This is a genomic window from Paenibacillus sp. FSL H7-0442 (assembly GCF_038593105.1).
In the GTDB taxonomy this organism is placed as follows: Bacteria; Bacillota; Bacilli; order Paenibacillales; family Paenibacillaceae; genus Paenibacillus; species Paenibacillus polymyxa_D.
The window spans coordinates 1,155,172-1,270,514 of the sequence record NZ_CP151963.1; the positions used below are offsets into that span (position 1 = coordinate 1,155,172).

Annotated in this window: 100 protein-coding genes, 4 pseudogenes, 1 riboswitch and 1 other annotated feature (2 of these 106 only partly in view); of the genes and pseudogenes, 69 read left to right on the forward strand and 35 right to left on the reverse strand. The window is 45.3% G+C overall.

The window, feature by feature from the left end:
- The 11 genes from MHH57_RS05190 to MHH57_RS05240 form a co-directional block, all read left to right on the forward strand.
- A protein-coding gene (locus MHH57_RS05190) for an ABC transporter ATP-binding protein (RefSeq protein WP_342435162.1) crosses the window boundary here: on the forward strand, positions 1-299 show its 3' end. It extends 1,438 nt beyond the left edge of the window; the window shows 299 of its 1,737 coding nt (coding positions 1,439-1,737); the start codon falls outside the window, past its left edge; the stop codon is at positions 297-299.
- Positions 280-2,118 carry an ABC transporter ATP-binding protein gene (locus tag MHH57_RS05195; RefSeq protein ID WP_340884547.1) on the forward strand — a complete coding sequence of 613 codons (1,839 nt, stop codon included), beginning with the start codon at positions 280-282 and terminating at the stop codon, positions 2,116-2,118. Before MHH57_RS05190 ends, MHH57_RS05195 begins: the two co-directional genes overlap by 20 nt.
- A 319-nt stretch (positions 2,119-2,437) precedes the next feature.
- Positions 2,438-3,094, forward strand: coding sequence for a DJ-1/PfpI family protein (locus MHH57_RS05200; RefSeq protein ID WP_039269397.1), 657 nt, complete (start codon positions 2,438-2,440; stop codon positions 3,092-3,094).
- Between the two features lie 143 nt (positions 3,095-3,237).
- The gene (locus tag MHH57_RS05205) at positions 3,238-4,437 is read left to right on the forward strand and encodes an MFS transporter (protein ID WP_069010341.1); all 1,200 of its coding nucleotides are present in this window, start codon (positions 3,238-3,240) and stop codon (positions 4,435-4,437) included.
- Positions 4,430-5,089 carry a TetR/AcrR family transcriptional regulator gene (locus tag MHH57_RS05210; RefSeq protein WP_069010342.1) on the forward strand — a complete coding sequence of 220 codons (660 nt, stop codon included), beginning with the start codon at positions 4,430-4,432 and terminating at the stop codon, positions 5,087-5,089. Before MHH57_RS05205 ends, MHH57_RS05210 begins: the two co-directional genes overlap by 8 nt.
- Positions 5,090-5,237: 148 nt before the next feature.
- A complete protein-coding gene (locus tag MHH57_RS05215; RefSeq protein ID WP_069010343.1) occupies positions 5,238-6,149 on the forward strand; it encodes an AraC family transcriptional regulator in 912 nt (303 codons plus the stop codon).
- A 468-nt stretch (positions 6,150-6,617) separates the two neighbouring features.
- The gene (locus MHH57_RS05220) at positions 6,618-7,268 is read left to right on the forward strand and encodes a hypothetical protein (protein WP_342434910.1); all 651 of its coding nucleotides are present in this window, start codon (positions 6,618-6,620) and stop codon (positions 7,266-7,268) included.
- Entirely contained in the window at positions 7,256-8,680 is a 1,425-nt protein-coding gene (locus tag MHH57_RS05225) for a hypothetical protein (RefSeq protein WP_342434911.1), read from the forward strand. The genes MHH57_RS05220 and MHH57_RS05225 overlap by 13 nt, the downstream gene beginning before the upstream one ends.
- A 15-nt stretch (positions 8,681-8,695) precedes the next feature.
- Positions 8,696-9,124 (forward strand): DUF4280 domain-containing protein, encoded by a 429-nt coding sequence (locus MHH57_RS05230; RefSeq protein WP_029516076.1) that lies wholly within the window; start codon positions 8,696-8,698, stop codon positions 9,122-9,124.
- A gap of 20 nt (positions 9,125-9,144) precedes the next feature.
- Positions 9,145-12,567, forward strand: a complete 3,423-nt coding sequence (locus MHH57_RS05235) for a contractile injection system protein, VgrG/Pvc8 family (protein ID WP_342434912.1) — start codon at positions 9,145-9,147, stop codon at positions 12,565-12,567.
- A gap of 125 nt (positions 12,568-12,692) precedes the next feature.
- Positions 12,693-13,499 carry a hypothetical protein gene (locus MHH57_RS05240; RefSeq protein ID WP_029516078.1) on the forward strand — a complete coding sequence of 269 codons (807 nt, stop codon included), beginning with the start codon at positions 12,693-12,695 and terminating at the stop codon, positions 13,497-13,499.
- 545 nt (positions 13,500-14,044) lie between these two features.
- Here MHH57_RS05240 and MHH57_RS05245 read toward each other — a convergent pair.
- The 5 genes from MHH57_RS05245 to MHH57_RS05265 form a co-directional block, all read right to left on the reverse strand.
- Positions 14,045-15,445 (reverse strand): sugar porter family MFS transporter, encoded by a 1,401-nt coding sequence (locus MHH57_RS05245; protein WP_029516079.1) that lies wholly within the window; start codon positions 15,443-15,445, stop codon positions 14,045-14,047.
- Positions 15,446-15,672: 227 nt separating this feature from the next.
- Positions 15,673-17,010 (reverse strand): helix-turn-helix domain-containing protein, encoded by a 1,338-nt coding sequence (locus MHH57_RS05250; RefSeq protein WP_342434913.1) that lies wholly within the window; start codon positions 17,008-17,010, stop codon positions 15,673-15,675.
- Positions 17,011-17,014: 4 nt separating this feature from the next.
- Complete coding sequence (locus MHH57_RS05255; protein ID WP_039269403.1) at positions 17,015-18,430, reverse strand: sensor histidine kinase; 1,416 nt, start codon at positions 18,428-18,430, stop codon at positions 17,015-17,017.
- Positions 18,427-19,425 carry a substrate-binding domain-containing protein gene (locus tag MHH57_RS05260; RefSeq protein ID WP_069010347.1) on the reverse strand — a complete coding sequence of 333 codons (999 nt, stop codon included), beginning with the start codon at positions 19,423-19,425 and terminating at the stop codon, positions 18,427-18,429. Before MHH57_RS05260 ends, MHH57_RS05255 begins: the two co-directional genes overlap by 4 nt.
- Positions 19,426-19,654: 229 nt before the next feature.
- A complete protein-coding gene (locus MHH57_RS05265; protein WP_069010348.1) occupies positions 19,655-20,500 on the reverse strand; it encodes a Cof-type HAD-IIB family hydrolase in 846 nt (281 codons plus the stop codon).
- 264 nt (positions 20,501-20,764) lie between these two features.
- Between MHH57_RS05265 and MHH57_RS05270 the strand changes: the two genes are divergently transcribed.
- From MHH57_RS05270 to MHH57_RS05325, 12 genes are all read left to right on the forward strand, one after another.
- Positions 20,765-22,264, forward strand: a complete 1,500-nt coding sequence (locus tag MHH57_RS05270) for an alpha-glucosidase/alpha-galactosidase (protein WP_342434914.1) — start codon at positions 20,765-20,767, stop codon at positions 22,262-22,264.
- Positions 22,265-22,813: 549 nt separating this feature from the next.
- Positions 22,814-24,958: a glycoside hydrolase family 6 protein gene (locus MHH57_RS05275; protein WP_342434915.1), complete on the forward strand. Its 2,145-nt coding sequence runs from the start codon at positions 22,814-22,816 to the stop codon at positions 24,956-24,958.
- A gap of 176 nt (positions 24,959-25,134) precedes the next feature.
- Entirely contained in the window at positions 25,135-26,070 is a 936-nt protein-coding gene (locus MHH57_RS05280; protein WP_069010349.1) for a nucleoside hydrolase, read from the forward strand.
- A 183-nt stretch (positions 26,071-26,253) separates the two neighbouring features.
- Positions 26,254-28,929, forward strand: coding sequence for a PAS domain S-box protein (locus tag MHH57_RS05285; protein ID WP_318627035.1), 2,676 nt, complete (start codon positions 26,254-26,256; stop codon positions 28,927-28,929).
- Between the two features lie 163 nt (positions 28,930-29,092).
- A complete protein-coding gene (locus MHH57_RS05290; protein WP_029516087.1) occupies positions 29,093-29,482 on the forward strand; it encodes a GntR family transcriptional regulator in 390 nt (129 codons plus the stop codon).
- Complete coding sequence (locus MHH57_RS05295) at positions 29,475-30,377, forward strand: ABC transporter ATP-binding protein (protein ID WP_029516088.1); 903 nt, start codon at positions 29,475-29,477, stop codon at positions 30,375-30,377. The genes MHH57_RS05290 and MHH57_RS05295 overlap by 8 nt, the downstream gene beginning before the upstream one ends.
- Positions 30,352-32,448, forward strand: coding sequence for a DUF6449 domain-containing protein (locus MHH57_RS05300; protein WP_029516089.1), 2,097 nt, complete (start codon positions 30,352-30,354; stop codon positions 32,446-32,448). Before MHH57_RS05295 ends, MHH57_RS05300 begins: the two co-directional genes overlap by 26 nt.
- 209 nt (positions 32,449-32,657) lie before the next feature.
- Positions 32,658-33,422 (forward strand): class I SAM-dependent methyltransferase, encoded by a 765-nt coding sequence (locus MHH57_RS05305; protein ID WP_342425746.1) that lies wholly within the window; start codon positions 32,658-32,660, stop codon positions 33,420-33,422.
- Between the two features lie 197 nt (positions 33,423-33,619).
- A complete protein-coding gene (locus tag MHH57_RS05310) occupies positions 33,620-35,074 on the forward strand; it encodes a substrate-binding domain-containing protein (RefSeq protein ID WP_029516091.1) in 1,455 nt (484 codons plus the stop codon).
- Between the two features lie 149 nt (positions 35,075-35,223).
- On the forward strand, positions 35,224-36,465 hold the full coding sequence (locus MHH57_RS05315) for a hypothetical protein (RefSeq protein ID WP_039269410.1): 1,242 nt from the start codon (positions 35,224-35,226) through the stop codon (positions 36,463-36,465).
- A gap of 13 nt (positions 36,466-36,478) precedes the next feature.
- Entirely contained in the window at positions 36,479-37,342 is an 864-nt protein-coding gene (locus MHH57_RS05320; RefSeq protein WP_069010356.1) for an aldo/keto reductase, read from the forward strand.
- A gap of 14 nt (positions 37,343-37,356) precedes the next feature.
- Entirely contained in the window at positions 37,357-37,902 is a 546-nt protein-coding gene (locus tag MHH57_RS05325; protein ID WP_029516095.1) for a mismatch-specific DNA-glycosylase, read from the forward strand.
- Positions 37,903-37,983: 81 nt separating this feature from the next.
- On the opposite strand, the gene ald is transcribed toward MHH57_RS05325, so the two are convergent.
- A complete protein-coding gene (gene ald / locus MHH57_RS05330; RefSeq protein WP_340884567.1) occupies positions 37,984-39,114 on the reverse strand; it encodes an alanine dehydrogenase in 1,131 nt (376 codons plus the stop codon).
- A 244-nt stretch (positions 39,115-39,358) separates the two neighbouring features.
- Between ald and MHH57_RS05335 the strand changes: the two genes are divergently transcribed.
- From MHH57_RS05335 to MHH57_RS05365, 7 genes are all read left to right on the forward strand, one after another.
- Positions 39,359-41,023: a PucR family transcriptional regulator ligand-binding domain-containing protein gene (locus tag MHH57_RS05335; protein ID WP_342434917.1), complete on the forward strand. Its 1,665-nt coding sequence runs from the start codon at positions 39,359-39,361 to the stop codon at positions 41,021-41,023.
- Positions 41,024-41,124: 101 nt separating this feature from the next.
- On the forward strand, positions 41,125-42,648 hold the full coding sequence (locus tag MHH57_RS05340) for a copper amine oxidase N-terminal domain-containing protein (protein ID WP_342434918.1): 1,524 nt from the start codon (positions 41,125-41,127) through the stop codon (positions 42,646-42,648).
- Between the two features lie 189 nt (positions 42,649-42,837).
- The gene (locus MHH57_RS05345) at positions 42,838-44,148 is read left to right on the forward strand and encodes a galactokinase family protein (RefSeq protein WP_342434919.1); all 1,311 of its coding nucleotides are present in this window, start codon (positions 42,838-42,840) and stop codon (positions 44,146-44,148) included.
- A 116-nt stretch (positions 44,149-44,264) separates the two neighbouring features.
- Complete coding sequence (locus MHH57_RS05350; RefSeq protein ID WP_029516100.1) at positions 44,265-45,182, forward strand: PD-(D/E)XK nuclease family protein; 918 nt, start codon at positions 44,265-44,267, stop codon at positions 45,180-45,182.
- 168 nt (positions 45,183-45,350) lie between these two features.
- The gene (locus MHH57_RS05355; RefSeq protein ID WP_318627026.1) at positions 45,351-46,010 is read left to right on the forward strand and encodes an SGNH/GDSL hydrolase family protein; all 660 of its coding nucleotides are present in this window, start codon (positions 45,351-45,353) and stop codon (positions 46,008-46,010) included.
- 141 nt (positions 46,011-46,151) lie between these two features.
- Complete coding sequence (locus MHH57_RS05360) at positions 46,152-47,492, forward strand: hemolysin family protein (RefSeq protein WP_342434920.1); 1,341 nt, start codon at positions 46,152-46,154, stop codon at positions 47,490-47,492.
- Positions 47,493-47,755: 263 nt separating this feature from the next.
- Positions 47,756-49,027, forward strand: coding sequence for a methyl-accepting chemotaxis protein (locus MHH57_RS05365; RefSeq protein ID WP_029516103.1), 1,272 nt, complete (start codon positions 47,756-47,758; stop codon positions 49,025-49,027).
- 94 nt (positions 49,028-49,121) lie between these two features.
- On the opposite strand, the gene MHH57_RS05370 is transcribed toward MHH57_RS05365, so the two are convergent.
- Positions 49,122-49,334 carry a hypothetical protein gene (locus MHH57_RS05370; RefSeq protein ID WP_013309048.1) on the reverse strand — a complete coding sequence of 71 codons (213 nt, stop codon included), beginning with the start codon at positions 49,332-49,334 and terminating at the stop codon, positions 49,122-49,124.
- A gap of 164 nt (positions 49,335-49,498) precedes the next feature.
- Here MHH57_RS05370 and MHH57_RS05375 point away from each other — a divergent pair, with 164 nt between their 5' ends.
- Positions 49,499-50,293, forward strand: a complete 795-nt coding sequence (locus MHH57_RS05375) for a TIGR02206 family membrane protein (protein WP_029516104.1) — start codon at positions 49,499-49,501, stop codon at positions 50,291-50,293.
- Positions 50,294-50,407: 114 nt separating this feature from the next.
- Here MHH57_RS05375 and MHH57_RS05380 read toward each other — a convergent pair whose 3' ends face one another.
- Positions 50,408-51,199 carry an SDR family NAD(P)-dependent oxidoreductase gene (locus MHH57_RS05380; protein ID WP_165144479.1) on the reverse strand — a complete coding sequence of 264 codons (792 nt, stop codon included), beginning with the start codon at positions 51,197-51,199 and terminating at the stop codon, positions 50,408-50,410.
- A gap of 62 nt (positions 51,200-51,261) precedes the next feature.
- Between MHH57_RS05380 and MHH57_RS05385 the strand changes: the two genes are divergently transcribed.
- The 3 genes from MHH57_RS05385 to MHH57_RS05395 all read left to right on the forward strand — a co-directional run bounded on the left by MHH57_RS05385 (position 51,262) and on the right by MHH57_RS05395 (position 53,611).
- Positions 51,262-51,396: a hypothetical protein gene (locus tag MHH57_RS05385; protein WP_268988484.1), complete on the forward strand. Its 135-nt coding sequence runs from the start codon at positions 51,262-51,264 to the stop codon at positions 51,394-51,396.
- Positions 51,386-52,819 (forward strand): N-acyl-D-glucosamine 2-epimerase, encoded by a 1,434-nt coding sequence (locus MHH57_RS05390; protein WP_342434921.1) that lies wholly within the window; start codon positions 51,386-51,388, stop codon positions 52,817-52,819. Before MHH57_RS05385 ends, MHH57_RS05390 begins: the two co-directional genes overlap by 11 nt.
- 120 nt (positions 52,820-52,939) lie before the next feature.
- On the forward strand, positions 52,940-53,611 hold the full coding sequence (locus tag MHH57_RS05395) for an MgtC/SapB family protein (RefSeq protein ID WP_165144485.1): 672 nt from the start codon (positions 52,940-52,942) through the stop codon (positions 53,609-53,611).
- A gap of 226 nt (positions 53,612-53,837) precedes the next feature.
- Here MHH57_RS05395 and MHH57_RS05400 read toward each other — a convergent pair whose 3' ends face one another.
- Together MHH57_RS05400 and MHH57_RS05405 are read right to left on the reverse strand one after the other, a co-directional pair.
- Positions 53,838-54,515, reverse strand: coding sequence for a peptidylprolyl isomerase (locus MHH57_RS05400; RefSeq protein WP_029516108.1), 678 nt, complete (start codon positions 54,513-54,515; stop codon positions 53,838-53,840).
- A gap of 330 nt (positions 54,516-54,845) precedes the next feature.
- Positions 54,846-55,103 carry a YqkE family protein gene (locus MHH57_RS05405; protein WP_029516109.1) on the reverse strand — a complete coding sequence of 86 codons (258 nt, stop codon included), beginning with the start codon at positions 55,101-55,103 and terminating at the stop codon, positions 54,846-54,848.
- Between the two features lie 131 nt (positions 55,104-55,234).
- Here MHH57_RS05405 and MHH57_RS05410 point away from each other — a divergent pair, with 131 nt between their 5' ends.
- Together MHH57_RS05410 and MHH57_RS05415 are read left to right on the forward strand one after the other, a co-directional pair.
- Positions 55,235-56,467 carry an MFS transporter gene (locus MHH57_RS05410; protein ID WP_209950034.1) on the forward strand — a complete coding sequence of 411 codons (1,233 nt, stop codon included), beginning with the start codon at positions 55,235-55,237 and terminating at the stop codon, positions 56,465-56,467.
- Between the two features lie 150 nt (positions 56,468-56,617).
- Complete coding sequence (locus tag MHH57_RS05415) at positions 56,618-56,797, forward strand: aspartyl-phosphate phosphatase Spo0E family protein (RefSeq protein ID WP_023987319.1); 180 nt, start codon at positions 56,618-56,620, stop codon at positions 56,795-56,797.
- 116 nt (positions 56,798-56,913) lie between these two features.
- Here MHH57_RS05415 and MHH57_RS05420 read toward each other — a convergent pair whose 3' ends face one another.
- Positions 56,914-57,816, reverse strand: coding sequence for an EamA family transporter (locus tag MHH57_RS05420; protein WP_029516111.1), 903 nt, complete (start codon positions 57,814-57,816; stop codon positions 56,914-56,916).
- Between the two features lie 154 nt (positions 57,817-57,970).
- On the opposite strand from MHH57_RS05420, the gene MHH57_RS05425 reads away from it, so the two are divergent.
- A complete protein-coding gene (locus MHH57_RS05425; protein ID WP_029516112.1) occupies positions 57,971-58,831 on the forward strand; it encodes a TrmB family transcriptional regulator in 861 nt (286 codons plus the stop codon).
- An 86-nt stretch (positions 58,832-58,917) separates the two neighbouring features.
- Here the strand turns inward: MHH57_RS05425 and MHH57_RS05430 are convergent.
- The 4 genes and pseudogenes from MHH57_RS05430 to MHH57_RS05445 form a co-directional block, all read right to left on the reverse strand.
- Positions 58,918-59,085 (reverse strand): annotated as a pseudogene (locus tag MHH57_RS05430) (hypothetical protein); the annotation flags it as partial.
- Between the two features lie 239 nt (positions 59,086-59,324).
- Positions 59,325-60,407 (reverse strand): bifunctional 3-deoxy-7-phosphoheptulonate synthase/chorismate mutase, encoded by a 1,083-nt coding sequence (locus MHH57_RS05435; RefSeq protein ID WP_029516113.1) that lies wholly within the window; start codon positions 60,405-60,407, stop codon positions 59,325-59,327.
- A gap of 88 nt (positions 60,408-60,495) precedes the next feature.
- Positions 60,496-60,766 (reverse strand) — a binding site (T-box leader).
- A gap of 192 nt (positions 60,767-60,958) precedes the next feature.
- On the reverse strand, positions 60,959-61,138 hold the full coding sequence (locus MHH57_RS05440) for a hypothetical protein (protein ID WP_029516114.1): 180 nt from the start codon (positions 61,136-61,138) through the stop codon (positions 60,959-60,961).
- Positions 61,139-61,229: 91 nt separating this feature from the next.
- Positions 61,230-61,490, reverse strand: coding sequence for a hypothetical protein (locus MHH57_RS05445; protein ID WP_029516115.1), 261 nt, complete (start codon positions 61,488-61,490; stop codon positions 61,230-61,232).
- A gap of 183 nt (positions 61,491-61,673) precedes the next feature.
- On the opposite strand from MHH57_RS05445, the gene MHH57_RS05450 reads away from it, so the two are divergent.
- Positions 61,674-61,961, forward strand: coding sequence for a hypothetical protein (locus MHH57_RS05450; RefSeq protein WP_029516116.1), 288 nt, complete (start codon positions 61,674-61,676; stop codon positions 61,959-61,961).
- Between the two features lie 132 nt (positions 61,962-62,093).
- Positions 62,094-63,983 (forward strand): sensor histidine kinase, encoded by a 1,890-nt coding sequence (locus tag MHH57_RS05455; RefSeq protein WP_029516117.1) that lies wholly within the window; start codon positions 62,094-62,096, stop codon positions 63,981-63,983.
- 99 nt (positions 63,984-64,082) lie between these two features.
- On the opposite strand, the gene MHH57_RS05460 is transcribed toward MHH57_RS05455, so the two are convergent.
- The 4 genes and pseudogenes from MHH57_RS05460 to MHH57_RS05475 form a co-directional block, all read right to left on the reverse strand.
- Positions 64,083-64,319, reverse strand: coding sequence for an NHLP leader peptide family RiPP precursor (locus tag MHH57_RS05460; protein ID WP_013309068.1), 237 nt, complete (start codon positions 64,317-64,319; stop codon positions 64,083-64,085).
- Between the two features lie 75 nt (positions 64,320-64,394).
- Positions 64,395-65,330 carry a hypothetical protein gene (locus tag MHH57_RS05465; RefSeq protein WP_342435163.1) on the reverse strand — a complete coding sequence of 312 codons (936 nt, stop codon included), beginning with the start codon at positions 65,328-65,330 and terminating at the stop codon, positions 64,395-64,397.
- Positions 65,331-65,506: 176 nt separating this feature from the next.
- The gene (locus MHH57_RS05470) at positions 65,507-66,580 is read right to left on the reverse strand and encodes a polysaccharide deacetylase family protein (RefSeq protein WP_029516119.1); all 1,074 of its coding nucleotides are present in this window, start codon (positions 66,578-66,580) and stop codon (positions 65,507-65,509) included.
- Positions 66,581-66,662: 82 nt separating this feature from the next.
- A pseudogene (locus MHH57_RS05475) lies at positions 66,663-66,905 on the reverse strand (hypothetical protein); the annotation flags it as partial.
- Positions 66,906-67,298: 393 nt separating this feature from the next.
- On the opposite strand from MHH57_RS05475, the gene MHH57_RS05480 reads away from it, so the two are divergent.
- Positions 67,299-67,769 carry a hypothetical protein gene (locus MHH57_RS05480; protein ID WP_342434922.1) on the forward strand — a complete coding sequence of 157 codons (471 nt, stop codon included), beginning with the start codon at positions 67,299-67,301 and terminating at the stop codon, positions 67,767-67,769.
- 85 nt (positions 67,770-67,854) lie between these two features.
- Here MHH57_RS05480 and MHH57_RS05485 read toward each other — a convergent pair whose 3' ends face one another.
- From MHH57_RS05485 to MHH57_RS05495, 3 genes are all read right to left on the reverse strand, one after another.
- Positions 67,855-68,349: a hypothetical protein gene (locus MHH57_RS05485; protein WP_029516121.1), complete on the reverse strand. Its 495-nt coding sequence runs from the start codon at positions 68,347-68,349 to the stop codon at positions 67,855-67,857.
- Between the two features lie 92 nt (positions 68,350-68,441).
- On the reverse strand, positions 68,442-68,948 hold the full coding sequence (locus MHH57_RS05490) for a DJ-1/PfpI family protein (RefSeq protein ID WP_209950033.1): 507 nt from the start codon (positions 68,946-68,948) through the stop codon (positions 68,442-68,444).
- A gap of 170 nt (positions 68,949-69,118) precedes the next feature.
- Positions 69,119-69,568 (reverse strand): AbrB/MazE/SpoVT family DNA-binding domain-containing protein, encoded by a 450-nt coding sequence (locus MHH57_RS05495; RefSeq protein WP_245249123.1) that lies wholly within the window; start codon positions 69,566-69,568, stop codon positions 69,119-69,121.
- A 204-nt stretch (positions 69,569-69,772) separates the two neighbouring features.
- On the opposite strand from MHH57_RS05495, the gene MHH57_RS05500 reads away from it, so the two are divergent.
- Both MHH57_RS05500 and MHH57_RS05505 read left to right on the forward strand, forming a co-directional pair.
- Positions 69,773-71,155 (forward strand): helix-turn-helix transcriptional regulator, encoded by a 1,383-nt coding sequence (locus MHH57_RS05500; RefSeq protein ID WP_342434923.1) that lies wholly within the window; start codon positions 69,773-69,775, stop codon positions 71,153-71,155.
- Positions 71,156-71,376: 221 nt separating this feature from the next.
- A pseudogene (locus MHH57_RS05505) lies at positions 71,377-71,559 on the forward strand (aspartyl-phosphate phosphatase Spo0E family protein); the annotation flags it as partial.
- A gap of 267 nt (positions 71,560-71,826) precedes the next feature.
- Here the strand turns inward: MHH57_RS05505 and MHH57_RS05510 are convergent.
- On the reverse strand, positions 71,827-73,053 hold the full coding sequence (locus MHH57_RS05510) for an acyltransferase (RefSeq protein WP_342434924.1): 1,227 nt from the start codon (positions 73,051-73,053) through the stop codon (positions 71,827-71,829).
- A gap of 217 nt (positions 73,054-73,270) precedes the next feature.
- Here MHH57_RS05510 and MHH57_RS05515 point away from each other — a divergent pair, with 217 nt between their 5' ends.
- The 4 genes from MHH57_RS05515 (at position 73,271) to hcp (ending at position 79,003) form a co-directional block, all read left to right on the forward strand.
- On the forward strand, positions 73,271-74,278 hold the full coding sequence (locus tag MHH57_RS05515; RefSeq protein WP_165144527.1) for a substrate-binding domain-containing protein: 1,008 nt from the start codon (positions 73,271-73,273) through the stop codon (positions 74,276-74,278).
- Positions 74,279-74,312: 34 nt separating this feature from the next.
- On the forward strand, positions 74,313-76,313 hold the full coding sequence (locus MHH57_RS05520; RefSeq protein WP_342434925.1) for a sensor histidine kinase: 2,001 nt from the start codon (positions 74,313-74,315) through the stop codon (positions 76,311-76,313).
- Positions 76,264-77,565, forward strand: coding sequence for a response regulator (locus MHH57_RS05525; protein WP_069010373.1), 1,302 nt, complete (start codon positions 76,264-76,266; stop codon positions 77,563-77,565). The genes MHH57_RS05520 and MHH57_RS05525 overlap by 50 nt, the downstream gene beginning before the upstream one ends.
- A 145-nt stretch (positions 77,566-77,710) precedes the next feature.
- The gene (hcp, locus tag MHH57_RS05530) at positions 77,711-79,003 is read left to right on the forward strand and encodes a hydroxylamine reductase (RefSeq protein ID WP_028543172.1); all 1,293 of its coding nucleotides are present in this window, start codon (positions 77,711-77,713) and stop codon (positions 79,001-79,003) included.
- 41 nt (positions 79,004-79,044) lie between these two features.
- On the opposite strand, the gene MHH57_RS05535 is transcribed toward hcp, so the two are convergent.
- The gene (locus MHH57_RS05535) at positions 79,045-79,392 is read right to left on the reverse strand and encodes a helix-turn-helix transcriptional regulator (protein WP_029516129.1); all 348 of its coding nucleotides are present in this window, start codon (positions 79,390-79,392) and stop codon (positions 79,045-79,047) included.
- Positions 79,393-79,745: 353 nt separating this feature from the next.
- Between MHH57_RS05535 and MHH57_RS05540 the strand changes: the two genes are divergently transcribed.
- The 9 genes and pseudogenes from MHH57_RS05540 (at position 79,746) to MHH57_RS05580 (ending at position 88,549) form a co-directional block, all read left to right on the forward strand.
- Complete coding sequence (locus tag MHH57_RS05540) at positions 79,746-80,285, forward strand: HEPN domain-containing protein (RefSeq protein WP_209950028.1); 540 nt, start codon at positions 79,746-79,748, stop codon at positions 80,283-80,285.
- 77 nt (positions 80,286-80,362) lie between these two features.
- Positions 80,363-80,689 carry a nucleoside triphosphate pyrophosphohydrolase gene (locus tag MHH57_RS05545; protein WP_342434926.1) on the forward strand — a complete coding sequence of 109 codons (327 nt, stop codon included), beginning with the start codon at positions 80,363-80,365 and terminating at the stop codon, positions 80,687-80,689.
- A 224-nt stretch (positions 80,690-80,913) separates the two neighbouring features.
- Positions 80,914-82,251, forward strand: a pseudogene (locus MHH57_RS05550) (IS3 family transposase).
- Between the two features lie 228 nt (positions 82,252-82,479).
- Positions 82,480-83,253 (forward strand): hypothetical protein, encoded by a 774-nt coding sequence (locus tag MHH57_RS05555; RefSeq protein ID WP_209950026.1) that lies wholly within the window; start codon positions 82,480-82,482, stop codon positions 83,251-83,253.
- 183 nt (positions 83,254-83,436) lie between these two features.
- Positions 83,437-83,895 carry a hypothetical protein gene (locus MHH57_RS05560; protein ID WP_165178539.1) on the forward strand — a complete coding sequence of 153 codons (459 nt, stop codon included), beginning with the start codon at positions 83,437-83,439 and terminating at the stop codon, positions 83,893-83,895.
- Between the two features lie 181 nt (positions 83,896-84,076).
- Complete coding sequence (locus tag MHH57_RS05565; protein WP_209950025.1) at positions 84,077-84,583, forward strand: BglII/BstYI family type II restriction endonuclease; 507 nt, start codon at positions 84,077-84,079, stop codon at positions 84,581-84,583.
- A gap of 244 nt (positions 84,584-84,827) precedes the next feature.
- On the forward strand, positions 84,828-85,277 hold the full coding sequence (locus MHH57_RS05570; protein ID WP_209950024.1) for a hypothetical protein: 450 nt from the start codon (positions 84,828-84,830) through the stop codon (positions 85,275-85,277).
- A gap of 308 nt (positions 85,278-85,585) precedes the next feature.
- Positions 85,586-86,278, forward strand: a complete 693-nt coding sequence (locus tag MHH57_RS05575; protein ID WP_342434927.1) for a hypothetical protein — start codon at positions 85,586-85,588, stop codon at positions 86,276-86,278.
- Between the two features lie 249 nt (positions 86,279-86,527).
- Entirely contained in the window at positions 86,528-88,549 is a 2,022-nt protein-coding gene (locus tag MHH57_RS05580; RefSeq protein WP_342434928.1) for an SIR2 family protein, read from the forward strand.
- Between the two features lie 189 nt (positions 88,550-88,738).
- On the opposite strand, the gene MHH57_RS05585 is transcribed toward MHH57_RS05580, so the two are convergent.
- Complete coding sequence (locus MHH57_RS05585) at positions 88,739-89,026, reverse strand: hypothetical protein (RefSeq protein ID WP_209949681.1); 288 nt, start codon at positions 89,024-89,026, stop codon at positions 88,739-88,741.
- A gap of 171 nt (positions 89,027-89,197) precedes the next feature.
- Between MHH57_RS05585 and MHH57_RS05590 the strand changes: the two genes are divergently transcribed.
- The 4 genes from MHH57_RS05590 (at position 89,198) to mmsB (ending at position 93,768) form a co-directional block, all read left to right on the forward strand.
- Complete coding sequence (locus MHH57_RS05590; RefSeq protein WP_019686344.1) at positions 89,198-89,401, forward strand: helix-turn-helix transcriptional regulator; 204 nt, start codon at positions 89,198-89,200, stop codon at positions 89,399-89,401.
- 551 nt (positions 89,402-89,952) lie between these two features.
- Positions 89,953-91,038, forward strand: coding sequence for a multiple monosaccharide ABC transporter substrate-binding protein (gene chvE / locus MHH57_RS05595; protein WP_209949680.1), 1,086 nt, complete (start codon positions 89,953-89,955; stop codon positions 91,036-91,038).
- A gap of 32 nt (positions 91,039-91,070) precedes the next feature.
- The gene (mmsA, locus tag MHH57_RS05600) at positions 91,071-92,621 is read left to right on the forward strand and encodes a multiple monosaccharide ABC transporter ATP-binding protein (RefSeq protein WP_209949679.1); all 1,551 of its coding nucleotides are present in this window, start codon (positions 91,071-91,073) and stop codon (positions 92,619-92,621) included.
- Positions 92,605-93,768 carry a multiple monosaccharide ABC transporter permease gene (mmsB, locus tag MHH57_RS05605; protein WP_039269462.1) on the forward strand — a complete coding sequence of 388 codons (1,164 nt, stop codon included), beginning with the start codon at positions 92,605-92,607 and terminating at the stop codon, positions 93,766-93,768. Before mmsA ends, mmsB begins: the two co-directional genes overlap by 17 nt.
- 105 nt (positions 93,769-93,873) lie before the next feature.
- Here the strand turns inward: mmsB and MHH57_RS05610 are convergent, their stop codons facing one another.
- Together MHH57_RS05610 and MHH57_RS05615 are read right to left on the reverse strand one after the other, a co-directional pair.
- On the reverse strand, positions 93,874-94,773 hold the full coding sequence (locus MHH57_RS05610; protein ID WP_069011529.1) for an SDR family oxidoreductase: 900 nt from the start codon (positions 94,771-94,773) through the stop codon (positions 93,874-93,876).
- A gap of 76 nt (positions 94,774-94,849) precedes the next feature.
- Entirely contained in the window at positions 94,850-95,602 is a 753-nt protein-coding gene (locus MHH57_RS05615; RefSeq protein ID WP_165144548.1) for an MBL fold metallo-hydrolase, read from the reverse strand.
- 159 nt (positions 95,603-95,761) lie between these two features.
- Here MHH57_RS05615 and MHH57_RS05620 point away from each other — a divergent pair, with 159 nt between their 5' ends.
- Complete coding sequence (locus MHH57_RS05620; RefSeq protein WP_165144551.1) at positions 95,762-96,187, forward strand: Lrp/AsnC family transcriptional regulator; 426 nt, start codon at positions 95,762-95,764, stop codon at positions 96,185-96,187.
- 249 nt (positions 96,188-96,436) lie between these two features.
- Here the strand turns inward: MHH57_RS05620 and MHH57_RS05625 are convergent, their stop codons facing one another.
- On the reverse strand, positions 96,437-96,913 hold the full coding sequence (locus MHH57_RS05625; protein WP_209949678.1) for a GNAT family N-acetyltransferase: 477 nt from the start codon (positions 96,911-96,913) through the stop codon (positions 96,437-96,439).
- 133 nt (positions 96,914-97,046) lie between these two features.
- Between MHH57_RS05625 and MHH57_RS05630 the strand changes: the two genes are divergently transcribed.
- Positions 97,047-97,961 carry an EcsC family protein gene (locus tag MHH57_RS05630; RefSeq protein WP_209949677.1) on the forward strand — a complete coding sequence of 305 codons (915 nt, stop codon included), beginning with the start codon at positions 97,047-97,049 and terminating at the stop codon, positions 97,959-97,961.
- Positions 97,962-98,062: 101 nt separating this feature from the next.
- Here MHH57_RS05630 and MHH57_RS05635 read toward each other — a convergent pair whose 3' ends face one another.
- The gene (locus MHH57_RS05635) at positions 98,063-99,331 is read right to left on the reverse strand and encodes an MFS transporter (RefSeq protein WP_029516140.1); all 1,269 of its coding nucleotides are present in this window, start codon (positions 99,329-99,331) and stop codon (positions 98,063-98,065) included.
- Positions 99,332-99,687: 356 nt separating this feature from the next.
- Here MHH57_RS05635 and MHH57_RS05640 point away from each other — a divergent pair, with 356 nt between their 5' ends.
- The 6 genes from MHH57_RS05640 to MHH57_RS05665 all read left to right on the forward strand — a co-directional run bounded on the left by MHH57_RS05640 (position 99,688) and on the right by MHH57_RS05665 (position 110,051).
- The gene (locus tag MHH57_RS05640) at positions 99,688-101,679 is read left to right on the forward strand and encodes a copper amine oxidase N-terminal domain-containing protein (protein ID WP_342434929.1); all 1,992 of its coding nucleotides are present in this window, start codon (positions 99,688-99,690) and stop codon (positions 101,677-101,679) included.
- Between the two features lie 209 nt (positions 101,680-101,888).
- On the forward strand, positions 101,889-103,658 hold the full coding sequence (locus MHH57_RS05645; protein WP_342434930.1) for a phosphatase PAP2 family protein: 1,770 nt from the start codon (positions 101,889-101,891) through the stop codon (positions 103,656-103,658).
- Positions 103,659-103,948: 290 nt separating this feature from the next.
- Entirely contained in the window at positions 103,949-105,355 is a 1,407-nt protein-coding gene (locus tag MHH57_RS05650) for a sucrose-specific PTS transporter subunit IIBC (RefSeq protein ID WP_322251256.1), read from the forward strand.
- Positions 105,356-105,373: 18 nt separating this feature from the next.
- Positions 105,374-107,629: a beta-glucosidase BglX gene (bglX, locus tag MHH57_RS05655; RefSeq protein ID WP_342434931.1), complete on the forward strand. Its 2,256-nt coding sequence runs from the start codon at positions 105,374-105,376 to the stop codon at positions 107,627-107,629.
- Complete coding sequence (locus MHH57_RS05660; RefSeq protein ID WP_340931546.1) at positions 107,622-109,001, forward strand: glycoside hydrolase family 32 protein; 1,380 nt, start codon at positions 107,622-107,624, stop codon at positions 108,999-109,001. Before bglX ends, MHH57_RS05660 begins: the two co-directional genes overlap by 8 nt.
- 216 nt (positions 109,002-109,217) lie before the next feature.
- Positions 109,218-110,051: an AraC family transcriptional regulator gene (locus MHH57_RS05665; protein ID WP_029516146.1), complete on the forward strand. Its 834-nt coding sequence runs from the start codon at positions 109,218-109,220 to the stop codon at positions 110,049-110,051.
- A gap of 113 nt (positions 110,052-110,164) precedes the next feature.
- On the opposite strand, the gene queF is transcribed toward MHH57_RS05665, so the two are convergent.
- The 6 genes from queF to MHH57_RS05695 all read right to left on the reverse strand — a co-directional run bounded on the left by queF (position 110,165) and on the right by MHH57_RS05695 (position 114,442).
- Complete coding sequence (queF, locus tag MHH57_RS05670) at positions 110,165-110,662, reverse strand: preQ(1) synthase (RefSeq protein WP_029516147.1); 498 nt, start codon at positions 110,660-110,662, stop codon at positions 110,165-110,167.
- A 329-nt stretch (positions 110,663-110,991) separates the two neighbouring features.
- Positions 110,992-111,855, reverse strand: coding sequence for a 7-carboxy-7-deazaguanine synthase QueE (queE, locus tag MHH57_RS05675; RefSeq protein ID WP_342434932.1), 864 nt, complete (start codon positions 111,853-111,855; stop codon positions 110,992-110,994).
- The gene (gene queD / locus MHH57_RS05680; RefSeq protein ID WP_318627003.1) at positions 111,848-112,339 is read right to left on the reverse strand and encodes a 6-carboxytetrahydropterin synthase QueD; all 492 of its coding nucleotides are present in this window, start codon (positions 112,337-112,339) and stop codon (positions 111,848-111,850) included. The genes queE and queD overlap by 8 nt, the downstream gene beginning before the upstream one ends.
- Positions 112,332-113,015: a 7-cyano-7-deazaguanine synthase QueC gene (gene queC, locus MHH57_RS05685; RefSeq protein ID WP_025720578.1), complete on the reverse strand. Its 684-nt coding sequence runs from the start codon at positions 113,013-113,015 to the stop codon at positions 112,332-112,334. The genes queD and queC overlap by 8 nt, the downstream gene beginning before the upstream one ends.
- A gap of 133 nt (positions 113,016-113,148) precedes the next feature.
- Positions 113,149-113,192, reverse strand: a riboswitch (PreQ1 riboswitch).
- Between the two features lie 79 nt (positions 113,193-113,271).
- Positions 113,272-113,976 carry an AIM24 family protein gene (locus MHH57_RS05690; protein ID WP_069011542.1) on the reverse strand — a complete coding sequence of 235 codons (705 nt, stop codon included), beginning with the start codon at positions 113,974-113,976 and terminating at the stop codon, positions 113,272-113,274.
- A gap of 25 nt (positions 113,977-114,001) precedes the next feature.
- Positions 114,002-114,442, reverse strand: coding sequence for a hypothetical protein (locus MHH57_RS05695; RefSeq protein ID WP_069011543.1), 441 nt, complete (start codon positions 114,440-114,442; stop codon positions 114,002-114,004).
- Between the two features lie 314 nt (positions 114,443-114,756).
- On the opposite strand from MHH57_RS05695, the gene MHH57_RS05700 reads away from it, so the two are divergent.
- Both MHH57_RS05700 and MHH57_RS05705 read left to right on the forward strand, forming a co-directional pair.
- Positions 114,757-114,912 carry a hypothetical protein gene (locus MHH57_RS05700; protein ID WP_165144572.1) on the forward strand — a complete coding sequence of 52 codons (156 nt, stop codon included), beginning with the start codon at positions 114,757-114,759 and terminating at the stop codon, positions 114,910-114,912.
- A 223-nt stretch (positions 114,913-115,135) separates the two neighbouring features.
- A protein-coding gene (locus MHH57_RS05705) for a hypothetical protein (protein ID WP_029516151.1) crosses the window boundary here: on the forward strand, positions 115,136-115,343 show its 5' end (the start). 560 nt of this gene lie beyond the right edge of the window; 208 of the gene's 768 nt are visible here — the first part of the coding sequence; it begins with the start codon at positions 115,136-115,138; its stop codon lies off the right edge, out of view.

Consider the following 115,343-nt stretch of genomic DNA (forward strand, 5'->3'; position numbering starts at 1 on the left):
TTGCCCGCGCGCTGGTACGCCAGCCGGCAGTGCTGATTTTGGACGACAGCACAAGTGCGCTGGATGTAGGGACGGAGGCAGCACTACTGAATGCACTCGATGGCCTGTCCTGTACGACATTTCTCATTACGCAGAAAATCAGCTCGACCGCATCGGCAGATCAGATTTTACTGCTGGATGAGGGTCGTCTGATGGCAAGCGGAAGTCATAAGCATCTCATTGATAGCTCGGATCTGTATCGACGCATCTATGGATCACAATATGGAAAGGAGGAGTCGCATGTTCAAGGAACTCATTGAACCGTTCTGTCAGCCTACACCGCCGTCCGGTGTGCTGCGAAATCCGGCGGGAGCTGAAGGACGCCGCAAGGCCAAAGCGAAAAACTGGTCTGGCACCTTAGGACGGATATGGGCTTATCTGGCTCGTCGTAAGGCCAAACTGATGCTGGTACTGTTCATGGTGCTGCTCAGCTCCGGGCTGGCTCTGCTGGGTCCATATCTGGTTGGTGTAGCGGTGGATGATTTTCTCGAAGGTCCGGGTGGACGCACGTGGATTTATTTTCTCATCGGATTAGGGGCTGTATATCTACTGAACTCGCTGACCTCCTGGCTGCAAAATATCTGGATGATTGAGATTGCCCAAGAGACGGTGTACCGTATGCGTTTCGATCTGTTTTCACATTTGCATCGACTACCGATTCCTTTCTATGGCAAACGTCAGCAGGGAGAGATCATGAGCCGTCTGACCAATGATATCGAAAATGTCAGTTCTACGCTCAACAGCTCCGCCATTCAGATTTTTTCGAGCATATTGACGCTAATCGGTACACTCACGGTGATGCTGTGGTTAAGCCCACTGATGACCCTGCTGACCTTTATCGTAGTGCCACTGATGGCTGCCGGGATGCGCTGGATTACACGTCGCACCGGGCCCTTATATAAGGAACGCCAGAAGAATGTGGGCGAACTGAACGGATACATCGAAGAAACGCTGTCCGGGCAGCAGATTATTAAAGCATTTTCGCAGGAAAAGAGAGTCATCCATGGTTTTGGCGAGCGCAATGACCGTATTCGGCTGTCGGGCTTCTGGGCACAAACGATTTCAGGCTTTATACCGAAGCTGATGAATGGACTGAATAATCTCAGCTTTGCTATTGTAGCGGGGATCGGTGGGATTTTGGCCATTCGCGGCTCCATTACTATAGGTACAATTATTGTATTCGTAGAATATGCCCGCCAGTTCACCAGACCGCTGAACGATTTGGCTAACCAGTGGAACACCCTGCTGTCTGCTATTGCCGGAGCTGAGCGTGTATTTGAAATATTGGATGAAGATGAAGAGTCCAAGGATGAACGCGGCGCAGTGGAGGTAGCGCATGTGGAGGGGGCGGTGCGGTTTACGGATGTTTCCTTCGGTTATGATGAGGGAAGTGCTACACTGGAAGGTATCTCTTTTGAAGCCAAACCTGGTGAAATGATCGCGCTGGTCGGTCCGACCGGGGCAGGAAAAACGACACTGATCCAGCTCCTTTCTAGATTCTATAGCCCCGACAAGGGCACGATTACGCTGGACGGACGCGATATTACCACCATACAGCGTGAAAGCTTGCGCTCCCGCATGGCATTTGTGCTACAGGACTCCTTCCTGTTTCAGGGGACGATTCGTGAAAATATCCGTTTCGGCAGACTGGACGCCACCGATGAGGAGGTTGAACAAGCATCGAAACTGGCCAACGCCCATTCCTTTATCATGCGGATGAAGGACGGATACGACAAGGTGCTGGAAGCGAACGGCAGCGGCATCAGTCAAGGGCAAAAACAACTGCTGGCTATTGCCCGTGCTATTTTGGCCAACCCTTCCATTCTTGTACTCGACGAGGCAACCAGCAGCATCGACACCATTACTGAGATGAAGATACAAGAAGGACTGGAGCGGCTTATGCAGGGTCGAACAAGTTTCGTCATCGCACATCGGCTGAATACCATTCGTCTGGCTGACCGGATTCTGGTCTTGAAGGATGGCCGTCTGGAGGAGCAGGGTTCTCATGATGAGCTGCTGGCTCACAAAGGCTTTTACAGTGATTTATATTATGGTCAATTGAGTAAGCAAAGCTCTTAAGCCGGCTCTCGATTCACAGATTTGTAGGCAAGATGTAGAAGCTTTATGATGCTAAAAAGGACTACCCTGGGGGTAGCCCTTTTTAAGTATGCCTTTTGGTGACAAGAGATGTTTGAAATTAACATACCCCCTTGAGGGCAGAGGCTTTTACGCTGGTAAGCGTATTATTACTTCAAAAGGTCACTGTTCTGGTTGTGGGCAATATCGTCTATGAAGAAAGCCGAGCAGTGTTTTCACAAAATTAAATATACCCATACCCCGTATATGTATGTTAGTATGGGTGTGCAAGAATAAAATCCCACTTCAAAGGAGAGTCATCATGAAAATCGCAATCATGCTTTTCGATGGAATCACAGCATTAGATGCCATAGGTCCATATGATGTATTTGCTGCTACACTGAAATGTGAAGTGAAGTTTGTCGCTAAGAAAAAAGGGTTAGTCAAACTGGACTCAAATATGGGTTATTTGCATGCCGATTACAGTTTTTCTGAAGTACCTTCAGCTGATATTCTTGTTGTTCCAGGCTGCAGTCCGCCAAATTATAAAACTCCAATGAATGACGAAGAAACGTTAAACTGGATTCGCCAAATACATGAAACTACGAAATGGACCACGTCGGTTTGTAATGGCTCTCTGATTTTGAGCGCCGCAGGCTTGTTAAATGGAACCGTAGCCACCAGTCATTGGGGCTCCTTAGACCTGCTTCAATCTCTTGGAGCCATTCCAACAGATGAGAGAGTGGTTCGTCAGGGCAAAATCATTACAGCAGCCGGTGTCTCCTCTGGTATTGATATGGCACTCCAGCTAATAGCATGGGAATTGGGAGAAGACATGAGTAAAGGAGTCCAGCTGATTTTGGAATACGATCCTCAGCCTCCGTTTGACACGGGTTCACCCAAGAAAGCACCTGCTATATTGGTAGAACAAATAAGAGGTATGTTACAAGAGTTTGCAAAAAGGGAGCCTCATGTGTAAATCAAGAATAACAAGATCTCTTTTCGGTATTAGCTAGGCTCAATAGGTTTGTATTTTTATTTACAATGCCCCCTATTTCAACTAATATAGTTTACACATAGTAAAGGGTTACATAGTGTAAAGGGTTGGAGGGGGTTACAAACATGAGCAGCTTACCTAAGTCTGCTACATTTCCGCTTTTCATTCTGATGCTGAATTTGTTTATTGCTTTATTGGGTCAAGGCATGGTGATTCCCATTCTGCCTGAATATCTGAAACAATTTAATGCGGCAGGAGCTGCTGCGGGGTATCTTATTGCCGCATTTGGAGCAGCACAGTTTATTTTTTCGCCCCTAGGTGGGCAGCTTTCGGATAGATGGGGTCGAAAATCCATGATCATCACCGGTCTGTTTTTAACGGTCATTTCGGATCTCATGTTTGCTGTATCTACGACATTGCCCCTTTTATATATTGCCCGATTTATTGGGGGGATGGGTATTGGATTAATGGTTCCTTCCAATATGGCCTACGTTGCTGATATTACCACTCCTGAAACTCGCGCTAAAGGAATGGGGTACTTGGGTGCTTCCATGAATTTGGGGATGGTGCTTGGTCCGGGGTTAGGCGGTATGATCGCTGAGTTTGGCATAAGGGTGCCCTATTTTTTTGCTGGTGGACTTGGACTTGTTGCTACGCTGCTTAGCTTGTATATGCCAGAGACATTACCCAAGGAAAAACGAAAACCCGCTAGCCATTGGGTCCGCCGGGAACCCATTCGCAACCAAATCCTAAATTCATTTCGGACATCCTATTTTCGTTATCTTCTCCTCATTCTGATCATGACATTAGGTTTGATGAATTACGAAACAGTGTATGCTCTTTTTGTGGAACGAAAATATGGTTTTGATGCCACTAAAATCTCAATGATCATTACGGTTGGTGCAATTATAGGCATCGTTGTGCAGATATGGCTACTTGATTATCTCATCAAGAGACTTGGTGAGATGAAGCTTATACGTCTTTCTTTGATCATGACAGCCATCGCTTTACTGTTAATGATCATTAAGATTAATCTAGGTTATTTGCTGGCGGTATCTGCTCTATTTTTTGCTTTTAATGCCTTCCTAAGACCAACGGTAAGTACAATGATCGCGAACTCAGCTGGTGATCGCCAAGGATATGCCGCTGGATTGAATACGACGTATACCAGCCTAGGCAATATATTGGGACCCATTTTAGCGGGCTTGTTGTTTGACAAACACATTCATATTCCTTATATTTTTGGTGCACTTATCCTTGCATCTGCCCTTTTCTTAACCTTACAAAAATCGAAAAATAAGAAACGGATGGTTGTGAATGACTGAGAACTGGCACCAGAATTTAAAAAACAAAAATCGGGAAGAACTCATTGCGGCTGCGAAGGAACTTTTTATGAAGCAAAGCTTTCTCAAAGTTAATATTAAGGATGTATGCAACGTGGCTGGTGTAAGTCGGGTCACATTCTATAAGCACTTTCAGTCCATGAACGAACTGATCTTTGAGGTCCAGATGGAAATCCTTGAGAGCATGACCGAATTTGTTAGAAGGGCACCTTCAGCTGAAATGAGCGGGAAGAAGATGCTTACTTCGATGCTTGATGCATGGATTAATTACGCTTGGCAACATCCGGAATACATCAAGTTTATTCTTTTATTCGATCTGCATTACGAAGCTTATGATTCAAATCAAGAACTCAAAGAACAGTACAACAATTTTGTTAGCCGGGAAAAGGAACGACATTTCCTGATGGATGCTCTGGAAGCTGGATTCCAAGATGGATCATTAAAGTCCGACACGGAGCCCTTGAAGACCGCTCATTTTATCTTCACGTCTATGATGGGTATACTCCAGAAAATGAGTCTGACGTCCAAGGACGAACGGAATAACGAACTTGAGGATATAGAAATTGCTAACCGATTTGTGGGGATGTTGATTCAGTATTTAAGTCCAGAAAGTGATGAATCCCCTACCTTTTAGGTAGAAGTCGCCTGCTACATTCCAAAGGATTATAGATCGTCCAATGGTGTGAAATAGAAGTACACGGCTCAGTCTGTTAAACTGTGAAAATAGAGCGATTTCAGATACGTTGTCGTGTTAGCCTTATCTATTTAGTGGAGGTGCGGGGATGAACGGAAGTCTGTTTGAGCCACGGCTACGTGACGGGGATTATATTCCCCGTTTTTTTGCTTACTATTACAAGCAATGGCATGACTATACCATGTCTTACCACGATCATCATTCCACTGAAATTATGTACATGATTTCCGGCTTTTGCAGGGTAGATGTACAAACGGGAGAGAACACGGAAGAAAGCATCACGCTGCGTAAAGGCGAGTTTATTATGCTGGACGCAGGTGTACCGCATCGACTGGTGGTGGAAGGAGAACAACCGTGCCGGATGCTAAATGTAGAGTTTGGTTTTACGGAAGGGGTGAGGGTAGGGCCGTCTATCCGACAAATCGCAACGGAGGAGCAGGAGGTCACGACTCTCATGTCACGTCCGTTCCCGTATCTGGTACTATCGGACCCGGAAGAGGTATATTATGCGCTGAAAAGTCTCGTGCTGGAGCTGGACCAACGAAAAGAACAGCCGGGTGCAATGGCAGAGATGCTTTTTATGCAATTGCTAGTACGAATTGCACGTCTACGGGAAGAGGCAGAGCGTAGCAACACGCAGCAAACGGATATGTACATCAAACGATGCATTGAATTTCTCCATCTGAACTATGATCGAGAGATTGTGGTCAAGGACATGGCGGCGGCCGTGAATCTGCACCCAGGTTATTTGCACCGTATTTTCAAAAAACATACGGGGCTAACACTCACCGCGTATTTAACAATGCTGCGAATGGACAAGGCCCGTATGCTTCTTCAGCAAACGGACATTCCCATTCAAGAAATTGCCGATTATGTAGGCGTAGCCAGCAGGCAGTATTTTCATATGCTGTTCAAAAAGCACACAGGCCAAACCCCTGTAGAATACCGCTCTGCTGTAGAGCGCAATGTGAGGAACTATGCGGAGGAGGAAGGGGACTGAATATATAGGAAGTTTTATGATTTATTCATATTCGCGTGGAGCTTACCTGATAAATAAGGTAGGCTTTTTTTTGATTTTGAAAATAGGCAATTGGATTCAGGTTCAAAAGAATCATTTTTTGGGAGTTGAAATTCATATAATTATTTTAAATCGAAGATGTTCAGAGGCGAATTAACTTTATTTCTTTGAAAATGAAGACGTATTTTCACAAGTATGGATGCTTGCTTTGGGTAAAAAGAATCTGAATGATAGTAAATCTTTCATTTTTATGCATGATAATAGGTCTTATATCTTGATTGTTTTATAAGAGTTATAAATTGACAATAACAAAAACACTTCGTATGATACCTATAATGTAAGGTATAAATTGGAATTAAAATGGTTCTTTGGATTCAATTATGTTATAAAGTTCCATGAAATGAATATTGAGATTGAACATATAAAGGAGTTTTACCGTCGATGGGACATATGGATGAACAAATTGCAGACATGATTAATACTGCACGGAAGGAACAACAGGGTGCATCTGGTCTCCCGAAATCGGATTTACACAATTACATAGAATCTGAGAGCGGCTTGGAACTTTATCCACTTAAGATGCTGGACGGAGAACGAATCGCTTTTGCAGAACGTCCTTTGCTGAACGACAAAATTTCGATATGGTTGCCCCGGACTTTCACCGAGATGGGTGAGCGGGAGATTGAACTTAAATATCCTTCGAGTTATCGCCCACCGCTCATTTTGACCGATCCAACAGGGGAGATCAATTTTTCTTTTAACCTGACACCAAGCGAACTGACGGATGAGGAGCTAGAGGCGTTCACCAGCGAGATGATCTACATTTTGCACCACACGCAAAAGTTGACGGAATGGTATGCAGACGGTGTGTGCAAGGTGTACGGACGACGGGTCGGATACTGTGAATTTATGACTCCGGCTTTGAATACGCGTCTGTATAATCTGACCTTTTTTGCAGCTCTGGAAGGGCATGCGCTTATATGCTCATTTAACTGTACGGAGGAACGTATGGATACATGGCGTCCGGTCGCTCAACGTATGATGACCACACTAAAAATCCTGCCTAGTGAGGCTGAAGGAGAAGGAACATGGAGCAGATAAGCACCACCTATTCTAATCTGAAAATCACGCCTTATCAGCTTATCAATGTACAGGAGCTCTACCTGGTCAAGCAGCTGAACGACCACACTCGGTTGCGTTTTACCGCTGTCGTGCCTGAGGAACTAAAAGATACTTATGTGGATATGACCAAATTTGACTCACCTGTCGGAATCTCGCAGCTGGCTGAGGATGGCACGGAGGTTCCCTTGTTTAGCGGAACAGTGCTGGCGATTGAAGTGAAGGCGGTACGAGATGTGTACTACCTGGAGGTAGAGGCTGTGTCGCATACCTACAGGCTGGATGTACGCCCCCAAAGTCGTTCTTTTCAGGACAAAAATATGAAGGTGGATGAACTGCTGCGTCGTATTTCGCTTCTTTATCCTAGCTTGGACATCATGGATTCGGCCACCGGAGGAGCGTCGATCGGGCGGATGTGGGTGCAGTACCGCGAGACTGATTGGGCTTTTCTCAAGCGGCTGGCTTCCTATTACCATACCTCCCTTATGCCCGCGGCCATATTTGATACCCCAAAGTTCTATTTTGGCATTGAGGAAAGTGGAACAGCCGTTCAACTGGACAATTATCATTACACGGTAAGCAAAAGAATCTCGGCATATCGCTACTTTGCAGGCAATGATACAGCTTCGGTGGACGAGCAGGATTTTCTCGATTATACCGTTGAAACAGAGCAGGTGCTGGAACTGGGCAATGAAATCCAATTCCGTGGCAAAACGCTATATGTATACGAGGCACAAACTCGTATGACGCAGGGAGTACTGCTGCACACATATACCTTGACGACACATAAGGGGTTGCGACAGAAAGCGTATTATAACGAGCAGTTGACGGGTCTGTCTCTGGAGGGAAAAGTGATCGCTGTCGAACGTGATCGGGTTAAAGTGCATCTGGATATCGACCCGGAGCAGGACAAAAATACAGCCCACTGGTTTCCATATGCAACAGGGTATAGTGCAGAGGGGCATAGTGGCTGGTATGTGATGCCTGAGCTGGGGGATAAAGTGCGTATTTATTTCCCGAACCAGCATGATGACGAGGGCATCGCGAGTAGCTCGGTCCGGCAGGATCGGGGGGATGGCGGCCACAATCATTTGAAGCATCCCGACGTAAAAATTTTCCGAACGCCACATGGTAAGGAAATCCGCTTGACACCGGACGAGGTGGTGATTACCGGCAAGGATGGCGCTGTTTTCATCAAGCTGAATCAGGACGACGGTATTCATATGGTGAGCAACAAAGATATTCATTTTTCGGCAGGCGGTAACATCCACATGGAGGCGGGGCAAAAGGTGACTATTTCCGCCGGTCAGGAAATCAACCTGTCCAGCCGCAGCAGCCATATTACACTCGGTGGTGACACATCGGTCGTTGGCAGCGAAGTCAAAACGAATTGACGGAGGAAGCAGACCATGGCAAAAGAAAAAGCATCCATGACCATTCAGGCCGGATCAGGTGCAAAAAAAGGATATGTGGTTGCAGGGGCTATTTTGAAATGCAACCGTGGTACACAACCCACCCGGCTCAAGCGTCCGTTTAGCCACGGTGTTTACATCAAGGACAAGGCCCAGATGAATGTGGGGGATCACGAACCGGGAGTTCATATATCTGGGTTTGGTAACTGTTTTAGCTCGGCCAATCCGGCGGTTCAAAATAGCGAGATGGTGGACATTTTCGGTGTGAAGAAGGCGCCTTGTATTCCGGTCATTCTTCGACCCTGGATTGGGGGCAAGCAGGATGTGCTCGTCGAGGGACAGCCTGCCTTGCTGGAGCATTGTACCAATGCCTGCCTGTATTGCGGAGCAATAACGATTGAAAATGACGGGCAGAATCTGGAATGATAGTGGGGGTTTCTCATCAAATGGACAAGGTGCAGGAAACATCCGGTTACCGTCATGTGGAATTACTGAGTAAAGTTCCGCTGCAAACCATGACAGACATTCGTATTGAGCGTAGATTGGGCGACCATGTGCGTTTGGTAGTAAGTGGTATCGTGCCGGAGGAAAATCAGGAACGGTTTATGGAGTTAGAGAGTGAAGCCGAACCGGTTGAAGTCATCGAAAAGGACAAGGATGGCCAGCGGCTGCGTACGTTGTTTCATGGACAAATGACGCGTATCACGCTGAAGCAGGTACACGGTATTCATTACGTACAGTTAGAGGCCATATCACATACGATTCGGCTCGATGTGAGGCCTGTGACCCGGTCTTTTCAAAATCATACCATGACGTATGGGCAGCTGCTGAAGCAGGTACTTACTGGTTATACAGGCGCAGATGTGATTGATACGGTCAGCGGGGGTGCTCAACTGGGCGCTTTGACATTGCAGTACAGAGAAACAGACTGGGCATTTTTGAAAAGGATGGCTTCCAGATTTGGAGCTGTGCTTGTGCCTGAGGCTGCCGCAGATGCCCCCAAGTTCTGGTTCGGTATTCCCGAGGGGCGACCCGCAACACTGGATGAGGTCCCGTATCGTTCAAGAAAAAGCTTTGTCGGCGCAGATGGGGCTTTTTCTGACGGGGACGGTTTGTCATGTGGAGCATCGTCGGTGTACGAAGCCGCAGCAATCCTTGGCGGCCCTCTTCCAGGATCGGGTCATGTGGACGACGGAATAAAATATTTTTGGAGTGATTCAAGCAGCAGTGAGCGACTATCTGCTGTCAGCGTGGATGGCTTCATGGGTAGAGCATTGCCTGGAGGAGCAGACCTTTGGCAAAGACAGCCGGGGATTCAAATCGGTATGCGCCATAACGAAGCCAACACCCCCTATGGTACGTTCTATACTGTGGAGAGTGCACGATATTTCCGCCCGGGAGATGTACTCTCTTTTCAAGGCAAGGAACTGCTCGTTGCGGATATCGTGTCCCGGATGGACCGGGGGTTGTTTTTACATACCTATACACTGGTTTCTGAAGATGAAATTCGGCAAAAGCCGATCTGGAACCATTCAGTGAGAGGGGCCTCCCTAGAGGGCCAGGTACTGGAAGTTGAGCGGGATCAGGTACGTGTACATCTCACCATAGATGCTGTACAGGAACGGGAAAAGGCATGCTGGCTCCCCTATGCAACAGGCTATAGTGCAGAGGGCCATAGCGGCTGGTATGTGATGCCCGAAAAAGGAGACATGGTGCAGGTACAGTTCCCGACTTTGCAGGAGTCGGATGGTTTTGCAGCCAGGTCTGTGAGGCGCAGTGGCAAGCCTATACCCGAGTTAGGCAATCCGGACATTAAATACTGGGGCACTCCTCATGACAAGCTGGTTAAGCTAAGCGCGCAAGAGTTGCTGGTATCGGCTAAAACGGATAGCGTATATATTTCACTTGATGCGAAGGGAATACAGGTACACAGTGACCATACGCTTTCAATTGCGGCCAAACGGGGGCTAACGATCCACGCGGAGGACACACTGGACATTACGGCAAACGAGGCCATTTATTTGCAAGCAGGTAGCAGTAGTATGGTGATAGACGGAGAGACGGATATTCGTTCGTCGCGAGTGAAGCTGGATGGGATAATCAAGCGTCCGGTTTTCGTCGCTGATCTGGAGCCCGTGCCAGAACCGCCGTTGATGTCGATCAAGGCGTATCAGGCCGCCCACGCGCCGAAGAGTACTGGCGGGGCAGGAGGAGGTTCTCCGAGTGAACAGGGTTCGGGGAGCAGCAAGCCTGGGAAGGTAGGTGTTTCCCCCGCTGCGTCTGCATCGCCCAAGGCAAACCTGCTGGGCGGTATGCTGAACGTAGCTCAGAAGGCGCTGAGTATCATCGGTACGGTTCCCGTATTGGGAACGCCTGCCCGGATAGTGAGCAGCAAGCTCGCCTCTATTCGCCGCGACGTTGCCAAGGGAGGATCAACCCGTGCCTTGAAGTATGCGGCCGCTGGTTTATCCATGCTGGCAGGCGTGCCATCAGGAGGCTGGGCTGTGCTGGCCGGAAGGAATCTGGCGCGGGAAGCCGTAGCCTTTAACCGCCGGGTAGCTGCTTATAAAAAGAGCGGTGTCGGACAACGCTACGCCGCCGCTTACAGAGGCAAAGTATGGACGGCAGCCCGCAACATCGCTAGTTCCAGATCATTAGGGGAGCTAGAGAAAAATCTAGCCCATAATATGGACAAGCTGAACACGGAGTATCACAAAATTCCGCTTGAAGTGAGAAAAGGTTGGCGGAATAAGGAAGTTGAACAGTTACAACCCTTAGATGCCACCGGAGCGAAGAAAATTCTTGATGAGAAATTTGGTTCCATTAATCAAAATGACCAAAATAGAAATCTTGAATTTGAGGAATATGTTAAGAATGTAATGGTGATGCGTGAAGGAGAAACAGGTTTTTTAGAAGAAAAAGAAAGATTAAGGAATGAGTATGAAAGATATTATAAGTTTAATCCAAATAGGGATTTTGAAACTTGGTTTGCAAGGCTAACACAAACGAGTAAAGTAGAAAGTAACTCGGAGACAAAAGCCCAGTGGGCCTTCGTAGAGCTGATTTTAAATAAAAAGGATCCGTACCCTAGGCCAGTAAATCCCGAGCTAAAAGGAAAAACAGAGCCAGATGTTCGTTTAGAAACTGTGATGAATGCAGGAGCCAAAAAAGCGGAAAAAGAACAAGCTGAAGCTGATCTAAGGCGATGGTATCAAAATTTATACAAGGGTAAGCAACAACAGACTTTTGAAGAATGGTTTGCCCATCTTACAAGTAGTGATAAGATGGAAGCCGAGCAGGCACTAAGTGAATTCCGTGGGAAGATAGCATTAGAGAGCGCAATTTCTCAAGCACAGTTCGAACTCATAATTTCCACCGCATCTATCTTCCAATCAAGACAGAGCACCCGTCCGACTCTTGGTATTGTATCTCGCGGCATGTCAAAAGGAGCAGGGGGCATTAAGGGGAATCCTAAGATACCAGAGGGGACGGGGAATCCTTCACCTGAACAATTGTTAAAAATTAAGCATGCTAATATGAAGAACCCTAGAGGGGGACTTAATGATTTGATTCCATTAGATATAAGGGTAGCTAAAAAGACGCAGAAACCTGTACGTAGGCATCTTACCCAAGGTGAAAAGAAACTAGCTCATCAGCATCTAGACGATCTTGCAGCACGCAGGAATGGGGATCCAAATGCAGCCCAAAGATTAGCTTCCGATAAGTACAGAGAACACCCCCGTGATGATGGATGGACTAGCCTCGACATTATTGATGAGAAAAAAACTACTGGAATAACGAACGTTATGAGGCTTCTTTATAAAGAAGTAGATGATGGGATAGAATGGAGAGTTATTCAGAACCATTAAAATTAGGAAAGGCGAGTTTTAAAATTTAAGTAGAGAAGCACCAGCAAAAGGAAATTATCCATGGTAGGCTTCAGCCTTTAAGAAGATATGGATACTATTTTAAGCGGAATGGAAGATGAAAAAAGATGATTAAAAGGATTCTAGAATTAATAGCGAATGCTCTTTTAGACGAAGATAATTATCTCTTAGAAGATGCTTTAAGGTTACTAAAGACTAATGCTAATTTAGAAGAATTAGTAGATGATTACTATACTCAGCTTGTGCGCATAATTCCTATGGTTAAGGAAGATAGTGCGAAAGTACTTTTAATCGAAACCATAGTTAATTCTCCAGATTTCAATGGTGATGATGAACTCTTAGATGAGTATATAAAACTGATCGCACAAGGTGCGACTTATGTCAAGGATGCAGTCAGCTGTTTAAATTCATTTAATAATCATGGATGTAATGAGATATTTGTAAAACTAGCCGAAAATGTAGATAAAGAACTTGCCTTTGAAATATTAGTATTAATGGACGAATCTAAGTGGGGACCAGTCCCTAAGTCTCTTCAGCCCTTTTCACAACAACTTGAGTCATTTGCGAAAGAGGTTCGGTTACAACAAAAAATAGGGTACCGTTCATGGATTATTGGAGCATTTTTGTTAATTGTTCATCCGTTGTGTTCAAAATATGCATCTATAAGTGCGTTAACCTTCGGATATCCTTATACTGAAGCGGCCGTAAACGATTGGGCGTGGGTAACTCCAAAAAGTACGGAATCTATAATTGAATCTAAAATAGTAACCCCGAAGGAAGCTGAAATATTGAGGGAATTAGGCGGATTATTATGGAATAAGACGAATCTGACTCCAGAACTAGCTACAAAGCTTTACTCGGAATTTTTTGAGGATAGGAATCCGTTTGATGTTATTTTTACTTTGCCAGAGTAGTATAATTCTTTGACAATAAAAAAATGTTAAGGAATGAAAGGGGATAATTCTTTAAATAGTTTGGTAATTTCTTTACAATTCCAGTAACAAGATCGTACAATACAACCAACAAACAAACACTTGATAAATTTTCAAAAGCTCTTCCCAACTTGAACCCTGAGTAGGAATGAGCTTTTTTTGCCTGCAGAAAATGAGCTGAGGAGCTGAACTAAATGACAAAACGTGAACAAGTCATTCAACAGATGGGGCTGCTTACATAGGCACATAAAGCATACGAATAGCTTATGGATGAAATTCGTGGTTACTGCCAGCAAGCTAAGGAATTGTGCGAACAGTTGGCGTTAGTCAACGCTACGTCGTCGCTATCCATTAATCAAAAACTGCCCATCATAATTTCGAGTGATTAAAGGAGAAGCAGGAGGATAAATTACACATAAGCAACAAGAAGCCTCTGAACCATTACCGATTTAGGTCGGTATGAATTCAGAGGCCGTGTGATTTCATGCATTATAACAGTGCTGGGCTTTTTGAGAGCTAAAGTTGGGTCATTTCCCAAGCCACATATTTTCCATCTGTTCAAGTGATCTCCCCTTGGTTTCGGGAACCTTGCGCCATATAAAGACTACGACGAATAACGAGATGGCTCCGAATAACCAGAAGGTATTGGACGGACCGGCTGAACTCAGCAGAGGAGGGAATGCCTGCGATACCAGATAATCACCGGCCCATAGTGCCATCGAAGCGATGGCTACAGCTTTGCCGCGAATGCGGTTCGGAAAGATCTCAGAGATCATGACCCATACGATTGGCCCAAGCGATATAGCGTAGGAGGCCACGTAGATCAATATCATGATGAGTACGAGCGGTCCGGTGGTCAAACCCATTTTGAATGCGGCTCCAATAATGACCAAACAGCAGGTCATCAACGAGGTGCCGATTATCAGCAGGATTTTTCGTCCCGCTTTGTCGATCAGCCATACAGATACGATGGTAAACAACACATTGATCAACCCGATCCAGATGGTCTGGGTCAAAGAAGCGTCCGTACCGAGTCCCATTCCTTTAAAGATAACCGGCGCGTAGTACAAAATGGCATTGATGCCGGTAATATGCTGCATAATGGCGAGCATGACACCGATAAAGAGAGCGACCCGAATACCGGGAGCGAACAATTGTTTCAATGAGTTGTTCTCATTTTTGAATGATTCCTTGATATCAAGCACTTCCTGCTTAGCGGCTTCTTCACCGTGAATTTTCAGCAATATCGGCAACGCTTCATAAGGCCGATTCTGTTTAATAAGCCATCTCGGGCTTTCGGGTATGAAGAGCATCAAGAGCATAAAGATCAGTCCTGGAACAGCTCCCACTCCGAACATCCAGCGCCAGGCTGTTGAGACACCCCAGGCTTCATCCCCCAGGCTGACGATCCACGAATTCTGAAAATAAACCAGGAAAATGCCCGTTACGATCGCCAGCTGATTTAAAGCAACCAAACGGCCGCGGTATTTGGCAGGAGCGATCTCCGCGTTGTACACCGGACAAACGGTGGAAGTGATGCCTATGCCAATGCCGCCGATCATGCGAAAGATAACATACCCGGTGAACGAGTCTTGAAGCGCAGAGCAGATCGAGCCGACGACGAATAAAAATCCGGCGGCCAGTAATACCTTTTTTCTACCGATCCTTTCACTCATGTAGCCAGAGAGAGCCGCTCCCGTGATACTCCCTACAATCAGACTCGACACCGCCCAACCAACCTGAAATTCGCTCAGCGAAAAACGCTGCTGTAGGAATTCAACTGCTCCCGAAACGACCGCGATATCAAAACCGAACAGTATCCCTCCAAGCGCAGCTACGATGGATACTAGCGTCACAAAAAGCATATTGGGTTTTTCCGATTGAAGCGCTTTCTGTTGAGCGCTTTCATTATGAATGATTACTCCCATATAATCATCTCCCCTCCAGATTCCTAAAACCTCATTCCGTTCTTCGAGGAGAAGTATAACATGCGCTTATAAAAGAAAGGCCGGTTATCGTCTTCAATAAACGGACCTTTTCACGCACGATTTTGGCTTCGGTTCCCGAATTGGAGACGGAGGGGCTAAATCTAGCATTACCTTGTCATTCGAGCTTAAAAAAATCCATGCCGATGGCCGGCATGGATGAATTTCTACTATTTTTGGCCTTTGAACTCAGTGGGAGGAACGCCCGTTATCTTCTTAAAGACACGGCTAAAATAGTTTGGGTCCTTATAACCCACTTCAAAGCTGATTTCCTTCAGAGCAAGGTTACCCTCCTTGATCAGAGAAATAGCTTTATCAATCCGTAGCCGGGTTACGAAGTCGATGAACGTCTCTCCGTATTCCTGTTTGAAAATTTTACTGAAGTAGTGGGGATTCAAATGGACAAAATCAGCCACTTCTTCCAGCGAAAGCTCATCGTTGAATCGTTCCTCGATATACATTTTCGCTCTGCCCAGCATAGTCAGTGTTTGAACCTCCCGCTGTTCGCGTATCCGTTGCAGTGCTGACATGACGTACGTCTGCTGAAGCATTCCATTCTCCGCTTTGACGGCAAGCACAGAAGCGTTTCCAGCCTCTGACGACTTCAGTTCGTCAAAGTGGCAGTAACCTCCATCCCGCTTGCGTAGGGTGGAGGCAAAAACGGCTTCGAAATAGGACTTGCGAAGTCCTTCCTCGCCGCTATGCAGCGATCCGATTCCAATGGCCGTCTTAATGCCAAGTTGCTGGTGGACAAGCTCGGAGAGCTGCTGAACGAGGTGTTTAACCAACTGGCGCCAGTCGTTTTCGCTGGTGGCAGGCGGCTTGCATAAAAAAGTGGCTACATGATGGTCGATCAGGGAGCTTACAATGGCATTCGGGCCATGTGTTTTTACATAGCTTCGGAAATGCTCGTAAATTTTCTTTTTATCCTGCTCGTCCGTATATCCGTCAAAGGCGGCAATGATGGCGCTTCCCTGATCAAGAGGAAAGTCCAGCCATTCTGATAGCTGGGAAGCGCTCGAATCCACTGTCTGGTCGACCATGAGCATTAAAGCCAGCTCATTTTCTGCGAGCGGCATCAGCTGTGAGATTTTGTGCCTAAGCTCCAATTCTTCCGTACGTGCTCGCTTCTCGCACTCAATTTCTTCAATCAGTCGTTTCAGTGTGCCGATGATCAGTTCTCGCTTCGCCGGCTTCAAAATATATTCTTTTACGCCCAAAGAGAGCGCCTTCTGGGCATAGGCAAAATAATCGTAGGCAGTGACGAGCACGAATCGGGTATCGGGAAGCCGCTCCTTTAATTCACGAAGCGCTGCAAGCCCGTCGATTCCGGGCATATTGATATCCAGAATCGCAATATGGGGGCGGTGCTCTTCCGCACATTCAATCGCCATGCGACCGTTGCCGGCATGAATAAACCGGAATATCCCCGGCATCGCCCGTTCCACTGTCAATTCCAGTCCTTCTCTCTCTAAAGCCTCGTCATCCGCGATTAACAACCGAAACATCAGTCTACTCACTCTCCTTCTTGACTGGAATTCGTATGGTTATGGTAGTACCTCGTCCGGTACTGCTACTGATTTCAACCATTCCTTCTTTTCCGTAGAACAACTGCAGCCGCCTAAACACATTTTGCATTCCAAGTCCTGTTGAACTGTCACTTTCGACTTTGCCTTCAAGACGGAGCACGGACAGTCGGGTTTCCTCCGTCATACCCTTTCCGTTGTCTGAGATTTCAATTTGTACATCCTCGTTCGCTCGCGACAACGTCAACGTGATAATGGCTCCGTCCTCCATATCTGCCACACCATGAAGAAAAGCGTTTTCAATAAATGGCTGGATCGTCAAGGCCGGAATTTGCTGCTGAAGAACGGAAGCGTCAAAGTGAAGATTAAAGAGAATTCTGTCCCGAAAGCGTGCCTGCTGGATGGTTACGTATTCGCGAATATGATCCAGTTCCTCCTGAAGTGTTACGGGTTTGTCCAGCTTTTGCAGACTGTACCGTAGTAGATTGGACAGCGAAACGATCAGGTCGCTGGTTTTCTCCGCCCCTTCCAGGATCGCCAGCTTGGAGAGCACATTTAAGGTATTGAATAAAAAGTGCGGATTAATTTGATTTTGCAGAGCCAGAAGCTCCAGTTCCTTCACAAGCCGCCGCATTTCCAGACTCTGTTTATCCTTCTCAATGAGGATACTCAAATCGGCGGACATTTGCGAAATGGCGTCCGACAGTACGCCTAGCTCGTCATCCCGTCGCGGTGGGGGCTTGATATTCAGATCACCTGTAGCGATTCGCTTCGCCAGTCCGACAAGTCTGCCGACAGGGCCAGTAATGCTGCGCGAGATCCAGATTGCAAGCAAAACCCCCATCAGCGCGTTCATGCCGAACAATGCCACTCCTAAAACGTTCATTCGCTCATTTTTGTTCCGAATGTTCTCGATGATCGGCCGGTAATAGGCCAGTTCAGCATCGATCAGTCGCTGTCCCTCCTCATGAATATAGCTGACGGTTTTCTCCGCTTCAATATAATGTTCAAAAGCCGATTGAGGATCTTGTGTATTTGCATCCAGAACTGCGGCTTGTTTCTGTTCAAGAAATGTGGTCAACAAATTCACGTAGTCCTCCTCGGCGAAGGAAGGGTCGGTCGAGTCGGAGACTTCTTGGATTTTGCCTTTCAACTGCATTAATTGGTATTCTGTCGGACCCTGCATAGCCTTATCGTCCCTTGGATTAAGCAGATAGGCATATAGGAGCTTTAAGTTGCTCTCCGCCGATTCGGAGGTTTGCTCGATGAGGAGAATGCGGCCAAGCATTTCATCGTAGCTCTGTTGTACGACCTTTCCGCTTTGGAATACAAAATAAGCGATGATATTGGCGAACACAACTAGAAGAGGGATGAACAGAAGCAGCTTCGTTCTGATCGTCATCGTCTGTCATCTCCGGACATGTTGTCGGGAGTGTCCGCATGCACTTCATATACCCTGGTGTATGTTAATTGCTGGGGATCATTCCCCTTTAGATAATCATTCAGCAATTTTATGGCCTTAGCCCCCATTTCTTCTGGCTGTTGAACAAGGGTCAGTTCGATTTTGCGATCTTTGATCGCTTCCAACGTCTCGGCCATATCGTCAAAAGCGAAAATTTGCAAATTCCGCGCGCCGCGCCGCTCCGAGGCTTCCAGAATGCCAAGGCCGTCCAGCGCACTGAATCCGACCATGTAGCGGATCTGCGGATATCGGGCGAGCATGTTTTGAGCTTGCTGGGCTGCCTGAAGCCGTGAAATATTTGAGGAGCGAATCTCCACAATGTGGAGATTGGGATAGCGGCTGATCACGGAGCGAAATCCGGCAAGCCTGAGTCGCTGATTCTCGACGTGCTCGCTACTGATCATAACTCCAATGTCGCCACGCTCTCCAGAGGCTTTCGCTAATAGCGCGCCCATCTGTTTTCCTGCTCCTTCGTTATCCGTTCCGACGTAAGCCAGCCTTCGGGAGTCCGGTTCGTCCGTATCGATCGCGATGACAGGTATGCCAAGTCCGGCTGCTTTGTCGATTAATCGTCGATACTCCGGATCATTTATCCCTTGAACCAGAATTGCATCCGCCTTGGCAGCGATCGCTTTATCCAGCAGTTTGATCTGCTCGGACGGATTAATGCGGTCTGGACCGATATAATCGAGCCGCATACCGTACTGTTCCGCTTCTTTTCGGGCTCCTTGTTCAATGGACCGCCAGTAATAATTGTCTAGCTCTTGCGATATCAATACCACTTTTGTATCGGAACCCCCGTCGTTTGGTGAAACCGTCTTCAGTTGTTCTGCAAATTGGTGGATTTGAAAGGAAGACAGAGTGAACTGAAAGAGCAGCCAGGCAAATAGCAGGAAGACCGGGATAAGGATAAATGTCCATTTACGGTTTGACATGTCTTGCTCCTTTGTAAATATTTAGAGACTTAACTCATTATACAGTAGCCAAAGAAGCGTAGGCAGCTATCGCCATCATAAGCGCGATTATTGAGGAGATGGAAGTCGAGCAGGCACTAAATGAATTCCGTGGAAAGATAGCATTGGAGATAGGCCCCTACCAGTAGGATTAGGACATTTTTAAGTCCAGAAACTGCTGCAGGGGCTTAAGTATATAAAAATAACCTCACTAAATCAGACCATGCTTTTTAAAGCTGTGAAACAGTCCATCTTCATCCACAGCATCCGTAATGTCATCTGCAATGGCTTTGAGGCCCGGTTTGGCATTTCCCATGGCAATTCCTAGGGCACAATATTCAATCATTTCAGCATCGTTCATCCCGTCTCCGATAGCAATGGTGTCTTCTTGGGATCTTCCCAAATGCTCAATAAGCTTTTCAATAGCTACGGCTTTGTGAATACCGGGAACCATTAGCTCACCACTGTCTTGCCCGAAAGCAGATACAGTACATTGAATAACCTCAAATTTCCCTGCGAATTCCTTTTTGATTTGTTCAAAAGGAACATTTTTATTTTCCAAAAAACATGCTTTGTTCACGTCACTACGGTACAGGTTGTCCTCTCCTATAGTTAGGCCGGTGATAAAAGGATGCGGGCGTTGTTCTTTTTTTTCTCTGGCCACGGGATCATTGTCTACATCTCCGTAGATAAGCCGTTCCACATGGGGCAAAAAGTTTTTACTCGCAAACAGTCCCCCGTTCGATTCCAAATAAAAGTCCAAATCATGTTCATCAAAGTAATCGACCATATGTCTAACATCTTCATCCGATACTTTGTGGTGATATAACATCTCACCTTCGATTTCTACAAAGCCCCCGCCAGCTCCGATGATCCCGTCAAAACCGACCTCCATGATAAAATCATAAATCTCCGCTTTGGATCGGCCAGTGCATAAATAAATCAGATGTCCGTTCTTTCTCGCTTCAATACATGCTGTTTTTGCAGATTCGGGAATCATACCATCATCATTCACTAGCGTTCCATCTATATCTAAAAAGATAATCTTTTTGTTCATCTTAGGCTGCTCCTTGCTCTCCAATGTTTTCTTTTATGTTACTACATTTACCGCACTTAAAGTACATATTGAACTGAAAAAACACTAGATAGAAAGAGAGAAACGGGATGGATCAAAATGGAAATGGGAAACCCTCTGATCACGCGAAAGTTAGGATTTTTGACACCTAAATACGAAACTGGTCATGATTTTGATAACGCTTTCCACAGGCCTATTGCTACAATGACGGTATATACCCATTCTAATTACCGGAGGTTGAATGCCGTGTCATTTAAAGTAGCTTTTATTGGAGCAGGAAGCATCGGTTTTACCCGTGGAATTTTGCGAGATCTGTTATCGGTGCCGGAACTTAATGATATTGAAGTGGCTTTTACGGATATCAGTCAGCACAATCTGGATATGGTTACTGAGCTGTGCCAGCGGGATATTCGCGAGAATGGTTTGTCCATACAAATACAGTCCTCTACGGACCGTAAGATAGCTTTAAAGGATGCCAAATACGTCATTTGTACGATCCGGGTTGGCGGGCTGGAGGGCTTTGCAACCGATGTGGATATTCCACTGAAATATGGCGTGGATCAATGCGTGGGCGATACACTGTGTGCAGGAGGGATTATGTACGGTCAGCGTGGTATCGCTGAAATGCTGGCCATCTGCAAGGATATCCGCGAGCTAAGTGCACCGGATGTATTGCTGCTGAACTACTCGAACCCCATGGCAATGATGACGTGGGCCTGTAATAAATACAGCGGTGTGCGTACAATCGGTCTATGTCACGGCGTACAGCATGGGCATCACCAAATTGCCGAGGTGTATGGTCTGGAGAAGCAGGATGTGGACATTGTGTGCGCCGGAATCAATCACCAGACGTGGTACATTCAGGCGTCACATGAAGGCAAGGATCTGACAGCCGGGCTGCTGGAGGCTTTTGAAAAACATCCCGAATATAGCCGTACCGAAAAGGTGCGCATCGACATGCTTCGCCGTTTTGGCTATTACAGCACAGAGTCGAATGGTCATCTAAGTGAATATGTACCTTGGTACCGGAAGCGTCCGAATGAAATTATGGACTGGATTGATCTAGGCAGCTGGATCAACGGAGAAACAGGCGGCTATCTGCGTGTATGTACAGAAGGACGTAATTGGTTTGAAACAGATTTCCCTAACTGGATGAAAGAAGAGCCATTGGAGTACAAGGCGGAAAATCGCGGTGAAGAGCATGGTTCATACATTATCGAAGGTCTGGAAACCGGACGTGTATACCGGGGGCATTTTAATGTCGTTAATAACGGTGTGATTTCCAATTTGCCGGACGATGCGATTATTGAAGCGCCTGGATATGTGGATCGGAATGGTATCTCCATGCCACATGTAGGAGACCTTCCGCTCGGTCCTGCTGCCGTCTGCAATGTAAGTATTTCCGTCCAGCGTTTGGCTGTCGAAGCAGCTGTACATGGTGACGACATGCTACTTCGGCAAGCGTTTATGATGGACCCGTTAGTGGGCGCGGTGTGTAATCCCAAAGAAATTTGGCAGATGGTCGATGAGATGCTAGTGGCACAGGAAGCATGGCTGCCGCAATACGGAGCAGCGATTGCCGAGGCGCGCCAACGTTTGGCTGCAGGCGATCTGATTCCAACCCGGCCTTATGAGGGAGCAGCACGACTTAAGGCGAAGACGGTTGAAGAAATGCAACTGGATCGGGATGCCGCCAATAAAAATGCAGGACAATCCGACAAGGGCAAGGATCGCGAAAAAGTGTAGAACAACAAGGGCAGAGATTGACTTCACAACAATAAAAGGGTGTTTTCCCGGTCATGAGGGCCTGAAAACACCCTTTTGCTGTCGATAGATATAACGATTTGGCATAGTTGGCGTGCTGGAGTTTATCATTGTCGATTTAGGCTGACGGAAATTAAAGAATACGGTCTTGCTTTTTATGAATTTGCTCTTTTGCCGTCGATCCTAAATCTCCCGAAAGCTTGTTATAGCAGGGATGTTCAACAAATGAAGAAACCGACTTCAGAAAAAGAGGGGCCGTGATGAACCACTAGGGTGGCAATTCATATGCCTAATTAATAATGTAGTCCTTAATTTATTCAATTTACAGCAGATTTCCAGCTCACTATAATCTAACATAGGAGGTGACAAAAAGGGGAAAATGTGAGCGCATGCACAAATAGAAAGCGCTTACCTTTCGCAACTATGAACGCCACTTTTTTTGGAGAGAGTAGAGTAGGCGTAACTCACAATTAATCATGTAACAATCAGGTGCCGACATAGGAAGATTCAACAAAATCCACGGAAAGATAGGTGAAGCAATTGAAAACAAAGCAAGTGCTTCGTAAAAGCATGAAGTATGCTTTTGCGCTATCACTCGTCGCAAGCAGCTTTCTACCAGGTGCAGGATTTACGGATAAAATACATGCAGAATCACATGTCGATAATCCTTACCAAGGAGCGACAAAATATGTTAACCCTGATTATGCGGCTAGTGTCGACACATCGATTGCCAAAATTACGGATGCCAATCTGAAAGCAAAAATGCAAACGGTCAAAACGTTCCCGACAGCCGTATGGCTTGATCGTATTGCTGCTATTAACGGTGGTGGGGGCAAGCTTGGCTTGGAAGCGCATTTGGACCAAGTATTGGCGCAAAAGAAAGGCAACATGCCGATTACGGCGGAATTCATTGTGTATGATCTGCCCGGACGAGATTGTCATGCCTTGGCTTCCAATGGTGAATTGCCGTTGACTCAGGCAGGTCTGGAAACGTACAAAAAGGATTATATTGACAAAATCGCTTCTGTTTTTGCGAATCCCAAATATAAGGATATTCGCATCGTAGCGATCATTGAACCGGACAGTTTGCCAAATCTGGTAACCAATCTGGATACTCCCCAATGTGGACAAGCCAAATCTACAGGAATTTATGAGGCTGGCGTTAAATACACAATGAATAAGCTGAACGAGATTCCGAATGTGTACAAATACGTGGATATCGGTCACTCTGGTTGGTTAGGTTGGGATAACAACCGTACAGCAACGGTATCTCTGTTTACAACTATCTTCAAAGATACTAGCAAAGGTTTGTCCAGTGTGGATGGCTTTATCACGAATACAGCCAATACTTCACCGTTGACAGAACCGAATCTGCCTGATCCCAACCTGAATATTGGCGGGCAGCCGATCAAATCATCCAAATTCTACGAATGGAATCCTAATTTCGATGAATCGGATTTCGCTGAGTACTTGCATAGAGATTTTGTCAATGCAGGCTGGCCAAGCTCGCTCGGCATGTTAATTGATACCGGCCGTAATGGATGGGGAGGACCTAACCGTCCGACTTCCGCAGTCGGCAATGATATTAACTCCTATGTAAACTCAGGTCGTGTGGACAAACGTTCGCACCGTGGTAACTGGTGTAATAGCAGCGGAGCAGGTATGGGAACGCCGCCACAAACGGCTCCAGCTGGCCATATCGATGCCTATGTCTGGGCGAAACCTCCGGGTGATTCCGATGGTTCCAGCTCACTCATTCCGAACGATGAGGGTAAAGGCTTTGACCGTATGTGTGATCCTACCTATACAACCAAGGATGGCACATTAACAGATGCTTTGCCGAATGCACCTATTTCAGGAGCTTGGTTCCATGATCAGTTTGTGATGCTGGTACAAAATGCGTACCCTGCAATCGTGCCTTCCACTGGTGGTGTGGACCCAGCGCCTACAGCTCCAGCTGTACCGTCTGGCTTAAAGGCCGTAGCTGGTAATGCTCAAGTGACGCTGACTTGGAGTGCGTCTACTGGTGCCGATAGCTACACGGTAAAACGTGCCACTAGCGAAGCAGGTCCTTTTACAGCCGTTGCCCCTCTTGTAACGGAAAGAGAGTACACAGATAAGGGACTGACGAACGGAACAACTTACTTCTATGTTGTAAGTGCTACGAATGCGAAAGGAACAAGTAAAGATTCTGCAACGGTAAGTGCTGAACCTAAAGGTACACCGACTGATCCAACAGAACCAGCGGGTGATCTGGTTGTAATGTACCGGGCCGGGGACACCGACCCAGCGAATAACGCAGTTAAGCCTTTCCTTAACCTGAAAAATAAAGGCACAACACCCGTGAAGCTGAGTGAGCTGAAAATCCGTTACTATTTTACGAAGGATGGCAGCCAAGAGCTGCAATCCACAGTAGACTATGCGCAAGTAGGCAATGATAACGTGCTGCGCACCATTACAGACAACTATATTGAAATTGGTTTCAGTGCTGCTGCCGGCACGCTCGCTGCTGGAGCGCAAACAGGTGATATTCAGATCCGCATGAACAATAGCGACTGGTCTAACCTGAACGAATCCAATGATTATTCCTTTGATCCAACTAAAACCTCTTATGCAGAATGGAACAAAGTAACGTTGTTCCACAATGATAAGCTGGTGTGGGGAATCGAGCCTTAGGATTCGGCTAGAACATGTGCCCCTTGAGTGATTGAAAAGTAGTAAAAGAAGGCTACGGCATAACTGTCGTAGCCTTCTTTTACGTCTTCGAATAAAGAATTTGATGACCAAGGGAATAAGCATTGAAATTGTGTATAATGAAAAAAAGAATGCTGTTTCTACTGTGGAGGGTCATCATGAGCAAAAAGTTAATCTTAGATGTAGATACGGGCATTGACGACGCGCTTGCTATTGCGTACGCGGTCCATTCGCCGGAATTGGAGCTACTCGGTATTACAACCACCTTTGGCAATATCTCGGTGGAGGAGGCAACACGTAACTCACTGATTCTGCTGGAAAAACTAGGGGTAGAGGCTCCGGTCGTGTCTGGGGCTCACAAGCCGTATGCTCGGGAGCTGTTCAAACCTTATTCTCGGCATATTCACGGTGAAGACGGTATTGGCAATCAGTTGAAAGGAGCGCCCTCCCGTCAGGCTGCGTCTGGGGATGCCGCTGATTTTATAATCGGACAGGCTCGTCGCTATGAGGGCAAACTTACCCTGGTAGCTGTGGGACCGCTGACCAATCTTGCATTTGCATTGGATCGCTGTCCCGAATTGCCCCAATTGCTTGAGCGTCTGATCATCATGGGCGGCGCGGTCACAGTGAAAGGGAATGTAACTCCAACGGCTGAAGCGAATATTTACGCCGATCCAGAAGCCGCAGCCTATGTGCTGGGAGCGGGCTTTTCGCTTACGCTCGTCGGGCTGGACGTCACGATGCAGACACTGCTTCCCCAGCAGGATGTGGACAAATGGCGTGAGCAAGGGACCGAGCTGGGCGCGTTTATGGCAGATATGACAGACTTTTATATGGAAGCCTATCGCAATTTCAGACCTGGCATTGCAGGCTGTGCTTTGCATGACCCTTTAGCCGTAGGGTTGGCTATTGACTCCAGTTTTGTGGAGACGCGTCCAATGCACATTGCCGTCGAGGTGGGCGATTCCACCGAGGTTGGTCGCACCCGTGAGATGCAAAATGAGAACGAAGCTCAAGCACTGACTACGGTTGATGTGGCACTTGAAGTCGATGCGGAGCGATTTTTGCGTCATTTTCTTAGCCGGGTGGTATAAATTAGCCGGGTGGTATAAAAAAATAATTCAAAGATTGCCGATGAATCTGCATCGGCAATCTTTTGTGCATACATGTTTAAGGGCTTTCATCTAGAGGTGGACTCACCGCTATAAAAATCCCACGTCATGGTATAATATGTGCAATTGGATAAAACTGCCAGACTACAAAGGAGGAGATTGATTGTGTTTTCTGCTGCTCGACGACTACCTTTGCTGGAACATATGTATAATCATGCCCCGACAGGAATCGTGATTTTGTCGAGGGAAGGGAAGTGCCTGTACGTCAATCCCGCCTTTTGCAAAATGGTCGGATATGAGCAGGAGGAATTACTGGATATCCGATATTACCATCTCTTGTATAAAGAGGCTCAGGATCAGCGAGGGTTGAGGGAGGCTTACGCAGGTTGGCTACAGGCTACGGATCAAGTCTATAAGACAGAGCTACGTTTGAAACATAAACGGGGAACATCCGTCTGGCTATCGCTGGAATTAACCATATTTGATGATGAGGCTACCGAGCAATCATATTTGATTGCGTATGCAATGGATATCACGGAGAAAAAGGACATGGAGCAGGTGCTCTCGGATAATGAGGATTTGTATATGCTGATTACGGAAAATACGCCGGATGTTATCTCATATAGCACGGCGGACGGCATACTCCAATATATCTCTCCTTCGGTGGAAAAACTCTTAGGCTATACGAAACAGGAGATGCTTGGGAAAAAACGATTGCAATTTTACCATGTCGAAGATGCCGATTACATGCGTGTACATGGAATGTTCAAGGAAACAGGCATCATGAAGCGGCGTGTTCGTCATAAGGACGGGCACTATTTGTGGCTAGAAGTATCGTACCGCATTATTCGGGATGAACGGGGCAGAATCAAGCGAGTTCTATCCATCGGACGAAATATCACAGAGCGCCAGAAGAGCGAGGAGAACCTGGCAAAAGCTCAACAGTTGGCGATGTTCGGCTCATGGGACTGGGATCTGGTCAACAATGTTATGCATTTTTCCAAGGAATTTCGCAGCATATTTGGCTATTGTGTCAAGCCGGTTGAAACAAGTATTGACGCGTTCATGGCGGCTGTTCATCCAGAAGATACAGAGCGCATGAAACAGATTATCACCAACGTTATATTGAAGGGAATACACGAAGAGACCTTTTACCGAATTGTATTGCCGAATGGGGAACAAAAGGTACTGCGTTCAATCTGGGAAGCTGAAATGGACGAGCATGCAGGCAAGCCCGTTCAAGTGGTGGGTATGATCCAGGATGTTACAGAGCACCGGGAAATGGAGCAGCGCCTGCGTGAAAGTGAAAACCGCTATAAGTCACTATTTCAGCATAATCCACTCGGGATATGCGCCGTGAATATGGAAGGTCATATCTTAAGTGTGAATCCGAGCTTGGAGGAGCTTACGGGTTATACGAAGGATGAGTTGCTTGGGGCTGACATACTTATCATGGCTTCCTCTGAGGAACAGGATAAAATCAAGCGTCACATGGAGCTGGCCAAGCAGGGTGAGACGCAAACCTATGAATCGGAATTTATACATAAGGAGGGGGAGCGTCTATTTATCAAGATGACGAATATCCCGATTTTCGTGCAAGAGGAAATTGTAGGCTGCTACGGGATTATAGAAAATGTTACCCCTCTCAAAAGCTACATTGCTCAAATTGAGAAGCTCAGTAATGAGCATTCGCTTATTTTGAATGCTGTATCCGAAGGAATTGTGGGTTTAAGTACCGAAGGACATGTCCGCTTTATGAACCCGGCAGCTGTCGAGATGTTCGGCGTAGGATCGGCCAAACCGCTGAATGGCGCATGCATAGACATGATCCGCCATGCTGACGAAATTGGCAGTCATTTTCCGGACGAACAGTCCTCTATTCTTCAAGCGATTCGAAGCGGAGCCTCTTATCAGGCAGAGGAAGCAGTATTTTGGAAAAAAGGCGGGTCCAGCTTTCTGGCCTCCTATCGAATCAGCCCTTTGATGGATAATGGCGAGCGAAAAGGGGCTGTGATGGTTTTTGTAGACAGGACGAATGAAAAGGAGATCATTCGGGCCAAGGAGTCTGCCGAACGCGCCGATCGGGCCAAGTCAGAGTTTCTCTCTGTGATGAGTCATGAGCTCCGTACACCGATGAACGGCATTATAGGTATGGCGGGGTTACTCGCAGATACTGAATTGGATGAGGAGCAGCGTAGCTATATAGATATTATTACCAGTAGCAGTGGTGCTTTAATGCAGATATTGAACGAGATACTGGATTTGAGCAAAATCGAAGCTGGTAAAATGTCTTTGCTGCACGAATCCTTTGTGCTAGATGACGTGGTCGGCAGTGTGGCTGACCTATTCATGACGCAGGCTATGGAAAAAGGCATTGAGCTGGAATGGCATGTGGATCAGGAAATGCCGGGGATGCTGGTCGGTGATCATGTGCGTATCCGGCAGGTGCTGGTGAATTTGGTGAGCAATGCGATCAAATTTACGGAGCGAGGGCGTGTAAATATCTTTGTGGAGAGAAAGGCTTACAGCCGTCGTAAAAATAGATGCCTGATTGAGTTCAGTGTTACTGATACTGGAATCGGTATTCCAGCAGACCGCCAACATCTATTGTTTCAGCCTTTTTCCCAGCTTCATCCGGCATTGAACCGGAAATATGGAGGGACAGGCCTAGGCTTGTCCATCTGCAAAAACCTGGTCAAGCTAATGGGAGGTTCCATTGGTGTGGATAGCGACGAGGCCAAAGGAGCAACATTCCGGTTCCAGCTGGATCTTAAACTGCCGGAAGGGCAAACGCTTGCCAATATATGCCGTGATCAGCCTTATGATTCAAAGGAAGGCTAAAAAGACATAGCCGTGATGCAGGATGCATCACGGCTATTTTTGTAAGAAATGTTCAAAGAAAAGATTGACAAACTGTTCTAACTGTACTATTAATAATAGTACAGTTAGAACAGTTGAACATGTATAAATGAATTTGAGCCAGTGTTGAAAGGAGGAAGTCCATGTGTTCGAGCTGGATATCCGCAGCCGTAAGCCGATCTACGAACAGCTTATGGAGAAGGTCAAGGAAATGATCATGTACGGATCGCTTCAGCCGGATGAGCAATTGCCTTCTGTACGGGCATTGTCCGCTCAACTTACGGTGAATCCGAATACGATTCAGAAGGCGTATCGCGAGCTGGAACGCGAAGGATATATCTATTCCGTTCAGGGCAAAGGCAGCTTTGTCACGCCTACCCAGCAGCAGCCGCAACAAATGAAGCGGGATGAGATTCGGGTGGCATTGTTAAAACAGATGATCGAAGCTGTCCATTTCGGTTTTACACAGCAGGAAGTGGACGACATATACGTGGAAGCTATGCAAACAAAGGAAAGGGGGATGTCCCTTGATTGAATTAAGGGAAGTCACAAAGACATTTACAGAAGAAAAGGCTGTCGATCAGCTTGCCCTTACGGTAAAGAAGGGCTCCATTTTTGGGCTGCTGGGCTCGAACGGGGCAGGGAAAACGACCTTGCTCAAAATCATTGCCGGAATTTACCGACCGGATACTGGCAAGGTGCTAATCGGTGGTCAGCCAGTGTATGAGCAGCCTGAAGTCAAGCAGCACATTCTGTTTTTACCGGATACCCCTTATTTTTTCCCGCAAGCGACAATTCGTCAGATGGCCCGGTTTTACCGCTCCATTTATCCAAGTTGGAGTGAGGAACGCTACACACAGCTTACGGATATTTTCAAGCTGGACCCGAAGCGCAAACTTCACCGTTTTTCCAAAGGGATGAAGCGCCAAGCCGCTTTTTTGCTTGCCTTGAGCTGCATGCCTGAGCTGCTGGTTTTGGATGAACCCATTGATGGTCTGGACCCAGTGATGCGTAGAATGATCAAAAATCTCTTGTTCCAAGAAACCGCTGCACGTGAGATGACCGTCGTGATCTCATCTCATAATTTGCGTGAGATTGAAGACATGTGTGATCATGTCGGCATTATGCACCAAGGTCGGATGCTATTGGAAAAAGAGGTCGATGACCTCAAATCCGATACGCATAAGGTGCAGGTTGCTTTTCGGGACAGCATGCATGAGGAAGCTGTCTGTAGCCAACTTTCGGTCGTACATAAGGAGCGAAGGGGCAGTGTTCTGCTGCTTATTATCCGGGGTGAGCGAGAGCGGATTGCGGAGACGATTGAAGCATACGAGCCGCATGTGTTCGATTTGCTGCCGTTGACGCTTGAAGAAATTTTCATTTATGAAATGGAGGACGCAGGTTATGACATCCAACCGATTCTTCTGTAGCGGCGGCGTAATTCGCCAATGCCTGAGACAGCATGGCTGGATCGGTCTATTGTACTTGGCGGGATTACTGTTTACAGTACCGCTGTCATTGTTTATGAGCATTGGTGATGAACAACCACGAGTGGTTTTAAAAAGCTTGTTCGATAGTACAAACTCGGGTAATGAATTGCAAAAATTGATTTTAATGACTGTACCGGTGCTGGCAGGTGTGATGCTGCTTCGTTTTGTTCAGCGACAGGGGCCATCCGATTTGTATCACAGCCTACCTTTGCGTAGAGAGCATCTATTAACGTCACATTTAATTAGCGGTCTTATTCTTTTACTTGTACCTGTATGGCTGACTGCGGGAGTAACTGCTTGGGTTAACACGTCAGTCGAACTGCCTTATATTTTTCAAATTAATGATGTTGGATCGTGGGCTTTGGTCGTGTCCGTCCTTACGATTTTCTTGTTTACTTTTACTGTGTTTGTAGGGATTTGTGTGGGACAATCGTTGCTACAGACCGTAGTAGTGTATGTTTTGCTGCTATTGCCTCAGTTTCTATTCATGATGATAGGGCGTTTTCTAGAACGTAATTTATACGGATATGTGCGGGTGCGAGAAACCGTTGTTCAATATATTAATGGTGGGGAGTTTCGCAGCAATAATAATGTTTGGGAAAACTTATCGCCGTTTGTACGCATTATGGACAACTTGCCACAGTGCGCCTTTTCCTACATGGAGTTACTTGCCTATTTAGGTATCTCTCTGCTGTTTGTCGCCTTGAGTTATGGTTTGTATCGTAAACGCTTGGTCGAAAAGGCGACTCAGGCCATAGCATTTCCTTTCTTACAGCCTTTGTTCAAGGCAGGAGTCATACTATGCGCCATGCTTATACTAGGCGATTATTTTAATAATGCAGGTACAAGAGGAGCTAATTGGTCGATTTTTGGGTATGCACTTGGAGCTATTTTAGGCTATATCGTTGTAGAGATGGTCATTCGCAAGACGTGGCAAATTATGCGTGTTCGTGCTTTAGTGGAAATGGTCGTGTACGGTGTGATCATGGGGCTGGTACTATATATCCCGGTTTCAGGTTGGTTGGGTTATGAGGGGCGGATTCCAACAGCACACTCCGTAGAAAAAGTTTATGTCGGGCGAGAGGAGCCTCTAGGGGGAGATGCAGAAAAAGAAGCGTATTACTCCCAAGACAGGGCCTATATCACCTCTGTGCTGAATTTACATCGAGAACTCGTACGTGCACATGCAGCTGGCGAGAAAATGTTGTCCAAAAACCTGGCCGTCGAATCGGCATTCATAGTCTACCGTTTGGATGATGGTTCCACCATGACTCGCCGCTATACATTCCCGGAGAAGCCTTTCCGGACAGAACTGACTAAAGTGATGGAAGCAGAGCCTTATAAAACGGTAAGATACAGGCTGGATAAGCTGCAAGGAAAAGCAGAGACGATTAATATCCAATCCGTAGATGATAGTGAAAGACGAGTGGTTTTAACCAATCCAAAAGAAACTCGTGAATTTGAAGATATACTCAGAGAAGAAGTATTAAATATGAGCTATAGCGAGATGCAATCAGAGAAATATCCATTGGGGAGTGTTTCTATTACAAATAAAGAGTCATCCTCTATCAATAACGAACCGAGCTGGCATCGTGAATTTTCATTTGAATGGCCGGCTTCCTATCACAAGCTTACAGGTTGGCTAGAGCAAAAAGGTTATGCGGATAAGGTGATCATTGATTCCAAGGATATTTTTTCGATACGGGCTGTTCCTATTATTGCTGAAGAGCTTGAACCTTATCAATCCAATCAGTATATTGAAGACTATAAGCTATTTAAAAGCATCCAACAGAAGCATAAAGCAATAACGATTGAAGATCCGAAGCTCTGGAGCACTGTACTGGAAAAGCGCAGACCCTATAGCTATACTCCAAATATGGCGAAAGGCACTTACCTGGTTCAGGTCAAGATCAAACCTTTATTTAGTTCAGACCCCCATACACGCTATTGCTATTTTACTCCGAACGATATGACACCGGAGCTTGCGAAGGCATTACCGACAGTTCCTTAAGTGGGACAGCATCTGGTTTGGATGGCATATGGACGGAGGTAGATAAACATGGGATGGTTCCGACACGACATATAACAACCTCACCGACGGGCAAGAGCTCCTCCACATTAGAGCTGACATAAAATAGATGTACAGAGAGATACAACGTAGAACATACAGAGAGAAGAGTTCAATAACGTACAGCTCAATGGTGGAGGAGCAAAAATAATATGAAATATACAGAAGATCGTGAATTTCTACAGTTCTTGGAGAATTATAAGCAGTCATTTTCCGGATGGGATTTTTCATTCATCTCGGATACGGGACGTGTGGCGAGCGAGCCCTTGGAATGGTCTTATGTCAGCAAGGCTATGAAGTTTATTCATTCATCCAAGGCGATGCTGGATATGGGAACAGGCGGGGGAGAGCTATTATCTCGGCTACGCCCTTTTCCAGAGATCGTATGTGCGACAGAAGCGTATGCACCGAATGTTCCTATCGCCAAGGAAAGATTGGAGCCGCTGGGTGTGCGCGTTATGGCTATACAGGATGACGATTCCCTTCCGTTTGGCGATGCCGGGTTCGACCTCGTGCTGAATAAGCATGAGTCATTTTCGCCAACGGAGGTACGGCGTATTTTGCGACCAGGTGGGACGTTTTTGACTCAACAGGTAGGGGGCCTGGATTGTGCGGGCATCAACGACCGTTTGGGAGCACCTGAATACGAGTATGCGGACTGGACCCTTTCTCAAGCACTTGCAGGTTTGAAAAGTAATGGCTTCGAAATTTTAGAGCAGCAGGAACAGTTTCCGATACAGCGCTTTTACGATATTGGAGCGATTGTCTATTACTTAAAAGCAATCGAATGGCAGATTACAGACTTTCAGCCGGAGAAATATATAGAACAGCTATATGGTCTGTATTTAGATATTAAACGTGATGGCTATTGGGACGTGAAGCAGCACCGTTTTTTGATCCATGCCAGAGCAATATAAAGAAGATTCGATGACAAAAAGGCCTTTCCCGTGGGGGAGGCCTTTTTTGCCATACGCAGCTTGAGTAATTCATCGCTGGGAAGATCGGATAAGGACATTTTTATCCTCCTCTCGTATACTAATCTTTACCATAATTGTACAATGAAGAAGCAATGGCTTACAGTCTCATTTCATTCATTAGTTATAGGGGGATGTACATGTCTGATCCAAAGGAAGTTATAACCAAGCCGGAAAAGGACGAGTCTGTGCGGATAGCATGGTTTTGGCCATGGTTGGGCGGTACGTTTATGTTTGGATTGTTTTCAGTCATGTTTAATGTAGTTTGGAGTATGGTTGTGGCACCCCAAGTACAGCTTCTGCTGAGGCATGAAGGTGTAACGGATACAACTGTGATTGTAATACTGCTTCTATATGCATGGATTATCGGTCTCATCTTTGCAGCTTATGGTGCCTTGAGTGCGCGTATGTCCAGCATGGGCAAGCTTTCGCTGATGCTGACCGGGCTATTATCATTATTATGTGGGCTGTGGTTGTGGATTGTAGGAATACAAGGGTCTGGTGGTCAACCTGCTGAAGTGTCGGGAGGGGCGTGGGGGCTCTTTTCACTCTATCATGCTTGGGCGGAGCCTGTGTTAGAGGTATTGGGTCCATATACACAGCATGGTGAAATCTGGTTTCTACTGGCTGCACTGCTGCCGATAGTTGGCATGGTAGTAGGAGTTGGGGTAAATCGTTATCCAGCGCTAACCGACAAGAATGGTAAGGTGGATCATAGATGGCAATGGATTGTTGCCGCGATATCTGCTGCGCTCGTCATTGTGCTGACGATTACACTGATGCTTCCTCAACGCCCATACATTGCAGAGAGAGATTTTCCGGTAGTTGACGGGGCTACAGCGGCCATTCCGTTTGCGCAGGATATGCTGCATGAACTGACCGGAATGAGCAAGGCGCGAGCAGCGCACGAACTGAGATTCAACACGACCCATCAGGCATATGTCAATTTGATCAAAAAGAAGGCGGATCTGATTCTGGTGGCTGGTCCTTCCGATGAGGAACTGCGGCTGGCGAAAAGTCGGGGAATACAAATGAAGCTCACACCCATTGGGTGGGATGCGTTTATTTTCCTCGTACATCAAGACAATCCGGTTAGGGGACTTTCTTCGGAGCAGGTTCGCCGTATATATGAAGGGGCTATCCGCAATTGGAATGAGGTAGGGGGCAAGGATCAGCCGATCATTGCTTATCAGCGAGAAGAAAATTCAGGCAGTCAGACATATATGCAAAAGAAAGTGATGGCAGGCCATGAAATGGCTGACCCGCCACGTGAACTACAAATTGGCATTATGGGTGGTATGATTAATGCAGTCGCAGATTTTAACAAGGATCACAACGCGCTCGGTTATTCATTTTATTATTTTGCAAATGTGATGCATAATCGTCAAGAGGTCAAATTTTTGTCTATTGATGGAGTGGAGCCGAACAAAGAGCACATCCGCTCGAAGCAATATCCATTCACAGCTCAACTGTTTGTAGTCACACGGGAAGGCGAGGAACCAAGCCCTTCGATGCAACGATTACTCGAATGGCTGCAAAGTGAAGAAGGAACTCGGGCCATCGAAAAAGGCGGCTTTGTTCCTGTAAACTCGTAATCCTGTAACGCTGGTTTGCATTCAGTCCATTCCGTATATTCACCTTAAGAGTGAAACGAAGACAGCAGGGTAATACATAGAATATACATGGCTGTGAATACAATACCCGCACAGCCATGTATATCACCAACATAAGGGGATGAACGAAAATGAAGAAAAAAACATCGGTCTGGGTGCTTTTACTCGCCGTAGCCATAGTGACAGCGGGGTGTGAAACAGGCTCACAAACAAGTTCGCAAACAGGACAAACGGCTCAAAATGAGCAAAAGGGTGCCGTCTCGGCACAAGCGAATGGTTCGGGAGCGACTGTAGATACACCGAAAACAGGAGGACAAGCAACCACAGACACTACTATAGCGAAAGTCCGCATGGACAATATTACCGCGTTGCGTTTGATCGACGGCCAATCCGGCTGGATCGGCGGAAATGGCTGGATTGCCCGAACGGACGCGTCTGCATCCGGTTCAGTCGGATCGACGTGGAATGTGCAATATCAGGGTCAAGGTACGGTTCAGCAGATTTTTGCCTTGAACGGGCAGCAAGGCTGGGCTGTTATGGCAGACAGCGGATCGCTGCTGGCCACTCGCGATGGCGGCAAACGCTGGGAGGTTGTTGGGACTGTACCTGAGCAAGGGCAAACGGGCTTTTTACACTTTGTATCATCCAAGGAAGGGTTCAGTGGCAACCAATATACGAAGGATGGCGGGCAAAGCTGGTCTTCGCTCCCCGTGCCTGGCCACATGGTAGGACAGCCATATTACCATGATCGGCAAAACGGCTGGGCGGTTACGCAGGACACAGACCGTTCATTCCAGATTTTACATACCGTTAACGGGGGCCAAAAGTGGACTACTGTCATGTCACGGACAACGGAGGCGCCTCTAAATGGAGCCATTATTCGTTCTGTAGAACGTGGCAACGCATGGATCGAGCTGGTTGGAGATACGGGGATGAATCAGACGTCGTATTCGCTTTGGCATACTGCCGATAGTGGACAAAGCTGGCGTCCTGTACTGGCGAATGCCACCGCTGGCGGTGGCCCGGCACCAGGTATTAGCCAGCAAGACAATCAGGTTCCTAAAAATGAAGGGGCGGCACCAGGTATGCTCTATGCGGTTAATAGCAGTACCGCATGGATGGGCGGTTATTGCGCACCGTGCGACAAGCCCAATACGATTGGCTGGACGACTGACGGCGGCAAGACGTGGAACAATGGAAAGCAAGGCTTTGACGGTTATGGCGGTCAGCAAATCGGGATGGCAAATGCCAAAGAAGGCTGGGCTATTTTTTCGGACTCAGAGCAGGCCCCAGTTATGTACACTACCTCGGATGGTGGACAGCATTGGACGCAGAGCCATGTATTTGATAAGCCTGTGACACCAGGCTCCTAAGGAGGGAATGCATATGAGCCAACATAAGAAAAGTGTGATCACATGGACGGACGGTCGTGAAGTACCGCTCATCGGGCAGGGCACGTGGAATATGGGCGAAAAAGCCTCACTTCGGCAGGAGGAGGTGCGTGCGCTTCAACTTGGCTTCGAGCTGGGCATGTTGCTGGTGGACACGGCTGAAATGTATGCGGAGGGCGGCGCAGAAGAGATCGTCGGAGAGGCCATTCAGGGGCGCCGGGACGATGTCTATCTTGTCAGCAAGGCTTACCCTCATCATGCGGACCGCCAAGGACTGGCTCAGGCGTGCGAAGCTAGCTTAACCCGCATGGGAACGGATTACATGGATATGTATTTGTTGCATTGGCGAGGGAATATTCCACTGGAAGAGACAATAGAAGGTATGGAACAACTGCGTGAGCAGGGCAAAATCCGCAGCTGGGGAGTGTCCAACCTGGACAAGTCCGACATGGAGGAGCTATGGAACCTGAGTGGAGGCGAAGCCTGCGCTGTCAATCAAGTGCTGTATCACGCGGCTTCGCGGGGCATCGAATATGATCTGCTACCTTGGAGCCGTGCGAATGGAGTGCCTGTGATGGCCTATTGCCCGATTGCCCAAGGTGGTCGCCTGCGACGGGGCCTGCTGGAGCATCCTGTTATGGTAGACATTGCTGCCAGCCACGGGGTAACTCCATCGCAAATTGCGCTTGCGTGGGTCATACGAGACGGTGATGTCTGGGCCATTCCGAAGGCGGTACAGGAATCGCATGTACGAGAAAATGCAGCGGCAGCAAGTATTCGGCTCACCCCTGAACAACTTCAACAAATAGACGAAGCTTTTCCTCCGCCGATGCGGAAGCAGCCGCTGGATATGGTTTGAGGAAGGAGGAGCCCATGACAGAGCGAGAGACAGAACTGCATGAGGTAGATGATCATCTGGATTATGGATTATCCGTTGTATTCATCGGCTTTAATCCCAGCCTGAAATCAGGCGAGGTAGGACATCATTATGCGAATCCGCGCAACCGCTTTTGGCGCATACTTGAGGGAGCAGGCTTGACACCTCGCTTGTACAATCCATCGGAAGATCGGGAGCTGCTGAAGCTGGGCTTCGGTTTTACGAACATTGTTTCCCGTCCCACGAGGGGAATGGAGGACATTGCACGCGAGGAATACGCCGAAGGACGTCTGAAGCTATACGAGAAGCTAAAGGAATACCGCCCGAAGGTTGCTTGCTTTGTCGGCAAAGGCGTGTACACCGAATACAGTAAAAGATCCAAAGTAGATTGGGGATTTCAGCCTGAACCGCTAATTCCTGAGATGCATGAATTTGTGGCACCTTCGTCTAGCGGACTGGTGCGCATGTCGCTGGAAGAAATCACAGATATTTATCGCCGTCTTCAAACGTTCCTTTCGTCAGAAATATCTGAAATGCAGTAAGTACGGTGAATATAGCTAGTACAAAAAGAACCACACGCTTCGGTTCCTGCTGGGAAGAGCGTGTGGTTCTTTGAGCTGTTTCTATTGTAAGGCTTTCGCCTGCCATGCCTGTTCCACGGGAACATAAGGATATCCCAGATCACGTGCGACCGCTTCGTAGGTAATATGTCCATTCAGGACATTGGTGCCACTAAGCAGTGGTTTGCTTCTGCGAAGCGCCTCCTGCACACCCAAATCTGCGAGCTGGAGAGCAAAGGGGAGCGTCGCGTTCGTCAGGGCCAGCGTCGAGGTTTGCGGTACCGCGCCCGGCATGTTTGCTACCGCATAGTGAATGACGCCATGCTTCACATAGGTAGGCTGATCGTGTGTGGTGATATGGTCAATCGTCTCGACAATGCCGCCTTGGTCGATGGCGACATCCACAATCACAGAACCGGGCTGCATCGTCTGTACCATGGCTTCCGTTACGAGCCGCGGAGCTTTGGCACCAGTGATTAGGACAGCGCCGATCAGCAAATCACTTTGCGCCACGGCTTCAGCAATGTTGGACGGGGTGGACACTAGCGTATGGAGCTGATTGCCAAAAATATCATCCAGTTGGCGCAGTCTTGGCAGGCTTAGGTCGATTAGTGTCACATCTGCCCCGAGACCGATGGCGACCTTGGCAGCATTAGTACCGACCACCCCTCCGCCAATAATGGTCACTTTACCGCGTTTGACCCCCGGCACACCTGCCAGCAGGATACCTTTGCCACCCTTTGGTTTTTCCAGCAGCTGTGCTCCAATTTGTACAGCCATTCGACCGGCAACCTCACTCATCGGAGTAAGCAGCGGGAGGCTGCCCTCAACATCTAGTGTCTCATAGGAAATAGCGGCTACACCGTTGTCTGTTAAAGCGCGGGCCAGTGCTGGCTCGGCGGCCAAATGCAGATAGGTGAATAAAATCAATCCTGGTCGGAAATATCCGTATTCAGAGGGGAGCGGCTCTTTTACCTTGATGATCAGATCCGCCTGAGACCACACGTCCGCAGCTTGCTGCACAAGAGTCGCACCCGCAGTGGCATAATCTCCATCCGTAAAGCCGCTTTCAACACCTGCGTGGCTTTCCACAAACACATGATGTCCGTGTTGGATCATTTGAGCTGCACCTGCGGGCGTTAGAGCGACACGATTCTCATTGTTTTTAATCTCTTTCGGAACCCCAATTTTCATTTCATTCACCTCTCCTAAAAATAATGGTTAAGAAAATTACACTATCATTTTTATGCAGCCTGCTGATTAGTTACATGGACTCAAGCCGATAAATGCAATTCATGTTAGATTAGGTACAGTTTACAAGGGGTGAAGCTCCTTGACATCATACATTTTGTCGGATTATCTGACTTAAAGGCTCGACTTTTTGATGAATATATGTCATGTAAAATGACATAAAGACATATACATAAGGAGAATGCCGATGAACGGTAAAAAAACATTTACCATTGCGGATGTGCTGGAACGTCCCGTTTTCCGGCGGGCGAAGCTGGCGGCGGGGGAACAGGGCGTACATCGCCGTGTGGGTTGGGTCCATGTGCTAGAAATCACAAATGTCTCTCCGTTTGTGAGCCGTCATGACTTGATTTTGACGACCGGCCTGTGGCTTACCCGGAAGGGGGAAGAGCGCGCCGAGTATATGGAGCAACTGATCCGCTCGGAAGCTGCGGGATTGTGTGTGGAGCTGGGCACGAGCATTCATGAAATCCCTTCTGAAATTCTGGAGTTGGCGGAACGACATTACTTCCCGGTCATCGTATTTGAGCAGCCAGTACGTTTTGTTGAAATTACACAAGATATTCATTCCCTACTTATTAACCGACATCATGAACTCCTAAAAGATCTGGAACGATTTTCACGTCAACTTCAGCAGGAAACCCTGCGCAGTACTGATATGAGCGCCCTCTTGCGTGTGCTCCATGACTATGCAGCCCGGCAGGTCATCTACATGTCTTCCATTGATACCAATCGATTCGTACCTTCCGTCCAGCCGGATCTAGCGGACCGTATTGCAGATTTTTATGCCCATGAAGTGGAATCTAGTATGACCGCCGATCGGGAGGGGCATCTGCTGTTTCACCTGAATGAATCCACTGCCGTGTTGTTCCAGCCCGTTGTATGCTTCGGTCAGGTGTTTTCCGCAGTAGGTTTGGTGCTGCATGGTGAAATGCCGACAGAAGAAATGTCGCTGCTGCTCGATTACACGGCCAAGGCAGCCGCTACATTGGTGCTGAGAACACAGTTTCTTGAAGACCGATTGCTGCGTAATCAAAATGAATTGATTCAGGATGTGCTGAGCGGGCAGCTTCCCAGTGAAGAACAGGCCCAGACCCGAATGGGCCTGCGATTGTTATCGAAGGGACAGTATTTATTTTGGGCAGGGGTCATTGAGGTGGAACATCAGGACAAAGATGCCAGTCAGGTACGCAAGGAGTCCATCAATCAGGATGTGCTAGTGCTACTTCGTTCATTGTTGAAAAAAGAAACGTTGCACAATCTGTTGATGATGAAGGGGAGTCAGTGTTACATCCTTTGTGCCAAGGAGGAATTAACACTACGTTCCGCAGCGCAAATGAAAAAAGTGCTTGCCCATACAGTTCAATATATTCAGAACTATGCCGCAGGACAGCTTGATAAGGTGCGCATTCATGCAGGCTTTGGTAAGGTAAGGCATCGCATGACGGGGACGGATCGCAGTTTTGAAGAGGCATATGAGGTCATTGAAGTGGCACGAAGCGTCCCAGTCATGAAGGATCGGTTATTTTACGACAGCATCGGAATCTATCAGTTGTTGAAGGCGGTGCCCCGCATTCCTTTTCTACAAGAGTTCGTAGAGGACCATTTGGGTGGGCTGATTGCGCATGATCGTGAGCACCATATGCAGCTTTTGGATACACTGGATGCCTACTTTAAATCCCATGGTTCCAAGCGTGATACCGCCGGAATTTTGTACATTCACAGACAGACCCTTTATAATCGGCTGGATAAAATTAATGAAATCATAGAGGGAAATCTGGCAGACCCTGACAAACGTCGTTGCCTGGAAATGGCACTACTGGCTTACCGGATGCTTCAGGCTGAAAATTGATCCTAAATAACTAGTTCCATTTTCCATTCTACTCATTTACAATGCGTGTTAACACTGAGATAATAGAAGAGATTACGGAAATATCTTGAAAGGGGATTAATATGAATATAAAAAAATGGATCGCCGTCCCTCTTATTCTGTTAATGGTAGCTTTGACAGGTTGCCAGGCAGTAGGTGGATTTGATGTAAGTAAAAATTTATTGGGAACACTAGATGTGAAATCCCAGCAGACAACGGAGAAAATCTCTCTTAAGTTGACTCCAAAAGAAGGAATCACGCAAGGAGATAAAGAAATCGTAGATTTGATTAATTCGATTTCCGTTACTGTGGATGAAGCCAAAGTACAATCGGAGGAACTTGCTTCTGCCAAAGGTACATTGCACGTCGATAAGTATAATTTGCCGTTTGAACTTGCTTTAGACCGCCAAGGTTTGGCTATTCAACTGGAAGGTGCCAAAAAACCTTATTACATATCTCTGAACTCGCAAGAGAGTTTGAGCGGTCTGCCTGCTGGATTTGATCCATATGTATATTCCAAAGACGTGAGAGAACTGACGAAAACAGCCGCTGCACTTATGCTCAAGCATGCGCCTAACCCTTCGACCATTTCTGCAACGTCTGTAACCGAGGAAGTATACGGTGAAAAAGACAAAGTGAAACTGACCCATCTGCATGCTGAACTTCGTGGGGATGAGCTGGTAACATTGGTAAAACCGTTCCTGGCGAATCTGGCCAAGGACGAAGCAGGCTTGAAAGAGCTGATCGGGCAAGCCATTGATATGACGAAGACGATTGCTTCCGGCATGAATATTGAAGATAGTGATAAAGTAACAGCGGAACTGAGTGCTAACAAAGAAAAAATGGTCAATGAGGCTTATACCGAAGTTAAAAAATATTTGGATCTAGCTGTTGATCAATATGATGTAGGCGTTAGCACCATGTATGCACAGTCCCCTGAAATCAAAACGGTCCTGAGTGCTAACACGGTTCTGAAAAGCGACATGTATTTTGATGAAAAAGGAAATGTTCGCAAAGCGGCAACAGACCTGACGGTTGCTTTGCCAGATGTGGATGGTCTTCCGGTGAAGTCCTTCACAATTCTGACCGAAACTCAATCTTGGAACGTCAATGGTAGTGTGACGGCTGATAAAGTGGATATTTCTAACGGTGTTATTGACTTGAATAAACAAGCTGAATTAACTCCGGGAGCGACGCTGCGCAATTTTGAAGCGAATTCTCCGATCTACAACATTTTAAAAAATGATTTGGAAATTACAAAAGTAGAAACAACTTTCGATCCTAAAGACGATTACTACGTCTTGGAGAATCGTGGTGGTACTGCCTTTATTCCATTGCGTGAACTGACGAGCGAACTGAACTCCGAGTTAAAATGGGATGCAGCTGCCAAACAGACTACTGTAATTGATGATATTACAGGTAAGACGATTAAGCTGAAAAGTGGCTCTAAACAAGCTGTATTGGAAGGAAGCACATTGACGTTGCCACAAGCTCCATATACGGATGAATATGGCACATTGTATGTTCCTTTCAAATCAGTTGCCGAGGCGCTTGGCGCCACAGTAACTCGTAACAGTGATGGAGAATATGTACTGAAACGCGACTAAAAAGAAATTCAAGGAACCGGCCCAATTAGGGGCTGGTTCTTTTTTAGTTATATTGATAAAATGCTCAGTAAAGCGATTAAAATAAGCGCTTACAAATTTTAAAAGTGCCATACTTTTATACAGGGAGAATTGAGATAATGATAGTATCATTCCAGCATAGTAAAACACATACAATTAGGGGGATATACAATGAAAGATATGGAACTATTGAATTCCAGAGAGGGGCAAATGGTGCTTGACCGAATGTACGGTCAACAGCAAATTTCTGAGCAAACGACTCGATATGAATCACTTATACAGGCGTATCGGGAGCATTTTGGTGTAAGGGACATTGAACTGTTTAGTGCTCCGGGACGCTGCGAAATTGGCGGAAATCATACAGACCACAATCATGGGAAGGTGCTGGCAGGCAGTATTACACTCGATACCATCGCTGCAGCTTCTAAAGTGGAGGAGTCTGTAATTACATTCTTTTCTGAAGGCTATAAGACGAAGTACGTCATCGATTTAACCGACTTGTCGCCAAAACCGGAGGATGACAATACGATGTTGTTGGTCCGCGGTATTGCCGCTGGCCTGCTTGAATTCGGATACCGTATCGGAGGATTTCAAGCTTATATATCGAGCAATGTGTTCTCTGCTTCAGGCTTAAGCTCTTCCGCTTCTTTTGAAATGCTGATATGCACGATATTAAATCATTTTTATAACGAGGGAGCGTTAGATGCTGTTGCTAAATCCAAAATTGGTCAGTATGCGGAAAATGGCTATTGGAACAAGCCGTCGGGGCTGCTCGATCAGATGGCTTGTGCGTATGGCGGCTTGATTTCCATTGACTTTGAAAATCCCAAGGAACCGATCATAAATCCTGTTCATTGGAATTTTGAACAAAACGGATATTCCCTCGTTATTGTAAATACAGGTGGAAATCATGCCGATTTAACGGACGATTACGCGGCAGTGCCCAACGAAATGCGTGCAGTGGCACAATCTTTAGGCGTAACGGTTTGCCGTGACTTATTGCCGGAGGATCTATATGCCAACCTCAAGATGGTCAGGGAAAAAGCAGGAGACCGTGCAGTGCTGCGGGCGTTGCATTTTTTTGAAGAAAATAGACGTGTGGATGAACAGGTGAAATCACTGGAGGAAGGGCGCTTTACTGATTTCCTGAGGCTCGTTACCGAATCTGGTAATTCCTCATGGAAATGGCTCCAAAACGTATATAGAAGTGGGATTGCGCGGGAACAAGACGTATCGGTTGCACTGGCTTTAACCGAAATGTATTTAAAGTCAATAGATAACAGCGCATGTAGGGTACATGGTGGTGGCTTTGCTGGTGTCATCTTGACGATTCTTCCGAATAATCATGTGGATGATTATAAGGAGTGGATCAGCGGCATGCTGGGAACTCCGGTACTTGTTGTCAACGTCCGTGAGGACGGTGCTGTTAATGTTAGTGATTTGATCAATGTTGAACGGACTCATTGCGAGTCTACAAACTAGTCAGTCAGTAGAAGACTTTAACCCATGGGTTAAGGTCTTCGTCCTTTTTATCGCCGATACAGCTTGGGTTTGCGTTATAATAAAGAGATGATAGTTTTAATGAAGGAGGGCCTGTCATGGCTATATACCCGTCCTGGTCCTATTCGCAATCGAGGGCTCAAACGTTCGATGAATGCTTACGCAAATACTATTATCATTATTACGGCTCGCATAATGGCTGGAATTCGGCACAGGGCACTGAAGAGCAAGTTACATTGTATCGGCTCAAGCAACTGAGCAACTTATATATTTTATTCGGGAATATTACGCATCAAATGTGTGAATCCGTCATACGTGGATGGATGGAAAAAGGGGCTATCCCGCGCACAGCATACCTTGAGACAGCTATGAAGAACATGTTGAATAACAGCTACAAGGAATCGCTACACCGTGAGCTATGGCTACAAGATCCGAAAAATCGCGTCATGCTGGCGGAGGTTTATTACGACGACGAGGTGCTTCCAGAACGGATCGCCCTTATTAAGGAGCGGCAGCACGCGGTGATACACAATTTGTACCGTACTGCGGTTTGGCGTGAACTGCAACAGGGAAAGGCCCGAATTGTAGAAGTGGAGAAGTGGGATACGATGCTCCTTCATGAGACGAAGGTGTATGTCAAAATGGATTTGCTCTACCGTAGAGACAATGGAGACATGGTCATCGTGGATTGGAAAACAGGCAAGGAAGGCGATTTTTCCGACCAGCTTTTTTTGTATGCTTCCTATGTGCAGGAGCACTATCAGCTTCCTTTGGAGAAGATTGAGGTACGTGTGGAGTATTTGATGACAGGAGAGCATGAGGTATATCGTCCCGCGCAAGAAGATATCGACAAAGTGGTTGGTAATGTAGGACGATACATCGATGAAATGAAGTCCTGTCTCGATGACGATTACTATAACCGCCCCAAGTCCGAGTCTTTCTTCACTCCGATGCCTTCACGCAGAGCGTGCGGAGGCTGTAATTTTCGTGAGGTGTGTAAGTACCGAGCGGTGTGAAATGACTTGATCGCCTTTGCCACCGGATTCCTACCCTAATTAAAGCTAGTGAATCCGGCCATATGGCCAATCTATAATTCTTCTATATTTTGAAACCGCTTTATAATTTAGATGACGCGAGGTATGATAAGGGTATTATTGGAAAATATGAAGGAGGAAGTTAGGAAGATGACGAGTACAGAACACGCACGTATTCTATTTCAGGGAGATTCTATAACAGACGGAGGAAGGGGACGAAATGAGGATGCGAACCATTGGCTGGGTCAGAGTTATGTGTATCTGATCGCAGGTGCATTGGGGAGCCGTTTGACGACCACACAGCCAGAATTTGTGAACCGGGGAATTTCGGGGGATCGAGTTTCAGATTTGTATGCACGCTGGAATGAGGACATGTTTAGCCTGAAGCCGGATCTGCTCAGTATTCTAATCGGAGTGAACGACGCCTGGCGGATCGTCGAGCAGGAACCGTCCGGGGTGACGGACCGATTTGAACGAGCGTATCGCCACCTTCTGGAGGAAACGCGTGAAGTGATGCCTGATCTGGGACTCGTGCTGTGCGAGCCGTTTATTTTGAAAACAGGAGCTACCGAAGCGCGATGGAACATTTGGCAAGAAAAAATAACGGGGTATCAGCGTATTGTACGTCAGCTAGCGGACGAATTTGGTGCTGTATTTGTGCCGCTCCAGAGCATGTTGAACGAAGCCGCTACCCAGGCGGACGCCTCCTATTGGCTGCATGACGGGGTTCATCCGACAGCGGTTGGGCATCAGTTGATAGCTGATCAATGGATAGATATCGTGCAAAAGAGTCCGCTGGCGATTCGCTAACAGGGTCATACATAGTCTACTCCTTGTCATTTTTGGGTAATACACGATTATGGACATCATTACTTATGTTATGGTTCCATCCAAAAATGAATGTCAAAGGGGGTGCTTCTTGCTTCATCATGAACGGAGCAAGAGAGGGCTATGGAAATGATAAATATCATTCTGGTTATATTACTTATCGCATTAACTGCTTTTTTTGTGGCCTCGGAGTATTCCATTATTCGTGTGCGGGTATCTCGCATCAATCAATTGGCCTCAGAAGGTAACAAAAATGCGAAAGCTGTTAAAAACATTCTGTCTCGGCTGGACGAGTATTTATCTGCTTGTCAGCTCGGAACGACATTAACCTCAATGGCGCTAGGCTGGCTAGGGGAATCTACTGTTGAACATCTGCTACACCCCCTGTTTGTGCTGGCTCATATTCCGGCAGGCCTGACGGGAGTGCTCTCCTTTTTGCTGGCTTTTCTGATCTTGACCTATTTTGAGGTGGTCATTGGGGAGCTGGTACCGAAAACATTCGCCATACAGATTGCGGAACCGATGGCATTGTTTTTTGCCCGTCCGATCACGATATTTTATAAAATGACCTATCCTCTGAATTGGGTTCTTAGTCGTTCATCGCGTGTCATTACAGGTCTCTTTGGGCTCAAAAAAGTATCTGAAGAAGATGCAGCACTCAGTGAAGCTGAGCTTCGTTTGGCGTTATCTGAAGGCTTTCGTAGTGGTGAAATTACACCGACAGAATATCGATATCTGAACAATGTATTTGATTTTGACGACCGTGCAGCGCAGGAGATTATGGTACCGCGCATCCACATCCGCTCCATCTCCCACCAGGCAACAGTGGCCGAGTTTATGGAGCTGATCGAGGACAAAGTTTATAATTTTCTACCTGTAGCTGAACATGGCGACCGGGATCGTATTATCGGGATGATTCGCGTTAAGGAAGCCCTGCATGATTTGGCACGTGGGCACAGCACAGGGAATACGACGATGGCTTCTTATATTCATCCGGTGCTTCAGGTTATCGAGACGGTTCAGGCTCGGGATCTGCTGATTCAGATGCAAAAACGACGCATTCCAGTAGCGGTGCTGGTGGACGAATATGGTGGAACATCTGGACTTGTCACACTGGAGGATATTATGGAGGAGATTGTTGGAGACATTCCTTCCTATACCGACACCGAAACCCCCGCAGCGTTAACTCCACTCATTACAAAAACAGATGATCATCGCTACATACTCAAATCACAGGCGCTCATTCATGAGGTCAATCGGCGCTTGGAGACGGATATTGAGGCCGGGGACGTATATACGATTGGTGGATGGATGCTTTCAGAGCGTTTTGATATCCAGCAAGGAGACAAGCTGACCATCGGTTTATGGGAGTTTACTGTACTGGAAAAAAACAGTCACCAAATAGACACAATTGAAGCGATAAAGAAAGCAGTCGTTGAACAGAAAAATGACAATGATTTTTAATAATGGAAAATGGCTTTGTCGAGTAACAGCTTGCTTAAGATGTGACGAATAGCCTGTAAAGCTTGTGGCAACGCGATTTGTTCATCTTAAGATGCAAGCTGCTACCTGGTAACATATTGTTTTTTGTAATTAGGATAGGGGACTTAAGACTCTGTATCTTTATGCTCATAAATATATCTGTCTGTGAAAAATTCTACTAGAAATGTAGCAATTTTATGGTAAAATGGAATCAAATTTGAGTTTTTTGGGGTGGGCTACAGTACATGAAGATGTCACTAGGTACGAAAATGGTTACTGCATTTGTCTCAATTTCTGCAATAACCTATGGAACAAGCGCTTTTTTTATTTTTGTACTCAAGGACTGGCTTGCTCAAGGTACACAAGAATGGGTGTACACTTCGATCATTCTGTTATTGGGTGTCCTGTGGAGTGGCATTTTGGGCTGGTTGATCTCAAAATTACTCACGCGGCCCATTGTTAGGTTGGCGAAGGCGGCAGAGGAAGCTTCGGCGGGGAACCTGTCTGTTGTGATTCCTGAACGTCGCTCGGAGGATGAAATCAAAGTTCTGTATGATGCATTTCGGCACATGATGCTGAACATTAAAGATATGTTCAATGAGATCTCGTACAGCACCAGAACCACTTCGCAAAGTGCGGAAAATCTGAGCTTGGCTATTGTACAGGCTACCACACAAATTGAGTCCATGTCTTCGGTGGTAGAAGATATTTTGAATGGCGTGGAGCAGCAAAAGCAAGCATCTGCCCAATCGATTAAAACAGCAGACCGAATGCTGGGCGATTTTAAAATGATGCGTAGCAAATCGGGACATATGCTGGAACTGTCAGGCCATATGGAGCATTCAGTAGATTCGACGCAGACCGTATTTTCATCCCTGATGGATGGAATGGGAGAGCTGACAGCATCACATGGTCGTTCGCAGCAGGTAATTGCACGACTGGAAAAAGAAGCTTCCCAAATTGAAGCGATTACAAGCACCGTGAAGGATATTGCTGAACAAACCCATTTGCTGGCGTTGAATGCTTCTATAGAAGCGGCGCGTGCGGGAGAAGAAGGGAACGGGTTTGCGGTAGTGGCTCACCAAATTCGCGCACTTGCCGCCCAAAGTACGGAGTCTGTGCAGCAAATAAATGCCATCGTTAGCCGTGTGCAGTCACAAATCGTAGAGACAGTGCAGTTGATGCATCAGCAAACGTCATTGGTCAGTGCCGAGGCGGAACGGACAAGCTCTGTGGATCAGACGCTGAACCATTTGAACGCTATTGTACGTGAATTTGTCGAGAGCATCCGTTTAATGGAAGAGGCCGTGACGGAGCAGACGAATCGGGTAGATCAAACCTTTGAGCAGATCCATCGTATTCAGCAAATGTCTGGGGCCTTCTCTGAAGGGGCTCACAAAATTTATACAGCTGCTCATGAGGAGACAGCAATTATGCAGGAAATTTCGTCTTCTTCCGAGGATTTGAAAGTGCTTACGAATAAACTCATGATGAAAACACGTGGAATGCAACTATAATCAGAAATCGTCATGTGAGGCATGATATATACGAACAAAATGTAGCCGCTATACACCGGAAAACGCAGCAAAATGGTTTCCCGGTGTGTAGCGGCTATTTTTTAATTTCAAAAAACTCACATTGTTTTCTAGGGTGGTAAGCCAGATCACTGACGCTGGATTGCACGACGATGGTTTGATCGTCGAAACGGATTATGATTCCGCCAGAGCCAATCAATTGGTCATCCTGAAATACTCGGACACGAAGATGACGTTCCAGTGCCTCATTGAAATCCTGATCTGTAATTAATCGGCGATTAATGGCCATGAGGGTTCTCCTTTGAATATAATATCTTTTATCATAAAGGTAAGGTATTGAACAAGCAAGAAACGCGGCTAGAACATAATTGGCTATTGGGTATAAAATAGAATGCAATGAAGCGAGAAAGAGATCGAGAAAGAGATCGAGAAAGAGATCAAAGGGGGCTAGCTATGGATAGGTCGTGGTCAGGGCCTTGGTTTGATGCCAACGCGCCAGAAGGGTTCGAGGCTTTTTCTCCGTCACATGGGTTGGCTGTATTGGGACTCATTGTTTGCGCTTTGCTGCTGTGGCTGACTAGGGGATGGATTCGGTCGAACAAGCCTGTAAGTGAGGGAATTCGCTGGTTGTTAATTACAGTCCTCATTCTGTCAGAGGTGACTCTGAATATTTGGTATGTGATGCAGCATATTTGGGATGTCCAGACTTCATTGCCATTAGAACTGTGTAGTGTGACACTGCTGTTGTCTATCCTGATGCTCATTTTTCGAAGCCGCTGGTTATATCCGATCATCCTTTTTGCCGGAATTGGAGGGGCGCTCCAAGCAGTACTCACGCCTAATTTGGCATATGCCTTTCCGCATTATCGTTTTATCCATTTTTTCGTAGCTCATAGTGCTATTATTTTGGCAGCCTTGTATATGACCTGGATAGAAGGACTCAAACCGACATGGAAGAGTGTGGGGGGAGCTATGCTTTTTCTGAATGGCTTGGCGCTGATAGTGTGGATCGTAGACGATGCTCTCGGTGCTAACTACATGTTTCTAGCCGGAAAGCCGTCGACACCGTCGATATTGGATGTTTTGGGGCCATATCCTCTGTACATTCTGGCAGAAGAAGCCATTGCACTGCTGTTCTTTTCGCTTCTGATGCTGTTGTTCGAGGTGCTCCCGGGAGGCAGGCTGTATGTCCGCTTTCGCAAAGGAGCTGTGCATGGTGCTGATAGGTCGACATCAAAGCCGTTGTAAAGCTATATGAAAGCAGCCTTCTCCACAAGTATCTGACCAAGGATAAGGCTGCTAAGAATGCTAAGAATGCCTAAACAATAGTACGCCTGGGGATAACGTTCTCCATTCTAATACTTAACGCAGTAGTGATTCTGCTCCGTCTACATAAATTTCCGTACCCGATACATGAGATGACTCGTCTGAGGCGAGAAACAGGACCAGATTGGCAACCTGCTCTGGTTCACCAGGGGCATCCTCTAGCGGATGCTCTCCGCCCTTCGGAAATTCGACTGGAATTTGTACCTTCTTCAAGTCTTCCGAAGGGTATGTGTTATTGTCAATTTGCGTGTCGATGGCTCCCGGGCATATCGCGTTGACCCGAATTTTGTAACGTGCCAGCTCCAGCGCTGCCATTTTCATAAACGCAACCTGAGCTGCCTTGGTGGAGGCGTAGGCTGAGAATCCAATACCCGAAAAGGTTCGATTACCGTTGATGGAGCTGGTAATGATAATGCTGCCGCCGCGTTCTTTCAGGTAAGGAACGGCATATTTAACAGTAGCAAAGGTGCCGCGAAGATTAATGTTCATCGTGCGGTCCCATTCCTCTAGCTCCAGTGTCTCGATAGGGGCCATGGTGCCGTTAATGCCTGCGTTGGCGAACACGATATCCAACTTTCCGTACGTTTCCACGACTTTAGCGAACCCCTGCTGAATCATATCTGGCTTGGAAATGTCACATTCCAGCACAAGTGCTTCACCGCCAGCCTGCTCAATAATTGCTTGGGTCTCCTCTGCATGCTTGGGTGTCCGATCCAGCATGACCACCTTGGCGCCTTGTTCTGCAAAACGGATCGCGGTCGCCTTGCCGATTCCTGAACCTCCACCACTGACCACTGCTATCTTTCCTTGCAATCTCTGCTCTGCCATTGACTATTCCTCCCATTCCGTTCATAAACTAAACCTGACTCGTTATTCCATACCTCTGTACGTTGATGGTGAAACAGTCACCGCTGGATTTCACCCCATTTGCGAAATATGGTAACATAGGGAACCAGCAGGAACTTATAGCAGGAACACGTATCGGGGAAGACCGGGTGACGGAGGTGGATCGAATTGAGCTATAACGCAAATGACCAACCCGAATCGACAGACGCTATAGCACTGACCGGAAAAGTGAAACCGTGGGCACTGAGCGGCCCCAGTATTCAAATCGATCCGTTGTTTCCCTATTACGCGAACCGTTCGCGGGACAGTATAGCAGATGAGATCGCCCTTGCGGGCTACCAGACCGTTCATTATTTTGTCGTGCGTGAAAATGAAGTGGATGGAGCGCTTGTTGCTGCTTTTCAACGCAGAGGCATAGCGGTGTGGGCGATGGTGCTAGGCAACGGTTCTTTTGGCGTGTCCCAGCTGCCGCCGGAGTGGAAAGGATGGCGCATGGAGCTGCTGCGCGAACCGAACGACGGGTTTCAGCGGCTTTCGCATTTTGCCCAGGAGTATATGGAATGGAAAAAGAAAGCTGCTGCCCGGCTCGTCACCGACATTCCGTTCGACGGGTTCGAGGTGGCGGAGCCTTATTTCCCCGAATGGAACGGGCTGCGCAGTGGAGTGTACGGGGATATTGGGCCACATGCACAGCGCGCCTTTCGCGAGCGTAGCGGTGAGGACATTCCGGATTTTCGCGACAAGCATGCGCGGAATTATTACCGGAAGGTTCCGAAGCTGTACGCGCAGTGGGTTGATCTGCGTGTGGACGCCGTGAATGGCCTGATCAGCGAGCTGGTAAACGGTGCGGGTGGTGTGCGAGATGTCCGACCGGACATCTGTGTGGCGACATGGTCGCTTGCTGTGAGCGGACGCGGCGATGTCCCCGGCCAGCTACGGGAATGGCAGGGTCTTGACGCGGTAGCCATGATCGGGTGCGTAGCCCCGGATATGCACGTGCTCCAGACCCATTGGCCGGACTGGATGCGTCGCCGTCTGCCGCCGCAGTATACCCACGGCTACGCCCGCATCGCGCAGTCGATACGGGCCGCTTATCCGGGTCTGCCCCTCGGGGTGCAGGCGGATATCGGTTCTCTCGCGCGTATGGTTCGGGACCGTGAGTGGACGCGGCGGTTTGGCGCTGCCGCCTTGGAGGGCGGGTACGACGCCTGGACCGCCTATGAATACCATTTGGGTGGTTACATGTACGATGAGCCGCCCAAACCGCTTAAGGCGGAACGATCAGCTGAAGATGAGGTGGTTATTTCTTTCAGCAAGCGGATTGCTACACCGTCTGTAGATGAGCTGCGTATATGGAGCCGGGAGGACAGAGCAGGTACAACACGTGACCTGAGCCGCCACCTAAGGAAGGATTCACTAACGTTGTTAGAGCTTGTGGATGCCGTAGCAGACGGAAACCGTCTATTGCTGCGTATACGCAATTTACCAGCGGGGGCGTTCAGCTTGCGCCTTGATGGTGTACAGGATACACCGGAGTTGTGGCTGCTTAAGGGGAGAAAGGTACATCGCAATCTGCCAGAGCATGAAGTGAAGATACCTTAAAATTTGGGTAATAACAAAATAACAGCTGTATAAACGGCTCATTTGCCGTAGCATTATTGAGTTGTATATATTAAGGCAACATCTTTTCAAAACATAAATAAATAGTGGAGTGAAAAAAGTATGTGGGATTGGGATTATCTGATTCGGGTCATGTTCGCTGGCTTGTGCGGTGCGTTAATCGGCTATGAACGGAAGAGTCGGATGAAGGAGGCAGGCATTCGCACGCATTTCATTGTCGGTATTGGCGCAGCGCTCATGATGGTGGTATCCAAATATGGGTTTCAGGATCAAGCCGTCTGGTCTAACCTGTCGCTGGACCCTTCCAGAATAGCAGCGCAGGTTATAAGTGGAGTCGGCTTTATCGGCGCAGGGATGATTTTCACACAAAAAAATAGAATCAAAGGATTGACCACAGCCGCAGGCATCTGGACTACCGCCGGAATCGGTATAGCCGTAGGTGCAGGAATGTATGGGCTTGGTGCAGGTGTGACGTTGTTTATTTTAGCGGCTCAGTCCTTGCTCCATAGTCGGTTTTATCAGATGGCTACCCCGTCTACGCGACAAGTGGTTGTTCAGGTCGACAATGAACCGGGCGTACTGAATCGGATCAAAGAACTGTTGGAGCACAAGAAGCTGACCATTCACAGTTTTCACGCCGAGCGCATCAATAACGGTGAACAGTTGGTTATTCATATGCTTCTAAAGCTGTCCCGGTCAGAAGGAGTGGAGGAATTGCTGTCACTGCTGCAAGAGATGGAAGGTATTCGTTCAGTCGAGACCAAGTCCAATTAGACGAATTTACTGCTCATACAGTAGTTTTTTTGTCGAACGCTGGCGGCTCTTATAACGGAAAAAAACTTTAAAAATAATGATTGAAAACGCTTCCTTTTGTGTATATACTCTTACTACATCATAGAGGCAGCAGCTTAGAGAGCATCAAGGGATAAGCAAAAACGACCTCATGCGTATGCACAAGGTCGTTGCTGTTATCCCGTTTTGAAAGAGTGATTTGAATGTCTTACTTTACTTTGACTGGAGCTGGATATTTTTTACCTAGCGTATCCACAGTTACTTTTTTCATCGTAGCCGGTTGGATCGGTTTGTCATTGCTATCCCGTTTGGAATTGACGATAGCATCGACCACGTCCAGCCCGGACGTTACTTTACCGAAAGCGGCATATTGACCGTCGAGGTAGTCCGCATCGGCAACCATGATGAAAAATTGCGATCCGGCCGAATCCAGATCCGCTGAGCGGGCCATGGATAATACGCCACGTGTATGTTTGAGTGTATTGTTAACACCATTGCTCTTGAATTCGCCTTTAATACTGTAGCCGGGGCCACCTGTACCGTTACCTTGCGGATCACCACCCTGAATCATAAAGCCTGGGATCACACGGTGGAAAATGGTGCCGTTATAGGCTCCCTTTTGTACCAAAGAAATGAAATTGTTAACCGTGTTCGGTGCTACTTCCGGATACAGCTCAAGCTTAATTTTCTTGCCATCATTCATGACAATCGTGACAATCGGATGGGAAACAGCCTTGTTCTTGTCTTTAGTCGCAGCAGGAGTTGAAGTGCTTGTCCGGCTGGCAGCTTCCACATCGGCCGCTTTTGTACCGCATCCAGCAACCAGCACGAGCATGATGGCTAGTAGGCACAGCGTGTACCATGGGCGTATCGTTTTTCGGTTCATTGATATTCCTCCTGAAAGGTTGGATGGTGTAACATCCTAATTTAAAGTTTGGGGGCAGCGCAGAACACTTTTCCATTTTCTATCATACCTTTTTTGCTGGGGATAAGGAAATACGGGTTTGAAAGCCGTATTCTTGACCCATACTGCTGCTATTCCCAAGGAAAGGGGCAGGATCATGATGGAGGTAGACAAAAAGCTGGCAAAAGGTCTCATATGGGGTATGGCGTTCAGTCTGCCGGTTTGGGTAGGGGTGCTGTACTCAGTACAACATATTCGTGACTGGCTATAACATAAAGCGTAAAGATAGGCCAAAACCGTTATGGTTTTGGCTTATTTGTATTTGTGCCAGTCCAAATTGCTGTTATTCAGCAGATGCTCAAAGTTGTTATCTAGCTTCTTCTGTTCAGCTTTTTTTGCTTCGACGGCACGCTGCCGTTCGTCTTCTTTACGCTTGTCCTGTTCTGCTTGGGCTTCATTGGCTTGAGCCTTAAGTTTATTCAGCACATCCTGACTCAACAGATCCTTTAACGTAGCAGGTTTGTCCTGAGGCGCAGGAGCAGGGGAAGACGAATTTCTCTTCTTAGCCATGTCATCATCTCCATTCCATTCGATTATATCAGCTTCTTCACGGTTGTTCCACGATGGAAGGATGAGGGGGGCGGTAGACTTTTCTAATTGAGGGGGTAATAATGGAATGAGCAGAAGGGACGTGTGGCATCATGCATCTATATTGGAAGCGAAACCTGGTCATTTTGTGGATTGGCGTGTTGTTTTGCAGCATGGCCTATTCCGTGTCTATTCCGTTTTTACCTATTTTTCTGAATACGGAAATGGGCGTAAATGATCATTTGGAACTGTGGTCGGGGACTGCCTTTGGAGTCACTTTTTTAGCCAGTGCGCTGATTGCCCCATTTTGGGGTTCGCTTGCAGATAAATATGGACGTAAGCCGATGCTGATTCGTTCAGGCTTTAGCCTGGCGGTGTTGTACCTGATATGTGCTTTTGTAACAGATCCGTATGTGTTCGTAGGAGTACGGTTGTTTCAGGGTCTTCTCTCCGGGTTTATTCCTGCTGCGATTGCGCTGGTCGGAACGGGTTCGCCAGAAGAAAAAACGGGCTATGCGCTCGGTATAATGGCGACCGCTGGGGCGACAGGCAGCATTATAGGTCCGTTGATTGGTGGTGTGGTGAGCCATTATTATGGCAATCGGAATGCCTTTTTCTTCTCTGCAGCTCTTGTACTGGTATCTGCATTAATTGCGACCTTTGGCGCTAGAGAGGACAGCTTCAAGGGAACCCGTACCCGCTCGCATGTTCGTGATGATATCAAGGAGGCTATTGCTAACCGGCCATTGTATTTTTTGCTTATTTTGGCCGGGATAAGTACCTTTTCCGTTATGATATTGGAACCGTTAATTACAGTATATGTGCTTGAGATGGGAGTTGACCGCAGCCAAGCTTCTCTAAGTTCCGGGATTGTATTCTCAGCCGTAGGCATTGCGGCGGTGTTGATGGCTCCTCAATGGGGACGGATTGGGGGACGGACCGGATTTGCACATGTGCTGCTGATTGGACTGATCGGTTCGGGAATCGGGAACATCCTACAATTTTATGTAACCAACTTCGTTGGTTTTGGTGCGCTTCGGTTTGGATATGGATTGTTTTATGCGTCCGTTATGCCTGCTATCAACGCAATGACTGTGGAGGTCACCAAGCCGGAGTTTCGCGGAAGAGCCTTTAGCTTGAATCAATCAGCCACCCAACTCGCGACCATGGCGGGGCCGTTGATTGGCGGCATGCTTGGCAGCTGGATGCCAATCCGCTGGATCTTTGTGTTAAACGGTGGCATATTGCTGCTTGCAGCGTTGTTGCTATGGGCCAAGGGAAAAAACGTTTTTCCGGTTTCAGCCAAGAAGAACGTCACGGATCAGGATATTCATTCTGCCGGATAGGAGAATGACAGCAGATTGTCTAATGGCATAAGCTTAAGGTTCCTAGAGCAGGTCTTTTTTTGCGCGATTAGATAATTATCCCAAACCTTTACTTTTAGTATACTTATTCATAACCCTCTACACTGATAATATGACAAGGAGGGATATATTATGATAAGAGACGACATTTTGCGTCAACAGCTTGAGAATGCTCGTCAAAAGCTGTATATTTTGCAAGCAAAACATGGTTTTAATCATGCCAGTGTGCTCAGACAGTCTGTAATTATGGATAACCTCATCAATCAATATAACCACCTTTTTTATATAAAAGAAAAAAAACCGACGGCATAAATGTAACCGATGGGCGAGAAACTTTTGGTAAGGTCACTCGCCCTTGTATTGTAGCGCGGATACTTATAACAACGATGCTTGTTTTAACTTTTCTAACTAGTGCGCAATCTATCATTTTAGGTACGGTTTGTTTGATGGGCACTTAGTAAAACACCGATAATAACGACCAAACCGCCGATGATTTGGCGCCATGTAATCGTTTCTTGCAAAAGCAACACAGAAAATAAGACTCCAAATATCGGAACCAAATTCATCAGAGAAACGGAACTGCTCGGTGACAGCTTGATTAATCCGTAATTATAAAGCAAAAACGCGATAACGGAGCAGAATACACCCAGATATACTAACAACATAAACGATCCTGTTGTTGGAACCTGCCAACGATCCTTTTCTAATAGAGCCAACGGTATAAAAAAGATACTCCCTGCAACGGTTTGGTAAAAAGATAACGTCACGGGTGGATATTTGTCCACAACCTTACGCGTCATGAAAGTGTAAAACGCCCACGCAAAACCCGTCCCGATTAATATTAAATTTCCGATGAGTTGATTCTTACTATCCGAACTTTCGCCAACTGAAGTCAAGAAATATACCCCGATCATGGCCAGTGCTATGCCGCAAATTTTATATTTGGATATTTTCACTTTATACAAAATAAGCTCAAGCAGCGACGTAATTGCGGGATATGATGCAACAATCAATGCTGCGTTGGAAGCGGTAGTCAGGCTAACCCCTATATTCTCCATTGAAAAATATAAAGTGATTCCCAAAACACCACTAAACGAAATCGTAGCCAAATCCTTTGGCTTTACTTTGACATGTTCTTTTTTAATCAGCAAAACGATACCTAGCACTACGGAAGCTATAATAAATCTGGATAGACCCAAGGTAAGCGGGGGGAACGTCGTGTAGGCTGCTTTGGTGGCAATAAACGATGTACTCCAGATCAATAGGGCCAGGATCGTAGAACCGTAGTAAATCCTGTTGCTTTCGCTGTGATGAGCTATGACTTTGTTCAAGTTAAATCCTCCCTGAGGTAATCCCCTGTGAAATACAATAGTTGCTACTATAGTGACTACTATAAAAACGTTACTAAAAAGATAGTGTGTATATCAGTTTTTGTCAAGGGGAAGTGATATAGTAAGGATGAACACGAATTGAGGAGAAGACGTCATGAAACCAAAACCAAATATATTAGAAATTCTACGGGATTTGAATTTTAGTGAATATGAAGCCAAGGCTTATGTGACCTTATTGGAAAGCTCTCCGCTTTCGGGATACGCCGTTTCATTGAATTCCGGGGTACCGAGATCCAAAATTTACGAGGTTTTGTCTGGAATGGTCAACCGTGGGGACATCATGGTCAGTCAAGAAAATACGCCTCTGTATGTGCCGCTTCCGCCACATGAATTGATTGCCCAGAGAAAACGCAAAGCAGAGCAGATTTTCAATGTGGCGCAAGAGAGTTTGGAGCAGTACACGGCATCATTTCAAAATAGAGAGAATATTTGGAATATTTCGGGGTATGAAGCCATTATCAATCGTATAAATGAAGGGGTAAAAGGAGCTAAACACCGAATTTTATTGGAAATTTGGAAAGAGGATGCCGAGGTGTTCCGAGATGCCTTAGAGCAAGTAGCCCAACAAGGAATTGAAGTGATCATTGTAGCGTATGGGGAGCTTAACTTTGATTTCGCTACTGTTTACCGCCATGATATGAGTGAAGAGATTACGTCCGAAATTGGGGGGCGGTGGATTGTACTTAGCATAGACGACCGGGAGGTCGTAGCTGGCATACTTTCACTAGGAGATGACAGCCGCGCTGCATGGACGTTGCATCCGGGTCTGGTGATGCCGATTACGGAAGTGATTATTCATGATATTTATATCATGGAAATCCTATATGAGTTCCGTGAACAATTAGAAGAGAAATTCGGCCCTAATCTAATCCATCTCCGCAATAAATTTGCTATGGGTCCGAATGGCAAAGGATATTATATTCCTTTGACTGAAAAAAGCATGAAACGTGTATAGAGATTGTCTGAGGTCCGATGTGCAAAAATAAACAGGCCCATGGAGTGTTATTCCATGAGCCTAATTTTATTGGATGTTGTGTTCTATTATTTTACGGTTACAATCACACGTTGATAATGCTTTAAAGGATGTTTTCCATTGTCCTGTACTTCTGCAATGATATGAAGCGTATTCCCTGACTTAGCATCTGCGGGAACTGTGAAACTAACTGCATTCGTATCACTACCTTGCAAGTCAATCGTGTTTACTTTCTCTCATTTTTGTTCCCCACTCTGAACGCTCCTATGATGTTTTTTAGGATTATGACCATGTAAGTATTCTTTTTATTCAAGATTTAGGCATAAAAAAAACCTAAACATATATATGTCTCAACAATAGTTGAGCATATATACATTTAGGTTTTGCCTGCATGATCAGTCACAATCCTGATCCGATTTTACATCAATGTCCGAGAAAATGAAAGCGGTTTACAAGTCCCAGCATAAAATTAGTTTTACGCTTTGAATAAACCGGATTCTTTGACTTCAGATAGGAAGTTGTGGAACTCAGGAATGTTCAGCTGTTGCTGAGCATCGGACAAAGCGACTGCCGGGTTCGGATGGACCTCCACCATGATACCGTCGGCTCCAGCAGCCAGGGCAGCTTTGGCGCAAGGGGCCAGGATGTCCTTACGGCCTGTCGAGTGAGTCACGTCCACCAATACAGGCAGATGACTTTCCTTTTTCAAAATCGGAACAGCGGAAATATCCAGCGTGTTACGCGTCCATTTTTCGTACGTACGGATACCGCGTTCAATCAGCATGACTTGCGTGTTACCACGGGAAACGATGTATTCAGCAGCATGAAGGAACTCTTCCATTGTTGCAGCCAGTCCGCGTTTGAGCAGAACCGGAGTTCTTGTTTCACCCGCAGCTTTGAGCAATTCAAAGTTGTGCATGTTACGCGCACCAATTTGAATAATGTCGATGTATTGGATCGCTTCCTCCAAATGTCTTGGATCGACGATTTCACTGATTGTAGCCAGTCCGAACTCATCACCTACACGTTTGAGAATTTGCAGTCCTTCCACGCCCAGTCCTTGGAAATCGTACGGAGACGTACGTGGTTTAAACGCGCCACCACGAAGAATCGGCACACCGGCTTCCTTGAGAGCCGCACCTACTTCACGAGTTTGCTGGTAGCTTTCCACCGAGCATGGACCTGCGACCATGATGGAGGCTTTGCCGCCTACCAGCGTATCTTTAACCTTAATAATTGTGCTATCTGGTTGATTTTTGCGGCTGACGATCAGATGTTTTTTGTGTTCTTCTTTTTGATAGTTCAAAGAAGCCTTGAAAATATTTTTGAACAGTTGGCGAATCGTAGCATCGTCAAAAGGCCCACGGTTAGCCGCGATCAGCTTGTCCAGCATTTGTTGCTCACGTACCGGATCAAAGTCAGGTACCCCTTGAGCTTCCTTCAATTTTCCAAGTTGTCCGGCCAGTTCAGCGCGTTGGGACAGCAGCTCCAGCAATTGCAAATTTGTAGCATCGAGTTGTTCACGCAGCAGCTCCAAAGAATTTTCATTTGTAGACATACAGTACTACACCCTTCCCGAATTTAATTTGTTTTTTCTGTCAGTCCATGGACTTTTTTGCAGAAAATAACACAAAAAGGCACTCGCCGCAAGGGACGAATGCCGTGGTACCACCCTAATTACAGAAGTATACATACGAATCGTCAACGTCGTTCAGTCGACAGCAGTAACTTCTAAGCTTGATGCCCGTAACGGGGGCTTCCGGAAACCTCTACTCGGACAAAGGAATGAATCCTTCTGTCGGTTCAAGGCTCGACTCGGGAGTGAATTTCAACGCGGGATTGCGGTACGCTCTCAGCAATTCGTACCTTTCTGTGGGAATCCGTTAGACGTTTACTTGTCTCCGTCGATGTCTTTGTTCATGGTATTCAAAAGATTTGACCTTATTTTAAACAAAGTAGGTACAGAAGGCAAGCCCTGATTATCAGGTTCAAGTTTTTTTCCTTGAATTGCTGCCCTTGCAACATGTGAAGTTCAAAAGGGTGCACTCAAGCCATGTCTATCATCTGTGTGGCTTGGTAGCACCCTTTTTGCATTCTCTATCTGTCCTTTTATTTTCCTTGATCCCTGGGTTCGGGATTCGCAGATGCGACTCCTCGTGGGTTATCTTCGGTCGAGGTATCGTCCGTATTCGTCTTGTCCGCAGTCCTACGGTCGTCTGCTTCCACAGGATTCAAGGCTTTATACCGTTTGTATTCCATATCGGCCTGAGACATCGGATCTTTATACATAGGAGATCAGTCAACTCCTTTCTGTTATACACTACATTACCCGCATAGCAGAATGGGTAACCGTTTTCTTTCACTCGATAAAATGAAGTGGTTAATCCAGCATATCGTCGCTTTCCAGTTGATCTTCTTCATCCCCATCGGTACCATTCAGCAAATCGGTACCATGCAGGAATTCGGCAGGAGCAGAAGGATCAACGGGACTGTTCGGTGTCAGTTCATCGGCATCTGGTACGTCCTCCAGAGGAGTATCCGGCCCTTCGGTCAGATTCTCCCAGTTGGTTTCTGCATTTTGCAGAGAAGGCTCAAAATCATTGTCATGTAGCTCAGTAGTTCGATCGTCACGATTTGCCATGTTGCTCAGCTCCTTTACTTTTTGTTGCTTATTCCGACCTTACCCAAACAGCGGAACGGCTAAACCTTCAGTTAGTGTGTCTGTAGGAAGTTAAAATCATGCGAATAGGGAGATGCCCATTCTCAATTAGCGTTTTTTTGGTAACTGCTGTGATATGATAAAGAAGATAGGGAGGGATATGAATTGGAATGGTACATGTTTGGTCCGATGATTAGTCGTATCCGCGTAGGACAAAAGGCATCTACCCCGGGATTTTCCCGCACCCTCATTCGGCGCCCGGAAGGCTTATACTGGACAGATGGCGGACAGGCCGGAAAAATAGTAGAAATACGCGATTATTTATTTTCCGATATTTGGACGATCTATGAAGATGAAGATTGTGAACCATGGTTGGAGCTTAGAGAGCAGAAAGAGCGGCGCGAACAGGAAATGATCATTAATCAATATGAAGATTTTACAAAAAATGAGTAAAAAGAACATGATATCCTTCTTGTGAAGAAGGTATGCACATCATCGTATAGAATAATATAATTTCAGGACGTAAAAAATGTTAAAACGTATACAAACTTGTAAATCCTACTATGTAACTTTGAGGTGCTTAATATGAGGCATGTGCCCAAAGCTGTCGCCGCCCTGCTAGCGGTCATTGTGATGCTGTTGTCGCTGGGTCACTCCGCCTATGCGGCCAAAATGACCCCGGAAGGGGATTATAAAATACCCTCCTGGGATATGAGATGGGGAGAGGTAGACGAGGATGGCTCTTTAGATGAGGTAAAGAATCCTAGCAAGATCTGGATGCATATTGAAGATGATACACAACTGCTTAGGCAGCCCGGCAATATAGGCTCCGCCTGGATTCGTATTAAGTTACCTTCGCTAAATGATGAAACGCCAGCGATCCTTTTTGAAAATATTTATGGCAGGCATATTACGCTGTATAAGGATGGGACCAATTTTTACGAATCCTACCGTGGGTACAATTATGAGAATAATCGTATTCTGATTCCGCTGAAGCCGGAAGACAGCGGTAAAACATTATACATATGGACGGAAAGCAGTAAGAAAAGACTGGGCATCATCGGTAATGTGATGACCGGTGATTATCGTGATTTGTTGGGGACCTTGGTCAGAATGGATGTTTTAGATATTGTACTGGGCAGTACGTTTATCTTTATCGCCCTGGTGCTGCTGATCTGCTCGTTTTTTCTGTTCCGTCCGAGTATGGCCATGTGGCTGTCTCTAAGTGCGATTGTATTGTCTATTGGTCTGATGATCGTAACGTATTCACCATTCTTGTATACATTCTATCGCGGCTATGGCAAGCTGTACTTACAACTTTTTGATGTGGCACTATTTATTCTGCTGCCCTCATTAGCCTTCTTTTTTGAGCAAAACATCAATTCGATTATACTGATTCGCAAATTCAGAAAGTTGTTAACCGCCTACTCTTTGTTCTGCTTTACCATGATGATTGTGAATTTAGGAGCACAGGAGCGGTTGAACAACATATATTATTTTTTTAGTGTAGTCATTCTGGGTATATTACTCGTCGCCTTAATGATACTGCTGGTATTTGCTTCGGTTCGCATGGCACTTAAGGGTGATCACGAAGCGATCATCTTATCGACAGGCTTTGCATTTTTTGCAGTCATCTCTATCGGGGAACTGAGCTGGTTTTTCATTCTGGACGGACACTACAATATGTTTTTGTGGAAATGGGGCGTGTTCGGTTTTGTACTGGCGTTGATCGCGATTTTGGGCAGAAGACTGGCAGAAAAGCACAAGCAGGTGGTTCGGTATTCCAGAGAACTGGAAATGTTCAATAATGAGCTTCAACGTTCGGAGAAAATGGAGATTATTAGCGATCTGGCTGCATCTGTAGCTCATGAGGTACGTAATCCCCTTCAAGTTACACGTGGATTTCTTCAGTTGATGAGCAAGCAGGAGGATGGTAAGAACAAAGACTATCTACATATCGCTCTGGAGGAGCTGGATCGAGCTTCCGCGATTATTACTGATTTTCTGACCTTTGCCAAGCCAGAATTTGACCAAACCAAAACGTTGACCATATTGGACGAATTCAAGCATATTGAAGGAATCATCAGTCCAATGGCTAATTTGCAAGGTGGAAAAATTTCGCTGGATATTCCCCAGGAAATCAAAGTACGCGGGAATTCCTCCAAGTTCAAGCAGGCGTTCATCAATATCATCAAAAACAGTATTGAAGCGCTGCGAGACCAGGGGCTTATTCATATATGGGCTTATGTGGATAACGGAGAAGCTGTCATTCATATTCGGGATAATGGTGAAGGGATGGATGCTCAGACTTTATCCAGACTAGGTGAGCCTTATTTTTCGAATAAGACAAAAGGCACGGGTTTAGGAATGATGGTGACTTTTCGGATTATTGAAACGATGAATGGAAAAATAACTTTTACAAGTGCAAAAGGGGTGGGAACAGAAGCGACCATCCGCTTCCCCGTAGCCGGATAATATCCGGCTTTTTTGCGTTCGGAGAAAACGGAGGGAAGCTTGCTGAGCCCACCCCTATGAGGTTAAGGAATCTAGATTAAATAAGCATTAACAATCATTCTACCACATTGAGCGAGGTTTCTGGGATGCAGCGAGCACGCCGGAGGGGTCTGGAGGAATTACCAGAAAAAACTGATCAGGCGTTTCTTCTAATGTTTTGATTTGGATATGATCGGGGATCACGACTCCTAACACATCACGAATTGCAGATTTGGGATCAGTCATCAGTTTCTCTCTGAAACTGGCATCCTCCCAAGCTTTTTGAATGACTTGTGTTTGAAGAACTTCAGTAGCCATCAAAAATCACCCTCTCATTCAATTGGTTATATTTACCTAGTCAGTATACCACGAAGGGCTCAGAAAAATCTAGCATTATTTCATATTTTTGGAGAGCCAGTAGTCAAGTCCGCCTCTTCTCAAATGCGAGCGTCCGCCTTCAATTTCTGCCGCCACTTCGCCCAGCTCAGCTGCGATAGAATGTGCAAAGCTATGTAGGCCGTGGATAGAAGGCTCCAGGGTCTCTAACTGTTGGACTGCTTGATCGGCAATGTTCACATAGCTGGCAAGCGCACCGCGTACATAAATCGCTTCCTGAATCTGTTTGGGTCCCAATCCTTCACAGTAAGCCGTCTTTTGCTCGGCACTGATATGGGACAAAAGACAGTTATAGCTATGTTCGACCAAATCTTCTGACCAATCCGCCCAATCATCCGACATTTGAAGCACGAGTAGCGCCAAGTCCGTCATATTTGTAATGTTTTGAATCAGATCAGCACGGCCTGCGAGCAGCAAAGCACCCGTTCCGGCCATTTTTAATGGACTTGCTTTCAGCGCGACCTTATTTTTTTCTCCTTGAAAATATTCCTCTGTTCCTTCGGATATCACACTAACGGCCCATTCATCAACATACGTTCGGGCATATGACCAAAAAGGAGAGGTTGCCGGAAAAAGGTCCCGATATACGCTTAGACACTCGGTATAGAATAGTTGACTTAAAGCGAGTTGCGTTTTACGGTTGTCTGCTGCTGTGTCCATCACATCGTCTTGAATTAAATAGTGAGCCATGACGAACACGTTGCCAAGTGACAGCCTGCGGCATGTTTCGGGGGGCAGTCCTGTGAGTTCTTGCAGCCAAAATGGAAGCAAATAGCATATGTAATTACGCGTGCTGTCTTCCCGCAACGGATTAAAACGCGCCAGATAGTCCAAACCCTCTTGCTGAAAGGGAGCTGGAAACGTGGACGTCCGTTCCTCCGCTTGACGAAATACTTTTTCCAATTCGTCTTTGTATGCAAAATACCATTCCATCGCCATCACCTGCATCTCTTATGAATATTTTTATAGCGACTTCTAGTTGTTACCCGCCATTATACAACAGATTGCAATTTTCAAGATTTTGTTATTTTTACATTGAGAATGTTGTAAAAAGGATATCGACAAAAATCCCGGTTGGGAAGATCCCGCCGGGATTTTGTTTTTTTAAATTAGATGATCTCTAAATAGTCAATATAAGCATCCCATGTCCCATTATCGGCTGTTACAACAAGCTCAATCTCTTGATTTCCGGTTCCATGGCTGACATTGTTTAAAGTATAGACCGCAGGACTGTTCCCGCCGTAGTAGAAGGTACCCTTCGTTTGTCCACCAATTTTCAAGTCAACTTTGGCCATGTTGGAATTATTTGAAGCACCACGGAGTGAAAAACTATGGGTGCCGCTGGTAAAATTCTGTGTGAATTTCACTGAATCATTGTTGGAGTATAAAGCCACTCCGTTGAACGGCGAGCTGATATTTGAAGTATACTGACCGCCTTTGGTCATATTCTCTGCTTCCACTTTTGTGCCTTTGTTTGGCGGCGTTTCGCCGTTTCCGCCATCAGGCGCTACCGCCCGGCCATTGCTTGGTGAGATCATACCAGAGCAAAGGTTACGATTTTTAAGATTCTGTGCAATTTGTGGAATAGCTTGGAGTGTAGTCTGGTACTGATCATGCATCAGGATCACATCGCCGTTTTTAAGTTTGCCCGCAGCAGCTACGATCTGTGCGGTGGAGGCGCCGTTCCAGTCTTGGGAGTCAACGTTCCACAATACTTCGGTAAGACCGTTTTGGGTCTCAATGGATTTGAGGGTTGCGTTGGTCTCGCCATACGGAGGACGGAACAACTTTGGTGCCGTGCCAGTAATGGACTGTATCGTTTGCTGCGTGCGTGTAATTTCCGATGACATCTGCGATGTGCTCAGTTGTGTCATATGCGGATGTGACCATGAATGATTACCGATCCACATGCCTGCTGCTTGCTGGTCACGTACAAGCGAAGGATTATTCTGCGCGTTTTGTCCAAGATTAAAGAGCGTCGCGCGTAAACCGTTTTGCTTCAGAGCACTAAGAAGCGCTTTGGTGTTAGAGGGATTGGGACCATCGTCGAAGGTTAACGCTACATAACCGCTCGAGCAATCAGCCGCAAGCGCTTGGTTGCTCGAGATCACCAGCGAGCCTGTGAATAAAGACAAGGTGATTGACATAATCGCCGTCCATTTTCCTGCTTTAGCTATAAACATGGGTCTACCTCCTAGCTATTTTAATATAGTATGGATGTTCCGATACTCCGAACCGATTCAACTCTTTACTAGATTTGAAATTTTAGTCGATCTCCAAATAGTTAATATAAGCATCCCATGTCCCGTCATCGGCTGTTACAACGAGCTCGATCTCTTGGTTTCTGGTGCCATTATTGCCGCCAATCGTAATTGTATTACTAGTTACATTGGCACTCCGACTGTTTTGGTATCCCTCTACAGTAAGTAAATATTCATACATCTTGTCCATGTCTTCCCACTTTTTGAAGTGCTCGCTGACCGATATGGTTTTGCTCGTGCGTTTGGATGTCCATAAAAATAACCTTATTTTTTTGTTTCATTGGACTTTCTTCCTGTAGCCTCACTATGATGCAGTGCATTCTGTAGTAGCTTGATGAAACATGTCTTTCCAAAAATAAAATTGTAAACGTTTACAATTTTATTTTATCATATTTTCCTTAATATATAACTTGAAAAATTTCAAGTTATATTGTAGAAAGTATAGTTATTCATTCTTGCTCACTCTACAGGATAGGGTTCCCAAGGAGCGCGTGTAGATCGAAGGTTGGGTGTAATTGTGATAGCAATGTTCATAATTTCTTTTTTCCCGTCTTATGGTTACTTAACAGGCGAAAATATGAATAAAAATAGCGGGAAAAGAAAATATTATTTTAAAAAGGATGAAAGAAGGGTCTGCAACATGAAAAAACAATGGAAATTGACCGCTGCTATCCTGTATGGAGGAGTGATGATGTATGGCACTGCGGGTGCAGCTGGAGCTTCCGGGACGGAACCGAGTAATTCGTTGCAAACTCTCACTCCCAACGACTCTATCCAAGGGGCAACCCGCCAATGGAATGCTGAACCACAGGACGAACACGGGCATGTTCACAGACATAGGCACGGCAAAAGGCCTGGCGGCTTGAATCACCATCTCAACGAGAAAGTAGCCAAGCTGCTGGGCATCACTCCTGTCCAGTTAGAGAAAGAGCTGGGACAAGGGAAGTCGTTGGCCGAGGTTGCTAAAAGCAAAGGCATCAAAGAGGAACAGCTCATTGATAAGTTGAAGAATGAAATGACCGTGGACTTGAAACGGCTTGTGAACCGTAAAGGCCCGATTACATTCGATCGTAAGTCCGGCGCTTCGAATGAAGCTCAATTGAAGCGTTAGCCGGGGATACCGTGGTATATCTGCTCTTGAATAAGTCGAGGAGTAGATCGTTTGACAATAAAAAAAGGATGGGGGAAACCCATCCTTAAATTTCCACTTCCTTATCTTGTGCTATGTCATATTTAGTTACTTTACTGGTGTATTTATCTACATAATAGAATCCATAAGTTGCAATGTGATCAGGGAAATCTTCGTAAACTCTTATACAATATTTAGTTCCTTCCAAACCTTCAACCATTAAGTTTAAATTATATTTAACAGCATCCTTTTTTATTTTATCAGAAAGAATATGGAGTGCTTGATTTTCTGTAATCATCTTTTGCTGTTTACCTAAATACAGTTTATTATCAATGAGGCTGATTTGTCTGCTTTCTGCAATCCCAATATCTTTAACAGAGATATACGTGTTTCCGTTGTAAATCAAGCCATCGGCAGTGTTCTTTTTTGTCCCCTCTAAAAATACATCAAACTTTTTCACAACAGCATTTACGCTTGTTCCAGATGCAGCCATTGCGGTTGCACCAGTAATCATCATGCCAATGGTTAAGCCCACTAATAGCCCCTTTAATTTGTCATTCATTTTAATTACCCCTCTTATGTATGCTATTTCCCTCACTATAGTATCCTAAATATCACCATACATAAAGTGATTGTTGTGGGAGAGCAGAAGAGTCAATTATCTTTAAAGAGCTTAAAAAAATCAATGGTTTCTTTTAAATCTTCATCATCAGTATAAATGTTCATCACCTTGCCTATTTCAATTGCAAAGTCCACATACTGATTTGGTTTAGCCGTAATGATATTCTTGTGTATCTCCAGACCCGTTGGATGATTCACAGGATTTTTATAGGAGACACCTGCTATCTCCAGTAGTTCAGTGGCAGAACAAATGGTCGCTATCACTTTATGATCATTATTCAATGTATTAATTAGAGCTAGAAGCTGCTTGTTCGTCTTTAATGGGGTGTTATCTCCGCCAGGTATAATTAGGAGTTGAATATCCTCAGCAGACACTTCATCAAGGGCTACCGAAGGCGTAACTTTAAAATCCTCATAGGAAATTACAGGGTCTTTGGTTACTCCAATCGTAACAATGTCCCCTTTGGTTTTCATAAAATAGGTTGCTAGCATAATCTCAAAACTCACATAACCATCATAAATTAAAACGTGTGATTTCATTTATACACCTACTTCAACATTAGTTTTTAGCTTTGAGTCAATATACCACTTTGATAGGTTTAATTCCATAATTTACAGCAAATATAGGCTTAGAAGTTTAAATAACCAGTCGCACGAAATCAACCAGCGACTGGTTATTTAGCTTTGCTAGAATATGAGTTGAGCGATACCTATAATAGCTTTTTAAGCTGGGAAATACGGCCTTGGGATACGCCGAGCCGTTCAGCGTATTCGCCTTGCTTGGCGTTTGGATGCTCGTGCATGAGTCTTCTTAGCTTCTCAACCAAATGTTGTGAAGACAACCGATGTACACTTTTTTCTTTGCACGCAGGTTCCTTAATAACAGGTACAGGCATTTGACTCACACCTATGTTTCCCTTCAGATCGTTTATGCATTTTTTACATAAAAATGAACCCCTGAAATAGCTTAAATCCTGAACCGAATAGCATAAATGACAGCAGACTCCTATATACTTTCGCATGCTCAATAATCCTGTTTCAACATCCAAATAAAATTCTAAAGATTCACCAGCTTGAATCCCCATAGAGGTTCGCATCTCCTTAGGAATAACAATCCGGCCTAACGTATCCAAGGGACGTGTCATACCTGTATTTTTCAAGTGATCTTCTCCTTCCATTGTCCAACATCCAATGATCTCCTAAAAAAAATATAAAAATCAATAAAGTAAAAGCATTTATGTTTGTTCCAAAAGATGGTATTATCGTGAAAGAAAATCAATAATTATACCATTAGTTTCCAAATTACATTGTTTATTGAAATTGAAATTGAAATTCTATGAAAATGCTGAAAGGGTGGTTTATCCATGGAAATCACACCTACGATACAGGCAGAAATTCAAACTTATCTGAAACGAAAAGGCTTAACGATGACCAAGTTTGGTCACACGATTGATTTGAATGTAGGTACAGTTAGTAGCATTGTGACTGGTAACCGATCTATTTCTGTTCATCAACTGGATAGTATTACTGCGGGAATGAATTTACCACCGGATTATTTTTACGAACGTTATATTGAAGAATGCATTGAAGAATCTCCGCTAAACTGGAAAAAAATAAGCCCTTTCTTATACCGATGCATTGAACTAGGACGACTCGACTGCTTGCAGCGAGTTGTAATTTTGCTATTGGATAACCCTAATTATCCGCCATCGCTCTTTGAAGTTGCCGAAAATGTATACAAAGACGGTTACAACGAAGCAGCGGCATACCTTTACAAAAAGGTGGCTGAAAGTGAGAAGCAGCAGCATTCAGAGCGATTGGCGGTCTGCCAGTATCGTTTGTTCCAAATCAATATTGGACAAGATAGAGCTGTAAATCTTCAAGCTGCCATTGAATTTGCCCCTTTTGTGGATCGTTTAGACGAGATAGAGCAATTAGATGCTTTAAAAGATTTGGCGAACATACATCGTTCATTGAATCATTGGGACACTGTATATGAGTTAGCTCAGGAAATGGGGCGTAGAGCAAAAATACAGTACAAATTGAATCGTGACTGTGACAAACAAAAGAAACCAAGCAGGCCGCTTTTTGTATATATTGCTTACGCAGACCTGTTGTGCGCAGCCGTTTGTCATGCTCAGGGAGATTACGTACAAGGTCTTAAATACATCCAGGCTCACGCCGATTTAAGTTGGGTAAAGGAAAGGGATCCTGAAACACAACATTGGATCGGTTTGTTTCAAGGATGGGGAAAAATCAATACATGTGTAAATCGGCTGATGGCAGGTGATGCTACTGTTTTGCCGGAATACGTAGAGTATATGGAAGGCAAAGATGAAATTTTTGCCGAACTCTTAAATATCGTAGAAGCAGCCAATCGGTATAATATTGATATAGATCATATCCTGAAACACTTTGAGCCTCAAATTGCAACCTATAAGGAACCAATGTCTGCTGATATGTATACTCAGCAAGTCTTGCCTGAGGAAGCTGCGCGGTTTTGGTACAAGTTAGCTAAGTACAACCTAAATAAAGGTAGATATCCATATGGTTTCAAATGTTTAATAGACGCATTGGAAAAATCTGATAAGATAAATAATGCACAGCTCTCTCATACTTGCGCAGGTTTATTTGATCGTTTCAGAGCTTGTGCCGATCCTGAAATACTGGATCAGTACGAAAAATTGTCACAGGAGGTGTGGGAAAAAAATGATCAAAAAGATGGCTTTGCTTTTGGCAATGACTAGCTTATTGTTGGTATTCGCAGTACCAATCCAAGGCTTGCCTCAAGGTCATGGAACGATTTCTACAACTGGAATTATCGGCGGTGCATAATTCGAAAGTTTACCACTGGACCAGCTTACTGCTGGTCTTTTTTTGTATTATTTTGTAATTTTTTGGTTCAAAAAAAGTTCTTAAGTAGTTGGACATCCCTCCTTAAAATTAGATTCAATAGGAGGTATGCAGGTTGAACAGGGATAAAACGGAAACGTTAATTCAACAAATGGAACACGCCAGACAACACTTGCATGATCTTTACGCAGAGTATGGCTTCGGACATGCTTGTGTACTTGAACAGTCTATGCTTTTGGATGAACTGATTAATCAGTACAACCGTATGTATCAGACCAGAAAGCAGCCTCACCATGTTTTGGATCAGATCATTAACAACGACGATGTTATGTTCAGTCCATCCTCCCCTTTCTCTTTATGCAAAACTGTGACTTCTCCCACGTAATGTTTATTATTATTCTATATAATGACTTATTTTAAAATAAAATACATATTCATGTCATAAAATGTTAATCATTTTTTGGGGGACAGCATACTAAGGCAACAAAAAAGCAGAGCTCCATAAGAGAGCCCTGCCAAAGTCCATTGGATTTATAACCCCATGCTGAAACACAGACGCACAAGTTTAGCCAAGCTCCTGCGTGCTTTTGGAAGCGCGCTTAGAGGAAAGGAACTGGAAACGAAACGAATGCCAGTTCAACCGCTGTCTGCCTTTGGAGCCAACAATCCAGTTGCCGCCGGGCAGATGGGCCAAGAGCCAGCTGATGCCCAGAGAAACACTTGCCACGACGACAAACGTAATGAGCGTAGCTGTAAAATGATGATCACCCAGTGCAAGCGGGCGGGTGTAGTAGGATATGAAGGACAGCACGAGCGCATGGGCCAGATATCCTCCGAAGGAATAGCGTCCGATCCAGTTCAGCATACGGCGAAACGGCTCGGATCGCGTATCTTTTTGCAAATGAAGCAGCAGTCCATACAACAAAAGCAACTGCGAGACAATCAGCACGAAGGTGCTTGGTTTCAAATAAGTAGAAATATTGAGATTGATCGTATCACCCGACTGGATCAGCATTGTGTGACCCATAAGCATGAATAGACCAATAAAGACAAATACATTCCACGGTAACGTCTGTTGGGTCAATCCCCGCCAGGTGTCCGTCATATAGGCGCACACTGCGCCCAGCATAAAATAGAAAAAATACATAACAAAGTTATAAGTGCGGTAATCTAACAGAGTCTGCCAAAAGGACGGCAACCCAGTGCTCCATGCAGACATGTCATAGTAGGACCATTGTAACAACAAAGCGTAAGCCGCAGCGGCAATCAGCATAACAGCCAAAACAAGCTGTTTGCGTCTTTTCGTGCTGTAACGGCGTAGAAACGCTTGAACCTGCCCGGCTGCTTTTGAAAATAAAGGAAACAAAATATAAAACTGAAAGATCATCACTACAAACCATAGATGATATCCGCTGACGGGGATGATCATTTCCTCGAACATACCTTTGTAAAAATAAATATTTCCCCACTGCGCCGTTGACCAGTTTTGAGTACATACCCAATAAATAACCGTCCAGCAGAGGAAAGGAACATAAATATCTCGAAACCGCCTGCCAATATAGCGAGGGTAGCCAATCGGTTTGTTACCATTATAAAAAAGCAGCGCCGCAGACAGGAAAACGAACGTCGGTGTGCCAAAACGTGTCAAATGATACAGCATCGCGAGCATCACAGAATCTGGCTGTTGGATGTCGCTGCGATAAATATATTCGCCAATGCAATGCTGAAGCACGACAGCGAGGTAGGCGAGGCCCCGTAGTTCTGTCCACTCCGCGATACGCGGCTTGCTCATCCATATCACTCCTTTTCCTCAAGATACGCACATGTTTTTCCTAGCGCAATTGTAGGTATTGTAACGTAGAAACATTAGTGCAGGATTAACGCCACCTGAAAGTAAGAAGAGTGAAGTAGTTCCAATTTAATATGATTGCGTTTACAATCTAAGTGAAACCAGAATAAATTAAAGTGAATTTATAACTTAAGGATACACACAGGAAGAGGGAGGAAGGATGAAAAAAACGCTGCTGGTATATATGCTGTTGATTGCGGCCTTTGCTCTCTATGTGTTCAGGTATGAACAAACTGGCCCGTTGAATGGTACTTGGGAAGATAAGGGGCTACGAGGCAGCATCGGAGAAACCTATATGATGATTACCTTCCAGTCTGGCTTGGAGTATTGGAAAAGCGGGCTCAAGGGTTTCGAGGATGCAGGAGATGCTTTGGGAGTGACTGTGGAGTATCGGGGAGCTACCCGTTATGATGCACAGGAGCAGACGACCGTTATTGAGCAGGCGATTGCTCGTAAGCCCGCAGGGATTGCCATATCAGCGATTGATCCTCACTCTCTGATTCCGGTAATTAATAAGGCGCTGGATGCGGGCATTCCTGTGGTACTGTTTGATGCCGAAGCGCCGGGGAGTCGGGCGTATTCTTTTTTGGGCACGGATAATTATAAGGCGGGCGTGACCGCTGCGGACAAAATGGCAGAGCTGTTGGGACGAGAAGGTCAAGTCGCTGTTTTGACGCTACCCGGTCAGCAAAATCATGAGGAACGCTTGCGTGGCTTTCGCGATACCATACAGCGGCAGTATCCTGCCATGAAGGTGGTGGAAGTAGCGGATGGCCGCGCAGACGCGATGGTCTCCCGGGATGAGTCGCAAAGGCTGATGAAAGCTTATCCGAAACTGGCGGGCATTTTTGTGACCGAAGCAACGGGAGGAACAGGTGTAGGTGAAGCGGTACTGAGTCAAAAAAACAGCCACCCGCTGAAAATCATTTCTTTTGATACGAATAAAGCGACATTGGATATGATTCGTGGTGGCACAATCTCGGCAACAATTGCCCAGGGAACATGGAATATGGGCTATTGGTCGCTTCAATATCTGTTCCATCTGCATCATCATTTGACGACTCCTGCGCCTTCTTCCACTGGAGACAACACTCCGCTGCCCGTGCGGGTAGACACTGGAATCTCTGTTGTCACCCAGGCGAATGTAGATGATTATTATGCGAAATAAATTTTGGAAGCGTATCCAGCTAGGAGTGCACCACATGATGCCGCGGTTACGCTTGCGCAATATGCCCTTACGTTATCAGCTGATGCTTCTGTTCCTGTTGTTTGGCATTGTACCTTCGCTGGGATTAGGTCTGCTGGTCAATTGGACGGTGGAACGGATTATTGAGCGGCAGGTGGAAGACCATACGATGCAGTTGATTGGCAAGGTAAATGAAGCACTGGACACCAAAATGGAAAATTTGCAGAACATGACGTATCTGATTGCTTTTAACCCCGATATCGGGGAGTTCTGGAAAGGGAAGACGCTGGCTGACGGCCACGCAGGTCATGCGAGTGTAATAACAACGGAAAACCAGGGGGAGCAGACTCAGAACTCGGCGCAAAATCAGGCTCTCAGCTCCAAGCAGGCATTAAGTTCTGTACAGGAGCAGGATACGCTGTATAAAATGAAGCAATTTTTGCAGGGCTATACTACGTTATATCCTGAAATTGCAGGGATTCTGATCGTGAACGAAAAAGGCGACTATATCAGCAACGAAATGTATGCTCGAAGCACGCGTAGCCTGACGGAAGAAGATTGGTACCAACAGGCGGCGCAGCATGCAGGCATATTCACTGTGCTAGGACAGCCGAGCCACCGTAATGTGACCACTCATGTCCGGTACAAGGACAGTGAAATTGTCTCCGTCGTTCGTTCGGTTACGGATTCGGAAACCGGACGCGTGCTAGGCGCGATAATGATTGACCTCAAGCTACGGGCTGTGTCGCAGGCCGCCAGAGATGTAACCTTGGGCAAAAGTGGGTATTTAATGGTGACAGATGCTGAGGGACGCAGCGTGTACAGGCCGGATATGCCTTTGATTGAGCGCATTCCACCGCAATGGTTCGGGGCAGGTGACAGCGGGATGTTTACCCGTGAAGCTGGGGGCAGGGAATTGCTGTTCATGTTCAGGGCTTCCGAATTCACGGGCTGGAGAACAGTGGGGGTATTCCCGGCACGCGAATCTACACTGGAAGTGCGACAAATTCAGTTCTATGTCGTCTGTTTTGTTTTCATTGTATGTCTATTTGGCTTAACGGCATCCTTGCGATTGTCGAGTTCCATTGCGCAGCCAATTTTCCGGCTGATGTCCTATATGCGGACGGCAGAGACAGGGGATCTTACAGTTCGCCAATGGAGTGACCGTGGGGATGAAGTCGGAATGCTGGGGCGGAGCTTTAACCGGATGCTGGAGCAAATTCGCCGTCTCATGTCACTTAGCGAACTGAGAGAACGGCAAAAACGGGATGCCGAGCTACGCAGCCTTCAGGAGCATATTAAGCCCCATTTTCTATACAATACGCTAGATACGATTCATTGGATGGCCCGAAGAAATGGAGTAGACGACGTATCTGACATGGTAGGAGCGCTATCGAGATTGTTTCGTCTCGGGCTGAGCAAGGGGGATGACTTTATTCCGCTGCGCTCCGAGATTGAGCATATATCTAGCTATATGCAAATCCAGCAAACCCGCTATCGTGACCGACTTCGCTGGGAGTTGAATGTACCCGACGAGCTAAAGGATCTGTTCGTGTTGAAGTTGATGCTTCAGCCTGTAGTGGAAAATGCGATTTATCACGGCATCAAGGCCAGACGTGGCCCAGGCACGATTTGGATAGAAGCTAAAGCTGAAGGCGACAAGCTGCTGCTGACGGTGCGTGATGATGGCGCAGGGATGGCGGCAGAAAGGCTGCGTGAGCTGCGTGAATTGCTGGAAATACCGCTGGAGGCGATGGAAGGACAGCAGAAGCAAAGTGGGGCTAGTACAAATGGTAGAAGCTACGGCATGCTGAATGTACAAGCGCGTATCCGGCTATCTTTTGGTGAGGAATATGGAATTGTACTGGATAGTAAAGAAGGAGCAGGCACCTGCGTGACGATCATTCATCCGCTGCTGCTGGATATGGCGCAACTGAAGAAGCCGCATGAAAAAGGAGAGGGTCAGGATGACGAAATCAAAGGGCAGAGACAACTCAACGACGGTGAGTCTGATTGACCAGGCCATAACGGAAGTGATAACAGGGACAGCACAGCGTTACCAAGTATTGATCGCAGATGATGAGCCGATCATCCGAGAGGGGATACGGGATTGCATAGACTGGGCGGCACTCGGCATGGAGGTTGCAGCTGAGGCGGAGGATGGTGAAGAAGCGCTGGAGCTGGTGGGTCAGCTTCGCATAGATATCATGCTGGTCGATATGAATATGCCGTTCATGGACGGGATTGAACTGATTCGTCGGCTGCGGGAAGTACGTCCGGAGTGCCGCTGTCTAATCATTTCCGGGCATGATGAATTTGCTTATGCGCAGGAGGCAGTCCGACTTGGCGTAGAGGATTATATCTTGAAGCCGGTAGATGCTGAGCAGCTTCACGCTGCGCTGTCACGGCTCGGTCAGCGGCTCGAGGAAGAGCGTAAGCGTGCCGCCTATGTAGAACAAGCTGCCGGGCAGATTGAGCGGAATATTCCGTTGTTGCGCCAGCGGTTTTGCCTGGAATGGCTGGAAGGGCAACATACGGGCATAGATGTCATGGAGCAGTTGGCGTTTTTACGGCTTCCATCGCGGCCGCCTGCTCAGATCGGTGTCGTACGGTGGCCAGCGGCAGAGGCCCGGCAGACGATTATGCGCGAGAATGACCGACAGTTGTTTCTTTTTGCCGCTGAAAATATTATTGGCGAACTGCTGGAGGACCTGCCACATGTGTTGTTCCGCGATGCGAACGGGCTGATCGGCATATGCCTGTGGCAGGAGGCACCCGAGACGATTGGCGCTTCCATAGAGCAGGCGATTGGACGCTACCTGAATATAGCGGTTCATACGCATGTGGAATCCAACGCGGGTGGGCTGGAAGGCGCAATGGATGCGTACCGGATGTGTCGGGATCGGGTGTATGGCGAATCGCAGCTGTCTCCCATCGTACGCCGTGCTCGGCAGCTTATTCAGGAAGGCTACGCCGATCGGGAGTTGACGCTGGAAGCCCTTGCCTCGCGGCTACAGGTATCCGCCGTATATCTCAGCCGTGTGCTGAAAAAGGAGCTCAACGACAGTTTCGTGACCCTCGTCACGCGTGCCCGTATCCGTAAAGCAGTGCAGCTACTGGATTCCACGACGTTGTCTATCTATGATATAGCAGAACGTACGGGTTACGACAGTCAGCACTATTTTAGCACCGCTTTTAAAAAGACCATGGGTGTGTCCCCTGTGCAGTACCGTAAAGGCGGGGGAATTCAGGAAAATTCGCTGGAGTAGGAATGATTGGCATGTGGAATTGTCCTACACTGTTCTATGATGATAAATGCTAAAAAAATGTGTGTGTAATCACACCTACGCATTCAGGGGTTTGTTACGCTGGGGATAACGAACAAATATCTATAAATATTTGGAGGAAAACGATATGTTTTGTTATCAGTGTGAACAGACGCCGAGTGGCGGGTGTAAAGTAGTTGGGGTGTGCGGGAAAGATGAGACGATAGCGAGCTTGCAGGATACGATGATTTTTGCATTAAAAGGGATTGCTGCCTATGCGACACATGCTCGCCAGTTGGGCTATACCGATCCTGAGGTAGATCGCATCACGCATGAAGCGTTATATATGACCTTAACCAATTCTAACTTTAATGTACAAGAGCATTTGGAAATGGCGATGAAGGTCGGAAATGCGGCTGTACGGATCATGGATGTGCTGGATCGTGCGCATACGGATCGTTTTGGCATTCCGCAGCCGATTACGGTCAGCCAAAATAAAATCGAAGGCCAATGCATCGTCGTGACCGGACATAATCTGTATGCGCTGGAGGAATTGCTGCGGCAGACAGAGGGCAAGGGCATTAATATCTATACTCACTCGGAAATGCTGCCTGCTCACGGTTATCCGGCATTGAAGAAATATGCACATCTCAAAGGGAATATCGGTAAAGCCTGGTACGATCAGCGTAGACTGTTCGAAGAGTTCCCGGGCGCAATTCTGGCTACGACGAACTGTGTTATGCCGATTAAAGGCACGTATGCAGACCGCTTCTTCTCTTATGAAGTAGCCGGGCTGGAGGGAGTAGCCAAGATCATGGACGACGACTTTTCACCATTGATCGAGCGCGCGTTGGCTCTGCCAGCCGCAGATGTAGATTCAGAGCAGGTGCTTACAACGGGATATCATCATGAGACAGTTATCGGGCTGGCTCCTGAGATTATTCAGGCCGTTAAAGACGGACATATCCGCCGTTTCTTCGTCATCGCAGGCTGCGACGCACCAGGCAAAGGCGGCAACTATTATCGCGAGCTGGCTACATCCTTGCCGAACGATACGGTCATTCTGACCACATCCTGTGGTAAATTCCGCTTCAATGACGTGGATTATGGAACCGTTGGAGATACAGGAATTCCGCGTTATATTGATTTGGGGCAATGCAACAATTCGGGTTCTACTGTGAAAATCGCTCTGGCATTAGCGGATGCATTCGGTTGTACGGTGAACGAGCTGCCTGTCAGCATTGTGTTGTCCTGGTTTGAGCAAAAAGCCGTTGCCATCCTGCTGGGCTTGTTCAGCCTTGGCATCCAGGATATTCGCATTGGGCCGAAGCCGCCTGAGTTTATTTCTTCTGGCGTGCTGGATGTACTAGTGGAGATGTTTGGCTTGAAGCTAATTACGACCGCAGAGGAAGATATGAAAGCGATGTTGGCATTGTCGTAAGAGGTTGGTGGGGAACTGCAAAGCGCAGTTCCTTTTTTGTTTCATCGTTCATCGATTCTTATAAAGATGTCCGTAAGAATCTTTAATGCCAGTTCAGTATCTTTGGATTCACGAGTTCTAAGGAGAGTTAAAATGGTTTTTATACTTGAATGTTCTTCGGTAAGCTCATCATTGTCCTTCACATATGTAAGCAACTGATAGACGCCCACGTTCAATGCCTTCGCTATTTTCTCCAGATTTTTCAAAGATATATTTCTCTCCGCTCGCTCAATAAATCCAATATAACTCGAATTGAATCCTGCTTTTTCGGCTAAAGCTTCTTGGGAAAGCCCTTTAGACTTTCGAATATCTCGAATACGTGTACCGACTAATTCCAAAAGTTCTGACATGAATACACCTCTCTATAGTAAGGGTTCTACAAAATCGATTCCAATCGCTCCAAAGTGCAATATATAGACGAACTAGATCATCACGACCTATATATTATTATTGGAAGTCGCTTGTTGGATTTTGCAAAATCCTCTAGTTAGAAGTGTAGAGAAAGAGTTACATCTAATTAATAAGTGTTAGTAAGTAAATTGAATTAAAAACTACTATATAGTAATATTTATTAGGAAGCTTGTCCGGTAGCTAGAAAATTATACATCTTGATGGTTACATATTTGTGCTACGTTGCTCACATCTGTTTCAGGATTTTGCAAAACCCTTATTTATGAAATTTTAATTCAGGAGTTGATTCCCCATGAAACATTACTCCTTAAGTCCCCAACTACATAATGGTTCTGATTTCAAATTGCCTAAGTACAGCGACACCTACATATTCAATTGCATGATGGATTTTCAAAAGCTTGCCGAATACCAGATCAAGCTTGCACAGATGATGCGCGACCATCATCAGTTTCAAAACTGCCTCATTCTTTGTGATCGAGCGATGTTTTCTATGGCTAAGGCCATGTATGTTCATCGAAACCAAATCATTCCATCGTACATTCGATCCATGACTGACCTATTCCCTTTAATTCACACAGATGCTGAGCCCAATTTAGATATGGTGCTGTTTATCGGTACGGTACATTATCTGGTTTCGGGAGAGGATGAAGCATCCGAGGAGACGATGAGACAGGAGGAAGTAGACAAGTTGCTTTATAAAACGGACTCTATTCTAGAGTCTCTGTCACAGCGGATCGTAGCTGATCCGTCTAAGCGGTATCCGTCTATTTATAAAGAAAATTCGTTCAATGAATCGGTAGATCTTTTATCAATAATACCTGGTTCTTTTTGAGCTAATGATATAATGAGGAAAAGGAAGATGTTGGATGAAGATTGCGCTTCCACATATCAGAAAGGGTGTTATTTCATATGCCTACATACAACAAACTGGTGCGGGATCGGATTCCGCACCTCATTATGTCTCAGGGCAAGGAATGTCGGACACGTATCTTGGAACCAGAGGAGTATAAGCAGGAACTGCGAACGAAGCTTCGTGAAGAAGCCGAGGAATATTTTGAAGCGAATAAAGGTCAGGAAGCGCTGGAAGAACTGGCGGATATGCTGGAAGTCATCCGAGCACTCGTAGAAGTACATGGAGCGAGTGTACTGGAGCTGGACAAGCTGCGGGTGGACAAAGCCGAGGCCCGAGGCGGATTCCAGGAGCGGGTGTTCCTAATTGATGTGGATGAAGCTTAATGTCAGGTGGTACACATGGAATAAACCTATTTTCTTATATATTATGTATAGTTAACGTTTGATGATTCTTACGTACATGTCATTGATGGGATGCCCGTGTAAATCAATTATTCAAAAAAGCTTCTGTTTAGTAAACTGTACCCTGTAGAGTAGACACTTCAAAAAAGTCTCTCTATGGGGTATTTTTTATGTATACCGTGAAAAAGACAGGGATGGGGATACAGATGAGTAAAAAAATGTTCACAGCAGAAGAAATAAAACAGCTTTCCGCAAACCCATATGTGAAATCTGTATCTTCTAAAGGGATTACGTATACCGAAGAGTTTAAACAGCTCTTTATCGCATCTAATCAACAAGGCAAACTGCCAAGAGATATTTTCGAAGACTGCGGATTTGACGTCCAGATCGTCGGCATGAAGCGGATTGGATCTTCTGGGAAAAGGTGGAGAGCCTCTTACAGGGAACAGGGTACCCTGGGTTTACAAGATACGAGAGGTAAGTATTCGGGGAGACCACTGCAACGAGAGCTCACCTTGGAAGAAAAGAATGCACGACTTGAAGCACAAATTCATCTCTTGAAGGCAGAAAACGAACTGTTAAAAAAGATTCGTCTGGCAGAAGGGAGGCTGGGAAACAGGGGATAGAACTGGCGCCTTGCCATAAATATATCCTAATTCAAGATGTAATTCAGAAATACAAGCTGAAGCGGATGGTAGGCTATCTATGTAAGACTGCAGCCGTCTCCAAGAGCGGCTATTATGGCTACTGGTCCTCTACATCCATCAATCTGCGCGATCAAAAAGAACAACACGATGAAGCGGTTAAATATACGATAACCCAGGCATTCCACTTCAAAAAAACGTAAGCGAGGAGCTCGTTCCATCAAGATGATTCTAGAGGGACAATTTCAGGTGGTTTACAATCTGAAAAGAATACGGAGGATCATGAAAAAATATGGCATGGTCTGTCCTTTCCGAAGAGCCAATCCATACAAGCGAATGATGAAGGCGACTCAGGAACATCGGACCCTACCTAACTTGTTGAAGCGCAACTTTAAACAGGAAGTGCCCGGTAAAGTGTTGCTCACCGATATTACCTACTTAGTCTATGGGAAAGGTCAACGAGCATATTTATCCACGATTAAGGATGGTTCTACAAACGAAATTCTAGCTTACCATGTGTCTGAGCGAATCACCATGGATCTGGCGATGGAAACGTTGCTCAAATTAAAGAAGAATCGAAGTTTTAAGAAGACTTCAGAAGCTTTGATTCATTCCGATCAAGGGACTCACTACACGCATCCGGATTTTCAAAAGATGGTGAACCACATGGGGTTCAAACAATCCATGTCCAGGCGAGGAAACTGCTGGGATAACGCCCCACAAGAATCATTCTTTGGTCATTTAAAAGATGAGGTATCCCTAAAAACATGTACCACCCTGGACGAAGTTAAACGAGAAATCAAGTCGTATATGACCTACTACAACCATTACAGATATCAATGGAACTTAAAAAGGATGACCCCTGTACAATACAGAGATCATCTCCTTCAAGCAAACTAGTCTTTTTTAGAATAGTCCTTTACATAGGGTACAGTTTATAGAAGGCAGGGATTTTTTTGTTTTTAACTATAGTTATCAGTCGTAATATTCTTCCATTTGATGATACAATATAAACATGATTCAAAAGGACTATTTCAAATACGGTGATTCATTTAACTTATTATATTCCTTGTTTTCACGAAATTCGTAAATAATACGTTAGCAGAAATTAACCTAGGAGGACTTCAAATGAGATTAAAAATGAATTTACTTGAGAATGCATACGATTTTTTAAATTCTTCACTTTCTTACTACAGTTATGCTGAAGAAGATTTTAGAGCGTGGAAAATTGCTTTTATAAATATTGTACAGTCAATTGAGTTGATGACTAAAGAGAAACTTAGACGTTCAAATAAGTTTCTGATTTATGAAAATATTGATAATCCTAAAAATACTATTTCATTTTCATTGGCATTAGATAGAATGATTAACATTCTTGAGCTACCTCTTGAAAAGAATGACGTTCAAAAAATCAAAAAGGCTATAGCATTAAGAAACCAAATGATGCACTTTGAAGTAGATTTACCTGTTCAAGAACTAAAATCAAAGTATTCAGTGTTATTTGAGTTTGCAACTTCATTTCATTACAGATTTCTGGATGGTGAATTACATAATTTCATTGATGAAGGATTATGGGAAGAAGAAGCTGAATTGATGGCCTTCTTCAAACAAGATTTTTTTATTTATAACTCTGAAGAGGTACATCGCTTATTCCCAAAAGATTTTATAGAATCAAAATATATTGAAGAATATGTGATAAAAGGCGAAGCGTATCCTCGAATTAGATACGGTGAAGAGAAGTATGAACGAGGATTAAGACATACTAGGGAAACTTGTGCTGATTGTATGGTTAAACAAGGTGAATTTCATGTGCTCGGATGTGACTGGGAGCAATGTCCAAAATGTTTTGGACAAGCAATTGGATGTGGTTGCAATTCTGAGGAAGAAGAGATGGTATTATGATTCTATAGAAGGGGTTACATCTGATAACATTATATTCACGCGTCGGGCATGCGCCCTCGTTCCGGCAGAGGGATTTCAGGGAAGCAGAGGCAGCCGGACACATCCGACTACGTCGGACGTCGTGAGTACGGGAACGTTATAGGAAATGGGCTGTAAATAATATATAAAGGGCGATAACAAAGAATGAAGAAAAAGATTGCAATTATGTTAGGGGAATTTTTAACTAATTTTATGAAGGTAATAATACATTTACCGGGGTTCCAAGTAACAATAACAAATGAAGTATATCAATCAATAATGAAAGAACTACACGGATCAAGAATCGAAATAGAAAAAAAGATTCGGAAGGCATACGAATCGTTACATGAAACTTCAAATTTACTTTTTGAATTGGAGGATACTTTGAAAGAACGAACCGAAAAATTGAATTACCTTAGAACTGAATACGAGAGATATAACAAATTAACTGAAATAGAACATAGTAAGGCCGTACCTCTTATCAATCATATGGACACTATCTTAGAAAGAGGAAAGAAAACGGAAAGGTGGTTCAACTTCTTTCTGGGTTTAGCTGCTGGTGTTATTACTACACTATTGGGGATCATTTTTGGGCCATATATCACGAACGTATTTATTAAGTAATTCGATGAAGTCAGCCACATCCTATAACATAATATTCAAGCTGCGGCTCCTTACGGAGCCTTGGTCTGCGGGATGAATTTCGAAGAGGAATTTCAGCAGACAACCCTTCGGGGTTCATGAATACAGGAACGTTATACGTATCCCTTGTTCTTACTTTAATTCGTTTAAGGAGACGATAGGATTGTCATATCTAAAATTACAAACATATTCTTATAGATTCGCCGAGGAAGTACTTAATAGTAATTTGAGTTTGAAGAAAGAAATAGAAGAAATCTTACAAAGTGATTTTGATGAATTGTATTTATCCAGACCAGGATTTAATAGATTATTAGAAGTGAGATTCAAAGAAAGAATGTGGATTTCCCAACCACCACTATTTGAAGAAGCAGGAGATCCAGCAACCAAAATGGATTTTCTAAAGAATCGACTGGGGGTTGAAGTCCAATTTGGACATGCTTCTTTTATTGGAATAGATTTATTGAAATTTCAAGTTGCTTCGTATTCGGGGTTAAATAAAATTGATATAGGAATTTATATAGTTACAACAAAGCATTTCCAGAGAACAATGAAGAATCTCTACAATCATAATTGGGATGGATCTCTATCATTTGAGAAGGTGGTTAAATATCTTCCTCACTATAAGAGCGCAATACAAGTACCTATTTATGTTATAGGTATAGACGCTTAAAAACGGAAGAGTAAACATGGACTATAACGAGATGACAGGGGCTACGTATAACATAATTTTCAAGCTTCGACTCCTTACGGAGCCTTGGTCTGCGAGATGGGTTTCGAAGAGGAATTTCAGCAGACACACCTGGCATCGTGAATACAAGAACGTTATACGCAACACACTAAAAAAATTATTGAGGAGATATCATATATGACTAAGAAGCCACAACTTATTCTACCACCAAATATCCCGAATTTATTTGGTCCAATGGGGGAATCTGTTTTCTCTCATCCATTATGGTGGTTGTTTAGATGAAGAAAAAAAGAAAGAAATATCTTCAAAAAACTTAGAAGCATTAGTACATATAATTCCTTTAAAGGATGACAGACTTTTATTATTAACTGGCGCACTTATCATTGAGAACTCTATTGATAACTATCTTTCAGATTTTATGTCTGGATATAATGCATTAAAAGAAAACAGAGATTTCTCGCTTTCAATGAAAATTGGATTAGCTAAAGCATTGGCTCTGTGTCCATCAAAGATTTTTAACTATTGCAATATAATACGGTTAATGAGGAATGATTTTGCTCACAACTTACAGGCAAAGGAAATTGAAGGATTACCAGACAGACATAAACAAACACTTTATCAATATTTACTAGAACTTTATCCTGCTTATGATGAGCAGACTGTTTTGTATGAGTAAGTTTTTGACTAGTATCCGAAACTGTGTTTGCGCTTGAAATGTATCGAACAGCTATTCAAAAACTAAATCAAATGATAAGAAGTGCTGATATTGAGGAGATAATGAAAGATTTTTTTGAATTTTCGCAAGAATCTCGTTGAAGTAGTGTACTACGTATAACAAAATATTCGCACTGCGGGCCATATGGTCCTTGATTTGTCCGAGGCACTTTCAAAGAAGAATAATCAGACAGATACATCCATCCATTCCCCTAAGAAAAGAGCTATCTAAAGGGAACCGACGTCGCGAATACCAAAACGATATGAGAAATGACCAGAATAATTAAAAAGGAGCTTTCAATGAATTCAGCAATTGATCCTGTCAGTGGTAAACTTTATGAAGTAGAAGTTTGGTTGAAGAACTGTGGTAATCGAAGAGAAGGAATTTGTCAAGTATGTGGAGATAACGTCTATCTCCGTGCAGACAAATCTGAAGATAGAAGAACACACTTTGCACATAAAAAAGGCTCACCATGTCCTACCATTGTTGAAAATCATAGACCATTTGAACAGTTAAATGCTAGTGATACTGATTTAGAGAATGCGAAAATTGTTAAATTGTTAATTAATTCATACTCATATTTATTGTATGAGAAATGTAAAAGAATGTCTGAAAGTTTAACTGTTAAAGAATTCAGAGAATTGATTGAGTTTGCAAATACAAAAGGAGTTTGGAATTATAAAGGACTGACATTTACATATGTTCCTTATATTCTCCTAACCTGTAGAGAGAAGTTTTCAAAAAAAGATAGTGAATTTAGGAAAAGGGACTTTTATTTCGTTTTTGATCCCAATGTGAAAAATGTTGATGAACTATGGAACGACACTAAAAGAAAGAAACAAAAGTTGTGGAAGATATATCTTAGTAATGACAACAGCATTGTAGAATATTTAATTGATGATTCTCTAGAACCTGAATGGTTTGCATTTACAAAAGAGTTTATATCTAAGAAGCTGACTTGAGTTATTCAAGGATGCTGGTCACATCTCATAACATCATATCCACACGGCGGGCATACGCCCTTGGTCCGGCAGAGGGATTTCTGGGGAGGGGCAGCCGGACACACCCAGCATGTGCTGGGCGTCGTGAATATAGGAGTGTTATACGAAACCTAAAATTTACAAAAAAACTAATATTTAAAAGTGTTTTATTACTCTGATAAATTGAATCGAAAAGTTCAGTGTTTTGAACATTAAAGGAGAATGTATTAGATGCAAGAGTTGACAATAGAGCATTTAGCATATTTGTTGAAAGAAGCAAAGGAAAACCATAAACCTCAACCTATATTCTTTTTAGGTGCTGGAGCATCGCGTTCTGGTAACATACCGCTAACACAAGAAATTATTAATGATATATTGAATAAACATCCAAATAGTCCTTTTATTAAAGGTTTAGACGAAGAACAAAGAACATATGCAAGCTTGATGAATTGTCTCACGCCACACGAACGAAATGAACTATTGAAAGGATACATTGATAAGGCGAAAATTAATGTAACACATATATATTTGGCCCAATTATTACAAGAAGGTTTTATAGATTATATACTAACTGTAAACTTTGATAATCTGATGTTGAGAGCGTTAGCAATGTTTAATATATTTCCTTCAACATACGATATGGCGATTCTGAAAGATCTAACAACGACAACATTTAAAGAAAAATCAGTAGTTTATCTTCATGGGCAAAGTCATGGGCTATGGTTACTCAATACGCCTGAGGAAATGAGTAAAGTAAAAACTATAATTCCTCGTATTTTTGATAGTATTAAAAATGAAAGGCCTTGGATTTTTATCGGTTATAGCGGTGAAGATCCAGTTTTTGAGCATATAAAAAAGTTAGGAAGGTTTGACAATAGTCTGTATTGGATTACATATAATGACGAGAGTCCAAAACCTCAGGTAGAGAAATTTATTTCCGATCCGCATATTAATGCTTTCTTAATAAAGGGCTACGACTCTGATTCATTTATGTTGAAACTCAACAGTGAATTGGGATTAGATCAACCACGTATTGTGGATAAACCGTTTACTGCTTTACAGGAAATGCTTCAAGAGATTGTTGATATTGATGAAAAAGAGCATTTTCAAGGGGTTAAAGAACGTTTAGAAATTGCAAAAAGACAAGTGTCAGAAGCCATACAAAAGTATGAATTGGGGGACGTTATTAGAGATTCAAACTTAATAGAGCTTGAAATAGATAAATTGAAAAAAGAAATAATTAATTTGATGATTGATAAAGATTATGACAAAGAAAAAATATCGAGTATAGAAGAGAAAGTTAAAAAAACTAATGATAATACACTTCATGACTTAATATCAGGATTATATAACAACTGGGGGATTGCTTTAAGGAATTTGGCAAAGAGCAAGGAAGGAGAAGAAGGAGAAAAACTGTATCAGCAAGCCTTTGAGAAATACGAAAAGGCCGTTGAAATCAAACCGGACAAGCACGAAGCGTATTACAACTGGGGGATTGCTTTAAGGAATTTGGCAGAGAGCAAGGAAGGAGAAGAAGGAGAAAAACTGTATCAGCAAGCCTTTGAGAAATACGAAAAGGCCGTTGAAATCAAACCGGACAAGCACGAAGCGTATTACAACTGGGGGATTGCTTTAAGGAATTTGGCAGAGAGCAAGGAAGGAGAAGAAGGAGAAAAACTGTATCAGCAAGCCTTTGAGAAATACGAAAAGGCCGTTGAAATCAAACCGGACAAGCACGAAGCGTATTACAACTGGGGGATTGCTTTAAGGAATTTGGCAGAGAGCAAGGAAGGAGAAGAAGGAGAAAAACTGTATCAGCAAGCCTTTGAGAAATACGAAAAGGCCGTTGAAATCAAACCGGACAAGCACGAAGCGTATTACAACTGGGGGATTGCTTTAAGGAATTTGGCAGAGAGCAAGGAAGGAGAAGAAGGAGAAAAACTGTATCAGCAAGCCTTTGAGAAATACGAAAAGGCCGTTGAAATCAAACCGGACAAGCACGAAGCGTATAATAACTGGGGGTATGCTTTAGGGGATTTGGCGAAGAGCAAGAAAGGGGAAGAAGGAGAAAAACTGTATCAGCAAGCCTTTGAAAAATACGAAAAGGCCGTTGAAATCAAACCGGACAAGCACATAGCGTATAACAACTGGAGGATTGACTTAGAGAATTTAGCTAAAAGGAAGGAAGGTGAAGAAGCAGACCGGTTGTATCAGCAAGCAATGCAATTGAAAGAGAGAGTGAAAAATAAGTGAAGAGGATAATTGAAATATATGGTAGAAAAAAGGGCTGCGTATAACATGATATTCAAGCTGCGGCTCCTGATGTAGTCTTGGTCTGCTGAATGGATTTCGAAGGAGAATTTCAGCAGACAACCCCTTCGGGGTTCATGAATACAGAAACGTTATACGACAGAATTAAAATGAAGAAGAGCCAGAAGGCTCTCAGTCTAAAGATATATGTAATTCGTTATGCAGGTGAAGAGCGTCCTTAAAACCTTGCAAATAAATTTCACGTTCTAAAATAGCTTGAACAGAAAGCTCAGCATCATCGTAAAGAAATAGGGTCTTCTGTATATTTTCCGGCACTCCTTCATGTAACTGCTTGAAATAGAGATTCCGTTCGGATGAGAACTGGTTGTAGCTGGAGTTGTGTTTCATAAGCTTGCCATATAAAGATTCAATTCGAGTGTGAATCAGTGAATCAAGTAAAACTTCTAAAGAATTATGCATTTTGGACACCATCCCATGTATTTGATTTTATGAATAAAAGTTCAACTTATTAAATGTAATTTTATCATATCAAAAAATCAAGTCAATACATGTTGAAGATGTTTTTGAAAAAGAAAATATACTTTCATATAATTAAAGGAAAATTCACTTCATGTGTGAAAGGAATATCAGATGATTAGTTACAAACCTTTTCAAAAATTATTGATCGATAGGGAAATTAAGAAGCAAGACTTACTTAAAATGACGGGGATTTCGTCTGCTACAATGGCGAAGCTCAATACGAATGAATATGTGTCATTAGAAGTAATTGATAAATTATGTACGGCTTTAGGTTGTCAGCCAGGAGATTTATTGGAACACATAGCAGAGCAATGACAGATCAAGATCAAGGAAGAATTTTAGTTGATCGAAGAAGTGATTCCGTCGTATAACAAAAATATTCAAGCTGCGGCTCCGTTGGAGCCTGGGTCTGCTATATAGTCTTTTTATCTAATAGGATTAGCTGGCGTTTATTGACCCACACGTACATGTCATTGATGAATTGTCAATAAAAGTGTGAACTCTTTAGATAGCCAATTTAATGATTCAACAAATTGAGACTTTGCCAATCGTAAGAAAGGCTAAGTCTTTTTTCGTTTTCAAAATAAATGAGTGATCTCCTGATAATCTTCATTTCCCTCAAATCCAAATACCCTGCCCCCCCACACACAAAGGTTAAAATTTTATAAAAAAAGTTCAAAACCAGCAAAGACCTTTCCCGGCCTGGAATGATACCATGTGTTTGCACATAAAAAAAGGAGAGGCACTCATTGCCTCACTTATGTAAGCGCTATCTCATTTCAACTCTAATTAGCACTGACCTGAGGATTTTGCAAAATCCTTACCTTCAAATTGACCTGCATTACATGAGGAAAGGGGAACTTCATATGAAAAAAGGAGCTGTTGTCGCTTGGCTTCTGGTTTTGGCCCTGATGCTTTCGGCCTGCAATCTGGCGGAGAGTGGAACGGGCAGCAAGGAAAAAGGCTATGTGGGCATTTCCATGCCGACCAAATCGTCCGAGCGTTGGGTAGGGGACGGAGAAAATATGGTTCGGTTGTTTCAGGAGCAAGGCTATAAAACGGATTTACAGTACGCCGAGGACGTAGTGGAAAATCAAATCTCCCAAATCGAAAATATGATCACCAAGGGCGTCAATGTTATGGTGATCGCTTCGGTCGACGGAAACACGCTGACGGATGTGATTCAGAAGGCACACGACCGAGGGATTCAGGTCATTTCTTATGACCGTCTGATTCGCAACACACCGTATCTGACGTATTATGCGACCTTCGATAACTTCAAGGTGGGCGTGCTACAGGCGGCGTATATTGAGAAAAAGCTGGGACTCAAGGAAGGCAAAGGCCCTTTCAATATCGAGCTGTTCGGTGGTTCACCGGATGACAATAACGCTTATTTCTTCTTTAATGGTGCGATGTCCGTACTGAAACCGTACATTGATTCCGGTAAGCTGGTCGTACGCAGCAAGCAGATGACGATGGCACAGATCGCTACACTGCGATGGGATGGAGCATTAGCGCAGTCGCGGATGGATAATCTGCTGAGTGCCTACTATTCAGGGGCCAATCTGGACGCGGTACTATCCCCGTATGACGGAATTAGTATCGGTATCATTTCATCCTTGAAAGGGGTCGGATATGGATCAGCGAACAAGCCGCTGCCGATCATTACGGGGCAGGATGCGGAGCTGGCTTCCATCAAGTCCATTGTGGCTGGGGAGCAGACGCAAACTATATTTAAGGATACCCGCAAGTTGGCTGAGCAAACGGTCGTGATGGCCAACAGCATTTTACAGGGCAAACAAGCGGAAGTGAATGACACCAAATCCTATAACAACGGTAAAAAAGTCATTCCTGCTTACTTGCTTGATCCGATCTCGGTAGATCGAACGAATGTGGAGAAGGATATTGTCGGCAGTCACTATTACACCAAAGAGCAAATTGGACTGAAATAAGAGTAGGAATCCAACCGAAAGGAGCGTATCCCATGACTGGAATCATTTTGGAAATGAAGGGAATTACCAAAACCTTTCCCGGCGTGAAGGCATTGGAAAATGTAAATCTCAAGGTCAAGGAAGGCGAAATCCATTCCCTGTGCGGTGAGAACGGTGCGGGTAAATCGACGCTGATGAAGGTACTAAGCGGTGTATATCCGCATGGAACCTATGAAGGGGATATTGTTTTCCAGGGCAAAACGTGTGAGTTCAAGGATATCAAGCAGAGCGAGGAACTAGGCATTGTCATTATCCATCAGGAGCTGGCGCTGATCCCGTACCTCTCGATTGCGGAAAATATTTATCTGGGCAACGAACGCGCCAGTGGCGGCGTGATTGATTGGAAAGAGACTTTTGTAGGGACACGCGATCTGCTGTCCAAGGTCGGTTTGAGTGAAAATCCCAATACATTGGTTACGAACATTGGGGTCGGGAAGCAACAACTGGTTGAAATTGCGAAAGCGCTCTCTAAAAAGGTAAAGCTGCTTATTCTGGATGAACCAACAGCGGCATTGAATGAGGATGATAGTGAAAATCTGCTTAATTTGATGCTGGAATTTAAAAGACAGGGCATTTCCTGCATCCTGATCTCCCACAAGCTGAATGAGGTCGCGAAGGTGTCAGATTCGATCACGATTTTGCGGGACGGAAAGACGATTGAGACACTGGATATGAAGAAGGATGAGGTTACGGAGGATCGGATCATTAGCGGGATGGTTGGACGTGATCTGACCAGCCGTTATCCAGAGCGTCATGCCGAGATTGGCAAAGTCGTTCTGGAAGTGAAGGATTGGACGGTGTATCACGAGCATCATGCAGACCGTAAGGTGCTGGATCAGGTGAATTTGAACATCCGTCGCGGTGAAATTGTCGGTATTGCCGGACTGATGGGAGCGGGACGGACAGAGCTGGCGATGAGCATTTTTGGCAAGTCGTATGGACGTAACATCTCTGGTCAGCTGATTAAAGACGGCAAGCCGATCCAGAACAACACGGTTACGGACGCGATCAACAACGGCTTTGCCTATGTGACAGAGGATCGCAAGGAGTATGGCCTCATTCTGATGGATGATATCAAGCGTAATATTTCGCTGACTGGCCTGAACAAGCTGACGAAGGGCGCTGTCGTCAATGAGCAGGAGGAAGTCGTCATTGCAGAGGAAATGAAAAAAAGCATGAACATCAAAGCGCCGAGCATTTTACAGAAAACGGGTAACCTGAGTGGTGGCAATCAGCAGAAGGTGGTGCTGAGCAAATGGATTTTCGCCGGGCCGGATATTCTGATTCTGGATGAGCCGACACGCGGCATTGATGTGGGTGCCAAATATGAAATTTATACCATTATTCATCGACTTGCCGCTGAAGGCAAGGGAGTGCTGGTCATTTCGTCCGAGCTGCCAGAGGTACTAGGTTTGTGTGACCGGATTTATGTCATGAATGCTGGGCGGATCACTGGAGAGGTTAGCCGTGAGGGCGCGTCGCAGGAAACGTTGATGAGATATATGACCAAGTCAGGAGGCGTGAAGCATGGAAACCATAACTAAACTATTTAAAAATAACATCCGCCAATATGGCATGATGATTGCGCTGGTCGTCATTATGATTTTGTTCGAGGTGCTGACGGGCGGCCTGCTGTTGAAGCCGATTAATATTACCAATCTGATTCTGCAAAACAGCTATATTCTCGTGCTGGCGATCGGGATGGTGCTGGTCATCATCACTGGGCATATTGATTTGTCCGTCGGCTCCATAGCCGCTTTTGTCGGTGCGGTTGCCGCCATAATGATGGTCGATTGGCAGCTTCCAGCATGGATCGCTGTGATTGCATCTTTGCTGGTCGGAGCGTTAATCGGCGCATGGCAAGGGTTCTGGGTCGCTTATGTACGGATTCCGGCATTTATCGTTACATTGGCGGGAATGCTGCTCTTCCGTGGATTGACCATGATTGTGCTGGAAGGTCAATCGATCTCTCCATTTCCGGGGGGCTTCCAGAAAATCAGTTCAGGCTTCCTGCCGGATTTTTCATCTACCGGTTATAACCTGGTATCCATCATTGTCGGCATTGCACTCACGGTATGGTTTATCGTGAACGAACTTCGCGAACGTCGTTCTCAGCTTAAATATGGATTCGAGGTTCCGTCACAAGCTTTATTTGTACTCAAGTTGATTGTGGTAGCTGCGGTCATCAATCTGTTCACCTTCATGCTCGCGAGCTACGCGGGGATACCTAACATTCTCGTGCTGCTGTTCATACTGATCGTTGTGTACTCCTTCGTCATGAACCGCACGATTATGGGACGTCATGTGTATGCGTTGGGTGGAAATGAAAAGGCAGCGGGTCTGTCCGGTGTCAAAACGAAAAAAGTAACGTTCTGGGTATTCGTCAACATGGGGGTGCTGGCCGCCATTTCCGGTCTGATCTTTGCTGCACGTCTGAACGCGGCTACGCCGAGAGCGGGTACGAACTTCGAGCTAGATGCCATCGCAGCCTGCTTTATCGGTGGAGCTTCCGCATCCGGCGGGATCGGAACCGTTTTTGGAGCCATTATCGGTGGTTTGGTCATGGGCGTACTGAATAACGGTATGTCTCTGATCGGTCTGGGTATTGACTGGCAGCAAGGAATCAAGGGCTTGGTGCTGCTGCTGGCGGTTGCCTTCGATATTTACAACAAAAACAAAAGATCTGCTTAAGCTCAGATTCGGTATCGTAAAACAAGAAAACCTCCAGTTCCACTAGAAATGTGGATGCTGGAGGTTTTCTTGCTTGTTGGGTCTTGTGGCTATCAGCCAACGAAACTAAGTGGTGACCATTTGGCCGCCGTTTATATGCAGCGTTTGGCCTGTAATGTAGGAACCGTCATCCGAAGCCAGCAGCACATAGGCAGGAGCCAATTCATAAGGCTGCCCGGCACGCTTCATTGGTGTATTGCTGCCGAAGGTGCGAATGACTTCAGGCGACTGTGTGGCCGGATTCAGCGGAGTCCAGATCGGACCGGGCGCAATGGCATTCACGCGAATACCCTGATCGACCAGATTATTAGCCAAAGCGCGGGTGAAGCTGACGATAGCTCCTTTGGTAGCTGAATAGTCGATCATATTCTTTTGACCCACATAGGCTGTCACCGATGCCGTATTGACGATGCTAGCCCCAGCCCGCATATACGGCAATGCTTCTGTAGTCATATGGAAGAAGGAAATAATATTCGTATCAAACGTATCACGAAGCTGCTGCTCACTGATATCCAGATACGATTCGCGCACAAACTGAATACCTAGGTTGTTAATCAGGATGTCAATACGACCAAAGGTTTCCATCGTTTGTTGAACAACCAGACAGCAGTTGCTTTTTAGCCTTAGATCCCCCGGAATTAACAAACAACGTCGGCCAAGCCTGTGAATGACATCACGGGTTTCCATAGCATCTCGATGCTCATCGAGATAGGCAATGACCACATCGGCCCCTTCCTTGGCAAATGCCACTGCAACCGCGCGACCAATACCACTGTCCCCACCGCTAATAATCGCCACCCGATCCTGAAGCTTTCCAGTGCCGATATACTTTGGATTATCATAAATAGGGCGTGGAACCATTAGGTATTCCAACCCCGGCTGTCTATATTGATGCTGGGGAGGAAAAGTAATCGGAACTTCTTTACATTGGGTTTCTGTACCGTAATTAGGATATTGCCAATTCATCGATAATCCCTTCTTTATACGTTTTGAAATCCAATATATTCAAAATAGGCGCAAACGGTGACTCAGGACGATTGCCTTACTCCGAAACCGTCGCTCCATCTGCCGGAATATGGACGCGCCCCTTTAAACCTTCACGGTTGATATGTTCCGTAAGCTCTGAGCGAGTTAGTAGACAATGATTGATTGCTTCCATGTGGACAGCCACGATTTGTGTATAAGGGGCATGTTGTGCTACCGCCGTTACATCTTGGGCAGTCATAATAATGGGATCACCTACCGTAAACCGTGCTCCTCCAGCGTTCACAATTGTCCAGTCAGGACGGTATTTATCCAGTGTTTCCGCGACTTCACTGCACCAGATCGTATCCCCGGCCAAATAGACGACAGGTTCACCTGGTGCCTGAAAAACAAAGCCGGATACGGGTCCCATCTGCTCCCCGATTTCTCCGGTGCCGTGATGCCCGGTTGTACGGATAATCTCAATTTCTCCCACAGAACCAGCCAACGGAATCGGGGTAACCTGTGTAAAACCATCAGCAGTGATTTGTTCTTCATTTCCGGGCTGGCAGAAGACAGGAATTTGTTTGTCCAACCAGCGTACTGCTGCCGGGTCCCAATGATCGGGATGTAAATGTGTGACGATGACAACGTCAGGCTGTCCGAGTGCCTGCCATTGTGGCGGCAAGGGAACCAGCGGATTACGGCGGGCATTTTCCGTATTGGGGACCGGCGGATTTGCGCCAGCATCGCTCAACATCGGATCGATCAGAAATTTTATTCCAGCGTATTCCAGCCATAAGGTTGCGTTACGGATTAGTGTGATTTTCATATATGAAAGCTCCTTTGTGATGAATGTTATTTTTGACCAAGTGTATTTTCGGTAGTTCATTGTTTCTGTTACAATCATATCTGACGCAAGGAGCTACAGGCTACGGTTTGCTGAAAGGAAAATCAGCATTATCGTTTCATCATGAAAGGAAAAATAACTATGGAACTATTCGCACCTGATGACACCGATCTGCGCATTCTTCATCATTTAATTGAAGACAGCTCTTTATCGCACAAGGAGATCGGCCAGCTTGTTCATTTGACAGGCCAAGCCGTAGGGGCGCGTGTTCGAAGAATGCAGGATGCGGGCATTATCGAAGGCTATACGCTGCGCTGGAACCCTGAAAAAATTGGACAGACGATTCATGCCTTTATTACGGTTTTTTTGAATTCAGGAACGACTCACAGTGCTTTCCAGGCTTTTGCACGGGAGCATCCCTATATTGTTGAAATCCACCGGGTGAGTGGGGAGGGCTGTTATTGGATGCGGGTGCGCATGTCCTCACAGACAGAGTTAAATACCATGCTGGATGAGCTTACGAAGTTTGGTAATTACAAATTGAGTTTTTCAATTGGTGAGATTTAACGATAAAAGCTTTCGGCGTTGGTGCCGAAAGCTTTTCTATTTGGGCGAGGGCTATCGAGGTCAACTTATAGTGTGTGTTCAAAAAAACGGCTTTTCAGGACCGAGAAGGTTGGATGAAGCTAGGGACAGAGTAGCGGAGCGTAGACAGATCTACGTGAGCAACGGAAGGCCCGGCTGAATTCAAGATTCGACGTCGAATCCGCTTCTTGAATAGCTTCGTTATGGAAAGACGACTTTTTGAACAACCTCTTATAGGCTCATTTTAAAAATATGCTGCAAGCCGTGTTGACCCATTTTAGTGTCACCTTCATCTATAAAGCCGCATTTGCGATACAGACTTTGGGCAGACAGATTATGGGCATTGACGCCCAGTACAATCTCGCGAATATGTGGGAAGTGTCTGGCGATGAACTGTGGTAGTAGAAGCAGCCCTTTTTTGGCGAATCCTTGTCCCTGATCTGCGTAATGAATAGAGAACGCGCGTAGCAGCAGTGCCTCAGAAGTATTCGTATAGTCCGCTAATTCATCCCCATTGTATAAAATGAAAAATCCAACGGGTCTTCTAGTAGCCGTAATCACGACAGGATGGCGGTGCGGATCTTCCTTGGCCAGTATGAGCATTTCATCCGGCATTCCAGTAAACTGCTTCTGCTCCTCAGGTAAGTAGAAGGTATGTAAAATGGCATCATGCCCACAATGGTAAGGGACAAGCTCTACATTATTCATCATTACACTCCGATCTGTATGGATTTTTAACTTTCTTTATCATCTAGTTTGCTAAAAAAAGAAACCTGAACTCGCCTTGCTTACGTATTACCCATACATAAACTAGCATAGTCAAAAGGAGACGTCTACGCTTATGAAGCAGCTTACAGAATATCGGGAAAGCCAGGACGTATTGCGTCATGAGTTGAAGAATATTGAAAAATGGGAGAAGGAACAGAAGGACATTTTTTTCTGGGAAAAAATCGGCAGATGGCCTTTTATGTTGCTGGATCGGCTGACGCCCAAAATCATTAAAGACAAGCTGGAGCAACTCCTTAACGAGTTGGGTAGCTTCATTCAGAACGGCGGCAAATATTTGGTGAAGGAAGAAACGGTTCTGAACAGGCTGAAAAAGACGGCCCATGAACATGTCATTCAGCAAAATGGTGCAGATTCCGCTTCGGATACGCAGGACCTGCCTCGTGCCGGGGAAAACGTTGATTCAGAACATAGTGTCGAACCTATGTGGGAGTTGAAGCAGGCGGCTGAGCTCCCGCTAACCATCATGGATCGGACTGCCGACGATATGACATCGGCTCGCATTACCTTTGCCACCGCTCAGGGAGCAACAACGGGGATTGGTGGTGTGTTTACGATTGCGGCGGATATTCCTCTTTTGCTCGGCTTGTCGCTCAAAGTGCTTCAGGAAATAGCCTTGTGCTATGGCTTTAATCCCCATGATAAGCAGGAACGCATTTTTATTATTAAATGTATGCAATTTGCTTCATCCGATATTGTGGGGAAGAAGGCCGTATTAGAGGAGCTGGCTTTGTTCGATGATCCTTCACGTCAGGCACAGGTTTTTTCCCAGATGCAGGGATGGAGAGAGGTCATTAACACCTATCGTGATCAGTTTGGATGGAAAAAGCTGCTTCAAATGGTCCCGATTGCGGGCATTTTGTTCGGGTCTATCGCGAATCGAAGTGCTATTAGTGATGTAGCTGAAGCAGGGAAAATGCTGTATCGGAAGCGTCGGATTGTGATGCGTTTGGCAGAAGTAGAGAACTGATTGCAACTTAGGTATAAACGGGGGAATTTTTTTCGTGAGGAAACACGTGAGTTGGCTATAAAGGTGTGCAGCGGCCAGGATGGCCGCCACACGTTTGTCTGTTACACTTCGGCTCCATTTTCTTCCGCCCAGCGGTTCAGAGTTTTATCTGTAGGAAGCAGGAAGGTTAAGATGCCGAGCAGTGGCAAAAAGCCGCACAGGAACATGATGTGGGTGATGCCTACTTTGTCGATCCAGTTGCCGAGTACGAGTGCGCCTACACCGCCAAGGCCAAAAGCCAGACCTGTAATGAGACCGGACACGGTCCCGATTTTACCAGGCACGAGCATCTGCGCATATACGACTGTGACCGAAAAGCTAGATAGCATAATAAATCCGATAATCGCCAGCAGGATTGCCGTCCAGAATTGGTTAGCATAAGGTAGTGCCAGCGCGAGTGGTGCAGCTAATACCATGGACAGAAAAATCATATTGCGTTTACCAAAACGGTCCGCGAGCGGACCGCCAAAGAAGGTGCCCAGCGCTCCAGCTCCGAGGAACAGGAAAATGTAAAGCTGTGCATCAGCCAATGGCATTTTAAATACTTCCATCAGGTAAAACGAATAGTAGCTTCCGACCGAGGTCGAGTACCACGAACGGACGAATACCAGTAGAATGAGGACAATCATGGCAAACATAACGCGGTTACGCACTTCGGGCTTCATGCGGCGTGCCACCGCTTTTTTGCGTGCAATGCCTTCTGTACGTAGGACGTTACCGTACCAGCGTGCGATGAACGATTGCACCACAATTCCCGCTGCCGCAATACCTGTGAACCAGATCGCACCAAATTGTCCCAACGGGATAAAAATCCAGCTCGTGAGCATCGGCGCCAGCGATTGGCCCGCATTACCGCCAACTTGAAAAATGGATTGTGCCAATCCCCGACGCGGCCCGGCCGCCATATGGGAAACGCGCGAGCCTTCAGGGTGAAAGGCAGCCGAGCCCAGACCCACAAAGATGACTGCGATCAGCACCGCTTTATAATCGGCAGCATAGGCGAGCAACAGCATGCCAGTCAGCGTAAAGCCCATGCCGATGGGAAGGATAGCGGGCGTAGGCCGTTTGTCTGAAAACAAGCCAATCACAGGCTGCATGATCGAAGCTGTAAAATTGATCGCGAATGAAATCCAGCCGATCTGCGTGTAGTTCAGGCTCATAGATTCCTTTAAGATCGGAAAGATCGCTGGAATGACCGATTGAATCGAGTCATTGAACAGATGGACGAAACTGATCGCAATCAGAATCGCAAAAACGGTGCCTTTCACTTGCGGCCCTGGGAGGGGGAGCGATTGGCCCGTTTCATTTTTTGTAGCAGATTTACTAGTCATGGCAACCTCCGAATATGTATGTATATTTTAAGATATAGGAAGCGATCCGTTTGCAGCAAATGGCTGAAAGTGGGATGAAGGCCACCTTTACTCATTACTGCTTGCCCATCCTGCTGGATACTCTTCATTGCTCCATTTAGTTAGAATTTCTAAAATGGCATATCGAAATTCAAACATTTACCATCCCCAAAACCGATATATATGTGAGTATTTTGTATCAATCCCAAAAAGGCTTTCAAATCAGTAATATAGAGATCGAAGCGATCTAGTTCGTTTATATATTGTATTTTTGAGCGTTGGGAATGGAATTATGCAAGTTACTGATATGGAAATAGAGATAGAAAAGGGGAATCACGATGAGAAAAGCAGGGATGATTTTGCTGGCAGTATCCGTGGTATGTGGAGCGGTGGTGGGAACTACGTTAAACACTGGAGAAACAGCAGTAGCGGCAAATGTAACGACGAACAACACTTGGAAAAATGCTAAAATTATAGACGTGATCGACCGGAATAACTACATACTGGATGATGGTTCTTTATGGAGAAAGAGTATAGATGGCCCGGCTATTGAGAAATTGAATTTGAAGGGCATTACAGGCAGCAAAGACAAGAGTCAAGGTTATTATGGCTGGACTGAGGACGGGAAGGTAGCCATCTGGGATGATAACTCCGACCCAAAAGTGACGGCCCAATCTTCAGGAGTAAAGGAGATTACCGGAGAGGGTCTGGCTATTAAAACCGATGGGACGATCTCCTGGGGAAGAGAACAGGTCGAGGGAATATCGGATGCTATAGACGGTGATAAGGTAAGTACCTACTTTACGGTTCTTACTCGATCCGGTGATGTATGGTATTCCACAGGGTACGCAGAATCTAAGCCCCGCAAGATAGGTCATGTAGATGGTGCGCTTGATATCAAAATGAGTACGGCGTATGCTGCAATACTTAAGGAAGATGGTCATGTCACGATGCTGGATATGCTGACCAATGAACCGCCACGTGAAGTGGGAAGTGATATTACTTCGATATTGTGGAAAAAAGGTACACATGTCTTGATTACTGTACATCGCGACGGGACGGTATGGAGCTATGATCGGCTGAAAAAATATCCTGCGGTGCAACTTAGCGGGTTATCTAATGTTGCAAGGTTGGTTGATTCGCCTGACGAACTTTTTGCACAATTAAAGGATGGCTCTTGGGTCGGCTATAAGGACGGAACCACGACTGCGCTAAGTTTGCCTACATTAACGGGTATGTCCTTGTTGACGACCTCCAAAGAGGCTGCCATCGGCGATACGATTCAATTAAATGTACAAGAGACGTATTCGAACGGTTATCGACTAACACGTCATCCCGAAGCTAGTGAGATTGAAGTGGAGAAACCACAGGTTGCCGAGCTACAGCAGAATGGTTCCGGTACACTCAAAGTAAGGGGCATTGGCAGCACAGCCGTATCTCTGCGGAACGAAGGTATACCCTCTTCTTTTACACTAAAGGTATCGTCTGGCCAAACCTTGACCGGGGCGGCTATACTAAACGGCAGTGTGTATTTGCCTGTGCAGTCTGTGTTCAAGACGCTGGGTGGATCTGTTACCGTGGCAAACCAGGCATTTACGATCAAGCTGGGTAAAAACAATATCGTACTCCAAAAAGGGAGTTCCACCGCGATAGTGAATGGTAAACCTGTTGCACTGAAGGGCAAGGTTCAAACGGTTAACGGACAGGTTGTATTCCCGGGAACATTACTGACCGATCTGAAGTTGGGCGGATTCAAATGGAATCGTGACCGTCAGCAAGGCGAATTATCTGTGGGCGCTACCAAGCTGGTCATTGAGACGCCGGAAACGGCTAAAATTATCAAAGCCATTGATCTGGGTAGTCTGTCCAAATTAATTGGCAAAACCTATTGGGTCAATAACTTCTATAACGCTGGAGAGCGATTTGGCAAGGTAACAGTTAAAGACATCGAAGTCAGCACAGACCCGAACGGTGTTAAATCTTACGAAGTTATTTTCCAGGGGGCTAATGGCGAAACTTATGACACGTTTTCCATTATCGGAGCTTCACGCATTCCACAAATGCTGTCTGATTCCGATCAATTTCTAACTTACGATCCGTACAACAAATACCAATGGTCGCAAGCCATCTGGAACAAGATTAAAAATAACGAGGTAAGCTTGGGCATGAATACGACGCAGGTGCAGTTCGCATGGGGAAGCCCAACAGTCAGAGAAAAGGGGGCTGCTTCAAACGGAACTCAAATCGAAGCCTGGGTATACGGCAATCGTAGTCTTTATTTCAAGGCAGTAGCTTTCGTAAATGGCAAAGTCATAGAAGTATGGCTGTAGGGTAGCTGATTTTCTATAACGGTTTGAAAGAGGTATCTCCAGATTCGTATATACGAATCTTGGGATGCCTTTTTTTCATTTAACAAAACTAAGCTCTTAATTTAACAAACTTAAGATATGATTCTTTATGTCATACATCTTGTTATATAGATAATAGCTCCGTAGAGAAAGTATGAAGAGCACAAGAGAAGAGAGGATCTGATTTGAGAATGAAATCGCTAAGGAAACCATTATCAGTTGCATTACTATCTTTACCCTTACTTCTAGGTTCCCTGGGTGGAAGTTATGCGAGTGCAGCAACCCTACCAACAGCGGTAACTCCAACAGAACCGTCGTGGGGATATTTCGTAGATCATTATAAAAATAATAGTTCTGCAAATAAGACGGAAAGCTCTAATCCGACCCTCGGGTTGCTCTCCGAATTTAATAAGCTTTGGACTCCCGGCGCTACCTGGGATACAGGTGCCAAGCTAAACAGCAGCGTGCTGGACGCCAATATTCAAAAAGTGATTGATATCGCTGCCCGTCGCACTTCCAGTGAGGCCGATGCGGCTTATTTGGATGATCGCAGAAACCAGAGCTACAGTGTGATCGACGGGCTGGGTTCGCTCACTGATGTATATCGAAAGAATGCAGGTGCCACGACAACGATCAACGACATTCCGGCAGATGCCCTGACTAAGAAATACGAAGATGAGGGAACGAATGCTGGGAGTACAAGCTCCAATCTCGGCAACATCGTAAATCTGGTAAATACCTTGCGCGGAGAATATTCTACGACGAACCCGGCTAAGTCTTATTTTAGCTATCCTCGCCCGTTTCGCTGGAGCGATAACTCAGTAGTTGTTCCGAGCCTTATTCCCGCTCTCAAAGCTGATGCTACTAGCGATGGCGGCTTTCCTAGCGGTCATACCAATGCTGCGTATCTCAGTTCTATTGCTATGGCCTACGCCGTGCCGGAGCGTTATCAGGAACTGCTGACGCGAGCTTCGGAGCTGGGCAATAACCGTGCTGTTGCTGGTATGCATTCCCCGCTTGATGTTATGGGAGGGCGTGTCATGGCAACAGCGATGGCTGCTGCTATCCTGTCTGATCCAGCCAATAGCAGTTTGAAGAAAGCGGCTTATCAGGATGCTCGTAAACAACTGCTGTCTCAAAAAGGTACAGCTCCAGATCGGTTCAGCAATTATGCCACAAACAAAAAAAATTATAATCAACGATTAACATACGGATTCAGTCAGGTTAATCCAACCGCGACGCCTATGATAGTGCCTAAGGGAGCTGAGGTACTATTGGAGACACGCTTGCCTTACCTGGATAGCACACAACGTCGTTGGGTTTTGGCTACCACGGGAATTCCTTCCGGATATCCTGTACTTGATGATGCTGAGGGATGGGGACGATTGAACTTGTTTTCCGCTGCGGATGGCTACGGTGCTTTCGCCAATAATGTGACGGTGAATATGGACGCTTCCAAAGGTGGTTTCAATGCATTGGATCGCTGGCGCAATAATATATCTGGTGTTGGAAAGCTGACTAAAAAGGGAACAGGTACGTTGAAACTAATGGGCAACAATACGTATTCCGGCGGTACACAGATCGACCAAGGTACTTTGGAGGGAACTTCGGACACGGCTTTCGGAAGTGGCGGAATTACGAATTACGGGGGAACTCTTCTTAAAAATGCTTCTGGGAAGCTGATTATTGGCGGAAATTACAGACAATCTGCCAAGGGAACACTTGAGCTTAACCTACGCACTAAAAATGATGTGCTCAAAATAAAGGGAACAGCCATACTCAACGGAAAATTACGCCTGAACTTTTCTAACAAATATGTGCCGGCTAATGGTGCTACGATCTTAACTTATGCTAAACGAAATGGAGCATTTTCTTCCATTGAAACGGTAGGTTTACCAAGCAATTATAAAGTGAAGGTTATCTATACAGCTGACAGTGCTCAGTTGAAAGTCACTAAGTAAAACGTAAGTAACTCTCTATACAACAATTGAAGTGCACCTTTAAAATACATGGGAATAAACCAGAAGGTTATTCCATTGTGTATTCTAGGGGTGCACTTTATTGTTTCATCAGGCACCAGTTGCTAGTATGCATTTATAATCAAGGATATAAAAAGGTCAAAATTTGACCTTAATGTAGTAAAATAATCCCGCTGTTTGAAAGCGCAGTCATGATATTCTTAAGAAGCATATTTGATCAACGTTTTAATGATTCAGACTAACTAAGAGGAACAGAGGAAAGGAAGAGACTGATGAGTCTTGAAAAAGAATACGTTAAAATAGCCCAAGATGTCATTAAAGGGCTTGGCGGAGAAGACAATATTATTTCCATGGCACATTGTGCCACACGGCTGAGGCTGATTGTAAAAGATAGAGAAATTATTGATGATGAATTTATTGAGAATATTGATAAGGCCAAGGGCGTTTTCTTTACCTCTGGGCAATATCAAATTATTTTTGGAACCGGTACTGTAAATAAAGTATACGATGCCATGGTTGGCCAAAGCATATCTGCTACATCAAAGGCTGATTTGAAAGAGATGGCCTCCACTCAAGGTGATAATCGGTTCAAAAGAATGATCCGTGTTTTTGGGGATGTATTTGTTCCGATTATGCCTGCATTGGTAGCTACAGGATTATTCATGGGAGTTAGAGGCTTAGTAACTCAGCCTGCACTGCTCCAGTTATTTGGACTTACACCTGATCATATTTCTGCGAATTTCATATTGTTTACGCAAATATTGACCGATACGGCTTTTGCATTTTTACCCGTGTTGGTATGTTGGTCGGCCTTCCGGGTGTTTGGTGGATCACCACTATTGGGGATATTGATTGGATTAATGTTAGTAAGTCCTTCGTTGCCTACATCTTGGGATGTCGCTCAAAAAGTTCAGGAACCACTAGTGTTTTTCGGATTCATTAAAATTGCAGGCTATCAGGGCTCGGTTTTGCCTGCCTTCATAATAGGTGTCGTGGGGGCGATGCTAGAGAAAAAAATCAGGAAATCAGTCCCGGATGCATTGGACTTAATTCTAACACCATTTTTGACATTATTAATCACACTGGTACTGGGATTGTTCGTGATCGGTCCCATTTTTCACGAGGTGGAAACTTTAATATTAATGGGTGTTACCGCCATTTTAAAATTACCATACGGCATCGGCGGATTTATTTACGGTGGCATCAATCAGATTATTGTAGTTACCGGACTGCACCATGCCTTAAACCTGATTGAAATACAGATGTTAGTAGGCAATGGTTGGAATATGGTGAACCCGATCAGTTCAGCGTCGATTTGCGCACAAGCGGGTGCTGCATTGGCTGTTGGTCTAAAATCTAAAAATGTAAAAACCAAATCCATTGCGTATCCTTCTACCTTGTCTGCGTTATTGGGTATTACAGAACCCGCTATCTTTGGGGTGAACATTCGATATGGCAAACCGTTCTTGATGGGCTTGATTGGCGGAGCGGTTGGCGGTTTCTTCGCACGTATATTTAATGTTCAAGCAACGGGCATGTCAATCACAGCCCTACCGGGAATGTTATTGTACCTGAACAATCAGATATTCATATATATCTTAGTTTGTGTAATCGGCTTTGCTGTGGCATTTGCACTAACGTGGATCTTTGGGTTTAAAGAAAAAACAGATCACAAATAAAATGATGTGGGGAGAATCATGGACAACAACACACTGCTTAAGAAATTGGACAGCCTTTCAATAGAAGAGAAAATAGGCCAGCTCATCCAACTGACCGGTGATTTTTTTGAAGGGGATATAGACACTGTTGTGACGGGTCCTTTAAAAAAATTAGGGTTAAACGCCGGCTACAATATATATAACACGGGCTCCATATTGAACATCACTAATCCAGAAAAAATTATCCAACTGCAAACGGATTATTTGGAAAAATCGATTCATAAAATTCCGCTGCTGTTCATGGCAGATATTATCTATGGGTATCGAACCATCTTCCCGATTCCGATTGCACAAGCATGTAGTTGGAATTATGAGAGTATAGAACATGCAGGTTCGATTGCTGCCCAGGAATGTTATGACGAAGGTGTGCACGTGACCTTTTCCCCCATGGTAGATATCGTTAGAGATCCTCGTTGGGGGCGGGTGATGGAATCGCCTGGAGAGGATACTTTGCTAGCGAAAAAATATGCTGAAAGCATGGTTCAGGGGATCCAGGGGAGAAACTTGGAAGGAATCATACAAACGAATAAAATTGCCGCTTGCGTCAAACATTTTGCCGCTTATGGGGCACCTGTCGCTGGACGTGAGTATAACGCCGTGGATATGTCGGAGCACACGCTGCGAGAATATTATTTGCCAGGATATCAAGCTGCAATCGAGGCGGGGGCAAAGCTTGTTATGACGGCCTTTAATACCCTGAATGGCGTTCCTGCAACAGGAAACGAGTGGCTTAACCGCGACGTGCTAAGACGAGAGATGAATTTTAATGGTGTGTTGATCTCGGATTACGCCGCTATAGAAGAACTGATCATGCACGGTTATGCCGAAGATGAGGCTTCCGCCGCAAGGCTGGCATTGTTGGCTGGTGTTGATGTGGATATGAAGACAGCAGTATACGCCAATCAATTGGAGAAAGTAGTATCTGATAACGAGCATATGCTGGGGCTGTTGAATGAAGCGGTATACCGTATTTTAAAGCTGAAAAATGATTTGGGGCTGTTTGAGGACCCGTTCCGCGGATTACAGGAAACCGTTCAGCGGTCGAGAAACAGCATTCTGTCAGATGAACATAAAAAAGCCGCGCTGTCCTTGGCTGAAGAATCCGTCGTCTTGCTGAAAAATGAGAATCAACTGCTGCCATTGTCTAAACATACCAAAGTAGCTTTAATCGGTCCTTACGCAGATGAAAACTCCACCCTGGGCATGTGGGCCATTAAGGGGGATGAGGCGGATACCGTCAATTTGAAAATGGGATTATTAAAGCATGTTGATCCCGACAATCTCTCGGTTTGCAAAGGGGCGCACATGCTTCCTGCTAATGCAAGAGAAGCCCTTGGCAAATATGCGGACAAGCTGGCTGCTGAAACAGTCGATGAGGAGGCCCTGCTGCGCGAAGCAATCCGAAATGCTAACGAAGCGGATGTCATTGTCCTCGCCTTGGGAGAAAGTATTTATCAGAGCGGAGAAGGGGGATCGCGAACGAACCCGACGCTTCCTAAGCCGCAAATGAAACTACTCCATGAATTAAGTTTACTGGGCAAAAAGACGGTTCTGATCGTTTATAGTGGAAGACCTTTGATTCTTACCGAAGTAGCCGGAAAAGTGGACGCTATTGTTCAAGCCTGGTATCCAGGAACGATGGGCGGAGAAGCACTGGCCAATATACTGTATGGGGAAGTCAATCCATCGGGGAAATTAGCCATGACCTTTCCACGGAGCGTGGGACAAATTCCGATGTCCTACAATGAGTTGAATACAGGCAGACCGAATTTAAAGGAAAATGGCTCTTATCGGTTTGCATCCCGATATATAGATGAAGTGAATGAACCCTTGTATCCATTTGGCTATGGCAAATCCTATACCTCATTTGAATACAGCCTATTAACAATTAGCCAAAAAGAAATGAAGAAAAATGAGTCAGTTGATATCTGTATTTCTGTCACCAACACTGGAATTTATGATGGAAAGGAAACGATCCAATTATATATTCGCGATAAATTTGCAAGTGTTGCAAGACCAGTGAAAGAATTAAAAGACTTTAAAAAAATGTTTTTGCAAAGTGGCGAGACCCAAAATGTTGAATTTTCAATTCATGAAGAAATGCTTAAATTTTATGACCGTGAAATGCAATACAAAAGTGAACCCGGTGAATTTGATGTTTATATCGGGTCAAGCTCGCAGGAAATTTTGCTGAGTTTTAGTTTTGTTTTTTTACCGGAGGATGAGCATGAATAAAAGCGACGCGTATAACCTGAAATATCATATCACCCCTCCTTACGGTTTGCTCAATGATCCTAATGGACTTGCTTATTTCAATCATCAATATCATGTGTTTTATCAGTGGAATCCAAAAGGAACTGAGCATAAAAATAAATGTTGGGGCCATGTTGTTTCCAGCGATCTGGTGCACTGGCAAAGGAAAAGTGTCGCGCTGGAGCCTTCGGAATGGTATGACAAGGATGGCATTTATTCGGGCGGGGGCATTGTTCATAATGAAAAGCTGTATCTGTTTTACACAGGAAATGTAATCCGAGATGATGGAGTAAAAGAAAGCTATCAATGCGCCGCGATTTCGGAGGATGGAGAGTATTTTCAAAAAATCGGCCCTTTGTTTGAGCATCCCCAAGGTTACACTAGGCATGTTCGAGATCCGAAAGTATGGAGAGACCAACACGGGAACTGGTGGTTGATTGTTGGTGCTCAGAGAGAAGATTTGACTGGAGATACACTTATCTACAAATCTAAAAATTTGTCCGATTGGGAATGCCAAGGATCATTTGTTGATCATGACCACCGATTTGGATATATGTGGGAATGTCCGGACGTACTTCATTTTGCCGAAAATGATGTTTTTGTTTTCTCTCCTCAGGGTTTACCGGAGAGAGGCGAATATTATAAAAATCCTAATCAATCGGGATATATGGTTGGCAAATTATCGAATACAGGCAAATTCAACGGGGACCTTTCCGATTTTAAAGAGCTTGATCGAGGATTTGATTTTTACGCTCCACAATCATTCAAAGTTAATGACAGAACCATTATGTTCGGATGGATGAGCGCCATGAATGAGGAAGCGGAGAGGGCTGTCCCGACCATTCAGGAGGGCTGGATTCATGCATTAACACTTCCTAGAGAAGTTGTGCTGATGAACGGTGTGTTGTACCAGAAACCATTGCCGGAATTACAATTGTTAAGGCTGGATGGCATGCATTACAAAGGGGAAATTCAAAGTAGTAGTGAGTGGGTGCTGCCTTCTACACAAGCGGAGCTAATTGTTGATTTTTCCTTACTGACAGAAAATTTTAAAATGATCATAAGGGATGCTGTGCAAATTGACTATGATCAGGAACAAAACAGTCTGACCGTTTGGAGAACAAACTGGTTGACTGGCGAGAGAGAGTACAGAAGAGCAACATTAAATAATAAGCTTGCAGAAATGCAAATATTCATTGAAAGCTCAAGCCTGGAGATCTTTGTGAATGAGGGTGAAGAAGTGTTTTCCCTGCGTTATTTCATAGAAGATGCAGACCAAAGCAATGTATTACTTGAGGCAGGAGACAATGTAGGAGAAGTTAGAATGTATCAGTTGCAGGAATGTGTAGGGTAACATTTTTTTGCTTGCCGGGTTGCAAGCAGGTTAAGGAAGGCTGTTCATTATCCCGTTTGCGGGAAGAACTGCCTTCTTTTTTATTTTTGGTCCGTTGAATAGATTCTGCTTGTCCGGGCATTTTACTATCGGTATAGTATGAGTATTAGTATAAGAGTTTATGCCTTAATATAGAATACAGATGAATTACTCATGGCTGGCTGATGAGGTGTGGTGATGAAAAAAATATATGAACATATCGAAATAGACAGAAAAAAAATGATTAACCTTTTTATGTTCCAATCCAGAGATACAGAAAGAGTCATTCCTATGCATTTTCACAGCAATATGGAGTTGATCTACTGTACAAGTGGAAGTCTAAAGGTGTGGCATGAAGGAAAAATAACTATTTTGATGGAAAAGGATGCGCTATTCATTAACAGCAATGTTCCGCATTCCACGCAGAGCATTACGGAGAACCAGGTCATAGTGCTGCAATTTCCAGACACTTTCTTTGCCAATGAACAAGTAATCATCCATTTAAACACGCAAGAGAAACAAGTTGAAGAACCTATAATCTCTAAATTAAGAGGATTGTTTATGGATATATATGATCTACATATTTCCAAAAGCAAATACGACTACATTTTAGAGCAAAGCCGAATTATTGAACTGAAATATTTGCTTGTCAATCATTTTAGTCAGACGACAGACATTCCACCGGAAGTATTCAGTGAAAAGCAACAAAAGATAAAGACAATCATGGACTTTATTAAAGAGCATTATACTGAAAATATTAGCTTGGCCAAAACGGCCCGTATCTGCGGTTATTCGGAGGCTTATTTGTCGCGAATGTTTCATAAATATACAGGCCAGACGTTTACCGAATACAAGCAAATTCTTTGTTTGGAGAAGGCGATCGATTTACTGGATTCAACTAATAAGTCACTTACAGAAATTTCTTACGAGGTCGGGTTTCCAAACGAGAAATCTTTCAGAAAAGCTTTTAGAGAAGTTATGGGTAAAACACCGTATGAATATAAAAAATCAAGATTTGATCTGGATGTGTAATGCCACAAGCGTGCACAGTCTCCTTTCAGTAAAACGAAGGGGTTGTCCCTGAGTCATTTGATGACTTTAGGACAACCCCTTGATATTTACGCTATGTCAGAAGAGTTATTAGCTTAACGGTTATCAACCTTTTCTGGGTACATATCATGATTCATCATGCGGTGCTCCGCTATCTGTTCATACTTTGTTCCTGGCTTGCCGTAGTTGGTGTACGGGTCGATAGAGATACCGCCGCGTGGCGTGAATTTGCCCCATACTTCAATGTATCGAGGGTCCATCAGCTTAATCAAGTCATTCATGATGATATTGACGCAGTCTTCATGGAAATCGCCGTGGTTACGGAAGCTGAACAGGTACAGCTTAAGGGATTTGCTTTCTACCATTTTAATATCGGGAATGTAGCTGATATAGATGGTTGCAAAATCAGGCTGTCCTGTAATCGGGCACAGGCTGGTGAACTCCGGGCAATTGAACTTTACAAAATAATCCCGATACGGATGTTTATTATCAAAGCTTTCGAGAATGGCGGGATCATAGGCAAACGTGTATTGTGTGCCTTGATTGCCAAGCAGGGTAACATCGGTCATTTCTTCGGGTGTTCTTCCGGTCATATGGATAAGGCTCCTTAAAGTAAGTTTGGTTTAATGGTAAAAGGAATAGGGAGTTATGGTGTGGGGGTTAGGTGGCGCTCTGCGAATGATTTGAGCTTCTGATCGCTGTTGAAATGGGATTCTTTCTGATAAGACGAAAGATATAGGTTAGAATCCCATTTCAAAGGCGAACGCTAACGCTTCTCCAGCTTCAAATCCTCCGCTCCGCTGCCGACCGCCGTCACCATCCTAAAATCCCTACCCGTTTACATATTGGTTGGGATAGAAGTGAGTAATGCTCTCCTTTGTGTATCACATACAGCGCATACGGAATATATTACATATAAGTGTTATACGCCGCGTTTGTTGCCCCATACGAGGGTGTGGAGCTGCGGGAGTACTCTTACGTCGTTTAGTAGGGGATCGTCCATGACACGGTCGATAAGCCATTCATAACGATGGAGTAGGGACTCCGCTATCTGTCCGGTATTCTCCGTGTTTACATCTGGATTACCCGTCTGAAGGAACAGCGGTACGTGTGGATAGCGCTCGTGAACGATGCGGGCATAGGCAAGATCGGTGTCATCGAAGATGACGACCTTCAAGCTGCAAGCTCCGGTATAGAGCCGCGCAGATTCATTAGCGGGTTCCTTCAAGTCTGTTGCGATTGCGACGTGGGATGTCGCTTGGGACTCACTAGCCCTCTTCCGGTTTGACAGACGGGCGACAATATCATCCAGCACATCCCAGTTGGTCGTCATACCCGAGCTGGGCGGTTTCGGGGATAGGGTTACCTCATCGATATCGTACAGCCATTCCTGCCAACGGGAGCCTTGTGTTTCGACAGCGGTGGCAATGCCTTGACTGCGCAGCAGGGTGATTAGCTCCCCAAGCTGCGGTAGCAGGGCAGGATTGCCTCCAGAAAGGGTCACATGCGAAAAGCGTTCGCCGCCGATGGCCTTCAGCTCCTGCCAAATGTCCGTGGCACTCAGACGACGGATCTGATCCTTGGCGCTGCCGTCCCAGGTAAAGGCGGAGTCGCACCACGAGCAATGGTAATCGCAGCCTGCGGTACGAACAAACATCGTTTTACGACCAATGACCATACCTTCGCCCTGAACAGTGGGACCAAACACCTCCAGTACGGGAATAGGGGCTATTTGGGTGCCGTGGGAGGCTGTCATGGGTTGGTGAGTAGTCACGGTATTACTCATCGAGCATCCACTCCCGTCGGAACTCGGCGTAGCTGGTAGGTGTCTCGAACAACCGTACAAACTCGGTACGTCCACCTTCGACACGGTTGCAGTATGCCTCCGAGGTCAAGGCTGACTCCATTTGTTCAAAGATCCAGACGACCATATTTTCCGCCGTTGTATTCATTGGAGGAAGCGTCTCATTCAAGTAACGGTGGTCCAGAAAAGGCTCAATCCGCTCTTTCCAGATCGTTTTGATGTCACCAAAATCTAGCGTTAGACCCGTTTCGCCCGGTATGCCGCTTATGCCAAATACGACGATATAGGTATGTCCGTGCAGATTTTTGCATTTGCCTTCGTAGCAGTGCAAATGATGTGCTGCATCGAATGTAAATTGTTTGCTGACGAGTACACGTTTGCGGTGATAACGCAGCTGAGAGCGCTCAATGTCTGTCCCGAACTCTTGGAGCTTATCGACAATGCGAAAGGTACCTGGCTCACGCATGACCTTCAACTCCTTGGGATGAAGCTCCGCGCACCGCGAGATATTGCTCCAGTCCAGCACGGCGAAGTTTGCAAGCAGGGCATTCGCCACAGCCATCGCCAATGACGCCGTTATAGCACGTTAGTGTACGTGTTCTTACAAATTCAAAAGCTTTCAGCTCATCGGCCATGTGCCAAGTTTCGGCCTTGTTCAACCACATAAGCGGGGTATGAATCACAAAGGGATAGTCCATCGAAAGATTCAGTGTGACGTTCAGCGATTTGATAAAGGAATCCCGGCAATCAGGATAGCCGCTGAAATCCGTCTCACATACGCCTGTAATGATGTGGCGCGCTCCTTTTTGCTTGGCGAGAACTCCCGCGAAGCTCAGAAACAGTAGGTTGCGACCGTCTACAAAGGTGCTAGGCAGTTCGCCTTCCTGTTGAGTAATGTCAATGTCTGTGCGTGTGAGGGCATTAGGGGCTAGTTGATTAAGCAGGCTCATATCCAGTACCGTTTGCGGAACACCCAGTTCGCGGGCGATTCCAGCGGCTACTTCGATTTCCTGCTTGTGGCGTTGACCGTAATCGAACGTCACAGTTTCTACTTCAGCAAAATGTTTTTTTGCCCAAAATAAACAGGTTGTGCTGTCTTGGCCGCCGCTGAATACGACGACTGCTTTTTCGTTTGCAAACATAAAAAAACCTCTCGATCTTCTTGGAATGGTGCAAGACACAAGTCTTGTCACTTGGAAGAAGGAGAGTTCTTGAACCGACTTCAACAAAAAACAGGCCTTGCCCCGAGAAATCATTTTTCTTGCGGAGGACAAAGCATCGTTAGTTTTTTATAGAGGGAGTTCGCGAACCTCTCCCATGCATGACGCATGGATTTTCTTCATTAGTATCTGCCACGAGGACAGACGGCTTTAGCATTGTCATTATAGCATGGCAGGGCTATTTGATAAACACTCCACCAAATGGAATGACTTCCCTTAAAAATCGCTTGATCACGCCATCGTCGTTCATATCCTGTTGGAGCCGCCGATGATGCTCCCCGGCATGGAATAGTACGGTACCCTGTCCGGTCATTTTAAAATGATAGTTCATATGCTGGCTGGCCAGATGGTTGCCGTACACGGTCAACTCCAGATGGGCGTTTTCGGGGTAGGCAATGACGCTGCTCGCATCCACATATATCGGTTCTGTCGGATGAAGCTGTTCCTGACACACCAATCCCTGCGTCAAAAGACCGATTTGACCCACACCATCAAATTTCATTTTTATAACATCACGGCTAAACAACATGTTTTTCATGCTTAGCAGCTTAGTACGCATTTGGATACCGGAGCTGTACCAGAACAGGTTGCGAAAATCGTATAACAGATCATCGCTTCCTTCAAGCTTAATCATTTTTAGACTAAAGCCAGGTGGAAGTGCAGCAATTAGGCGACAAGCTCCTGTGAAATCGGCCTGAATCAGTTTGTGTTTGCGATACATGCCCTTAATATTCATCAGTTTATCACTGCGGCCTGAGCTGGGTCCGCGGTATGCGATGATTTGCTGCGGATGCAGAACGTGCAGCTTTTCTCCTTCCGCCAGATCGAGCGTTACGACCGAACCGACGCTTTCATCATGGTGTTGTCCTGCTTGTATGTCCATTCAGACCTTTCATCCTTTCAGACAGTTAGTATCTTCCCGAACGTCGACGCATCCCGTAACGCAACAGTCGGATACCCATAAAATAACCGGCCAGCAGAATTATAGCTGTGATAATGAGCAATTTATTTCGATGTGAAGCCTGATCGCGCTGGGTTTGAAGATTTTTTAATTCTGTGACTGTGTCAGTCAGCTTGCGGTTTTGCTCCAGCAATTGGGCGTTTTGCTCTTGATAGGCTTCTAAGCTGTTACGGGCCTTTTCCAGATCCTCCTGGGTTTGTCGATAGCTTTCCTTGAGCTGATATACATCACCAGGTAACCGCGAAAATTGCTCGAAGCCCTGATATACATCATCCCAATAAGCAGCATGTACTTCGGGTACACGAGTTATCCCAAAAATAAACAAAAGTGCTATAGCAGCGCAGACAATGCGGCGATACAAAGCAAAGCGACAAGTTGGTCGTGCCAAGAGATGTTCCCCCTTTTGATAAACCAAGATGTTAGATGATATAGATCATTACCCATATGACATGGTTACGTATAATATAACGATACGGATGCAGATTTTTGAAGAAACGGACGATAAATACGGAGAAAATGATCTCAAAAAAAGTCGATATATGAGTTTAAGTGTACCAAAAAACGGGTATATCAAGGAAGCGGCAACATTCCGGCATTTTTTCTAGCATACGAGTAAAGAACGATCCGCACCTGATCAGGTCTTAAATATGAATATATAAACTGAAATATATTAAAAATTAATATAGAAGGAGATTTTGCAAGATGAATGAGAAAGAACAAAACTATAAAACTTTAAAAATCACTGTAAATGGAAAGCCGTTATCAAAGGATCTCGTCGTAGATAGTACTACTTTTGCCCCTATATCTGATATTTGCACAAAAACGAATGTTTCTTTAACAGAAACTACAATCTCATAAGTTTAAGTATAGAAGTAGACTATAAAATAGCCCGGCATACGCCGGGCTATTTTTGCGCGTTCATGTAATTCAAATGGTTTAAAATGTTATTTACCAAACTAGGTCCCCCTTCATAAAGATTCCCATGTATAATTTTCACAATCAAACATACGTTCCCTGACAATATAGTGTCAGATAACACTGTTAATTTAGAGTTACATGTTCTTTTAGGGGGAATTTACCAGTGGTGAAGTCAATGCTCAATGTAACGTACACATGGGACAAAGAGTCTATATCTGCGAATGGGTCCAAACAAGTAAATCTACTGATAGAATGGGGCTATGGAGCTAAACGTAAAAGAAAAGGAAATCTAATACCGAAAGCAGCGGGATGTGACCTTCAACTCCAGTTCATTCCAGAAAACGGGGTAAGTCTATTAAAAGCTGAAGGGG

Excerpts from the sequence above, each read along its gene's own strand:
- queE (WP_342434932.1), bottom strand. The coding sequence starts at position 111,855 with ATGAGTAATACCGTGACTACTCACCAACCCATGACAGCCTCCCACGGC.
- MHH57_RS05585 (WP_209949681.1), bottom strand. The coding sequence starts at position 89,026 with ATGCATAATTCTTTAGAAGTTTTACTTGATTCACTGATTCACACTCGA.
- chvE (WP_209949680.1), top strand. The coding sequence starts at position 89,953 with ATGAAAAAAGGAGCTGTTGTCGCTTGGCTTCTGGTTTTGGCCCTGATG.
- MHH57_RS05660 (WP_340931546.1), top strand. The coding sequence starts at position 107,622 with ATGAATAAAAGCGACGCGTATAACCTGAAATATCATATCACCCCTCCT.
- MHH57_RS05210 (WP_069010342.1), top strand. The coding sequence starts at position 4,430 with ATGACTGAGAACTGGCACCAGAATTTAAAAAACAAAAATCGGGAAGAA.
- MHH57_RS05335 (WP_342434917.1), top strand. The coding sequence starts at position 39,359 with ATGAACGGTAAAAAAACATTTACCATTGCGGATGTGCTGGAACGTCCC.
- MHH57_RS05310 (WP_029516091.1), top strand. The coding sequence starts at position 33,620 with ATGTCTGATCCAAAGGAAGTTATAACCAAGCCGGAAAAGGACGAGTCT.
- MHH57_RS05515 (WP_165144527.1), top strand. The coding sequence starts at position 73,271 with ATGAAAAAAACGCTGCTGGTATATATGCTGTTGATTGCGGCCTTTGCT.
- MHH57_RS05205 (WP_069010341.1), top strand. The coding sequence starts at position 3,238 with ATGAGCAGCTTACCTAAGTCTGCTACATTTCCGCTTTTCATTCTGATG.
- MHH57_RS05345 (WP_342434919.1), top strand. The coding sequence starts at position 42,838 with ATGAAAGATATGGAACTATTGAATTCCAGAGAGGGGCAAATGGTGCTT.
- MHH57_RS05500 (WP_342434923.1), top strand. The coding sequence starts at position 69,773 with ATGGAAATCACACCTACGATACAGGCAGAAATTCAAACTTATCTGAAA.
- MHH57_RS05490 (WP_209950033.1), bottom strand. The coding sequence starts at position 68,948 with ATGAAATCACACGTTTTAATTTATGATGGTTATGTGAGTTTTGAGATT.
- MHH57_RS05375 (WP_029516104.1), top strand. The coding sequence starts at position 49,499 with ATGGATAGGTCGTGGTCAGGGCCTTGGTTTGATGCCAACGCGCCAGAA.
- MHH57_RS05470 (WP_029516119.1), bottom strand. The coding sequence starts at position 66,580 with ATGTTTATAGCTAAAGCAGGAAAATGGACGGCGATTATGTCAATCACC.
- MHH57_RS05465 (WP_342435163.1), bottom strand. The coding sequence starts at position 65,330 with ATGGAATGGTATTTTGCATACAAAGACGAATTGGAAAAAGTATTTCGT.
- MHH57_RS05425 (WP_029516112.1), top strand. The coding sequence starts at position 57,971 with ATGAAACCAAAACCAAATATATTAGAAATTCTACGGGATTTGAATTTT.
- MHH57_RS05200 (WP_039269397.1), top strand. The coding sequence starts at position 2,438 with ATGAAAATCGCAATCATGCTTTTCGATGGAATCACAGCATTAGATGCC.
- MHH57_RS05625 (WP_209949678.1), bottom strand. The coding sequence starts at position 96,913 with ATGAATAATGTAGAGCTTGTCCCTTACCATTGTGGGCATGATGCCATT.
- MHH57_RS05255 (WP_039269403.1), bottom strand. The coding sequence starts at position 18,430 with ATGACGATCAGAACGAAGCTGCTTCTGTTCATCCCTCTTCTAGTTGTG.
- MHH57_RS05525 (WP_069010373.1), top strand. The coding sequence starts at position 76,264 with ATGACGAAATCAAAGGGCAGAGACAACTCAACGACGGTGAGTCTGATT.
- MHH57_RS05630 (WP_209949677.1), top strand. The coding sequence starts at position 97,047 with ATGAAGCAGCTTACAGAATATCGGGAAAGCCAGGACGTATTGCGTCAT.
- MHH57_RS05315 (WP_039269410.1), top strand. The coding sequence starts at position 35,224 with ATGAAGAAAAAAACATCGGTCTGGGTGCTTTTACTCGCCGTAGCCATA.
- MHH57_RS05520 (WP_342434925.1), top strand. The coding sequence starts at position 74,313 with ATGATGCCGCGGTTACGCTTGCGCAATATGCCCTTACGTTATCAGCTG.
- MHH57_RS05555 (WP_209950026.1), top strand. The coding sequence starts at position 82,480 with ATGAGATTAAAAATGAATTTACTTGAGAATGCATACGATTTTTTAAAT.
- MHH57_RS05590 (WP_019686344.1), top strand. The coding sequence starts at position 89,198 with ATGATTAGTTACAAACCTTTTCAAAAATTATTGATCGATAGGGAAATT.
- MHH57_RS05225 (WP_342434911.1), top strand. The coding sequence starts at position 7,256 with ATGGAGCAGATAAGCACCACCTATTCTAATCTGAAAATCACGCCTTAT.
- hcp (WP_028543172.1), top strand. The coding sequence starts at position 77,711 with ATGTTTTGTTATCAGTGTGAACAGACGCCGAGTGGCGGGTGTAAAGTA.
- MHH57_RS05560 (WP_165178539.1), top strand. The coding sequence starts at position 83,437 with ATGAAGAAAAAGATTGCAATTATGTTAGGGGAATTTTTAACTAATTTT.
- MHH57_RS05650 (WP_322251256.1), top strand. The coding sequence starts at position 103,949 with ATGAGTCTTGAAAAAGAATACGTTAAAATAGCCCAAGATGTCATTAAA.
- MHH57_RS05355 (WP_318627026.1), top strand. The coding sequence starts at position 45,351 with ATGACGAGTACAGAACACGCACGTATTCTATTTCAGGGAGATTCTATA.
- MHH57_RS05220 (WP_342434910.1), top strand. The coding sequence starts at position 6,618 with ATGGATGAACAAATTGCAGACATGATTAATACTGCACGGAAGGAACAA.
- bglX (WP_342434931.1), top strand. The coding sequence starts at position 105,374 with ATGGACAACAACACACTGCTTAAGAAATTGGACAGCCTTTCAATAGAA.
- MHH57_RS05305 (WP_342425746.1), top strand. The coding sequence starts at position 32,658 with ATGAAATATACAGAAGATCGTGAATTTCTACAGTTCTTGGAGAATTAT.
- MHH57_RS05455 (WP_029516117.1), top strand. The coding sequence starts at position 62,094 with ATGAGGCATGTGCCCAAAGCTGTCGCCGCCCTGCTAGCGGTCATTGTG.
- MHH57_RS05485 (WP_029516121.1), bottom strand. The coding sequence starts at position 68,349 with ATGAATGACAAATTAAAGGGGCTATTAGTGGGCTTAACCATTGGCATG.
- MHH57_RS05645 (WP_342434930.1), top strand. The coding sequence starts at position 101,889 with ATGAAATCGCTAAGGAAACCATTATCAGTTGCATTACTATCTTTACCC.
- MHH57_RS05445 (WP_029516115.1), bottom strand. The coding sequence starts at position 61,490 with ATGGCAAATCGTGACGATCGAACTACTGAGCTACATGACAATGATTTT.
- MHH57_RS05250 (WP_342434913.1), bottom strand. The coding sequence starts at position 17,010 with ATGTTTCGGTTGTTAATCGCGGATGACGAGGCTTTAGAGAGAGAAGGA.
- MHH57_RS05235 (WP_342434912.1), top strand. The coding sequence starts at position 9,145 with ATGGACAAGGTGCAGGAAACATCCGGTTACCGTCATGTGGAATTACTG.
- MHH57_RS05535 (WP_029516129.1), bottom strand. The coding sequence starts at position 79,392 with ATGTCAGAACTTTTGGAATTAGTCGGTACACGTATTCGAGATATTCGA.
- MHH57_RS05230 (WP_029516076.1), top strand. The coding sequence starts at position 8,696 with ATGGCAAAAGAAAAAGCATCCATGACCATTCAGGCCGGATCAGGTGCA.
- MHH57_RS05325 (WP_029516095.1), top strand. The coding sequence starts at position 37,357 with ATGACAGAGCGAGAGACAGAACTGCATGAGGTAGATGATCATCTGGAT.
- MHH57_RS05615 (WP_165144548.1), bottom strand. The coding sequence starts at position 95,602 with ATGAAAATCACACTAATCCGTAACGCAACCTTATGGCTGGAATACGCT.
- MHH57_RS05350 (WP_029516100.1), top strand. The coding sequence starts at position 44,265 with ATGGCTATATACCCGTCCTGGTCCTATTCGCAATCGAGGGCTCAAACG.
- queD (WP_318627003.1), bottom strand. The coding sequence starts at position 112,339 with ATGCGTGAGCCAGGTACCTTTCGCATTGTCGATAAGCTCCAAGAGTTC.
- MHH57_RS05265 (WP_069010348.1), bottom strand. The coding sequence starts at position 20,500 with ATGAACAAAAAGATTATCTTTTTAGATATAGATGGAACGCTAGTGAAT.
- MHH57_RS05260 (WP_069010347.1), bottom strand. The coding sequence starts at position 19,425 with ATGTCAAACCGTAAATGGACATTTATCCTTATCCCGGTCTTCCTGCTA.
- queF (WP_029516147.1), bottom strand. The coding sequence starts at position 110,662 with ATGACCGGAAGAACACCCGAAGAAATGACCGATGTTACCCTGCTTGGC.
- MHH57_RS05575 (WP_342434927.1), top strand. The coding sequence starts at position 85,586 with ATGACCAGAATAATTAAAAAGGAGCTTTCAATGAATTCAGCAATTGAT.
- MHH57_RS05380 (WP_165144479.1), bottom strand. The coding sequence starts at position 51,199 with ATGGCAGAGCAGAGATTGCAAGGAAAGATAGCAGTGGTCAGTGGTGGA.
- MHH57_RS05580 (WP_342434928.1), top strand. The coding sequence starts at position 86,528 with ATGCAAGAGTTGACAATAGAGCATTTAGCATATTTGTTGAAAGAAGCA.
- MHH57_RS05415 (WP_023987319.1), top strand. The coding sequence starts at position 56,618 with ATGATAAGAGACGACATTTTGCGTCAACAGCTTGAGAATGCTCGTCAA.
- MHH57_RS05435 (WP_029516113.1), bottom strand. The coding sequence starts at position 60,407 with ATGTCTACAAATGAAAATTCTTTGGAGCTGCTGCGTGAACAACTCGAT.
- MHH57_RS05665 (WP_029516146.1), top strand. The coding sequence starts at position 109,218 with ATGAAAAAAATATATGAACATATCGAAATAGACAGAAAAAAAATGATT.
- MHH57_RS05280 (WP_069010349.1), top strand. The coding sequence starts at position 25,135 with ATGAGCAAAAAGTTAATCTTAGATGTAGATACGGGCATTGACGACGCG.
- MHH57_RS05320 (WP_069010356.1), top strand. The coding sequence starts at position 36,479 with ATGAGCCAACATAAGAAAAGTGTGATCACATGGACGGACGGTCGTGAA.
- MHH57_RS05395 (WP_165144485.1), top strand. The coding sequence starts at position 52,940 with ATGTGGGATTGGGATTATCTGATTCGGGTCATGTTCGCTGGCTTGTGC.
- MHH57_RS05480 (WP_342434922.1), top strand. The coding sequence starts at position 67,299 with ATGAAAAAACAATGGAAATTGACCGCTGCTATCCTGTATGGAGGAGTG.
- MHH57_RS05370 (WP_013309048.1), bottom strand. The coding sequence starts at position 49,334 with ATGGCCATTAATCGCCGATTAATTACAGATCAGGATTTCAATGAGGCA.
- MHH57_RS05700 (WP_165144572.1), top strand. The coding sequence starts at position 114,757 with ATGAATGAGAAAGAACAAAACTATAAAACTTTAAAAATCACTGTAAAT.
- MHH57_RS05545 (WP_342434926.1), top strand. The coding sequence starts at position 80,363 with ATGCCTACATACAACAAACTGGTGCGGGATCGGATTCCGCACCTCATT.
- MHH57_RS05635 (WP_029516140.1), bottom strand. The coding sequence starts at position 99,331 with ATGACTAGTAAATCTGCTACAAAAAATGAAACGGGCCAATCGCTCCCC.
- MHH57_RS05640 (WP_342434929.1), top strand. The coding sequence starts at position 99,688 with ATGAGAAAAGCAGGGATGATTTTGCTGGCAGTATCCGTGGTATGTGGA.
- MHH57_RS05610 (WP_069011529.1), bottom strand. The coding sequence starts at position 94,773 with ATGAATTGGCAATATCCTAATTACGGTACAGAAACCCAATGTAAAGAA.
- MHH57_RS05360 (WP_342434920.1), top strand. The coding sequence starts at position 46,152 with ATGGAAATGATAAATATCATTCTGGTTATATTACTTATCGCATTAACT.
- MHH57_RS05340 (WP_342434918.1), top strand. The coding sequence starts at position 41,125 with ATGAATATAAAAAAATGGATCGCCGTCCCTCTTATTCTGTTAATGGTA.
- MHH57_RS05440 (WP_029516114.1), bottom strand. The coding sequence starts at position 61,138 with ATGTATAAAGATCCGATGTCTCAGGCCGATATGGAATACAAACGGTAT.
- mmsB (WP_039269462.1), top strand. The coding sequence starts at position 92,605 with ATGGAAACCATAACTAAACTATTTAAAAATAACATCCGCCAATATGGC.
- MHH57_RS05300 (WP_029516089.1), top strand. The coding sequence starts at position 30,352 with ATGACATCCAACCGATTCTTCTGTAGCGGCGGCGTAATTCGCCAATGC.
- MHH57_RS05215 (WP_069010343.1), top strand. The coding sequence starts at position 5,238 with ATGAACGGAAGTCTGTTTGAGCCACGGCTACGTGACGGGGATTATATT.
- MHH57_RS05410 (WP_209950034.1), top strand. The coding sequence starts at position 55,235 with ATGCATCTATATTGGAAGCGAAACCTGGTCATTTTGTGGATTGGCGTG.
- MHH57_RS05365 (WP_029516103.1), top strand. The coding sequence starts at position 47,756 with ATGAAGATGTCACTAGGTACGAAAATGGTTACTGCATTTGTCTCAATT.
- MHH57_RS05690 (WP_069011542.1), bottom strand. The coding sequence starts at position 113,976 with ATGGACATACAAGCAGGACAACACCATGATGAAAGCGTCGGTTCGGTC.
- MHH57_RS05405 (WP_029516109.1), bottom strand. The coding sequence starts at position 55,103 with ATGGCTAAGAAGAGAAATTCGTCTTCCCCTGCTCCTGCGCCTCAGGAC.
- ald (WP_340884567.1), bottom strand. The coding sequence starts at position 39,114 with ATGAAAATTGGGGTTCCGAAAGAGATTAAAAACAATGAGAATCGTGTC.
- MHH57_RS05400 (WP_029516108.1), bottom strand. The coding sequence starts at position 54,515 with ATGAACCGAAAAACGATACGCCCATGGTACACGCTGTGCCTACTAGCC.
- MHH57_RS05460 (WP_013309068.1), bottom strand. The coding sequence starts at position 64,319 with ATGGCTACTGAAGTTCTTCAAACACAAGTCATTCAAAAAGCTTGGGAG.
- MHH57_RS05240 (WP_029516078.1), top strand. The coding sequence starts at position 12,693 with ATGATTAAAAGGATTCTAGAATTAATAGCGAATGCTCTTTTAGACGAA.
- MHH57_RS05245 (WP_029516079.1), bottom strand. The coding sequence starts at position 15,445 with ATGGGAGTAATCATTCATAATGAAAGCGCTCAACAGAAAGCGCTTCAA.
- queC (WP_025720578.1), bottom strand. The coding sequence starts at position 113,015 with ATGTTTGCAAACGAAAAAGCAGTCGTCGTATTCAGCGGCGGCCAAGAC.
- MHH57_RS05195 (WP_340884547.1), top strand. The coding sequence starts at position 280 with ATGTTCAAGGAACTCATTGAACCGTTCTGTCAGCCTACACCGCCGTCC.
- MHH57_RS05540 (WP_209950028.1), top strand. The coding sequence starts at position 79,746 with ATGAAACATTACTCCTTAAGTCCCCAACTACATAATGGTTCTGATTTC.
- mmsA (WP_209949679.1), top strand. The coding sequence starts at position 91,071 with ATGACTGGAATCATTTTGGAAATGAAGGGAATTACCAAAACCTTTCCC.
- MHH57_RS05620 (WP_165144551.1), top strand. The coding sequence starts at position 95,762 with ATGGAACTATTCGCACCTGATGACACCGATCTGCGCATTCTTCATCAT.
- MHH57_RS05510 (WP_342434924.1), bottom strand. The coding sequence starts at position 73,053 with ATGAGCAAGCCGCGTATCGCGGAGTGGACAGAACTACGGGGCCTCGCC.